This window comes from Cupriavidus sp. SW-Y-13, from assembly GCF_009793345.1.
Lineage (GTDB): Bacteria > Pseudomonadota > Gammaproteobacteria > Burkholderiales > Burkholderiaceae > Cupriavidus.
This window is the reverse complement of record NZ_WHLX01000001.1, coordinates 2757133-2871289: the sequence shown is the minus strand read 5'-3', so window position 1 is coordinate 2871289 and position 114157 is coordinate 2757133. Positions and strand designations below refer to the sequence as shown.

Here is a 114157-nt window from a genome sequence, read left to right as displayed (position 1 = left end):
GTACGCCAACTTCACGTCGCGCAACCTGTCGTACGGCCACCAGCGCCGTCTGGAGATCGCCCGCGCGCTGGCTACCGAGCCGAAGCTTCTGGCGCTGGACGAACCGGCAGCCGGCATGAACGCCACCGAGAAGGTGGAGTTGCGCGGCCTGCTGGAGAAGATCAAGAACGATGGCAAGACCATCCTGCTGATCGAGCACGACGTGAAGCTGGTGATGGGTCTGTGCAACCGCCTGACCGTGCTCGATTACGGCAAGGTCATTGCGCAGGGCCTGCCGCACGAAGTCCAGAACAATCCTGCCGTGATCGAGGCTTACCTCGGCGCGTCGGCGCACTAAGGCCAGAAAGGCAGGAGCAAAGCAAATGACACAGACGATCCTGAAGATTTCCGGCCTGAAGGTGGCCTACGGCGGCATCCAGGCCGTCAAGGGCGTGGACCTGGAGATCCACGACGGCGAGCTCGTCACGCTGATCGGTGCCAATGGTGCCGGCAAGACCACGACCATGAAGGCCATCACCGGTCTGCAGGGCTGGGCGGGCGGCGACGTGGAGTACATGGGCAAATCCATCAAGGGCGTACCCAGCTACAAGCTGCTCAAGCAGGGGCTGGCGATGGTGCCGGAAGGCCGCGGCGTGTTCGCGCGCATGACCATCACCGAGAACCTGCAGATGGGCGCGTACACGCGCGACGACGAGGCCGGCATCAAGGCTGACATCGACCGCATGTTCGAGACCTTCCCGCGACTCAAGGAGCGTGCGAACCAGCTGGCCGGCACGATGTCCGGCGGCGAGCAGCAGATGCTGGCGATGGCGCGTGCGCTGATGAGCCAGCCGAAGCTGCTGCTGCTGGATGAACCGTCGATGGGTCTCTCGCCAATCATGGTCGAGAAGATCTTCGAGGTGGTGCGCACCGTCTCCGCACAGGGCGTGACCGTGCTGCTGGTGGAGCAGAACGCGCGCCTGGCGCTGCAGGCTGCGCATCGCGGCTACGTGATGGAGTCGGGCCTGGTGACGATGAGCGGTGACGCCAAGCAGATGCTGGATGACCCGAAGGTGAGGGCGGCGTATCTGGGGGAGTGAGCTCCCTGCCGCTGGGTTTCTCCCCTCTCCCGCCTGCGGGAGAGGGGAGCAAACAATCGGTCGACCTCTCGGCAATAAAAAAACCCGCTTCGCAGCGGGTTTTTTCTTTGTTACGCCAGCTTCTTCAGCAGCTCGCGCAGCATGCCGATCATCTGGTCGATCTCCTCGCGGGTCACGTTCAGGGCCGGCATGAAGCGCAGCAGGTTGGGGCGCGGGGCATTCAGCAGCAGGCCGGTCGGGTTCATCTCGCGCGCTTCTTCCACGATCTGCGGACCGATGTCCTTGCCCAGCACCAGTGCGCGCAGCAGACCTTCACCGCGCTCGCCGCCGAGGCCGAACTCGGCCGACAGCGCCAGCAGTTGCTCGCTCAGGTAGGCGGACTTGGCCTTCACGTCGTCGAGGAAGCCCGGCGCGGTCAGTTGCGAAATCACCGAGCTGCCCACGGCGGTCATCAGCGGGTTGCCGTTGTAGGTGCCGCCCTGATCGCCGGCTTCGAAGCTGGCCACATCGCTCTTGCACAGCAGGGCCGACAGCGGCACGCCGCCGCCGATGCCCTTGCCCAGCGTCATGATGTCCGGTTCCACGCCCGAGAGTTCGTAGGCGAACAGCGTGCCGCAGCGGCCGCAGCCGGTTTGCACTTCATCGACGATGAACAGCAGCTTGTGCTTGTCGGCCAGCGCGCGCAGGCCCTGCATGAACTCGCGCGTGGCGGGGATCACGCCGCCTTCGCCTTGCACCGGTTCCAGCATGATGCCGACGGTCTTGTCGGTGATCAGTGCCTCGACCGAAGCCAGGTTGTTCAGCTCGGCCTTGGGGAAGCCCGGCACCTGGGGTGCGAAGATCGTGTCCCAGCCAGCCTTGCCCGAAGCGCTCATGGTCGCCAGCGTGCGGCCATGGAAGCTGTGGTCCATCGTGATGATCTCGAACGCGCCGTTCTTGTGCTTGCGGCCCCACTTGCGCGCCAGCTTGATCGCGCCTTCATTGGCTTCGGCGCCGCTGTTGGCGAAGAAGACCTTGTCGAAGCAGCTGTTGTCGGTCAGTTGCTGGGCGAGCTTCAGCATCGGCTCGTTGTAGAACGCGGGGCTCGGGTTCAGCAGCTTGCGCGCCTGCTTTTCCAGCGCCTCGATCATGCCTTCGTTCGAATGGCCCAGCGAGTTGACGGCCCAGCCCTGCACGAAGTCCAGGTATCGCTTGCCGTTATGGTCCGTCAGCCACGAGCCCTTGCCTTCGGTGAAGACCAGCTCGGGACGGTTGGTGATGTACATCAGGGACTGGACGGGGAACTCAGCAAATGCCATGGCGGACTCCTGGGGTCGGCATGAAACGATGGACGGAGAAAAGCAAAAAGCCACGGGGGTTGCCCGTGGCTTGTCGACCTGAACAGACGCTATCTGCGGTCAGCCGCGCGGCACCCCGGTGGGGAGCAACGTACGTGCGCGGCGTCGGATGATGGCGGTGTTCATGGCGGCCAATATAAGGCGCATGCGCCCGGGTGTCAAAGCGAAATATGGCAGACCCGGGTGGCATTGTTGTGTCGGCGGAACGCGCGCGGCCCGGCTTAGGCCGCGCCGGCCGGGTGCAGATCGGCCTCGGACGTGAACGAATCGGCGAAGAACGCGTCCTCGTGAAGCTTGCACTGCGCGGAGAAATCCGTGCGTGCGGCGTTGACCATGACTGGCGCACCGCAGGCGTAGACCTCGTGGTTCGACAGATCCGGATGGTCGGCCATCACAGCCTGGTGCACGAAGCCCGTGCGACCGGACCAGTTGTCCTCGGCCGTGGCGTTCGAGATCACGGGCACGTACTGGAAGTTCGGCAGATCGCGGGCCCATTGCTCGCACAGCGCGTGCATGTACAGGTCCTGCGGACGGCGCCCGCCCCAGTACAGCGTCATCGGGCGCGTGATGCCGGTATAGGCGGCGTGCTCGACGATGGCCTTGATCGGCGCGAAGCCGGTGCCCGACGCCAGCAGGACGATGGGCTTGTCCGAATCCTCACGCAGGAAGAAGCTGCCCAGCGGACCTTCGAAGCGCAGGATGTCGCGCTCCTTCATGGCCGGCATGCCTTCCTTGGCGCCGAACACGTAGTCCGTGAACGTGCCGCCCGGCATGTGGCGGATGTGCAACTCGATCGGGCCTTCCTCATGCGGAGGCGTGGCGATGGAGTAGCTGCGGCGCTTGCCGTCGCGCAACAGGAATTCCACGTACTGGCCGGCCAGGAACTGCATGCGCTCGGTGGCGGGCAGTTGCAGCTTGATGGCGATGACGTCGTCGGCCAGGCGCTCCAGCGAGGCGACGCGGCACGGCACCTTCTTGATGGGAATGTCACCGGCGCCGTGGACTTCGCGGCACTCGATGGTGATGTCCGACGTGGCGTTGGCGCAGCAGAAGAGGGCGCGGCCCTCGGTCTTTTCCTGCGCCGTCAGTGCCGAGGCGGCGTGGTCGCCCTGGTGGATCGTGCCTTCGGTCACGCGGCCCTTGCAGGACCCGCATGCACCGTTCTTGCAGCCGTACGGCAGGCCGATACTATGGCGCAGCGCGGCGCCCAGGATGGTTTCGTCGGCAGCCACTTCGAACTTGTGGCCACTCGGCATGACGGTAACTTGATAAGCCATAATCGGGTCTATGAACCAAATTCTGTCGCCGCAAGCGGCGTTGTCTTCCCCGGGTGTGCGGCACGCGCGGCAGGGGCGCCGGCTGGGCCGTCCGCGCCTGCTGATCGTGGGCTGCGGTGACGTCGGCACGCGCGTCCTGCGCCTGCTGTCCACGCGGATGCGTGTGTTCGCCGTCACATCTCAGCCCTCGCGCCGGGACGCGCTGCGTCAGGCCGGTGCAGTGCCGCTGGTAGCCGATCTGGATCAGCCCGCCACGCTGTCACGCCTGGCGCATCTCGCGAGTCGCGTGATGAACCTGGCGCCGCCGCCCGGTCAGGGCGATGGCGATCCACGGTCGCGCGCGTTGCTGGGGACGTTGCGGCGCGCGGCCTGGCGCCGGGCGCGGACCATGCGTTATGGCACCAGTCCCGGCGAGGCCGCCATTCTACCCGAGCGGGGCTGGCACCGCGCGTTTGAGGCGTCCACGCGCCACCGCGCCAACGGGGCGTACATCTACGCCAGCACGACCGGCGTCTATGGCGACCGCGGCGGGGCCCGCGTCAAGGAATTCCACGCGGTCCGGCCGCAGACTGCCCGTGCGCGCCGACGCGTGGCGGCGGAGTCGGCGGTGCGGCGCTTTGGGCGCGATGCGGGCTGGCGCGCCAGCATCGTCCGGATTCCCGGCATCTACGCCGAAGACCGCTTGCCGGTGGCCCGCCTGAACAAGGGCACGCCGGCGTTGGCGCCCCAGGACGATGTCTACACCAGCCATATCCACGCCGACGATCTGGCCCGCACGATGATCGCATCGCTCTGGCGCGGACGTCCCCAGCGCGTGGTCCATGCCAGCGACGACACGGAACTGCGCATGGCCGACTACTTCGACCTCGTGGCCGACCGCAAGGGTTTGCCACGCCCGCCTCGCATCAGTCGCCAGCAGGCGCGCGAGACCATCGACGCCAACCTCCTGAGCTTCATGAGCGAATCGCGCCGGCTGGACAACGGTCGGCTGAAGCGGGAATTGCGGGTGAGGTTGAGGTATCCGACGGTGGCGGCGTTTTTTGATCGCTGAGGTCTGAATCTCCGGTGGTTTCTCCTCTCTCCCGCGTTGCGGGAGAGGGGCGGGGGAGAGGGCCAGCGGTGCAAATTGTGATGTGGTCGGCAAGCAGACCCTCCCGCCCTCTCCCCTAACCCCTCTCCCACTTCGCGGGAGAGGGGAATAACACAAGCGGGTTTGTGAGGCATGGCTCTTGCTCTTCTCTCCGTCTAGCCATCCTGTCTATACAACATTGGTGCATCCCTGCGCCCAATCGTCCATTTCCGGTGCACATCCTCAGGTAAACCCCGGGTTTGACTTGTATATACAGGCTGGTACATTGCCCGTCAGGTCCAGGGAGACGGGACCCCCACTACCCAGAACGACGCCCACAGGGAGCCGACAGCATGAAGCTGCACCGCCGCGCCGCATTGATCGTTACCTCCGCGCTATTTGCCACAGCCGCCCACGCCCAGAACACGCCGGTGACCATCGGCATGAGCGGATGGACGGGTTTTGCGCCGCTGACGCTGGCCGAGAAGGCCGGCATCTTCAAGAAGAACGGTGTCGATGTGGAGATCAAGATGATCCCGCAGAAGGACCGGCATCTGGCGCTGGCGTCGGGCGCGATCCAGTGCGCAGCCACTACGGTGGAGACGCATGTGGCGTGGAATGCCAATGGCGTGCCGATCACGCAGATCGTGCAGCTCGACAAGTCGTATGGTGCCGATGGCCTGGCCGTGCGCGGCGATGTCAAGGGGTTCGCGGATCTCAAGGGCAAGACCATCGGCGTGGATGCGCCGGGCACCGCGCCGTACTTCGGACTGGCCTGGATGCTCAAGAAGAACGGCATGACGCTCAAGGATGTGAAGCTGACCACGCTGTCGCCGCAGGCCGCCGCGCAGGCATTTGTGGCGGGTCAGAACGATGGCGCGATGACCTATGAGCCGTATCTGTCGACGGTTCGCGCCAACCCGGACAAGGGCAAGATCCTGGCCACCACGCTCGACTATCCGATGGTGACCGATACGCTGGGCTGCGCGCCGAAGTGGCTCAAGGACAATCCCAAGGCTGCGCAGGCACTGGTCGACAGCTATTTCGAAGCGCTGGAGATGATCCGCAAGGACCCGGTGAAATCCAACGAGATCATGGGTGCGGCCGTGAAGCAGACCGGCGAGCAGTTTGCGAAATCTTCCGCTTACCTGCGCTGGCAGGACAAGGACGCCAACAAGACCTTCTTCGCGGGAGAACTGGCCAGCTTCAGCAAGGAAGCGGCCGATGTGCTCAAGGACATCGGCGTGATCCGCCAGGTGCCCGACGTGACGGCGCTCTATGACGCCCGGTTCCTCAAGTAAGCGGGAGGCAGGCATGTCGCAATCGCCTACGCCGACGATGACCACGCGCGCCCCCGCGCCCATTGTCTCCACGTCCAACGACCGCGCACCGCGCGCGCGTCATCCGTGGCTGTCGCCGCTGGTGCCGGTGTCGTCGCGGGCGCGCTGGGTACTCGGCCTGTCGTTCTTCGTCCTGTTCTTTGCGATCTGGGCGATGGCGACGCTCGGCGGTTTTGTCTCGCGCACGTTCCTGGCCGATCCGCTGACGATGGCGCGCGAAGGCTGGGCGCTGTTCACCGAGTACGGTTTCATCGGCGATATCGGCATGACAGTGTGGCGCGTGCTCGGCGGCTTCGTGCTGGCTGCCGTGCTGGCCGTGCCGCTCGGCATCCTGATGGGTGCCTACAAGGCGGCCGAGGCATTCTTCGAGCCGTTCGTGTCGTTCTGCCGATACCTGCCGGCGTCCGCATTCATTCCGCTGCTGATCCTGTGGGCCGGCATCGGCGAGACGCAGAAGCTGCTGGTGATCTTTATCGGATCGTTCTTCCAGATCGTGCTGATGGTGGCCGTGACGGTGGGCGGCGCGCGCAAGGATCTGGTGGAGGCCGCTTACACGTTGGGCGCCACGCCGCGCGGCATCGTGCGGCGCGTGCTGATTCCGGGTGCGGCGCCGGACATCGCGGAAATCCTGCGACTCGTGCTGGGTTGGGCGTGGACCTACGTGATCGTGGCCGAGTTGATCGGTTCGTCGTCGGGCATCGGACACATGATCACGGATAGCCAGGCGCTGCTCAACACCGGACAGATCATCTTCGGCATCATCGTCATCGGCTGCATCGGCCTGATCTCCGACCTCGTCTTCAAGCTGGCCAACCAGCGCCTGTTTCCCTGGAGTGCCATCAAATGAGCGCGCTGTCGATCCAGCAGGTATCGCGGACCTTTGCCAACCCGAACGGTGGCAGCACGCAGGCGTTGCTGCCCGTCGATTTCGAGGTACGCGACAACGATTTCGTGACGATCCTCGGGCCATCGGGCTGCGGCAAGTCCACGCTGCTGCGCATTGTGGCGGGACTCGATACGCCAAGCGGCGGACGCGTATTGCTCGATGGGCAGGCGGTGGCCGGACCGGGCGCGGACCGCGGCATGGTATTCCAGTCGTACACGCTGTTTCCGTGGCTGACCATTGCGCAGAACGTGCGCTTTGGCCTGCGCGAGCGCGGCATGAGCGAGGCCGAGCAGAAAGAGCGCAGCGATTTCTTCATCGCGCGCGTGGGGCTGCGCGGTTTCGAGCAGCACTTCCCGAAGCAGTTGTCGGGTGGCATGCAGCAGCGCACGGCTATTGCGCGGGCGCTGGCCAACGATCCCAAGATCCTGCTGCTCGACGAGCCGTTCGGTGCGCTCGACAACCAGACGCGCGTGCTGATGCAGGAGTTGCTGCTTGGCATCTGGGAGTCGCATCGCAAGACGGTATTATTCGTGACGCACGATATCGACGAGGCCATTTTCATGGCGAACCGCGTGGCGGTGTTTTCCGCGCGGCCGGGTCGGATCAAGAGCGAGATCGCGGTGGATTTCCCCCATCCGCGCCATTACACGATCAAGACGTCGCCCGAATTTTCCGTGCTCAAGGCACGACTGACGGAAGAGATTCGCGCCGAGGCCATGGCTTCGGCGGAGCACTGAGCGACATCCTCAACGCATCATGAACGCATCCGCCAATCAGGCACCTTCCCCCGCATCGCCGAACGGTCCCGCTGCGCTGTACCAGCAGGTCAAGGCGTATATCGCGACCCAGATCCAGAGCGGCGCGTGGCTGCCCGGCGACCGTGTGCCGTCGGAGCAGGAGCTTGTGAACCGCTTCTCGGTATCGCGCATGACGGTCAACCGTGCGCTGCGCGAGTTGTCGGAGCAGGGCAGGGTGGTGCGCGTGGCTGGCGTTGGCACTTTCGTCGCGGAGCACAAGCCGCAGTCCACGCTGCTGTCGGTGGTGAATCTGCAGGACGAGATCCGCCTGCGCGGCCATGACTATGCGTGCGATGTGATTCTGGTGGAGCGTGTCTCGGCATCGATCGAAGTGGCCGCGGCGCTGGAGTTGCGTACGGGTGAGTCGGTGTATCACTCGATCTGCATTCATCGCGAGGATGGCGTGCCGGTGCAACTGGAAGACCGCTACGTGAATCCGCGCGCGGCGCCCGACTTCATCGCGCAGGATTTTTCCGATACGCAGCCCGGCGAGTACCTGCTGCGCAACGTGCCCTACGATCAGGTGGAGCATGTGGTGGATGCGATAGCTGCCACGCCCGAGCAGGCCGTGCAGCTTGAGATGCCGCCCACCCAGCCCTGCCTGCTGCTGACGCGCCGCACCTGGACGCATGGCGTGCCCGTGACCTTCGTGCGCTGCCTGCATCCGGGCAACCGGTATCGGCTGGGCAGCCGTTTTCGTGCCGACGGCAATCCCGCCTTCGGCTAGGACAGTAGCCTGAGGCCAACCAAAAGTTGGTCCCAGGTTTTATTTTCGACTAACCTGTATAGACAGGCGCATACAAGGCGTCTGACATGACAACACAGACCATGACGCAAGATTCCCGCTCTCTCCTGACCCTCCATCCTGGCCACGTCTCGCTGGACGATCTGCGCCGCATCCATCGTGGCGAAGTGCGTCTGTCGATAGCCGACAGTGCGTGGGCCGGGGTGCGCGCCGCGCAGGCCACGGTGCAGGACATCATTGATGCCGACGCGGTGGTCTACGGTATCAATACCGGCTTCGGCAAGTTGGCCCAGTCGCGCATCCCTCACGACAAGTTGGCCGAGCTGCAGCGCAATCTGGTGTTGTCGCATAGCGTGGGCACGGGCCCGGACCTCGCGCCCGATACCGTGCGGATGATCCTGGCCATCAAGGCCGTGAGCCTCGCGCGTGGACACTCGGGCGTGCGTCCGGAATTGATCGAGGCGCTGCTGGCACTCGCCAATCACGGTGTGACGCCATGCATCCCGGCCAAGGGATCGGTCGGTGCGTCGGGCGATCTGGCACCGCTCGCGCACATGTCTTGCACGCTGATCGGCGTGGGCGATGTGATGATCGACGGTCAGCGCGTCAGTGCCGCGCAAGGACTGGAGCACGCGGGCCTGCAACCGTTCACGCTGGGACCGAAGGAGGGGCTGGCGCTGCTCAACGGCACGCAGGTCTCCACGGCGCTGGCGCTGGCCGGATTGTTCGCCGCCGAAGATGCATTCGCGGCGGGACTCGTGGCGGGCGCGCTGTCGCTGGAAGCGATCAAGGGGTCGGTCAAGCCGTTCGATGAACGCATTCACGAAGCACGGGGTCAAGTCGGACAGATCGCCGTGGCCGGTGCGGTGCGCGCGATGCTCGAAGGTAGCGATATCGTCGATTCGCACAAGGCATGTGGCCGCGTGCAAGATCCGTATTCGATTCGCTGCCAGCCGCAGGTGATGGGCGCGTGCCTCGACAACCTGACTCACGCCGCGCGCATCCTGCGTATCGAAGCCAACGCGGCATCGGACAACCCACTGGTGTTTGCCGAGCAGGGCGATGTGGTGTCGGGTGGCAACTTCCATGCGGAACCAGTGGCATTTGCGGCCGACATCCTTGCACTCGCCATCGCAGAGATCGGCGCGATCTCCGAGCGCCGCCTGGCACTGCTGCTCGACACGGGACTGTCGGGTTTGCCACCGTTCCTCGTGCGCGATGGCGGCCTGAACTCGGGCTTCATGATCGCGCAGGTCACGGCAGCGGCGCTCGCATCCGAGAACAAGTCGCTCTCGCATCCGTCGAGCGTGGACAGCCTGCCAACTTCGGCCAATCAGGAAGATCACGTATCGATGGCGACGTACGGCGCGCGTCGTCTCGGCGAGATGGCCGCCAACACGGCGGTGATCGTCGGCATCGAAGCGATGGCCGCTGCGCAAGGCATCGAATTCAGCCGGCCGCTGAAGTCCTCGCCGCTGATCGAACAGGAACTGGCGCGCATCCGCAGCCGCGTGGCCTTCGTGGAATCGGATCGTTATCTCGCACCCGATATCGAGGCGATGAAGCAGTGGGTAGTGCAGGGTGATGCGGGGGCGGGGTGGCCTGAGGCGGTACGCGAGATCTTGCCGACCAATACGGGTGTTTGAACCGCCTGCCCTCTCCCCCGCCCCTCTCCCGCTTGCGGGAGAGGGGAGAAAACCGAACGCATATTGAAAGAGACAACCATGAACGCTAACGAACGTCAATTCAGCACCGCGCGCGGCCAGCGCGAAATCCGCGCCCCGCGTGGCACGCAACTGCACTGCAAGAACTGGCTCATCGAAGCGGCCTATCGCATGCTGCAGAACAACCTCGATCCCGATGTGGCGGAGCGTCCGCAGGACCTCGTGGTCTATGGCGGCATTGGCAAGGCCGCGCGCAACTGGGAGTGTTTCGACGCCATCCTCGACAGCCTGCGTCGCCTCGGCGAAGAAGAATCGCTGCTCGTGCAATCCGGCAAACCGGTGGGCGTGTTCCGCACGCATGCCGATGCGCCGCGCGTGCTGATCGCCAATTCGAACCTCGTGCCGCACTGGGCCAACTGGGATCACTTCAACGAACTCGATCGTGCTGGCCTGATGATGTACGGCCAGATGACGGCGGGTTCGTGGATCTACATCGGCACACAAGGCATTGTGCAGGGCACGTTTGAGACGTTCGTCGAAGCGGGCAATCAGCACTTCGGCGGCAACCTGACCGGCAAGTGGATTCTGACTGCGGGGCTCGGCGGCATGGGCGGCGCGCAGCCGCTGGCCGGTGTGCTGGCCGGTGCGTGCGTGCTGACGATCGAGTGCCAGGAGTCGCGCATCGACTTCCGCATCCGTACCCGCTATCTCGACAAGAAGGCCACGACGCTCGATGAAGCGCTGGCCATGATCGACACGGCGACGAAGAATGGCGAAGCGATCTCCGTGGGTTTGCTCGGCAACGCGGCGGAGATCGTGCCGGAACTCGTGCGTCGTGCGCAGGCCGGTGGTATCCGTCCGGACATCGTCACGGACCAGACCTCGGCCCATGATCTCGTCAACGGCTATCTGCCCGAAGGCTGGACCGTCGCGCAATGGGAAGACCTGCGCCAGCGCGATCCGAAGGCGGTGGAAGCGGCAGCGCGCGCATCCATCGTCAAGCATGTGAATGCGATGCTCGCGTTCCAGCAGATGGGTGTGCCCACGCTTGATTACGGCAACAACATCCGACAGGTAGCGTTCGACGAAGGCGTGAAGAACGCGTTCGATTTTCCGGGCTTTGTGCCGGCGTATATCCGTCCGCTGTTCTGTCGCGGCAAGGGGCCGTTCCGCTGGGTGGCGCTGTCGGGCGATCCCGAGGATATCTACAAGACCGATGCCAAGATGAAGGAGCTGTTCCCCGAGGACAAGCACCTGCACCGCTGGCTCGACATGGCGCGCGAGCGCATTGCGTTCCAGGGCCTGCCTGCGCGCATCTGCTGGGTGGGTCTCGACGAACGCCATCGCGCCGGTCTCGCGTTCAATGAAATGGTGAAGTCGGGCGAGCTGAAGGCGCCGGTCGTGATCGGTCGCGATCATCTCGATTGCGGCTCGGTGGCGTCACCGAATCGCGAAACGGAATCGATGCGCGATGGCTCCGATGCGGTATCCGATTGGCCGCTGCTCAACGCGCTGCTGAACACAGCGGGCGGCGCGACGTGGGTGAGCCTGCATCACGGCGGTGGCGTCGGCATGGGCTTCTCGCAGCATTCGGGCGTGGTCATCGTCTGCGATGGGACCGACGCCGCAGCCAGGCGCATCGAGCGCGTGCTCTGGAACGATCCAGCCACTGGCGTGATGCGTCATGCCGATGCGGGCTACGACATCGCCATCGATTGCGCGAAGGAGAAGGGACTCGACCTGCCAATGGTGAATCGCTGATGGCTTTGAAGACGTTTGCGCTGGCCGACATTGCTCCCACGCCGTGGAAGAACGGTGGCGGCACCACGCGCGAGATTGCGGTGTGGCCGCCAGGTGCGGGCATGGAGAGTTTTGCGTGGCGTATCAGCGTGGCCGATATCGCGACCGATGGTCCGTTTTCGGCGTTCCCCGGCATCGATCGACAGATCGTGTTGCTCGATGGCAATGGCGTGCATCTGCAAGCGCATGACGATTCGTTCTGCCACAAGCTCGTGCGCGTGGGTGAACCGTTCGCGTTCTCTGGCGACACCGACGTGCATGCCACACTGGTGGATGGTGCCACGCGCGACTTCAACGTGATGACACGCCGTGGCGTCTGCCGTGCGGAGATCAACCTGAAACGCCAGCCGTTCACAGTTGTACCCACCGATGCCATGGCGCTGCTGCTGGTATTGCGCGGCACGTGGAACGATGGCGATGGCATGCAACTCGCCGAGGGCGAGGGCGTATGGTTGCCGCTCGGCACACCGGCCCTCACCATGACGCATACGGATATTGCCGCGCTATGCCTGCGTGTGACCCTGCATATGGAGCCGTAACGATGACTCGCACCGACGCGCCGTCTGCCGACGGCATCTGGCATCACTGCCACCTGCTGCCCGATGGCAACATCGATCGCGCCATACGTGTTGGGGCGCTTGTCGTTGAGGAGGGTCGCATTGTGTGGCTGGGGCCGCTGGCAGCGTTGCCCGATGGACTTGCACACCTTCCGCGTCATGATGCGAACGGCGCCTGGATCACGCCCGGTCTGGTCGATTGTCATACGCACCTGGTCTATGGCGGCCAGCGCGCCGACGAGTTTGCGATGCGGCTGGCGGGTGCCAGCTACGAAGACATCGCGCGTGCGGGTGGCGGCATCGTCTCCACCGTGCGTGCCACGCGCGAGGCCGATGAAGCCACGCTGTTCGCACAGGCCGCGCCGCGTCTCGAAGCCCTGCTGGCCGAAGGCGTGACGGCCATCGAGATCAAGTCTGGTTATGGCCTGTCTCTCGATGCCGAACGCAAGCAATTGCGCGTGGCGCGGCAACTTGGCGAGGCGTATGGCGTGTCGGTGTACACGACGTTCCTCGGCGCCCATGCGCTGCCGCCCGAGTACGCGGGGCGAGCCGATGACTATATCGATCTCGTCTGCAACGCGATGCTGCCCGCGCTGGCAGAAGAAAAGCTGGTCGATGCCGTCGATGCGTTCTGTGAAGGCATCGGCTTCTCGCCCGCGCAGACCACACGAGTTTTCGACGCCGCCGCGCGATATGGCCTGCCGGTCAAGCTGCATGCGGAGCAACTGAGCAACCTCGGCGGCGCTGCGCTCGCTGCACGGCATGGGGCGTTGTCCGCGGACCACCTCGAACATCTGGACGAAGCTGGTGTGGCAGCGATGGCCGAGGCCGGCACGGTAGCGGTGTTGCTGCCGGGCGCCTACTATTTCCTGCGGGACACGCATCTGCCGCCGCTGGCGTTGCTGCGTCAGTACGGCGTGCCCGTGGCGATTTCCACTGATCACAATCCGGGCACCTCGCCCACTACGTCGCTGCTGCTGATGATGAACATGGCCTGTACGTTGTTCCGCATGACCGTGCCCGAGGTGCTGGCCGGTGTGACCACTCACGCGGCGCGCGCACTTGGTGCTTCGGATCGTCACGGCGCGCTGGCCGTGGGACGTAGCGCTGATTTCGCGCTGTGGCAAATCGCTTCACCGGCCGAACTGGCGTACTGGTTCGGTCGCAATCCGTGCGTGGGCGTGGTGCGGCAAGGCAAGGTGTATCGATGAACGACGGCAAGCTCTTTGCATCGTGGGCGCTGCTGCCCGAAGGCTGGGCACAGGACGTGCTGCTGACATGGGATGCGCAGGGTGCGCTTGCATCGGTCGACACCGGAGTGACACCCGATGCGTCAGTGCCACGCGCCGTCGGCCCGATATTGCCCGGCATGCCGAACCTGCACTCGCACGCGTTCCAGCGCGGTTTTGCAGGACTGACCGAATATCGTAGCGTGGCACCGGGCGACGATCCTGCAGGCGGCGACTCGTTCTGGAGCTGGCGCACGTTGATGTACCGCTTCGCACTGCGGCTCTCGCCCGATGCACTGGAAGCCATTGCCACGCAGCTGTATATCGAGATGCTGCGCGCCGGCTACACCAGCGTGTGCGAATTCCACTACGTGCATCACGATGCCGATGGCAAGCCCTATGCCGACCGCGTGGAGATGTCGCTGCGCTTGCTGCGCGCGGCGCAGGCTGCCGGTATTGGCATGACACTGCTGCCGGTGCTGTACCAGACGGCCGGGTTTGGCGACAAGCCCGCGCAGGCCGATCAGCGCCGCTTCCTGAACGATGTCGATGCCATGCACACGCTGCTCGAACGTCTGGCGCCGCATTGCGCGGCCTATGGCGCGCGGCTTGGCCTCGCCCCGCATTCACTGCGCGCGGTGCCGCCGCAGAGCCTGAAGCATGCGGTGACGGCGCTGCACGCAGTGGATGCCACGGCACCCATACACATCCACATCGCCGAGCAACAAAAAGAAGTGGACGATTGCCTGGCATGGTGTGGTGTGCGTCCCGTGCAATGGCTGCTCGACCACATGCCGGTGGATCAGCGCTGGTGTCTGGTCCACGCCACGCATATGGATTGGGATGAACGGCGGCGGCTGGCGCAGAGCGGCGCGGTGGCTGGCATCTGCCCGACCACCGAGGCCAACCTGGGAGATGGCGTGTTTGACGCAGCGCCGTACCTTGCGCTGGGCGGCGCCTGGGGCGTGGGTTCGGACAGCCATGCGAGCGTGAGTGCGGCAGAGGAACTTCGGACTTTCGAATACGGCCAGCGTCTGGGTCTGCAACGCCGCAACGTGCTGGCGTCTGAGCGTCACCCACAAGTGGCGGACCGTCTGTGGCTGGATGCGGTGGCGGGCGGCACGCGCGCAGCGGCGCGCAATGTGGCGGGACTGGCAGTCGGGCAGCGCGCCGACTTCCTCGTGCTCGATGGCGCGCATCCCACGCTGGCGGGACTCGACGGACCGCGTGCACTAGCCACGCATGTGTTCGCGAGCCACGGGCATGAGACACTTGCGGAAGTCCGCACGGGCGGCGTGCGTCGCGTGCAACATGGCGCGCATCCGCTCCAGGCCGAGGCCGGACGGTTGTTCGCCGAAGCGCGCACACGCCTGCTGGCCGACTGAATCGCACGAATTTTTCAGCACCCAAGCATTTCCAAGCGCCCCTGAAATCCGATGTCCGCCTTTACCACCGATATCCCCGCTTTCACCCTGCAGCGCGGCACGCGTCCGCTGCTGATCTCGATGCCGCACGTCGGCACGCATGTTCCTGCGCAACTGGCGTCGCGCTTCACGCCCGAGGCGCGCACCGTGCCCGACACCGACTGGCACATGGATCGCCTCTACGATTTCGCGCGTGAGTTAGGCGCGTCGATCCTGATGGCGACGCACTCGCGCTACGTGGTGGACTTGAACCGCCCGCCCGATAACGCGAATCTCTATCCGGGCCAGGACACTACGGGCCTGTGCCCGGTCGATACGTTCGACAAGACGCCGGTCTATGCCGATGGCACGCATGGTCCCGACGATGCCGAGATCGCGCTGCGCCGCGACGCCGTCTGGCATCCGTACCACAACGCGCTGCAGGAAGAACTGAAACGCCTGCGCGATGCGCACGGCACCATCGCATTGTGGGATGCACACTCGATCCGCTCGGTGCTGCCACGTTTCTTCGAAGGCAAGCTGCCCGACTTCAACCTGGGCACCGCCGATGGCAAGAGTTGCGATGCAGGGCTTGCTGCCAGCCTGTTCGAGATCGCGAACGGTGTGCCGAATCACACCGCCGCGCTGAACGGCCGTTTCAAGGGCGGCTACATCACGCGCCAATACGGCAAACCAGCGGATGGCATCCACGCCATCCAGCTGGAACAGACACAGTCTTCCTATATGGAAGAGATGTACCCGTTTGCCTACGACCAGGGCAAGGCCGCGAACATCCGCCCGGCCATACGCCAGATGCTGGAGACGGTGTTGGGGTTCGTGGAAGCGCGCTGAGCCAGCCAGGGCTTGCTCACTGATAGCTCATTGTGAAGGTGGCAAGCCCGACGACCGTGCCCGGGGTCACCGCGCCCGTGGCGACATATTCCGCGATAAACAAAATATCCGAGGTCGTCTCGGATGGCCCCACCAGGAACTGATTGAAGTTCCGGGGGTTCGGGGAGTCTGGTCCGTAGCGCACGGCCCGTCCCGATGGTCCCGTGATCTGCAACCGCACGCCTCGGGCGGTGGAGTCTGGTGTCAGCGTCAGCCGATCTGTCCGGTTGCCGGGAGTGGTGACATCGCTGAATGTCATATACACCCGCACTCGGGAATCGCTCGGGCATGCGATGTTGATGCGGAAAGGTGTGGCGCCAGCCGCAGCGCCGCCTTGGACTAGCGACGCTCGGGAGACGGTTGGCATCGAAACACCGACGCTGGGCGTGGTGACGCTGCAGGATCTGGCAGTGATGTTCGAATTGACGATGGCTACCGACGACAGCGTCGGGGATGTCACGTCATACGGGATGTTGTGGCTGACCAGCCGGAAGAGTTCCCCGATCGACAGCGGTCCGCTGACGGTTATCGAGCCGGTCTTGATCAGCTGGTAAGTGAATGTGGCATGGCCGGAGACACCGGCCGCGTTGACGCGTCGCGTGAAGTTGTTCGGTCCAAATGAACGCAATGACGACATGACCGTGTCGTACTCCACGCTGACGACCCGTATCCCGATGCCGGGCATGCCGGTTTCCCAGGAACTGGGAACGGTGAGGGAGACCGGGCGTTGCGTATACATCTGCAGGAAGAAGCCCGGGTACCTGCCCCACATCCACCAGGGCGCATTCGGCGGGCAATTGAAGGTGGTTACGCTCGAGCGAATCTCGCTTAGCGGCGCACCTATGGGTGCGTCGCGCGCGATGTTGATGTCATTGAAGGTGATCGTCGTCGGCGTGGTCGACAATGTGCACTGCAACGGCGGCGGATATTGGGCGTGCGCACCTGGGGACATTCCCAGGCAGCCCAAAGCCATCATCAGTGATGCCGGCATGGATAGCCAGCCGCTACGAACTGGATTGAACAAGGCCAACTCCGCAGGACGCGATGAGGCCAAAGTCTATGAAACGTCGCTTGTTACAGATATCGTCAATCAACGAAATCGGAAGTCTTCCGAGTTCTTTCTGGTGTGGGGTTGCTGCAGCCGGGCTACTGATAGCTCATCGTGAAGGTGGCCAGCCCGGTGACAGTGCCGGGTGTCACTGCGCCCGTGGAGATGTATTTCACGCTGAACGGCATATCGATGACCGGCTGGGAAGGTCCGATCTCGAACTGATTGGTGGTTTCGGCCGCGGAGCTATCCGCGCCGAAGCGCACGACCTGACCCGTCGGACCTGTGATTTGCAACTGCACGCCCTGGGCGGTGGAGGCACGCGTCAGCGTCAGCATGTCCGTGCGGTTGCCGGGCGTCGTGGCGTCGCTCAGTGTCATGTGCACCTGCAGCCTGGCGTCGTTCTGGCACGACACGCCCACGCGAAAATAGGTGGTGCCCGCCGTGTCCCCGACCCTGTCGAGCGCGGTGCGGTTGACCGTTGGCATCTCGACATTCACGGCGGGCGTGGTGGTGGTGCAGGATCTCGACATGATGGTGGTGTTGCCAATCCCTATAGCCGATAGCGGCGGCGATGACGTCTGGTTACGCGGAATGTTATGGCTGACGAGCTGAAGCAGTTCACCCATCGACACCGATCCGCCAATGGCCCCAGTGTCCACGCGGCCAGTCTTGATCAACTGGTACGTGAATGTGGCACTTCCGGAGTACCTGTCTGCACCGACATTCGGCGCGAAGTCGTCCCATCTGCCGAGCGGGATTTCCGACAGTACCTTGTTGTCGTAACTCGTACTGATGACCCGCACGCCGACGCCGGGAATGTTGGTTTGCCAGACATCGGGAACGGTAGTGGAGACTGCGGCGCGTGGAAAATACTGCAGGTAGAAGCCAACACTTCTACTGCCTTGCCATACGTTTCGCGGGCAATTGATCGTTGTCACGCTGGATCGGATAGCGCTCAGCGGTGTGCCGACGGGTGCGTCCCGGGCGACACTGATCGTGCCGAAAGAGATTGTCGATGGCGAGGTCGACATCGTGCATTGCAATACCGGCGGCCGCGGCGGTGGCTGAATCTGGGCGTACGCACCTGGACTGATGCCCCAGCATGCCAGGACGACGAACAGTGATGCCGACATCGCGTGGCGGCCGCGACGAACCGCATTGAGCAGGTATTTCATGATGCAAAGCAATCGAGTGTATCTAGTTGGACGTCCTCGGGGGGGAGGCGGTACCGCACCGAAATCCGATGTGGCATCGCCAAGTCTATGGATGGGAGATCGACCAAGAAATGGCTGATCGACGAATTTAGGAATTTTCTGAGATTCGTTGGGAAGGGGTGCCGCCAGGGACTACTGGTAACTCATCGTGAACGTGGCGATCCCGATGACTGTGCCGGGCTGCACTTCCCCCGTGGCCACGTAGTCGACGCTGAATGGAATATTGTCGGTCGTGCTGGATGGCCCGATCAGAAATTGATGGGTGTTCAGCGTCGTTGCGGCGTCCGGTCCGAAACGGACCGCGTCTCCCGAAAGGTTCGTGATCCGCAACCGTACGCCCTGGGCTGTGGAGCCGCTCGTCAGCGATAGCAGGTTTGTCCGGTTGCCCGGCGTCGTGGCATCGGTCAACGTCATATGCACCTGTACGTTCGTATCCTGCTGGCAATTGATGCCGATGCGGAAGGCGGTCCTGCCTGCCGTATCGCCCACGTTGCCTAGTGTCGACCGCGAAATCGTGGGTAGTGGTACATCCACGCTGGGCGTGGTCACAAGGCAGGAGCGCCCTGTGACAGTGGTATCGCCGAGCCCGACCGAAGACAGCGTGCCCGACGTGACATTCGTGTTGCCGTTGGCACTCACCAGCCGGAACAGCCTGCCGACCTGCATTGTTCCGGTGCCGGTGACCGGCCCCGTCTTGATCAACTGGTAGGTGAACTGGGCGATGTAGGTGTCGGGTCTTGAGCCGGTGTTCGGAAGAAAACTCTGGAAGCTGCCGCTGCTCACATTGGAAAGCACGCGATTGTCATAAGTTCTGCTGCGCACGCGTATGCCGACACCGGGGTAGCCCGTTTCCCATACGTCGTTGACCGTGGACGATGTGGGAAGGGTCGCGTAGGCCCGCAGACTGAAGCCCCCGTGGAGGACATAGCAGGATTCTCGTTGGCCGGCGACGGTTATGCATTGGATACGTCCGAGATTCGCCGGGCAAGTTACCGTCGTGGTCGACGTCCTGACCTCACTCAGTTCGGCGCCTACCCGTGCATCCCGTGCAGTACTGATGCTGCCGAAGGAAATCGTTGCAGGCGATGTCGACATGGTGCATTGCTGTGCCTGTGCACCCGGGCTGAATCCCCAGATCCCAAGGAGAAAGACAAGTGCCGCGGGGAACATGGACCGGGCACGACGCAACGATATGAGGGTCGTGGTCATGGCGCAAAAACGTGAGGCATGGTGTCCGAAGGCGTTGGCATGACTTCGACGCGAGACCGGGCGACGTCACGAGCGGAAGTCTAGGGACCGGCTGCCCCCTCAGAAATCGCTGAATGACGAAATTGAGATGTTTCTGATTTGCGAACGAGCGGGAAGTGGAAAGCTGTGCAGCGAGGGAGACATCCCCGGTGAAACCGGGAAGAAGTGTGACGAGCGAGAGGCAGGTGAAGGAAAGGTGAAGGAAAGGTGCGGAGCAGGCGCCCCGCACCGGGCTTGCGGCAAAAGACTTGCGACTACTACTTTTTGGTGACCTTCGTATCGGTCTTGCTGCCCGTGGCCTTGTTGTACTGCGCCACATATTCCTCGAACAGCTTGCGGATCGACTTGCCGATCTTCTGGTAATCCGATTCGTTAAGGTTGGCCAGCGAGACACGGCCAGACGGATGGCGTGTGCCAAAGCCGCGTCCGGGCAGCAGCACCACACCCGCCTCCTCGGCCAGGCGGAACAGCAGCTCCGCCGGTTCGGCCGATGCCAGCACCCATTTCACAAATTCGGGTCCGATGGCTTTGCCGCCGAGTTGCTCGATATCGAGCAGCGTGTAGTAGTCCACCACGTTGGGGTCCACCGCATCATCGGGCGCGATGCCGATCTCGCGGTACAGCGCGGCCTTCCGACTACGGATCAGCCGCTTCATCGCCTGCTTGTACGCGTCGGGCGTATCCATCAGCGAGAACAGCGAGAACAGCACCATCTGCACTTGCTGCGGTGTGGAGAGCCCCGCCGTGTGGTTCAGCGCCACGGTGCGGCTGTCGGCCACGATGCGGTCGATGAACTTGAGCTGGTCCGGCGTGGTGGTGATCGAGTGATAGCGCTTGTGCAGTTGATCGCGCTGGTCCTTCGGCAACTTGGCGAGCTTGTCGTCGAAGATATTCTCGCGATGCGTGGCAATGACACCCAGTCGCCAACCCGTGGCACCGAAGTACTTCGAGAACGAGTAGACCAGGATGGTGTTGCGCGGGCACAGTGCGAACAGCGAGACGAAGTTGTCGGCGAAGGTGCCGTAGACATCGTCGGTCAGGATGATCAGGTCCGGGCGTTCCTCGATGATCGACGCCAGGTACTCCAGGCTTTCATCGCTCATGCGCACCGACGGCGGGTTGCTCGGATTGACGAGGAAGAACGCCTTGACGCTGGGGTCGCGCAGCTTGTCGAGTTCCTTGTTCGAATACTGCCAGCGCGATTCGGGGTCCGCATCGATCGACAGTTCCACAAGCTGGTAATCGTTCAGTTCCGGAATTTCGATATACGGCGTGAAGATCGGCATGCCCAGCGCGATCTTGTCGCCCGCCTTGAGCAGGTGGTTCTCGCGCATCGAATTGAACAGGTACGTCATGGCGGCTGTGCCGCCTTCCACCGCGAAGAGATCGAAGTCGCCGATGAACGGGTGGTTGCCGATCATCTCCTTGCGGATGTACTGGCCGACGATCACCTCGCTCAGCTTGAGCATGCGGTCCGGCACGGGATAGTTGCACGCCAGGATGCCCTCGCACATCTCGTAGAGGAAATCGCCGGCGTTCAGGCCAAGCTGGTCGCGGACGTACGACACCGCACCGGCCAGGAACTTCACGCCTGGCACGTCCTGGTGATCGCGTGCGAACAAATCGAAGCGTTCCTCGATGCCATCGCGGCGCGGAAAGCCGCCGACGCCTTCGGGCATGTACTGGAACGAGCGCTCGGACTCGCGCATCGCGAACAGGCCGAGCTGCCAGAAGCCATGGCGCGGCACCGTGGCAAGGAAGTTCGGGTTGCCACGCCCGGCGTTGAGCATCAGGCGGTTGGAGTCGCTGCTGGCCAGCTTGATCAGTTCATCCTTCAGTTCGAACGGCGACAGGCTCGCCAGCTTGGAGAGATCCGGTTTGCTCATGGTGTGTAGCCTCCTGGGATTTCGATTGATCGACGAGTGAGGGGGATCGGCAGTCTGGTCAGACCAGGCCGACCACTAGTGGGCCAAGCAGTGTCAGCAGCACGTTGGCCAGGGCATAGGTAATGGCGAAGGGCACGGTCGGTACCGGGCTTTCGGCCTTGTCGAGGATGCCGCCGAACGCGGGGTTGGCGCTGCGCGAGCCGGACAGCGCACCGGCCAGGATCGCGGCGTTGTCGTACTTAAGCACGTAGCGGCCGAACAACATCGTCAGGAACAGCGGCAGCAGCGTGACCACGGCGCCAAGCAGGAAGATCTGCAGGCCGCTCTGGCGCAACGTGTCCACGGCCTGCAGGCCAGAGTTCAGGCCGACAATCGCGACGAACGCCGCCAGCCCGAAATCCTTGAGCAGCTGGCATGCGGCGGTAGGCATCGCGCCGTACATCGGATGCTTGGACCGCATCCAGCCGAAGACGAGACCCGACAGCAGCGCGCCGCCACCCGAACCCAGCGTGAGCGGGATGGAGCCGATGCGCACCACCAGCAACCCGATCAGCAGGCCTACCAGCACGCCGGCGCCGAAGTACACGAAATCGGTCTTCTCGCTGGGCACCAGTTCATAGCCCGCGTGCTTGACGGCGCGCTTGGTGTCTTCGGGCGTACCGTAGAAGGTGAGGATGTCGCCATGCTGCAGCTTCAGGTCGGGCAGGATCGGCAGCGGATGGTCATAGCGTTCGATGCGCTCCACGTAGACGCCATGGCGCATGTCGCGGCCGACCTGGGCAATGATTTCGGTCACCGACTTGTTGTTCATGCCCTTGAGCGTGAACACGGCGCGTCGCGTCTGCATGACCATGCCCATGCCTTCGGCGTCGGCCACTTCTTCGCCGATCACAAGCGCGGTGGGCACCATCGCGTCGCGGCGGCCCACCAGCAGCACCAGGTCTCCGGCTTCGAGAACGGTGTTCTGATCGAACGCGAGGGGTTTGCCGCCGCGCTGGACCTTCTCTACCGTGACCAGGTCCTCTCCGCCCACTTCGATGTCCTTGACCGACTTCCCGGCGGCGCCGGTGACGCGGAACAAGCGGCCCACGAGCCGGGGCAGCGCGCCAGCCTGGCCTGGACCAAACTGCGGCAGGCCGCCGTGCATGGCGGCCTCCATCTTCTTGGCATCGGTCTTCAGGTCCGAACCCATGAAGCGCGGCAGGATGTTCACGCAGACGATGATGGCGCCGAGCGAGCCGAACACATAGGTCACCGCGTAGCCGATGGCCACGTTGGCCTGCATGGTCTTCACCACGTCAGGCGGCAGCCCTAGCTTGGTGATGGCGTCGCCCGCCGTACCGATGATGGCGGACTGCGTCATGCCGCCCGCTGCGAGCCCTGCGGCCAGGCCCTTGTCGAGATGGAACAGCTTGGCCAGCACTACCACGGTGACGAGACCGGCCACGGCCATGAACACGGCCATCGCAATCTCGCGCAGCGAACTGCGGTTCAGCGAGTTGAAGAACTGCGGTCCGCTTTCATAGCCCACCGCATAGATGAACACGGCGAACATCACGGCCTTTACGCCGTTGTCGATCTCCACGCCCACCTGGCTGATGATCACGGCGGCCAGCAGCGAGCCAGCGACGCCGCCCAACTGGAATTTCCCGAAGGTGATCTTGCCGATGGCGTACCCGATGGCCAGCGACAGGAACAGCGCTGACTCGGGTGATTTCTGGAAGATGGCATGTAACCAATCCATGGAACCTCCTTAAAGCGTGACGCGGATGAGGGGGCGCATGATCCGGTGCGCGAGGCGCCGGGCATGCCGGACACAGCTACTGCGGCACCATGCCGCGGCTGACCATTACGGAATTAGCCAAACGGCCACGCAATGGCGTCGGGGAGAGAGGATTGGAATCGAGGAAGGCTGGGCCGCTCACGGCGTGGCCGGACTGCGGGGCGGATACGGATGGCATGACGCGACGCGGGCCTCCCTATGGCTCATGGCAAGCCTGCGGCCGTGCGGCAGGCGAGAGCCATTATCAGCGTGGGGTCGCGACGTGCGTACTGAAAGCTTTTGACAGCGTATTAAACGGGATCGTAAATCCTTCAATTATTCTGCTCCGCGCAAGAAAAAGCCCCGCATGGGCGGGGCTGGGGTGTTGCAGTTGGCGCGGATTCAAAGCGGCCGATGCGGCCACCCATTACTTACCCATCACTTTCCGCTGTTGAGTCGATCCTGGATGTGCTTGGCGCGTGCATCGGAGCCAGGGTGTGAGCTCAGCATGCTCGACTTGCCGCCATCGAGCTTGGCCAGTTTCTGGAACGCGGTCACCAGCGCTTGCCGGTTGGCCCCGTTCTTCGTGAGCAGGTCGAACGAGTAATCGTCGGCCGCCGACTCCTGGCGCTGCGAGAACTGGGCATTGATAAACGTCTCGCCCAGTTCCCCGATCTGCGACGACGACAGCGCGGTCAGCGCCGTGTTGCCCGTGGAGCCGAGCAGCCCGCGTGCCGCCGCCGTGGTGTATGCCACCTGCATGGCTGCCTTGGTGTGGCCCAGCGCCACGTGTCCGATTTCGTGGCCGAGCACGCCGCGCACTTCGTCGTCGGTCATCAGGTCCATCAGTCCGCTGTAGACGCGAACACAACCATTGGCCATGGCCCACGCATTCACGTCCTTGGTCACATAGACCTTGGCATCGAGGGGCAGGCCGGTGTTCTTCAGGCCGCTCATGATGTTCACCAGGCGTTTTGCGTAGGTGCTGTCGGCTGCGGCGAGCGTGTTCTTCTTGTCCATCTCGGCGCAGGACTGGTCGGAGAGCTGCTTCACGCTGGCATCGCTGAGCGTGGCGGCCGTGAACAGGCTGCCGCCGGCCTGGGTCAGGCTATCCATGTTGGCACCTGCACAGCCGGCAAGCAGGGCGGCGCAGCCGAGGGCCGCAGCGGTGGCGGTGGCATTGGCGAGGAGTCGCTTCATGGTCGGTTCCCTGTATCGATGTGTTCTGGTTGGAGCCTCGAAGGATAAGCAAGCGCAACCGCACTCGCCAGCGGTTTATGTCTGACATGGCAAAGGTTTGATTTGACTCCGCCAGATGCCCCGGCGACACCCTGCGACGGCAGCGTGGCGCAGGCCACATACCGCGCGGCGGGGGCTGTGAGAAGGTCTGTCCATCCGGATTCCACCCGGCGTGAAACAACGAGCGGCACCGCACATATCGGCACGGGTGTAGGCCGCAACATGCAGGTATGGCAGTAGTTGAATGTATGCCAAGAAAAACAAAAAAGCATTTGTCGACACTGGAACGGGGCTTGGTTGGGCGCAGGGTCAGAAACTTTCTGTGATGTGCTTCAAGCTCCATTCCCATCGAAACCCGACTATTGGGAAGACCGGGAGCTTGTGACATGCGCAGCCTGATCATCAATGCCGACGATTTCGGATTTGACCAAGAGACGTGCGCCACCACGGTGGATTGCTTCGAAGCGGGCCTGCTGACCAGCGCCACCATCATGGTAGGTTGCGAGGGTTCCAAAGCCGCCTACGAATACGCGCGCGAAAACCGCAAACGCTTTTCGTTCGGCCTGCACTTCAATATCGTGGATGGCTTCGCGCCGGCAGCCAACCAGGCCAATTCGCTATGCGACGAAAGCGGCAGCTTCCGCGAAAGCGACGACCAGCGCCTGGCGGCCATGTGGGGCAGGCTGACGGTGGCCGACATCCGGCGCGAATTCCGTCTGCAACTGGAAGAACTGCGCGACAACTACGTGGAGGTCACGCACATCGACAGCCACGGCCACCTGCACAAATTCCCCGCAATCATTTATTCGCTGCGCTCCGAAATGCGCCGCGCCGGCGTGACCTGGGTCCGCCGTCCGCAGAACGTATTCCTGCGCCCCAACGGCAAACGCCGCGTGATCAACAACGTCTTCGCCATCCCGTTCTGGGGGTTGATGCGCACCGACTACTACTGCGCCGTGGACAGCGGCGACGAGATGTGGGCCAAGCGCCTGCCCGAACTGCTGCCCGAAGGACTGACCGAGGTGTCCGTCCACCCAGGCCGCAACGAGGCGTGGCGCTACAACGAAGCCAGCCCGTTGCTCAAGCCGGACGAATTCCGTCGCGCGCTGAACGAAGCGGGGATCGAGTTGACGAGGTATCGGGCGTTTGGGTGAGGGGTGCAGAAAACAGAAAACCCCGCAGCGTTGGTGCTTGCGGGGTTTTTTATGAAATGCGCGGAAAGCTTTGGTGCCCGGGGTCGGACTCGAACCGACACGCCTTGCGGCGGGGGATTTTGAGTCCCCTGCGTCTACCTGTTTCACCACCCGGGCATGGGTCTGGCAACGGCCGGGAAGGGCGTCACGCGACGATGAAACGCGGATTATGCCGGATTTTCGGGCGCCTCACAACCGCTGGGCGCTGCGTCGGCCACACGGGCGCAATCGGGCGGTCACGGCAGTTGGGGTAGGATAGCGCGCAGCCGCGTCATGCGGCCACGCCGTGTTTCTTACCGGAGCCGAGTGCCATGTCCGCCGAGCCGACCCTCGACCTCACCGTAGCCGCCAGCCTTGCCGCGCTGGCCGCCTTGCCTTCGCAGGACCCCGCGTTCTACGCCCAGGCGTATGACAACCGCGCCAACGTGCCGGACAACGCCGTGCATATGGCGCGATGGGCGGCGGATTCGGCGCTGGTGCGCGCGGGTGCCGTCACGTATTTCGAGGATCTGGCTTACGGCGATGCCGCCAGCGAGACCCTCGACTACTTTCCCGCCAATTCCCTCGACGACGATCATCCGCCGCCGCTGCTCGTCTTCGTGCATGGCGGCTACTTCCGCGCGCTGGACAAGCGCGACCATAGTTTCGTGGCGAACGTGCCCACGCGCCGTGGGGTGTCCGTGGCCGTGGTCAACTACGCGCTATGTCCGGCGGTGAGTGTCGAGACGATCGTCAGTCAGGTGTTGCAGTCGGTGGCATGGCTGTATCGCGAGGCCGAGCGGCTCGGTCATGATCGGCGTCGCATCTTTGTGGCCGGACATTCGGTGGGCGGACATCTGGTAGCGATGCTGATGGCGGCGCGCTGGCCGGACGTCGGTGCCGACCTGCCGGTGGATCTGATCAAGGGTGGTTTGTCGATCAGCGGCCTGTACGACATGGAGCCGCTGCGTCGCACGGGTTTTTTGCAGTCGGATCTGCAACTGACCGAAGCCGCTGTGGCACGGCTCTCACCGGCTTATATGACGCCGGCTACGGGCGCGCCATTGATCACGGCGGTAGGTGAGCTGGAATCGAGCGAGTATCACCGACACAATGCGCTGATCCGCGCCGCATGGCCGGACAACGCACGCGAAGACATCGCGCTGCCGGGCAAGCACCATTTCACGGCGATGGATGATTTGATGCGCGATGACAGTGTGTTGACGCGGGCGTTGCTGGGGATGATTGCGGGGGTTTGAGCTTCGATTCCCGCTGATGGTTTATTCCCCTCTCCCGCTTGCGGGAGAGGGGTTAGGGGAGAGGGCAGGCGCTTCGTCTGCGATAGACGTGGTTAGAGCTTGAAGCTCTGGCCCTCTCCCCCGCCCCTCTCCCGCACGCGGGAGAGGGGAGAAAGATCAGGGCGGGAGAGGGGAGTGAACACAGGGCGATCAACTACCCCTTCAACTCCAGCACCTTCAGCAACGACGACGTATCGTCTTTGCCCCAGTCCTGACGCATCAGCTCGACCAGTTGTCCCGACGTAGCCCGCATCGCAGGCAGGTCGATACCCAACTCCCCCGCCAGATCAGCCGCCAGGCCGAAATCCTTCGCATGCAACCGCGATTCGATGCCGGCGGCGAAATCGCGTGCCACCATCTTCGGGCCCATCAGGTCGAGCATGCGGCTGCCGGCCATGCCGGTGGACATTGCCTGGAAGACCTTGCCGGTATCCACGCCCTGCGCGCCTGCGAAGCGCATCGCCTCGGCAATGCCCTGGATGTTCACCACCTGGGCGATCTGGTTGCACAGCTTGGCCACTTGTCCGGCGCCGTTGTCACCAATATGCGTGATGGTCTTGCCAAGGCACTCCAGCATCGGCCGCACTTTCTCCAGGTTCTCTGCCTTGCCGCCGACCATGATGGTCAGCGTGCCCGCCTGAGCGGCGGTCGTGCCGCCCGATACCGGGCAGTCCAGCGCTTCGATACCCTTGGCGGCCAGCGCCTGCGCGATCTCGCGCGTGACCACCGGTGAGATCGTGCTGTGGTCGACGCAGATGGTGCCGGGTGCGGCGCCTTCGATCACGCCGTTCTGGCCGAGCAGGACTTCGCGCACGTCTTCCGATGTGGTCACGTTCGTGAACACCACCTCCGCGCCGCGAGCGGCCTCAGCGGGTGTGAAGAACGGTTCCGCGCCCAGCGCGCGGGCAGCGTCGGCGGCCTCGGGGCGGCGTACAAAGGCGCGCACCGTGTGGCCGGCGCGGATGAGGTGGCCAACCATCGGAGCGCCCATCGCGCCCAGGCCGATAAAAGCTACGGTCGTCATGTTTGCGGACTCGATTGAAAAGGGTTACTTCGCGGCCAGCCGCCACAGCGACGTGACTTCGGCCTTGCGTGCGGCGTGCAGCGGATCGTCGGCATCGGCGGCCTTCGGATGGCGCGGACGCACATCCGAGCGGCCCAGTACCTTGAGACCAGCGGCATCGATCCAGCCCAGCAGTTCCTCGCGGGAGCGCAGGCCGAGATGCTCGGCAAAGTCCGACAGGATCAGCCAGCCTTCACCGCCCGGCTCCAGGTGCGCTGCCAGCCCGGTCAGGAAACCGCGCAGCATGCGGCTTTCCGGATCGAACACCGCGTGCTCGATGGCCGAGCTAGGACGCGCCGGCACCCACGGCGGATTGCAGACGATCAGCGGGGCGCGGCCTTCGGGGAAAAGGTCGGCGTCGACGATTTCCACATCGTCATCGAGACCCAGCCGTTCGATGTTCTCGCGTGCGCAGGCCAGCGCGCGCGGGTCCTGATCGGTGCCGATCACACGCCGCACGCCTCGCTGGGCCAGCAACGCGGCCAGCACGCCGGTGCCAGTGCCAACGTCAAACGCCAGTGTATCGGACGGCAGCGGCGTCTTGGCCACGAGTTCGAGATACTCGCCGCGCACGGGCGAGAACACGCCGTACCACGGATGAATGCGCTCGCCGAGCATCGGAATCTCGACTCCCTTCTTTCGCCATTCATACGCGCCGATCAGGCCGAGCAGTTCGCGCATCGACGCCACGTAAGCCGCATCGGCCGGGCCGTAGACCTGTTCGCAGGCTTCCTGCACATCGGGCGCACGGCGCAGCGGCACCACATGGCCGGCCTCGAACGGCAGCAGCAGCATGCCGAGCGTGCGGGCGCGCTGCGATTGGGCCAGCCGGTGCTTGTGGAAGGACTCGGTGATGCTGACGGGCGTCTTGTCCGCATTGCGCGATTTGCGTTGCGGCTTCTTGTCCACACGGCGCGCCATGGCTTGCAGCAACTGGCGCGCGTTCTGAAAATCGCCGCGCCAGAGCAGGGCGGTGCCTTCACTCGCCAGCCGGTAGGCAGTATCGGCCGGCGTCTGGTCATCGGCGATCACCACGCGCTTGGGCGGCGGCAGGCCGGACTCGGAACGCCAGAGCGCGCTGTGCTCGGCACCGTCTTCGGTCCAGTGGATGGTGGGGAGGGGTTGGGCAGGAGACATTGCTTATATATATGTACGTGTGGTGAGCTTACAGCTCATATGCCTCGTGATCACCGGACATCGCTTGCTCCACGAGCTTGCGGTTCAGCGTCGGCGAGAACAGTTCGATGAAGGTGTAGACGAAGCTGCGCAGATACGCGCCTTGCTTGACGGCCAGATGGGTGACATTGGTGCCGAACAGGTGGCCCACAGGAATCGCGCGCAGATTGCGGTCCCGCTCGGGATCGAAGGCCAGTCCAGCCACGATGCCGATGCCCAGGCCGATCTCGACATAAGTCTTGATCACGTCGGCGTCGATGGCTTCGAGGATGATGTCCGGCTCCAGCTGGCGCAATTCGAATGCCTTGTCGATCTTGGGGCGCCCTGCGAAGTTCACGTCATACGTGATCAGCGGATAGGCGGCCAGATCGTCGAGCGTCAGGTGCTTCTTCTCTAGCAGCGGATGATCGGCTGGCGTAATCGCCACATGCTGCCACTGGTAGCCGGGCAGGGAGACCAGCGCCTTGTCGCGCGTGATGCCTTCCGTGGCGATACCGATATCGGCCTGGTCGTGCAGGATCATGTCTGCGATCTGAGCCGGCGTGCCCTGCTGGATCGACAACCGCACCTTGGGGTACCGCTTGGTGAACTCCGCGATCACGCGCGGCAGGGCGTAGCGCGCCTGCGTGTGCGTAGTGGCGATGGTGAAGTTGCCCTGGTCCTGCGCGGCGTAATCCTTGCCCACGCGTTTCAGGCTTTCCACTTCCTGCAGGATCTTTTCGACCGAGACAAGGATGCGGCGGCCCGGCTCGGTCAGGCTGCGGATGCGCTTGCCGTGCCGCGTGAAGATATCGACACCCAGCTCTTCCTCAAGCTCGATGATGGCTTTGGAGACGCCGGGTTGTGATGTGTAGAGCGCTTTTGCGGCTTCGGTCAGGTTGTAATTCTGGCGGACGGCCTCGCGCACGAAGCGAAACTGGTGGAGATTCATATAACTTCGCTCGTATAAACAAACAACTTCTTATTAGTTTGAGATATGAGGCGAGTTTATTACGATTCTCGAACTTTGTTAAACGCCCGCCTGCCCGAATTGCGTCCGCATCTTGCCTGCCCCAGGTGAAGTTGGCGCCCCAGGCGGGCCCAAGTCGAGAAAAAGTCCCCGATGTCCCTAGCCTTCACCGTCTCCGGTCTGCTGGTAGGTATCCTGGTTGGCCTGACCGGGGTAGGCGGGGGCTCGCTCATGACGCCGCTGCTCACGTTGCTGTTCGGCTTCTCGCCGGCTACCGCCGTGGGCACCGATCTGGCCTTCGCGGCCATCACCAAGGGCTTCGGCACCATCGCCCATCGCGCGCATGGCCATGTGCAATGGGCCGTGGTGCGCCGCCTGTGCCTCGGCAGCCTGCCTACCGCCGTGATCGCCATCCTCGTGCTCAAGAGCGCGGGTGAGCTGAACGCGCAATGGCTGCATGCCATCCGCCTGACGATTGGCGTCTCGGTGCTGCTGACCGTGGTGTCGCTGCTGTTCCGTAAGCAGATGCTGGCGTGGCTCGAACGCAATCCGCGCTTCCAGTTGCATGGCCGCCGCCAGGTGGTGGCGACCGTGGCAGTCGGCGCCGTGATCGGCGTGCTCGTCACGGTGTCGTCGATCGGCGCGGGCGCCGTGGGCGCGACGCTGATCCTGCTGCTGTATCCCCACATGAAGCCCGCCGAAGTGGCTGGCACCGATATCGCCTACGCCGTGCCGCTTACGGCCGTGGCCGGGCTGGGCCACGTGTGGCTTGGCACCGTCGACTGGAATTTGTTGCTGGCGCTGCTGGTGGGCTCGATCCCCGGCATCTGGCTTGGCGCGCAATTGTCACGAAAGCTGCCCGAGCGGCTCGTGCGCGCCGCACTCGCGACTACGCTCACGCTGGTCGCCATCAAGCTCGTTTCCTAAGCATTCACGAATACTGAACGGACCCCGCCATGTATCAGTACGATCAATACGACCAACGCATCGTCCAGGAACGCGTCGCGCAGTTCCGCGACCAGGTTCGCCGCCGCGTGGCGGGTGAACTGCCTGAAGAGGAATTCCTGCCGCTGCGCCTGCAGAACGGCCTGTACATGCAGCGCCATGCCTACATGCTGCGCGTGGCCATTCCCTACGGCCTGCTGGCATCGAAGCAGATGCGCATGCTGGCCCATATCGCGCGTGAGTACGACCGCGGCTATGGTCACTTCTCCACGCGCCAGAACATCCAGTACAACTGGATGGAACTGGAGCGCGTGCCCGATGTACTGGCCGATCTCGCCAGCGTGGAAATGCACGGCATCCAGACCTCGGGCAACTGCGTGCGCAACATCACGACCGACCAGTTTGCCGGTGTGACGCCGGACGAATCGGTGGACCCGCGCGTGCTGGCCGAACTGCTGCGCCAGTGGAGCACGTTCCAGCCGGAATTCGCCTTCCTGCCGCGCAAGTTCAAGATTGCGATCTCGGCCACGAAGGATGACCGCGCCGTGGTGCAGATGCACGACATCGGCATCTACGCGTACAAGAACGAACAGGGCGAGACGCGCCTGCGCATCCTGGCCGGTGGCGGCCTGGGCCGCACGCCGATCCTGGGCACGATCATCAAGGAAGACCTGCCGTGGCAGCACATGCTGACCTACGTGGAATCCGCGATCCGCGTGTACAACCGCTATGGTCGCCGCGATAACAAGTACAAGGCACGTATCAAGATTCTCGTGAAGGCTATCGGCGCCGAGAAGTTTGCGGCCGAGGTCGAGGAAGAGTGGCAGTTCAGCAAGGATGGTCCCGGCACGCTGACGCAGGTCGAGTTCGACCGCGTGGCGCAGTACTTCCAGCCGCCCGCCTATGAAAAGCTGGCCGATACCGATGCCTCCTACGAGAAGCACCTGCTGGAAAGCAAGGCGTTTGCGCGCTGGGTGAGCCGTAACGTGCGCGCGCACAAGGTGCCGGGTTACGCGTCGGTGACGCTGTCGACCAAGCCGGGTCCGGTCTCGCCTCCGGGCGATGCGACGGATGCCCAGATGGACGCCGTGGCCGATCTGGCCGACCGCTACGGGTTTGGCGAACTGCGCGTGGCGCACGAGCAGAACCTCGTGCTGCCGGACGTGCGCAAGAAGGACCTGTTCGCGCTGTGGGAAGAAGCCAAGCTGGCCGGTCTGGCGACGGCCAACATCGGGCTGCTGACGGACATCATCGCCTGCCCGGGTGGTGACTTCTGCTCGCTGGCGAATGCCAAGTCGATCCCGATTGCGCTGGCCATCCAGGAGCGTTTCGACAATCTCGATTTCGTGTACGACCTCGGCGAAGTCTCGCTGAACATCTCCGGTTGCATCAACGCCTGCGGTCACCACCACGTTGGCAATATCGGCGTGCTGGGCGTGGATAAGGATGGCTCGGAGTGGTATCAGGTCACGCTGGGCGGTGCACAGGGCAATGACTCGGCCATCGGCAAGGTCATCGGCCCGTCGTTCAGCGCGGAAGAAATGCCTGAAGTGGTGTCGCGCATCATCGACACGTTCGTGGCCCATCGCGCCGAGGACGAGCGCTTTATCGACACGTTCGCACGCATCGGCATCGCGCCGTTCAAGGAACGCGTGTACGCCGACAAGCAGCGCGAAGAGCGCGCCACGGCCTGACGAACGGAGAGACTGAACATGGCAAAGATCATTCAACTGCAACGCGATGACGCGGCCCAATTCCGTCCGGTCATCGTGGAAGACAACTGGACCGTGCTGCGCGCCACCGAAGAGCAGCCGCTCGACGATGCCCGCATCGCCGCCGCCGCACAGAGCGGTGACGCCGTGCTGTTCCCGCTGGCCGTGTGGAAGGCCAACGAGGCACTGCTGGCTGGCCGCGATACCGCCATCACCGGCGTGTGGCTGGCCCCGGAAGACGAACCCGGCGATGCCGAGGCGCTGTTCGACCGCGTGTCGCTGGTAGCGGTGGACTTCCCGGTGTTCCGCGATGGCCGCGGCTTCTCGTCGGCCTACCTGCTGCGCACGCGCTATCACTGGAAGGGCCAGCTGCGCGCCATCGGCGACGTGCTGCGCGACCAGCTGAACTTCATGAAGCGCTGCGGCTTCGACGCGTTCGCCGTGCGTGCGGATCGCAACATCGATGACGCCATCAAGGGCTTCACCGAATTCACGGTGGCGTACCAGGCTTCGGTCGACGAGCCGCTGCCGTTGTTCCGCCGTGCCCGCGCAGACGTGACCGCGCAAGGTTCGGCATGAGCACGATTTCCGAGATCCCCGTGATCGAGGCCGACGCTGTGCCTCAGGTCTCGTCGCTGCGCCCCCCAGCGCTGTGGACGATGCCGCTGTACACCGGTTCGATCGAAGCCCTCGACGCCAAGGAGCTTGCGCTGGCCGAACGGCTGGCCGGCATCGCCGCGCGGTTCTACCGTGCGCGCTTTGCCACGAGCCTGGCTGCCGAGGACATGGTGCTGACCGACGCGATCCTGCGCGGCAGCGACGCCGTGCGCGCGGGCATTCGCGTGTTCACGCTGAACACGGGTCGCCTGCACGCCGAGACACTGGCTGTGCTGGATGACGTGCAAGAGCATTACGGCTACACCGTGGAACAGTTCACGCCGGACCCGGAAGTCGTGGAGAAGTACGTGCGCGACCATGGCCTGAACGCGATCTACGACAGCGTGGACTTGCGCAAGAGCTGCTGCGGCATTCGCAAGGTGGAGCCGCTGAACCGTGCGCTTTCGCACGCCGATGCCTGGATGACGGGCCAGCGCCGCGAGCAGGCTGTGACGCGCGCCGAGCTGCCGTATGAGGAAATGGACGAGGCACGCGGCATTCCCAAGTTCAATCCGCTTGCGGACTGGACCGAAGCCGAAGTGTGGGCCTACCTGACGCGCCATAACGTGCCCGTCAACGCGCTGCACGCCAAGGGCTACCCGAGCATCGGCTGCGAGCCGTGTACGCGGGCCGTCAAGGCCGGTGAAGACGTGCGAGCCGGACGGTGGTGGTGGGAGAGCAAGGACTCGAAAGAGTGCGGGCTCCACGAGCAGAACATCAAGCATTGAACGAATGACAAGAGGCCGATAACGACATGGGCATCATGAACGACATCGCAGAAGCAGGCGTGGCCGCCAACGTGGATCATCTGCTGCAGGTCCAGAACGACCACCTCGACCGGCTCGAAGCCGAATCGATCTACATCATCCGCGAGGTGGTGGCCGAGTGCCGCAACCCGGCGCTGCTGTTCTCGGGCGGCAAGGACTCGATCGTCATGCTGCACCTGGCGCTGAAGGCGTTCCGCCTGGGCGACCGCAAGGTGGAGCTGCCGTTCCCGCTGGTCCATATCGATACCGGCCACAACTATCCCGAAGTCATCACCTTCCGCGATCAGCGCGTGGCCGAACTCGGCGCGCGCCTGGTGGTGGGCCATGTGGAAGATTCGATCAAGCGCGGCACGGTGCGCCTGCGCAAGGAAACCGATTCGCGCAACGCCGCACAGGCCGTGACGCTGCTGGAGACCATCGAGGCGCACAAGTACGACGCGCTGATGGGCGGTGCCCGCCGTGACGAAGAGAAGGCCCGCGCCAAGGAGCGCATCTTCTCCTTCCGCGACGAGTTCGGCCAGTGGGACCCGAAGGCCCAGCGTCCGGAGCTCTGGAGCCTGTACAACGCACGCATGGCGCAAGGCGAACAGATGCGCGTGTTCCCGATCTCGAACTGGACCGAGCTCGACGTGTGGCAATACATCGCCCGCGAGAACCTGGCCCTGCCGCCGATCTACTACGCGCATCAACGCGAAGTGGTGCGCAAGAACGGCCTGCTGGTGCCGGTGACCCCGATCACGCCGAAGCAGGATGGCGACGTCAGCGAAGTGATGTCGGTCCGCTTCCGTACCGTCGGCGATATCAGCTGCACGTGCCCGGTGGCCAGCGTCGCCGCCTCGCCGGTGGAGATCATCGCCGAGACGGCCGTGACGGAAATCACCGAACGCGGCGCCACGCGCATGGACGACCAGACGAGCGAAGCGTCGATGGAACGCCGTAAAAAGGAAGGCTACTTCTAAGCCGACGCAGCCAAGGAAACCGAATATGTCACACCAATCCGCACACCAGGGCCTGCTGCGTTTCATCACCGCAGGTTCCGTCGATGATGGCAAGAGCACGCTGATCGGCCGTCTGCTGTTCGACAGCAAGGCCGTGCTGTCCGACCAGTTGACCGCGCTGGCCAACGCCAAGAACAAGCGCACGGCGGGCGAGCAGATCGACTTCTCGCTGCTGACCGATGGTCTGGAAGCCGAGCGCGAGCAGGGCATCACGATCGACGTGGCGTATCGCTATTTCTCCACGGCGAGCCGCAAGTTCATCATCGCCGATACGCCGGGCCACGAGCAGTACACGCGCAACATGGTCACGGGTGCGTCGACCGCCCACGCCGCCATCGTGCTGGTGGATGCCACGCGCGTGACGGTCACCAATGGCCGCGCCGAACTGCTGGCCCAGACCAAGCGCCACTCGGCGATCCTCAAGCTGCTGGAAATCCAGCACGTGATCGTTGCCGTGAACAAGATGGACCTCGTCGACTACAGCGAAGAGCGCTTCAACGAGATCCGCACTGCCTACGCCGAACTGGCCACGCAACTGGGCTTGAAGGACGTGCTGTACGTACCGGTCTCCGCGCTGCGCGGCGACAACATCGTGCACGCCAGCGATGCCATGCCGTGGTATCAGGGCGAGTCGCTGCTGCCGGTGCTGGAGTCGCTGCCCGTCGAGGACGTGGCGCCGGAAGGTGATGACGCACTGCGCTTTCCGGTGCAATTGGTCGTGCGCCAGGACGGTTCCGCTGCCGACGATTTCCGCGGCTATGCCGGCCGCGTGGAAGCGGGTACGGTCCGCGTGGGCCAGAAGCTGCGCGTGTTGCCGGCCAACCGCGAAGCCGTGGTGGCTGAAGTGCTGACGCCGAATGGTGCGGCGGATTCGGCCAGCGCTGGTGACACCATCACGGTGCGCCTGGCGGAAGACGTCGATGTATCACGCGGTGATATGTTTGTGGCAGCGGACGCCACGGCAGCTTCGGCCAAGAAGCTGACCGCCGACCTGTGCTGGTTCGACGACGAATCGCTGAACCCGGCACGCAAGTACGTGCTGAAGCACACTACGGCGAGCGTGTTCGCGAAGGTGTCGGCGGTGGATCGCGTGCTCGACGTGCATACGCTTTCGCAAGAGACCGGCCGCCACGAGATCAACCTGAACGATATCGGCTCGGTGCAGATCTCGCTGCAAAAGCCGATCGTTTGCGACACCTATGGCGATAACCCGGCAACGGGCGCATTCGTGCTGATCGACGAAGCCACCAACCACACGGTGGCGGCGGGCATGATCCGTGCGTATGCCTGATATCGTCCTGGACGAACAGCGAGCGTGACGGAAATGGAAATGAACAGGCAGCAGGGCAAGCGTGCGGGCAAGGTGTACCTGATTGGTGCAGGGCCCGGTGCAGCGGACCTCATTACGGTGCGTGGTGCACGACTGCTGGGCGAAGCCCAGGTCGTGCTGCACGATGCGCTGGTGTCCCCCGAGATGCTGGCCTGGTGTCCCCAGGCCGAGCTGATCGAGGTGGGCAAGCGCTGTGGGCAGCGCTCCACGGCCCAACTGTTCATCAACCGCCAGATCGTGGATCTGGCGACCAAGCACGAGCGGGTAGTACGCCTGAAAGGCGGCGACCCGATGCTGTTCGGCCGCGCCGACGAGGAACTGCAGGCGCTGGAAGCTGCCGGTATCGAGTATGAAGTGGTGCCCGGCATCACGGCGGCTCTTGCTGCTGCCAGCGCCATCGGTCGCCCGCTGACGAAGCGCGGTGTGTCACGCAGCGTGGCGTTTGCGACGCAGGCCAAGGCCGCAGACGCCATTGATGTGGAAGCCGACGTCAAGGCCGACACCATCGTCTACTACATGGGCCGCGACCAGGCTGCCGTTATCGCCGCACAACTGATTGCACGCGGCAAGCCTGCTTCCACGCCTGCATGGGTGGTAGAAGCCGCCACGACGCCGAAGCAGCGCAGCCATCAGTTCACGCTGAGCCAGATGGCAGCCGGCGAGGCCGCACGATGGATGGACCCGGTGCAACCGAGTTTGCTGATGATCGGTGAGGCGCTGGGAACGCGGGTGACGGAAGTCGTGGAGTCGGAACGGGCGGCTTGAGGCGGACAGGTTGAATGAAAAAAGCCAGAGGTGACTCTGGCTTTTTTTTCTGGCGATGACGAAATTCCCGCCGCTGGTTTGCTCCCCTCTCCCGCAACGCGGGAGAGGGGCTGGGGGAGAGGGCCGGCGGTGGAATCGCTAACACGTCGCAAATTGCACCTCAGGCCCTCTCCCTAACCCTCTCCCGCAGGCGGGAGAGGGGACCGGCCCGGAAACTGGATAGCATCCACACAAAACCCCGCAATCGCATCCAGCACGCTATCCACTTCGCCCACGGCTGACGTCGCCACGATCTCCACCCCCGGATGCTTCTCCCGGCATTCCTCCACCAACACCGGAAAGTCCCGACGCAGATGGCCGCCCTGGCCGAAGAACACCGGCACCACGGTAATCCGCGCGATACCTGCACCCGCCAGTTCGTCGATCGCATTACTCAGCGACGGCGTCATCAATTCCAGAAACGCGACGCGCACCGCAACGTCAGGCTGTTGCGCCGCCAGCCGGCCCTGCAGCCGGTCGAACGGCTCGCGCCAGCGCACATCGCGTGCGCCGTGGCCGAAGAGGACGATGCCTTGCGTGGTGCCCATCTCAGTGCCGATCCACCCAGCGCAGCGCCACCAGTGCCAGCGTCAGGTACAGCGTGCCGGGCACCAGCGCCGAGACAATCGGCGGCCACGTATGCAGCAGGCCCACGTGCGAGAACAGCGTGTTGGACAAGTGGAACGACAGCCCCAGCATGATGCCGCCGAACACCTTCACGCCCACCGCGCCGGCGCGTGCATGCAGGTAGGCGAAAGGCAGCGCCAGCGCCACCATCACGAACAGCGTCAGCGGATAGACCACCTTCTTCCAGAAAGCGATTTCGTAGCGCTGCGTGTCCTGCTTGTTGTCACGCAAGTGGCGGATATAGCGGAACAGGTCAAGCGTCGACATCCGCTCCGGCGTCACCAGCAGCACCGACAGGATCTGCGGCGTCAGTTCCGAATGCATCACCATGCTCGGGAACAAGAGCTGTTCGGCACGGAAGTCAGGGGCCAGTGCGTCCTGCTGCTTCGGCGCCATGCCGTCGCGTAGCTCGATGAAGCGCGTCTCGTTCACGTCATTGAGCTGCCACGCCTGGTTGCCCTGGTAACGGCCTTCCTTGGCCACGCGAATCACGCGCAGCCGGTAATCCTTATCGAACTCGTAGATCGTGATGCCATTGATCGTCTGGTCCGGCTTCAGGCCCTGCACGTTGATGAATCGCGTGATTTCGCCAGCGCCATTCGCGGCGGTGTCGCGGTCCCGGTCCTTGACCCAGACGCCAGAGCGGAAGCCCGAAGACACCGTGGCGCCCACGGCCTCCAGCTTGATCTTCTGCGCGTACTGCTCGCCCGCCGGGCTGATGAACTCGCCGAACAGGAAGGTGACGATCACCAGCGGTATCGCCAGCTTGAACAGCGAGAACAGCGCCTGACGCGTATTCAGCCCGGCCACCCGGAAAATCGTGTATTCCGACTGGCTGGCCAGCTGGGAGAACACATAGATCGCACTGATCAGCAGGGCGATTGGCAAGACCTCGTAGATCCGGGTCGGTGCCTGCAGCATCACGTGGATAAACGCGATCAGCGACGTGTAGCCGCCTTGCACGCTCTCCAGTTCGTTCAGCATGTCGAAGAACACGAACAGCGCCAGCACCGCGAACAGGATGAACGCGAACACGCCATAGATCAGTCGAGCGAAATAGCGCTCGTAGACGGCCAGCACCCTCATGCCTTGCCTCCGCCATTCGACTTGCGTTTCAGGCCGAACACGGCGCGCCAGCCTCCCAGGCTACGGTTCTGGCGATAGCGGAACAGCATCAATGCGCAACAGAAGACAAAGACGTGAATCGGAATCAGCGCGGTCCAGAAGCTCAGGGAGCCGGAGCGCACCCAGGCCTGGGCCAGGTTGATCGTGTTGCTGTAGGTGAGATAGATCAGCACGGCGAACACCAGCGGCGTGTAGCGGCCCAGGCGCGGGTTCACGTACGCCAGCGGGATGGCAATCATCACGAAGTTGAACGCCAGGATCGGCAGCGATACCCGCCACAGCAATTCGGCGAGGTTGTCGCGGGTCGGGTCGCGCAGCAGGTCGATGGTGTCGCGGCTCTTGGCCGGCAGACTGGCTTCGGTTTCGGGTGGAGAATTATCCACTTTCACCGCGTATTTATCGAATTCGAGAATCCGATAGTCCAACTGCCCGGGCACGCCCGCATAACGGCGGCCGTTTTCCATGACCACCAGGCGGTCGCCGTTGGGCTGGGTTTCGAACTGGCCCTGATGGGACAGCGCCACGCCGATCTTGCCGGCTTCGGCGTTGGCTACGAAGACATTGCGTGCGTGCTTCATGTCGGCGTCGATGCCTTCGATGAACAGCACGTAGTTGCCATTGGCGGGTTCGATGAAGCGGCCCGAGGCGATCATCGACAGCACGCCGCGTTGCTGGAAGCGGTCGCGGAATGCCGCGCTCTGCTGGTTGGCCCAGGGCCACGCGAACATGCCGAGCAGCAGCGCCATGACAAAGAACGGCGTGGCGAACTGCAGCACCGGCTTGACGAGGTCGCGAAGGGAGATGCCGGCCGAGAACCAGACTACCATCTCCGAGTCCTTGTACCAGCGGGTCAGGACGATCAGCGTGGAGATGAACAGCGTGGCCGACAGCAGGATCGACAGGTAGCCGATAGTGGCCAGGCCAATCAGCATCAGCACGTCGTTGGGGCTGGCCTTGCCATTGGCAGCCATACCCAGAATGCGGATCACGAGCGACGTGAGCATGAACGTCAGCATCACCAGGAACACTGCGCCGGCAGTGTAGGCGAGTTCGCGTCGCAGGGCTTGTTGGAAGATCATGCGGAATCGCTTCCGGCTTCCGGCCGGAACGGGCGATGTACCGGGGGCCGAAGGACTGGCAGGACCGCGTACTGTCAGCTTGCAGGATCGGCGGCGGCAGATCGCGGATGAAAATCGCGGATAATGGGGACTTTCTTTTCGACGAGCCCCTTGAAGGAAGCGCGATGGAATTTAGCACAAAAGCCCTGGATCTGAGCAAAGCCGGCCAAAATGGTTTCCTGGCCACGAAGTCCGACTGTCTCGTGGTTGGCCTGTTCGAGGGGCAGAACCTGGCCGGCGTGGCCAAGGCACTGGACGTCGCCACCAAGGGGCTGGTGGCACGCCTGGTCAAGCTGGGCGACTTTGACGGCAAGCGCGGCACGCACCTGATGCTGCATGAAGTCGCCGGTATCGGCGCCGCCCGCGTCCTGCTGGTGGGCCTGGGCAAGGAAGCCGAGTTCGGTGACCGCGCCTTTGCCGAATCGGTGCGCACGGCCATGCGTGCCCTGGGCGGCACGCGCGCGGCATCGGCGCTGTGGTGCCTGACCCAGCCGCCGCAGCAGCGCGACGTGGCATGGGCCGTGATCACCACGATCACCATCGTGCGCGACGCCGGCTACCGCCTGCTGGAGCGCCATCCCGAACTCAAGCGCGCCCCGCGTGGCGCTGCGGCCGAGAAGCCGGCGCTGCGCAAGATCGTGCTGGCCGTGGAGTCCGGCGACGCCAAGGCCGCCACGCAGGGCGTGGTGCGCGGCATCGCCATCGCCAACGGCATGGAACTCTCGCGCGACCTGGGCAACCTGCCGTCGAACATCTGCACGCCGACGTACCTGGCCAATGCCGCGCGCGGCATTGCCAAGCGCCACAAGCTCAAGGCCGAGATCCTGGGCCGCAAGCAGATCGAGGCGCTGAACATGGGCGCCTTCCTGGCCGTGACCAAGGGCAGCGTGGAGCCGCCGCAGTTCATCGTGCTGCACTACAACGGCGCCGCCGCCAAGGCCGCGCCGGTAGTGCTGGTGGGCAAGGGCATCACGTTCGATACGGGTGGCATCTCGCTGAAGCCGGGCGAGGGCATGGACGAGATGAAGTACGACATGTGCGGCGCCGCCTCGGTGCTCGGCACCATCCAGGCCGTGGCCGAGATGGGCCTGAAGCTGAACGTGATCGCCGTGGTGCCCACCTGCGAGAACATGCCCGCCGGCAACGCCACCAAGCCGGGCGACGTGGTGGTCAGCATGTCCGGCCAGACCATCGAGATCCTGAACACCGATGCCGAAGGGCGACTGATCCTGTGCGACGCGCTGACCTATGTCGAGCGCTTCAAGCCGGCCGCGGTGGTGGACGTGGCCACGCTGACCGGCGCCTGCATCATCGCGCTCGGCCACGTGAACTCGGGCCTCTATGCACGCAGCGACCTGCTGGCGGACCAACTCCTCGACGCCGGCCGCAAGGCCATGGACACCGCATGGCGCATGCCACTGGACGAGGACTACCAGGACCAGCTCAAGTCGAACTTTGCCGACATGGCAAACATTGGTGGCCGTCCGGCTGGCAGCGTGACGGCGGCCTGCTTCCTGGCGCGCTACACCGAGAAGTACGACTGGGCCCACCTGGATATCGCGGGCACGGCATGGAAGAGCGGCGCGGCCAAGGGTGCCACGGGTCGTCCGGTGCCGCTGCTGACGCAGTTCCTGATGGATCGCGCAGGTTAAGCGCACCGTCATCGCAACAAGGCAGCCGGAATGACGCGCATCGATTTTCACAGCAACGTGCCTGACACACTGGCCTATGTCTGCCGCCTGGTCCGCAAGGCCTATGGGGCAGGGCAGAAGGTGGTGGTGTACGGCGCGCCGCAGCAGTTGTCGCAACTCGATGCGCGGCTGTGGTCGTTCTCGCCGCTGGACTTCCTGCCGCATTGCGGGCTCGACAACCCCAATGCGGCGGTGACGCCCATCATCCTGGCCGCCTCGCTCGACGGCGTGCCGCATCACCAGTTGCTGGTCAACCTCGCCCCCGAGGCCCCGGCGCAGTTCGCGAGCTTCGAGCGACTGATCGAAGTCATTGGCAGTTCGCCCGAGGCGCGGGACGCTGGGCGCGAGAGATATCGCTTCTATCGCGAGCGCGGGTATCCGCTGTCGCACCATGACATTGGGCAGGCCAAGGGAGAATCGGCATGAGCGAACGCACGACTTCGCGGGTGATTCCGCGGCTGGCTCCGCACGACAGCGTGCCGCTGTTGACCGAAGTGGTGGAACTGCCGGACGAGGCCTTCACCGAACAGCTTGCAGAACCGTTCGCCGAACCGACCCGTCAGGAAGCCCCCGTGATCGATACCGCGCACATGCCGGATTCGGGCCTGGTGACGGCGGTGGGCGATACCGGCGATGCCGAACCGATTTCTGCTTTCTACGATACCGAGCCACCCGTGCTGTCGGAGGTGGAAGCATTCGTGCCCGCTGAGGAGGATCTGCGCGCGATGCGCACGGAGCTGCTGACGCGTGTGATGATGCGTTTCCGCACCGAATGGCCCCAGGTGGTGGAAGCCCACACCGAAGCCACGTTGCAAGCGCGCCTGGCGCCTTTGACCGCCCAGTTGGCGAGTGAGTTGACGCAGGCGCTGGAGGCGAGGCTGGTGGAGTGGCTGGATGCGACGCTGGAAGAGATTGAGAGGGATCCGGGCGGGGTTTGATCTTTCCGTTTCCCCTATGGTTTTCTCCCCTCTCCCGCTTTGCGGGAGAGGGGAGAAAACCAGCAGCGAGCCTGGGGCCTCAATCCGTCACCGCCCCCTTGCTCGCAGTCGACGCCAGTTTCGAGAACTTCGCCAGCACGCCTCTGGTATAGCGCGGTGCCGGTTGTTTCCATGCGGCACGGCGTTTCGCCAGTTCTTCGTCGGGCACGTTCAGTTGCAGCAGTAGCTGCAGCGCATCGATCGTGATCGAGTCCCCTTCCTGCACCAGTGCGATCGTGCCGCCTACGTAAGCCTCCGGGGCAACGTGGCCGACCACCATGCCCCAGGTGCCGCCCGAGAATCGCCCATCGGTGATGAACCCGACCGATTCGCCCAGCCCCTTGCCGATGATCGCCGACGTAGGCGCCAGCATCTCCGGCATCCCCGGACCACCTTTCGGCCCCAGATAGCGCAGCACGAGAATATCGCCGGGCTGGATGCGGTCGGCGAGGATGGCGTCCATCGCGCTGGCTTCGTCCTCGAACACGCGCGCCGGCCCGGTGATGACCGGATTCTTGAGGCCGGTGATCTTGGCCACCGCGCCTTCTTCCGCCAGATTGCCCTTGAGAATCGCCAGGTGACCCTGTTTGTAGAGCGCACGGTCCAGCGGCATGATCACGTCCTGATCGGCGCGCGGCTGATCGGGTACGTGTTCCAGTTCCTCGGCCAGCGTGCGGCCCGTGATGGTCAGGCAATCGCCGTGCAGCAGGCCGGCATTGAGCAGGATCTTCATGACCTGCGGTATGCCGCCCGCGCGATGCAGGTCGGTGGCCACGTATTCGCCCGATGGTTTCAGGTTGCAGATCACCGGCACACGGCGGCGAATGCGCTCGAAATCGTCGATGGTCCATTCCACCTCGGCCGAGTGGGCGATGGCCAGGAAATGCAGTACGGCGTTGGTGGAGCCGCCTGTCGCCATGATCAGCGACACCGCGTTCTCGATGGACTTGCGCGTGATGATGTCGCGCGGCTTGATGTCGCGCTTGATGGCTTCCACCAGGACGCGGGCCGATTCCGCGGCGCTGTCCACCTTTTCCTGATCGGGGTTGGCCATCGTTGACGAGTACAGCAGCGACATGCCCAGGGCCTCGAACGACGAACTCATCGTGTTGGCCGTGTACATGCCGCCGCACGATCCCGTGCTCGGGCAGGCGTTGCGCTCCACGCCTTCGAAGTCTTCCTCGCTCATGCGGCCGGCAGTGAACTCGCCCACGGCTTCGAACGACGAGACGATGGTCAGATCCTTGCCCTTCCAGTTGCCGGGCCGGATCGTGCCGCCGTAGACATAGATGCCCGGCACGTTGATACGCGCCAGCGCGATCATGCCGCCCGGCATGTTCTTGTCGCAGCCGCCGATCACGACCACGCCGTCCATCCACTGGCCTTGCGCGGCGGTCTCGATACAGTCGGCGATCACCTCGCGCGAAATCAGCGAGTACTTCATGCCCTCGGTGCCCATCGACATGCCATCCGAGATGGTGGGCGTGCCGAAGATCTGCGGATTGGCGTCGGCAGCGCGGATGGCGTCCACGGCGGCATCTGCCAGGCGCTGGAGGCCGGCGTTGCAGGGGGTGATCGTCGAGTGGCCGTTGGCGATGCCTACCATCGGCTTGTCGAAGTCTTCCTTCTGATAGCCGAGCGCGTAATACATGGAGCGGTTGGGGGAGCGCGCCACGCCCTGCGTGATGTGCCGCGAACGCTTGTTGAACGCCATGGGACTGTCTCCGGGGGATGATGGTCGTTGCATTGTTGTGCGGGAAAGGATGCGCTCCACGTTCCGGGGTGTCAAATAGTTCGATCCCGAGGTGCAAAAACGTTTTATGACATCATTACGCACCATTCGGCACGTCAGAATGACGGCGCGCGACCCCTGTCCGCGCACGCCAACGATTTCAATCTTTCCATCACGACATGCTCGTTCATCCGCAATTCGATCCGATTGCCATCCATCTGGGGCCGCTGGCCATCCGCTGGTACGGCCTGATGTACCTGGCCGGCTTCATCATGTTCCTGTGGTTCGGCCGCCTGCGCATCAAGCAGCCGCACATCGCCGCGCGCGGCTGGGTAACGCGGGATCTCGACGACATGCTGTTCTATGGTGTGCTCGGCGTGATCCTGGGCGGGCGGCTCGGCTATGTGCTGTTCTACAAGCCGAGCTACTACCTGACGCATCCGCTGGAGATTTTCAAGGTGTGGGAAGGCGGCATGGCCTTCCACGGCGGCTTCCTGGGCGTCCTGGTGGCGATGTGGGTGTTCGGCAAGGTACGGCGCCGCCACTGGATGGAAGTGACCGACTTCATCGCGCCGATGATCCCGTGCGGACTGGCTGCAGGCCGGATCGGCAACTTCATCAACGGCGAGCTGTGGGGCCGCCCGACCGATCTGCCGTGGGGCATGATCTTCCCGCAAGCCGGCGACAACATTCCGCGCCACCCGTCGCAGCTGTATCAGTTCGCGGGTGAAGGTGTGGCGCTGTTCATCATCCTGTGGCTGTTCTCGCGCAAGCCGCGGCCGATGGGCGCGGTGTCAGGGGTGTTCCTGATCGGCTATGGCGCGTTCCGCTTCCTGGCCGAATTCGCGCGCGAGCCGGACACCTTCCTGGGCCTGCTGGCGCTCAAGCTGTCGATGGGCCAGTGGCTGAGCCTGCCGATGATCCTGGTCGGCGTGTTGATGGTGCTGTGGGCCTACCGCCGCCAAGCCAACGGCGCCGCAGCCGGCGCCCGTTAAGAGACTTCCCCTCCGGTGTGCTCCCCTCTCCCGCCACGCGGGAGAGGGGCCGGGGGAGAGGGCCAGCGGTTCAAATCTCGACAAACGCCTGCCCACACCCCTCAACCACCCCCACCCCGAATCGCCTCGATCCGCTCCCTTGTCAACGGGTGCGTCGAGAAGAATCCCGATTTCCCGTCATCGTGCTCATCGCTAGCCGCCTGTTTTGTACGACGGCCGCCATGCGATTCCTCCAGCTTCTGCAACGCATCCGCCAGCGCCGCCGGCGGTAGCCGGTTGTCGCGCATGACCTGCACGGCAAACGCATCGGCTTCGCGCTCGTGTTCGCGGGAATAGCGCATTGACAGCACAGCGGCCGGCACGGTGGCGAGCAGCACGGAGACATCGCCGAACAGATAGGTCGACATGGCGCCCACGACAGACGCCTGGAACACCTGCTGCAACCCGTGTCGCTCTGCCACGTGTCCGGCCTCGTGCGCCAGCACGCCCGTCATGCCCGCGCCTGTACCGATCAGATCGACCAGTTCGTCGGTCACGACAATCGTGCCGCCTGGCAGTGCCAGTGCGTTGGCGCCAATCCGGCCGCCCTTGCGAAAGAGAATGCGGTAGTTGTGCCCCGCATCCTCGGGCCGGCGCAGCGCGGCGAAGCTGTCGCGAATGCGCTGCTGGTCGGCGGCAGGCAGGGCGCTGGGCCGCACCAGTTCGTCGAGGCTTTGCAGCGTGGCATTGCCTAGCTGCGCTTCCAGCGTGGACGGTATCGTCTTTGCAACTAGTGCGGCCGTCCACGGCAGCAGATAGAAATACGACACGACGACAAACGCCACCAGTCCCACGAGCGATAGTATCGCCATGCGCCAGCTGTTCTGGGCACGCGACACCATGCCCTCGCGATACCCCGTGGCGGCCAGCATTGCGTCGAAAGCGGCGTGATCGGTGACCTCGCAATAGGCCCCGTCGTCGAACGTCATCAGGCGCGGGCCGCGCCTGATGCGCTCGGAGACGCGCAATGAGGCCAGCGGCGCACGCCGCAGCACGTCGCCCTGGGCGTCGTGCAGTTCGGCGTGGCCTTGCTGCACCTGTATCGTCACAAGGTGGGCGCGCGACGACCGGGTATCGAAGTAGCGCGCGGCAACGCGTTCCGGTGTGGCGCCCGGCATGGCCGTTTCCGTCATTACAGTGCGATGTCGATGTCGTACCAGTCGGCGGTCGCGTCGCCCAGTGCGCCCACCTGCTGCTGCTCGCCGGCAACGAATTCGTCGAGCGGGCTGGCTGCCAGCATCGTCATCGACGCCACACGATACCTGGCCGTGCGCACACGCGCGAACGGGTAGTACAGGCCCAGGGTCAATGCGGTGAGAACCATATTGCCGATCATGATCCCGAACAGCTTGCGGGCCGAAACATTGCTCTGGAAGCGGTGCGGCGCCAGCGTCGTGCTGTTCCAGATCAGGTTCTGCATCTTGGCCTGGAAGATCGGCAGGATCAGCAGCAGGGCGATGTAGAAGGTGATCACACCCAGCACGATGGCCAGAACCGGGTGGGCCAGCGACCCCACGCTGCCGATCACGGCGCCGGCGATCAGGAACAGCAGCGTCAGGCCGGCTGTCATCAGGTAAACGCGGTAGAACGCGCCCGCCGTGGCGTCAAACGCAAACGGGGTGGTCCCGAAGCGCGTGTTGTTGTGCTGGTATTGCTTGAACCGCTGGTGCGCCAGCGGCCCGAGCAGCAGCAGCGAAAGGGCCGTCAACATCGGCCAGACCAGGAAGACCATGAAGCCGCCCTTGTCGTCGCCGGTAAAGGCGAAGCGCAGGCCGCGATAGCTCGAATTCGCCATGCGGAAGCGCAGCGAGCGTACCAGCAGGTAGGGGAAGACGAGCGTCAGCGCCAGACCCAGCAGTCCGCCCACCACCGGCGAGATGCCAATCAGCACCTGGTACACCATCGCCACGCCGAACACGATGGCGCGACCTTTCAGGATGGCCTGAGGCTTGCCGTGGTAGTCGAACGTCGCACCGTCCAGCTGCGTGCTCCGATAGAAGTACTGCATTGTGCGTACCTTGGCCCACGCGGAATAGATGCCGAGCGTGACAATGGTCAGCAGCGTATTGACGATCCAGATGCGGAAGAATTCGGAACCCGATCCCGTGAACGAGAACGGCAGGCTGCGAGGTTCGGCGGGCTTCTTCGGCGCGAATTCATCGCTGCCGAAGACGGTTTGGTTGACTTTCCAGTTCATTGATTTGACCTTTTCCTGTTTGACGCGCTTTACAAAGTTAACTCGGCTCTCGCGCGAGTTTCACCTTTGCAACCGTTTTGCTCGGTGCTTTTATGTATGGGGCAGCACATTGTCGCATCCACGGGTGATCTTTATTCCACAAAACGCTGTTGTGGAGGCTCAGACACTGTCCGAGTCGATTTCTGAGGCGTAACGATAGGGAAACATCCTGTTACACGCATTGATCTATGTAACAAGTTCTTGATTGTCCGCCCCAATAAAATCAACAGCTTACCTGCACTGGCATGGTCCTCGCTATTAAGCCTGTTACAAGAATGGTCGGGACTGGGGAGGACCGGCCCGGCGGCGGGAATTCAGGGAAAGTGCGTCCGACGAGGCGCGCAGATACCGCGGCACGATCGAAACAAGGCCGAACGGGAAAAGGCACGGGAAAGTCTGCACCCTGCGATGGGTGCTTGTACGGGGCAGGCGCAGGTTGGCGCCGGCATTGACACCAGCCTACGCACGCTCTCGCAAATCTCGCAGGGCGTCGATGACAAATCGCCACAGCGTTTCTTTCATGCGCGGGCAATCTTCTGCAGGGAGGCAGGGGATTGTCCGCTGCACCTACTTCTACTTCCGCATCCTGAATCTTTGTTGACGCCGCCGTGCGCGGGGTTAACCCCGCTTGCGGCGCGCCCGTCGCACTCCATAATTATGAATTATTGAGGCGTATGCGCCTCTCACGGTGGCTCCTGGACCAGGGGGTGTGATGCGTATCGTTCGGCAGGCGATGTACCTCGAAGTTGCCGACCGTCTGCGGGCGATGATCGACGACCGCACGCTGACGCCCGGTGCGTGGATCGACGAGGTAGCGCTGGCCGCGTCGCTCGGCACGTCGCGCACCCCGATGCGCGAGGCGCTAAAGCTGTTGGCCGCCGAAGGATTGGTGCGGCTGGAGCCCCGGCGCGGCAGCTTCGTCAATGCGCTGAGCGAACAGGACCTCGACGAGATTTTTCCGCTGATGGCATTGCTGGAAGGGCGCTGCGCCTACGAGGCCGCACGCAATGTCACGCCGACGGACCTCGATGCGCTGGAAGGGATGCACGCCGAGCTGGCGCGCTATGCGCAGGACGGCGACATCGACGCCTATTACGAGACCAACTATCAGATTCACGAGGCCATCCAGCGACTGGCAGGCAACCGCTGGCTGTCTGGCGTGGTGAGCGATCTGCGCAAGGTGCTGCGGCTATCGCGGCACAAGAGCCTGAAGCTGCCGGGTCGCATCGATGAATCGTGCGCCGAGCACCTGTCGGTGTTTTCCGCATTGAAGGCCCATGATCCCGAAGGTGCCGAGGCACTGATGAAGACCCACGTGCTGCGCCAGCGCGGTGCGCTGCGCGCGCTGGATCATGCCGAATCCTTGTCAGAAACTGCTCCCGTCCCTCCGGCGCATCTGCGTCTGGCGGGGCAGGGCGGTTGATGGTTTGCATCCCAGTCGATCCCATCGCCAGGAACGTCCATGACTACTTTCGACCCCGCAGACCAACAGAAAGTCAGTGCGCCGCTGGAAGCGAGCGAACCGGTTGGCGACACGCTGCTCTCGCGCTTTGGCCGCTGGTGGGGCCGCAAGGGCGACGAGGCCCCGGCGCAGAAGCCCGAGAAGAAGGCTGCCGAGGCGCAACCGACACTCTCCGTGCGTGCCATCAAGCGCCAGCGCGAACAGTTGCGCCAGTGCTTCGACGCGCGGCTGACCGACGGCGCCGCGAACGCCGCTGCGCAGGCGTGGCAGGACGAATATGAGGCGGCGACGGAGCCACTGCGCCAGGCCATGCTTGGCGTGCTGGCCGAGGTGGCGGCGGGACGCGATGCCGATGGGGTACAGCCGGCCAGTGCTTCGGGTCTGTCGCACGCGCTGTCCAACGCCCGCATCCGCTTCTTCAAACGATTCGCCGCGCAGCATGGCCAGCGGACCCACAGCGCATGCGGCCTGCATTTCCTGATTCAACTGCGCGCGGACATGCTGCGTTGGCACAAGCGTATTCCGGGCCTGCGCGAACTCGATGAAGACCTCGAAGCGCTGTTCTCGAACTGGTTCGATGTGGGCCTGCTCGAACTGCAGCCGATCACGTGGGATTCCCCCGCGTCCCTGCTGGAAAAACTGATCCGCTACGAAGCCGTTCACGAGATCTCGTCGTGGACTGACATGCGCAACCGGCTCGATTCGGATCGCCGCTGCTACGCGTTCTTCCACCCGCGTATTCCGCGCGAGCCGCTGATCTTTGTCGAGGTGGCCTTCGTGCCGGAGATGGCCGCCAATGTGCAGGCGCTGCTCGATGAAGCGGCGCCGCTCGAAGACCTGCGCCGCGTGAAATGGGCCATTTTTTACTCGATCTCGAATACGCAGGCGGGCCTGCGCGGCGTGAGCTTCGGTAACTTCCTGCTCAAGCGCGTGATCGAGGAATTGCAGCGCGAGTTCCCCAAGCTCAAGCAGTTTGCCACGCTCTCGCCCATCCCCGGTTTTGCCGATTGGCTGCGCAAGCAGGATGGCGATGCGGTGGCACGCATTCTGGGTGACAAGCGGCTGTCGCGCTGGAGCGAACGGCACGGTGATGTACCAGCCGATGGTGCGGCATGGTTCGCTGCGTTGCCGGCCGATGCCACCGATCCGGTGATTCGCGATATCGCGCTGACGCTGGCCGCGCACTACCTCGTACGCGAAGGCGAGAAGGGCATGCCGGCGGACCCCGTGGCGCGCTTCCACCTCGGCAACGGTGCCTGTGTCGAGCGTGTGAACTGGGGCGCCGATCTGTCGCGAAAAGGCCGCGCGCAGGCGTGCGGCATGATGGTGAATTATCTTTACGTGCCCGAGGCGCTGGATGACAATCTGGCTCGCCTCGGTGACGGCAACCCGCGCATGAGCCGCGCGGTGGCCAAACTGCTCTGAGCCTTGGGTCGGGCATGAAGAACGCGCCAGGCAACTTTTTTGTCGGGTGTTTTTGCAGTGATATTGGGTAGCAGTACTTCGATTGACTTTCCGTAGTAAGTAGAGAGAAAGAGGAGACAGTACATGTATCGTCAGCGCAGCCTGACCGCGTTCGCTCGCGTGTTGGCAATCACCGGTTTCGTGGCCGGCATCGGGGCCGCAAGCCTCCACGCACCTGCCGCCATGGCAGCGGATCCCTGGCCCAGCAAGCCTGTCACCGTGATCGTGCCGTTCCCGGCCGGTGGCGGCACCGACGCGTTTGCGCGTCCCCTGACCGCGCAGCTCTCGAAGCAGCTCGGCAAGCAGTTCGTGATCGACAACCGCGGCGGCGCGGGCGGCACCGTTGGCGCGAGCCTGGCCGCCAAGGCCGCGCCGGACGGCTACACGATCTTCATCGGCGGCGCACACCACGCTATTGCCCCGTCGTTCTACAAGAAGCTCGACTACGATATCGAGAAGGACTTCATTCCCATCACCGTGATCGCGCAGCCGCCGCAGGTGATCGTGGTGAACCCGACCAAGGTGCAGGCCAACACGCTCAAGGAACTGATCGCGTACGCCAAGCAGCATCCGGGTCAACTGAACTACGCATCGGCAGGCAATGGCTCGGCGCACCATCTGGCGGGCGAACTGTTCAAGCTGGAGACCAAGACCGATCTGGCCCACGTGCCGTACAAGGGTGCGGGTCCGGCGCTGTCGGACCTGATCGCCGGCCAGGTGGACCTGATGTTCGATGGCCTTGGCTCATCCTCGCAACATATTCGTGCGGGCCGCATCAAGGCGCTGGCCGTGGCCTCCAAGACGCGCTCGGCGGCGTTCCCGAACGTGCCGACCGCAGCGGAAGCCGGTGTGCCGAACTACGAAGTGTCCACGTGGTACGCCCTGTGGGCGCCCAAGGGTACGCCGAAGGATGTGGTGGACAAGCTGTACGCCGAAACGGCCAAGGCGCTGAACAGCCCCGAGATGAAGCAGATCTGGCTGCAGAACGGTTCCGACATTCCGCAGTTCACGCCGGAGCAGTTCGCGCAGTTCCAGCGCGCCGAGATCAAGCGCTGGGCCGAAGTGGTGCAGCGCTCGGGCGCCAAGATCGACTGATGGGCGGCACTGTCACGTTCGCGCGCGACGGGGCCGTGGCCCTGGTCACGCTGTCGCATCCGGGCAAGCTCAACGCGATCTCGGCCGGCATGTGGCAGGCGCTGGCCGCCGGGTTTGCAGAGCTGGCTGCGGATACGTCGTTGCGCTGCGTGGTGGTGCGTGGCGCCGACGGCAACTTTGCCGCCGGTGCCGATATCGCCGAGTTTCCGACGGTACGTGGCGACGCGGCTTCCGTGCGCCACTATCACACGCAGACGATTGCCCCCGCGCTGCGGGCCATCGCCGAATGTCCGCATCCCACGCTCGCCGCCATCGAAGGCGTATGTGTGGGCGGTGGGCTGGAGATCGCGTGCCATTGCGACCTGCGCATCGCTGCATCGGGCAGCCGCTTTGGTGTGCCGATCAACCGGCTGGGCTTTCCGATGGCGCCGGGTGAGTTGGGCGGTCTGCTGGCTCTGGCCGGACGCGCCGTGGCGCTGGAAATCCTGCTCGAAGGGCGGGTGTTCGATGCCGACGAAGCGGCCCGCAAGGGTCTGTTGACGCGCGTGGTGCCCGAAGCGGCGCTGCACGATGAAGTTTCCGCCACGGTCCAGCGCCTGTGTGCGGGTGCTCCACTGGCTGCGCGCATCAACAAGGCCACCATCCGCAGGCTCTCGCCCGAACCTGCACCGCTGACGGCCGCCGAGCTGGACGCACATTTCGCCTACGCCACGAGCCGCGACCATGCGGAAGGCGTGGCGGCGTTTCTGGCGCATCGGCCTCCGGATTTCACCGGGGAGTAATATGGCGGCCGGCCCGCTATCATGGCGGGCTGCACGTCATATCCAATCGTTTCCGTATCCATGAACGCCAATCTGTTCGCCCTGTTCGAATCCCGCTTTCCTGCTGACCGTACTGCCTGCTGCATCGAGACGCACGACGGGCTCTACTACACGTGGGACGATCTCGACCGCGCCACGGCGAAGATCGCCAACCTGCTGACCGCGCTGGAACTGCCTGCTGGCGCACGCGTGGCCGTGCAGGTCGAGAAGTCGGTCGAGGCGCTGTGCCTGTACCTGGCCACGCTGCGCGCCGGACTGGTTTACCTGCCGCTGAACACGGCGTACCAGGAAGCCGAGGTCGACTATTTCGTCGGTGATGCCGAGCCAGCCGTGGTGGTCTGCAGCAGCGCGAACTTCGGCTGGGTGTCGAAGGTGGCGTTCAAGCACAACACGCATCACGTCTTCACGCTCGACGAGAACCGCACCGGTTCGCTGCTGCAACGCGCCGCCCAGCAATCGGACGTGTTCACCACGGTCGAACGCCAGGACGACGATCTCGCGGCCATCCTGTACACGTCGGGCACCACGGGCCGCAGCAAGGGCGCGATGCTGACGCACCGCAATCTCGCATCGAACGCGCAGACGCTCCACGAATACTGGGGCTGGCGCAGCGACGATGTGCTGCTGCACATGCTGCCGATCTTCCATGTGCACGGACTGTTCGTGGCATCGCACGGCGCACTGCTGGCCGGCGCCAAGATGATCTGGGCGCCGAAGCTCGACATGGCGCAGATCCTCAAATTCATTCCGCGCGCCACGGTGATGATGGGCGTGCCGACTTACTACGTGCGCATGGTGCAGGAGCCGCGTTTCGACAAGGAAGTCTGCGCCAACATGCGCCTGTTCGTGTCGGGTTCCGCGCCGCTGCTGCTGGAGACCTTCGACGCCTTCCGCGAACGCACTGGCCACACGATTCTTGAGCGCTACGGCATGAGCGAAACCGTGATGCTGGTCTCGAATCCGTACGACGAGACGCTGGGCGAGCGCATTGGCGGCACCGTCGGTCTGCCGCTGCCGAACGTGGAAGTCCGCGTGGTGGATGGCGAAGGCCAGGCATGCGAGGCCAGCGTGATTGGCAACGTCGAGGTCAAGGGCCCGAACGTATTCAAGGGCTACTGGCGCATGCCGGAAAAGACCGCCCAGGAATTCACCGCCGATGGCTGGTTCAAGACCGGCGACGTGGGGCGCTTCGGCGGCGAGGTGGGCGAGCGCAAGGTGCCGGACACCTATCTGACGATCGTTGGCCGCAGCAAGGACCTGATCATTTCGGGCGGCTACAACGTCTACCCGAAAGAGATCGAGAGCTTTATCGATGAAATGCCCGGCGTGGCGGAATCCGCCGTGATCGGCGTCCCCCATGCGGACTTCGGTGAGGCCGTGGTGGCTGTGGTGGTACGCAAGCCCGGCGCGGATATCGACGAAGCCGGCATGATCGGCACGTTGAAGGGCCGCATCGCCAACTTCAAGGTGCCCAAGCGCGTGCACGTAGTGGATGAACTGCCGCGCAACACGATGGGGAAGGTGCAGAAGAATGTGTTGAGGGATCAGTACGCAAGCCTCTGAGCTTGTTTGCTCCCCTCTCCCATGAAATGGGAGAGGGGAGAACACCCATCACTTCACCATCTGCACGGCCCCATTCACCGACACCTGTACCTGCGTCTTGCCGCCTTCCACAGGGATCGGTGCGCCGGCGTCGGCGGACATGGCCTTGGCGGCGTACATGCGCGGCATCGGGGGTACCATGCCGCCGCTTTCGTTGACCGAGACTTCGCGGATGGTGTAGCTGGTATAGCCGAACAGCTTCGCGGTAGCCTGGGCCTTGTCGCGGAATGCGGCCACTGCCTGATCCGTCAGTTTCTGTTGCGTGGCCAGGCGGGCCTCGCGCGACAGCGAGAAGGCCACGTTCTGCACCTGCATCTGGCTGGCGAGTTCACCGGCGAGCTTCGACACGGCTGCAAAATCCTTCGACTTGAGGATGACCTCCGAGCGGCCACGCCATGCGCTGATCTTGCCGTTGCGATCGGTGGTGGGGTGAATCGTGAAGCCGCCCGATTGCGCTTCCACGCCCGACGTGCGCTTGGCCTGGTTCAGCACGGCCTGCGTACGGGTGGACAGTGCGTTTGAAATGGCCGACGGCTCCTGGCCTTCCTGCTCCACTGCCAGCGTCAGCTGCACCACGTCAGTCGGCACCTCGGCTACGGCTTCGGCGGACAGTGACAACACGCCCGAGGGCGGCGGCACGGTCTGGGCCGTGGCGATGGCGGCGGTGGTGGACAGCAGCGAGGCAAGCAAGAGTTTCTTCATATTGTTCTCCACATCGAAGTGATGGCCATCTGACGCGCGCCGGGCGGAATTGTTCCTCACGCGGCACAGTGCGCCAGGTTCACGAGATCGCGCAAGACGCGCATGGGGATGAAACGGGAGAGACGACGGGATGGGGTTAAACGGAGTCAAAAAAAACGGCGGACGTTCAGGCTCACCCCCGTGCCAACCTTCACTTCATCAGCTTGCTGGTGATGTAGCGCCACTCGGCGGGCGTGACCGGCGTGATCGAGAGTCGGTTGCCGCGGCGGAGCACGACCATGTCGGCCAGCGCGTCATGCTCGCGTAACGCGGGCAGCGGGATCAGCGCGGACTTGCTGACGAACTTTACATCGACGAGCGACCAGCGCGGGTCTTCCTTCTTCGATGCCTTGTCGAAATAGTCGCTTTTCGCGTCGAACTGGGTGGGGTCGGGGTAGGGCTGCGAGCAGACTTCGGCCAGTCCGGCGATGCCCGGCTCGGGGCATGAGGAATGATAGAAGAGCACGCCGTCGCCGATGCGCATCTGGTCGCGCATGAAGTTGCGCGCCTGATAGTTGCGTACGCCGGTCCAGGGCAGCGTGCCCTTGCTGGCAAGATCGTCGATGCTGGCTTCGTCCGGTTCGGACTTCATGAGCCAGTACTGGCGCGCACGCGTATCGGACATGTGAGGAAGATCAGAAGATTAGCTGATCGAAGGCACAAATGAAAAAGGCGGTGGTTCGTTGAAACCACCGCCTCTTCATCACTTGAAGGGGGTCCCCGCCTCGGCCGCTGGATCGGCATCCTGAACCCAAGTGAGGTTCAGAGTGGCTGCGGAAGTCGTATTTCGGGTACATCGGCCACTCAGGGAGTGTCAGGCAGAACCTGAAACTATGAATGTCGCGACGCGCTCGCCCACACGACATAATCCCGCACCATGCAATGCATATCGGTTCAAGGAGTTTATGACCCTCACGAACCAGGCAGGGAAACTGTCAAACGTCTGACTTTAGTTCCTTCACACAGACACATACAACCTTGTGCTGGGGATGTCAGACGTTTGCCGTTTCAATAGAGATGGGTGGAAACGGCGGCCAGGCACGATAACCCGGCCATTCGGCTGCGTCGGTCGTTTGGGCGCCGCGCAGTGGCTCCACTATACACCGCGCATCTGCGCATACCAAGTCAGACGTGTTGCACCGTTACATTTTCCATCACGACCATGGCAACACTGTCATGGTTGCATGCGAGGCGCGGCATCCGCTTCACATGCACGACATATTGTGGCCACTGCCGCGCAATTCAAGCGCGGTCAGCAGGGTTTTTTGGCACGCTGGCGAATCGCTCTAGCGCGTGCCTACATGTGCGTACTGGCGTAGTGCCTCGTCGGCGCGCTCGTTGAGTTCGCGAATGCGCGCACGCACGGCCTCCACGGGAATGGCGCCTTCCTCGTCCTGCTTGTGGCGCATTGCCAGCAGGTCCGAGGCCAGGCTGATCGCGGCCATCACGGCCACGCGTTCGACGCCCTTGGTGGAGACGGTGCCCTTCAGCTTGTTCATCTTGTCGTCGACCAGTGCCACGGCTTCGAGCAGCGCGGCCTCGTTGTCGGGCGCGATGGCGAAGCGATAAGGCTGGCCGGCGATGTTCACTTCCACTTGCTTGTTGCTCATGCGTGTTCTCCGGGGGCTTGCTGCGAGCCTTCCGATGCGGCGCGCGGAGCGCCTTCGCCGAGGAGGTCGAGCTGGCGCGCATCGCTGGCCGTGGGCAGCTTGTCGAGGATCGACTGGATGCGCAGTTGCGCTTCCTCGATCTTGATGTTGAGCAGTTCGCGGTCGGCCGCCATGGCTTCACGGTCCGCGCGCAACTGGTTCGCCTCGGACTGCAGGCGGTCGATTTCCGCACGCAGCCGCTGGTTTTCCGCCGCCAGGGTGTCGGCGTGATGCAGCACGCGTCCGATCTTGGCGGCCAGTTGTTCGAGTTCGTTGAGCATAGTGCCTGTCGTGTCCGGTAGGAGTAGTGGTCAGGTTTCGGGATTCTAGCCGATGCACGCGCGAGGTTTACCGCCAACGCGCCCGATGAGACTGGGGTGCCGCACGGAAGTTGCGTCGAAGGGCGCCAGATCGCGGCAATTCGGCGCATTTCGGCATGTCATCCACGGTTAACGGCAGCTTGACGTATCGCATTGACGCAAAACTTGAAACTCCCTACACTCGCGCACGTTCCAGGTGCTCGCGGCACCCGCACACGTCGGGGCTGCAGTTCAACGGGAAACAGGGAGCAGGGAGGGGACGCCATGTCGCCGCCGGCCAACCTGTGCTGCCCCCGCAACGGTAAGCGACCGCGAACGCGCTGTCTCATGTTTCAATCCAGCGTCCTTCGCAGGGTTGGCCTAGCGCCACTGACCGGTTCCGGTCGGGAAGGCGGCCAGCCTGATGTCGTCAGCCCGGATACCGGCCTGTAGAACGCGGGCGTCCGCCCCTAACGCGGCACGCCTCATCGCCATAGGGTCCGCGGGGGAACGGATCCGGCCGTTCTCTTCCATCCTGACTCATGCGTTTCACGCCATCCAGGTCGACCGTTGCGGCAAAGCCGTCGGTTCGCCCTTGCGCGCCTGCCATCCTGGCAGCCGTTGCCGTTGTTTCCACTTCGTCCCTGCCGGCCTTTGCGCAGTCCGCTGCCGAAGCCGCGACCCAGACGTCGCCGCAGTCCTTCGCGCCCGTCGTCGTTACTGCCTCGCGCACCGCGCAGAGTGTGACCGAGGCGTTGCCGCATACCACCGTAGTCACCCACGACGATATCGTCAACTCCCAAGCACCTGATTTGCGCTCGCTGCTGCGCGGGCAGGCAGGCATCGAATTTGCCGCCAATGGCGGCATGGGGGCCAACACCACGCTGTTCATGCGCGGTGCAAACTCGAATCAGGTGCTGATCCTGATCGATGGCGTGCGGATTGCAGGCGTGAGCGGCGGTACCGCGCAACTGGCGAACATCCTGCCCGACCAGATCGAGCGGATCGAGGTGGTGCGCGGCAATGTGTCGGCGCTGTATGGCTCGGACGCGATCGGCGGCGTGGTGCAGATCTTCACCAAGAACGGGGTCGGTCAGCCGCCGGCCGCCAATGCGCAGGTGGAGTACGGCAGCAACAACACGCGGCAGGGCACGGTGGGCTACGGCGGCCAGGTGGGCGACACATCGTTCAACGTAACCGGCTCGATCTTCAAGACCGACGGGTTCTCGTCGGTCAACTACCAGCAATGGGCAGCCGCCAATCCTGCAGCCGTGCGTCGCGGCACGGGTCCGAACCCGGGCGACAACCCGTACGAGAACAAGAGCGTCTCGGGGCAGGTGCGCCACAAGTTCACGCAGGACTGGGATGCCGGCTTCGCGGCGTACTACTCGAACAGCCAGCTTTCGTACGACAGTCTCAGCGGAAAGCCCACCGACGACTATCGGATGGACAGCGAGTTGTACACGCTGTCGGCATTCGTCAATGGCAAGGTGACGCGCGACTGGACCACGCACTTCAAGATTGCGCAGAGCGAGGACCGCGCGGAGACCACGAAGAACAGCCTGTTCGATAGCCTGTTCAGCACCCGCTCGCGCCAGTTCAACTGGCAGAACGAGTACGCGCTGACGGCAGATCACAAGCTGTTGTTCGGCACCGACTGGTTGCAGCAGGAACTCGCATCGAGTTCGTACAGCGCACCCACGCGTAACGTGTTCTCGGTCTACGGTGGCTACGAAGGCCGCATCGGCCGGCACCAGTTGCAACTGAACGCGCGCAACGACCACTATTCCGATTTCGGCAACCAGGGCAGCTTCTTCGCGGGCTACGGCTTCAATGTGACCGAGCAGGTCAAGCTGATTGCCAACCTGAGCAACGCTTTCCGCGCGCCGACGTTCAACGAGCTGTATTACCCGGGCTACGGCCAGCCGAACCTGCAACCCGAGCGCGCCAAGTCGGCAGAGGTGGGCGTGCAGGTGGATACGGTGAGCGCCGGCCTGCTGCGCGTGACCGCCTTCGAGACGCGCTACAACGACCTGATCGTCTCCACGCTGCAACCGGGCGGCCTGTATCTGGCGCAGAACGTGGCCAAGGCCAAGGTGCAGGGGATCGAGGCGTCGTGGCGCGCCACGGTCTTCGGCACAGATCTCGGCGCCAGCGTGACGTTCCAGAATCCGGTCGACGAGACCAACAACACGCAGTTGATTCGTCGTGCACGACGCCATGCATCGTTCGATGTGGGCCGCAATATTGGCAGCTGGCGTTTTGGTGGCGAGTGGCTGGTGTCGTCGGAGCGGCTCGACAATGGCTCGCGCACGCTGGGCGGATACGGTATCGTCAACCTCAATGCCCGCTACAACATCGACAAGCAATGGTTCGTTGCCGCCCGTGTGGAAAACCTGTTCGACAAGCAGTACATGCTCGCCTTCCCGTACAACACGCAGGGCCGGGCGGGGTTTGTCACGCTGGGATGGCGGCAGAAGTAAGCCATGTCTGAGTTGCGGCGCGCACTGACCGTTTGGGGCGTCCTGGCCTTGGCCGGGGCGGCCGTGTTTGCGCTGTCGCTGGCCGTGGGCAGCGTGACGCTCGATAGCACGCAGCTATGGCAGGCGCTGACCGGCGCCGATACCGGCACGGCTGGCGCCATCGTGCGCGAGTTGCGTCTGCCGCGCGCCGCCGCCGCGTTTGCCTGCGGCGGCCTGCTGGCGCTTTCCGGCGCGCTGATGCAGGTGCTACTGCGCAACCCGCTGGCCGAGCCTTACGTGCTGGGTGTCTCGGGGGGCGCGTCTACTGGCGCGCTGCTGGCCATGCTGCTGACGCTGCCCTTGTGGACGGTGCAGGCCGGCGCTGCAGGCGGTGCGCTGCTGTCCATGCTGCTCGTGGCCACGCTGGCGCGCCGTGACCTGCTGCATCCGCAAGTGCAGGGCGGCCATCACGAAGCCGGTGCGCGTCTGCTGCTGACCGGGGTCATCCTGGCGGCTGGCTGGGGTGCGCTGATCACGCTGATCCTGGCCGTCGCGCCCGAGTCGCGATTGCGCGGGATGCTGTTCTGGCTGACCGGCGATCTGGGTGGTACATCGAGCTACGGCTGGGCACTGGGCATGCTGGTGGTGGCAATGGCACTGACCTTGCCGATGGCGCGCGCGCTGAACGTGATGCTGCTTGGCGAGACCGTGGCGCAGTCGCTCGGTGTGCGCGTGGGACGCGTGCGGCTGGCCACCTTCCTGATTGCATCGTTCTCGATTGCGGCGGCGATCACCACGGCGGGATCGATCGGCTTTGTCGGCCTCGTGGTGCCGCACATGGTGCGTCTGGCCTGGGGCAACGATCAGCGCATGCTGTTGCCGGCTGCCGTGCTGCTGGGCGGCATGCTGCTGATGGCAGCGGACCTGATCGCGCGCACGGTCATCGCGCCTGCGCAGTTGCCGGTGGGCGTCATCACGGCGCTGCTCGGTGTGCCAACCTTCCTCTACTTGCTGTTGCGGAGGCCGCGATGAACCCATGGCATGAGCCACTCGCCGCATGTCCGCAACTTGCATTGCGCGATGTGAGCCTGCGCGCGGGAAGCCGCGTACTGATGCAACGGCTCTCGATGTCGATTGGCGCGGGGCAACTGTGGTGCATCGTCGGTCCCAATGGCGTTGGCAAATCCACGCTGATGGGTGTGCTGGCGGGCCTGCGCGCGCCCGATGGTGGTGCGGTCGAGGTGGATGGTGTCGCGGCCACGCATGTGCCGCCTGCCACGCTGGCGCGGCAGCGCGCGTATCTGCCGCAGGCCGTGCATGACACGTTCCCGATGAGGGTCGAGGATGCCGTGCGCATCGGTCGTCATCCGCATTTGAGCGGCTGGGGTTGGGGCCGCCGCGACGACGACAGCGTGGTGCGCGACCTCATGACCGCGCTAGATCTCGACGCATTGCGTGGTCGCGATGTGCTGACCCTGTCGGGCGGCGAGCGGCAGCGCGTGTCGTTGGCCGCTGCACTGGCGCAGCAGGCGCCGCTGCTGATGCTCGACGAGCCGGTGGCGCATCTGGACCTGCGCCACCAGATCCAGGTGCTGGAACTGCTTCAGCGTCTGACGCGCGCGGGTCGGCATGCCGTCGTGGTCATCGTGCACGATCTCACCTTGGCGCAGCGCTATGCGAGTCATGCGCTGCTGATGTCCGAGGACGGACAGGCGCTACATGGCCCGGCCTCCGACGTCCTGACTCCCGCGCAGTGCTCCCGTGCACTGCGCACCCCGATTATCCGAATCAGCGATGGCACGCACGCCGCGCTGATTCCAGATGGAAATCCGCAATGAGCGATATGGAAAACAACAATGCCGACGATGGACGCGACGAGCGTCACAAGGCGCGCATGGTGCGCAAGAAAGAAGTGGTCGACGCGAAGATCGCTTCGGCACAGGCCGAGCGCGGCGTGATCGTGATTACCACCGGCAACGGCAAGGGCAAGTCGAGTTCGGGCTTCGGCATGGTGGTGCGCGCAATGGGCCACGGCATGCAGACCGGCGTGGTCCAGTTCATCAAGGGCGCGATCCCGAGTGGCGAGGAAATGTTCCTGCGCCGCTTTCCTGAGCAATGCGAGTTCCACGTGATGGGCGAGGGCTACACCTGGGAAACGCAGGATCGTGCCCGCGATGTCGCCAAGGCCGAGGCCGCGTGGGAAGTGGCGCGCCGCATGCTGCGCGATCCGGCCATCGGCCTTGTGCTGTTCGATGAACTGAATATCGCGCTGAAGCTGCACTATCTCGATGTGGAAACCGTGATCGCCGATCTGCGCGCGCGTCCGCCGATGCAGCATGTGGTGATCACAGGCCGTGGCGCGCCGCCCGCGCTGATCGAGGCGGCGGATACGGTGACGGACATGACCCCGGTGAAGCATGCGTTCCAGCAAGGGATCAAGGCCCAACGCGGCGTGGAAATGTAGGAAAACGCCATGAAGCCGATTCTGGCGTCGTTGCGCGGCCTTGTCGTACCTGTTGTACTGCCTGCGGCCGCGCGCCTGGCCAGAACCGCTGCGCTTCGCCTTCCTGGCGTTTTCCAAAAGATCTGAAACATATGACCCATTTCCCCGACTACGCCCTGACACTGCCGCCCATCGATGCGCCCGACGAAGCGCTGCGCGCGACGCTGCAGGCAGCTATCGACGACAAGACCAAGCCGCTGGGTTCGCTCGGACGGCTGGAAGCGCTGGCGCTGCAGATCGGCATGATCCGTGGCGGCACGACGCCTGAACTGACGCGGCCTGCAGTGATCGTGTTTGCTGGCGACCACGGTGTGGCTGACGCGGGTGTCAGTGCCTACCCGGCCGAGGTGACGGCGCAGATGGTGCTGAACTTCCTGAACGGTGGCGCGGCGATCAATGTGTTCACGCGGCTGCACGGGCTGGCGCTGGAAGTGGTGGATGTTGGCGTGCGTGCGCCGCTGCCAGCGTCGGTGGGACTGGTCAACTGCCGCGTGGCCAATGGCACGCGCAACTTTGTCGAGCAGGCCGCGATGACGCCGGCCGAGACCGGCGCGGCCATCAATGCCGGTATCGTCCGCGTGCTGCGTCATGCGCAGCTGGGTACCAACGTGATCGGATTCGGCGAGATGGGTATCGCCAATACGTCTGCGGCGGCTTGCGTGATGAGCCGTCTGACGGGGTTGCCGCTGGAAGCGTGCACAGGGCGTGGCACCGGGCTCGACGACGCAGGCGTCACGCGCAAGCGCGAGATTCTGGCGCGTGCGCTGGCACAGCATCCCGACGTCACGGCGCCGCTCGATGTGTTGGCGACGTTCGGTGGTTTCGAGATCGCGGCGATGGTGGGTGCGTTCCTTGCTGCCGCCGCAAGCCGCATGGTGATACTGGTTGATGGATTCATCGCTTCGGCGGCGCTGCTGGTGGCCGCGCGCATTGATCCGAACGTGGTGCACTACTGCGTGTACTCGCATTGTTCGCACGAGCAAGGGCACCGCGCGCTGTTGGCCGAGTTCGGTGGTGAACCGCTGCTTGCACTCGACCTGCGTCTGGGCGAGGGCACCGGCGCCGCGCTGGCGTGGCCGCTCGTGGCATCGGCCGCCGCATTCCTGCGCGAGATGGCAACGTTCAGCGGCGCAGGCGTGACCAACAAATCGGCATAACAGACAGATGGCCGACGAACTCCGCTTCTTCCTGACCGCCCTCGGCTACTTCACGCGCGTGCCGCTGCCGCAGCGGCTGGCCGGATGGGTGGGGTTCGCGCCGCACTATCTCAATGCCGCAGCGCGTTACTTCCCGCTGGTAGGACTGCTGGTGGGATTGATCGCTGCGTTGGTGACGTGGGGCGCGTGGCAGTTGTGGACGCCGTCAGTGGCTATCGTGCTGGGCATGGCTGCGACGCTGCTGCTGACAGGCGCATTCCACGAAGACGGGCTGGCCGATTGCGTCGATGCATTCGGTGGTGGCTATCGCACCGAGGACGTGCTGCGGATCATGCACGATTCGCGCGTTGGCGCATTTGGTGCCATCGCCATCGTGGTGGCACTGCTGCTCAAGTGGCAATTGCTGGTAGCGGTGGGCGAGGGTGGCGGTATCGTGACGCTGCTGGCCGTGTTGATCGTTGCGCATGGCGCGAGCCGCACGATGGCGATCACGTTCCTCGCCACGCATGAATATGTGCGGCCCGAAGGCAAGGCCAAGCCCGTCGCGCAGCGTCTGGCGGGCAAGGGGTTGGTGTTTGCGCTGGCATGTGGCGTGTTGCCGCTGCTGTGGGTGTCGCCGCTGTTCGCGGTCGTGGCACTGATCGCGCTGGCTGTGCTGCGCACAGTGCTAGGCGCGTACTTCGTGCGACGCATCGGCGGTTATACGGGCGATTGCCTGGGCATGGCCCAGCAACTCGCGGAACTGACGATCTACCTCGTGGCGGCCGCATGGAAGTGGTACTGATCCGCCATGCACAGCCGGCAGTTGATCCCGGCATCTGCTATGGCAGCCTGGAACTGGCACTGATGGAGCCGATGCAGCCGGCGGCATCGCTGATCGTTGGAGGCATGGGCACGCCGGTTGGCATCATCACCAGTCCTGCAGCGCGAGCACGCGACACGGCTTCGGCCCTGCGGGCCTGTCTGCCGACGCAACCGCCGTGCGAAATCGAACCGCGTCTGCGCGAGATGGATTTTGGAAGTTGGGAAGGCCAACGCTGGGACGCCATCCCGCGCGAGGCACTGGACCTCTGGGCAGGCAATCTCATGACCGCTCGACCCCACGGTGGCGAAACCCCCGCCGAGATGCTGGAGCGAGTGGGAAGCTGGGCGGATTCGCTCGATACGCAATCTGACGCGCGCCTCTGGGTGGTCAGCCACGCGGGCACCATGCGCATGCTCGCCGCGCACTGGCTGGGCGTGCCGCTGTCGCAAACCCTGCAGTGGTCGCTGGGATTTGGCGCGACGTGCAAGTTTGTGCTGGAGGGGAGTGGGGTCAGGTTGGGGTGGTGGAATCGGGTGGTGACGTAGCTGGCTTCCCGCTGGTTTTCTCCCCTCTCCCGCTCGCGGGAGAGGGGCGGGGGTGAGGGCAAGCGGTTCTGCACCGACAAGTCGAAGATTGCACCGCTGTGCCCTCACCCCCAACCCCTCTCCCACTGTGTGGGAGAGGGGAGCTAAAACAACAGCGGGAGAGAAACACCTAACTCCGCCGCGACCTCGCCACCTCCAGATCCTTGCAGATCTCCGCCGCCCCCTTCACCACCCGTGGCCCGGCGCGATTCACCAGGTCGCCGTCGATGATGAACAGGTTGTTGCGCGCAACCGCCGTGACCTGCTTCCATTTTTCCCACATCGAGAAATCCGCGAGTGGCTTGTCCGGGCGGGTGGCGCCCATGCCCGCTGTCAGCATGACTTCGGGATTGCCGGCCACGACCGATTCCACCGATACCGTGGGCACTAGCGGGGTTTCCTTCGCAAACAGATTGCGGCCACCGCACAGGGTCAGCAGGTCGCTGATCAGATGCTCGCCGTTGAGCGTCATCAGCGGCTGCTGCCAGACCTGATAGAACACGGTCACGGGTGGACGCGCGGCGTAGGTCTTGCGCAGCGTCTCCACCTGCTGCCGGAAATCGGCGGCGGCACGGTTGGCTACGGTCTCGGTGCCCATCAGCGCGCCGAGCTTCTCGATGTTCTGGGGAATCGATTCGAGCTTGCGGGGTTCGCTGAAGAACAGTGGCATGCCGAGTGCGCGCAGGCGGTCGGTCTGCTTCTGCGCATTGCCATGGCGCCAGACCACGATCAGGTCCGGCTTTAGTGCGGCGATGCGTTCAAGGTCCAGCGACTTGTTGTCACCCACGCGCGGGATGTCCCGCGCTTGCGGTGGATAGTCGCTGTAGCTCACGGTGCCGACGATGCGGTCACCGCCGCCTGCCGCGTAGATCAATTCGGTCACATGCGGTGCCAGCGAGACGATGCGGCGCGCCGGAGCGTTGAGCGTGACGGGCTGGCCGCTGTCGTCGGTGATGGTGATGGCCGCGTGGGCGGAGCCGAGCGTAAGGCACGCTGCGGCGATCAGGAAAGCAAATCTAGTAGCCATCTGGGTTCATGACTTGGGACAGGGTATCGAATGCCTTGGAAATCTGCGCCCAGGCGCGTGGGGAGCCGGGCGGCAGTCCGAAGCGAAGGCCGGGCGGGGAGCCGCCTGCCGCCGGGAAGTAGCGCGTCCAGACCTGATCTGCGGCGAGAACAGTCTGTATCCATTCAGCATCGGGATGCGGCACCCAGCAGAACAGCGAATGGCGCACGGGCTCGAAGCCGCACTCGACCAGGAACTGGCGCAATTTTTCCGAGCGATGGATCAACTGTGCGCGCGTGATCGATTCCCACGACACATCGTCCAGCACGATTCGTGCGACGGCGCGGGCCGGGCCGGACACCGTCCAGTGACCGAGCACTTCGGACAGCGCCGTCAGCAGCGCAGGCGCAGCGAGCACGAATCCGCAACGCACACCGGCCAGCCCGAAGAACTTGCCGATGGAGCGCAGCACGACGAGCCCCTTCTGATGACTGTGCGGTGCAATGGTCTGGTCGGGCGTGCAGTCCATGAACGCCTCGTCCACGAGCAGCGTGCCGCCACGTTTCGCAAGGTCCGCATGCCACTGCAGCAGTGTCTCGGGCGGCAGTTGCCGTGCAGTCGGGTTGTTCGGATTGACGACGACCAGATGGTCGAGCGATGCGCCAAGATCGTCGCGCAGGAAATCGGCTTCGTCGAGCAGCACAACCTCGTGCCCTGCGCGGGCGAATGCCGGGGCGTATTCGCTATAGCCGAGCGCGGCAACGCCTACGCGTCCACGCTTGAGCAGCGTGGGCAGCGCGCGGATGGCCGCTTGCGAACCCGCCACGGGTAATGCGTGTTTGGCATCGTAGTAATGCGCGGCGAATGCGGCGAGGCCGTCTTCATCCTCGGGCAGTCGTTGCCACGCAGAGGCGGGGAGCTGCGGCACGGGATAGCCGTCGGGATTGATGCCGGTGGAGAGATCGACCCAGTATTGGGCGCGACCTCCATACTCCTTCATCGCACGCTGGAGATCCCCGCCGTGTCGAATGGTGTTCGTCATGATGTCGTTATCAGGCTGGTCAGTGGCACGCTCAACATCGCCACACCGAGCCACAGCCACAGCGTGCGTTGCACGAGCCGCAGGCACGCATGCACATGCGTGGCCGCCGGTGTCGCGCCGATGCCGAGCGGCGGTCGTTCTTCCCATTCGCCGTGGTAGTGCGCGCCGCCACCGAGCGCCACGCCCACGGCGCCGGCGCCCGACGCCATCACGGGGCCCGCGTTCGGGCTTGACCATCCGGGTGCCTGCGTACGCCAGCAGCGCAGTGCTTGCGCCGTGGCGCCGAGCAGTGCGTAGGACAGCGCGGTGAGCCGGGCCGGTATCAGGTTAAGCAGATCGTCTATGCGGGCGGCGGCCCAGCCGAACATTTCCCAGCGCGGCGTGCGATAGCCCCACATCGCGTCGAGCGTGTTGGCGAGGCGGAACACGATCACGGCCGGCGCGCCACCCACGAGAAACCAGAACAGCGCGCCGAAGATCGCGTCGTTGCCGTTCTCAAGGGCGGATTCGCAGGCCGCGCGCGCCAGCGCCTCGGTGTCGGCATCGACGGTATCGCGCGAGACGATACGCGCGGTCAGCGTGCGGGCCGTGGGCAAATCAGCGCGATCCAGTGCATCGGCAATCGGCGCGATATGTTGCGCGAGACTCTGCGCGCCCAGCGCGAAGTAGAGTGCCACGGCGTTCAATATCCACGCGAGCAGGGGATGCACGGCGTTGGCCCGCGCGACAATCCACCACGCCAGGGCGGCAGGTCCCAGCACGATCAAAGTCCACGCAAACAATCCGGCGAGTCGTTGTCGAGGCGCGCTGCGTGCGGGACGATTCAGGGCATTGGCGACGGCGGTGGCCACGCGACCAAATCCGACGAGCGGATGCCAGCGGCGTGGCTCGCCAAGCCAGCGGTCCAGCAGCACGCCGGCGAGTGCGGCCGCCACGCAGGCGGCCCAGGACAACATGATCATCGCGCGTGATTGCCGCGGGCAGGGGAAGTGGGGGAGGCAGGATCTTTGACGGCCACCGGGATGCCGGCTACGAGCAGGCGCACGCGATCGGCGGCGGCGGCCAGCTTCTGGTTCAGGCGTCCCAGCTCATCGACATAGAAGCGCGTGATGGCACCCATCGGCACCACGCCGAAGCCGATCTCGTTCGAGACCAGGATCACGTGGCCGGGCAGCATCGGCAGCGCGGTCATCAGCGCGTCGATTTCCTCGGTGAACGCAGGCGGCGGTGTGATGACGCCGTGGTCGGGATATTCGCGGTTGTCGCCGAAGATCAGGTTGTTGAGCCACAGCGTCACGCAATCCACGAGGATGCAGCCATCGTGGCGCGCGTGGGCGTAGAGCGCATCCGCCAGATGCATCGGTTCCTCGACCAGTGTCCAGTCAGCCGGACGACGCGCGCGATGCAGTGCGATGCGCAGCTCCATCTCTTCGTCGGCGGGTTCGGCATCGTGGCGCGCGGTGGCGATGTACGTGACCGGCCCGCGCATCAGGGCGGCGTGGTCGGTGGCAAGCTGCTCGGCGAAATGGCTTTTGCCCGAGCGCGCGCCGCCCAGTACCAGCGTCAGTTCGCGCGCCGGCCCCGGGTTGGACGACTGTGGTTGCGCGGCGGTCTCGGTGACCGGATTGCTGGCCGTGGCGGCGCCTGCCGCAGCCGGTTCGGCGGCAGCCGTGATATTGAGCGCCTGAGGGGGGGCCTGGGTGTTCATCCGGCGTATTGTAGCCGTCGCATCGCGCCGCCGCATGCACGGAACTTGCAGGCTGGCGATCCATTTCGCCGCGCCGGAAGCCGGGGCTGCTGCGATAATCTCGCGATGCGAAACGATCCCGCCGCCAACTTCCCGATTCCCGATGCTGCGCGTGCCCTGCGCGGCACGCTGATGGTCCAGGGCACCACATCCGATGCCGGCAAAAGCACCATCGTGGCCGGACTGTGCCGCGTACTGGCGCGCGCCGGGGTGCCGGTGGCGCCGTTCAAGCCGCAGAACATGGCGCTCAACAGCGCGGTGACCGTCGACGGCGGGGAGATCGGCCGTGCGCAGGCGCTGCAGGCGCAGGCGGCCGGGCTGGCACCGCATACCGACATGAATCCCGTCCTGCTCAAGCCGAGCAGCGATATCGGCGCGCAGGTCATTATCCACGGCCGCGCCCGCATGGACCTCGACGCACGCGCCTATCACGCCTACAAGCCGCAGGCGATGGCGGCGGTGCTGGAGAGCCATGCGCGGCTGACCGGGGCCTACAAGGTGGTGATGGTGGAGGGCGCGGGAAGCCCCGCCGAAGTGAACCTGCGCGACCGCGACATCGCCAATATGGGCTTCGCGGAGCGCGTGGATTGTCCGGTCGTGATCGTGGCAGATATCGACCGGGGCGGCGTGTTTGCCCATCTGGTGGGCACGCTCGATTGCCTGTCCGAATCCGAACGGGCGCGCGTGACGGGGTTCATCATCAACCGCTTCCGGGGCGATATCGCGCTGCTGCAACCGGGGCTGGACTGGCTGACTGCGCGCACGGGCAAGCCGGTGTTCGGCGTGCTGCCCTACCTGCACGGCCTGCACCTCGATGCGGAAGACGCCATTGCCAGCGGGCAGGTGGCGCGTGGCGATGGCGATGCCGAGGTGCTGCGCGTGATCGTGCCCGTGCTGCCGCGTATTTCGAACCATACGGATTTCGATGCGCTGCGCGCGCATCCGCAGGTGGACCTGCGTTTCATCGGACCCGGCATGCCGATTCCGCCTGCGGACCTGGTGATCCTGCCGGGCAGCAAGAGCGTGCGTGCCGACTTGGCGTTCCTGCGTGCGAATGGCTGGGAGAGCGCCTTGCAGCGGCACTTGCGCTATGGCGGCAAGCTGGCGGGGATCTGCGGTGGCATGCAGATGCTGGGTCGCCTGATTCACGATCCCGATGGACGCGAAGGTCCGGCGGGATCGAGTGAGGGTTTGGGGCTGCTCGATTTCGAAACGACGCTGGCGTCTGACAAGCAGTTGCGGCGGGTCAGCGGCAAGCTGGCGCTCGAAGAGGGCGTGGGTGCGACTGTGGAAGGCTACGAGATTCATCTCGGCGTGACCGCTGGCGCCGCGCTCGATCGTCCGGCACTGTGGCTGGACGATGCCGAGGGCGGGCGCCGTCCCGACGGCGCGGTGTCCGCCGACAATCAGGTGCTCGCTACCTATTGCCACGGCCTGTTCGACCAGCCCGACGGATGCGGCGCGCTGCTGCGCTGGGCCGGGCTGTCCGGCGCCAATGGCGTGGATCTCGATGCGCTGCGCGAGGCATCGATCGAACGGCTGGCCGACAGCATGGCCGTCAATCTTGATCTTGCGGCGATGTTCGCGCCGCTCGTACAGAAGTAGGCGATAGGTCGTCAGGGCCCCGGCGCGAGCCGGCTGACCAGCGCGTCCACATCCTCCCAGGTCACGCGGCGCACGGCCACCATGAAGTCCGTGCCGGGGAACGGGTCGTTGAACATGTCCGATTCCACGCCGCCGAGCCGACGATAAAACTCGCGCGCCTGGACATTGCCATCGAGCACGTAGAGAAACAGCGCCTTGCCCGGCCACTGGCTGGCCGCGCGGCAAGCGCAATGGGACATCAGCGTCTTGCCGTAGCCACGTCCGTGATACTGCTGCATCACATGAAGGTTGTCGACGTAGATGCCATAGCCGGGTTCGGCAAGCGGCATCAGGCATGAGAAGCCAGCCGGCTGGCCGTCCACGCGCAGGATCGTGACTTCGATGGGCGCTTCGGCACCGTCCAGCATGCGGGCACGCCAGGTGGCCAGGCGTTCGTTCACGGCGTGGACGTCAAGGTATTCGTTGGGAATCAGGCCGGCGTAGGCATGGCGCCAGCTATCCGCGTGCATCGAGGCCAGCAGGTCGGCATCGGCCGACGTGGCAGGAACCAGTTCAATCAGGGGCATGACGGAGGCGCGCAACGCGCCGGATAGAGGAATCAGGGGGCGAAGCCGATCTTAACAATGCACTGTTAGAATCGCGAATTCTTCGCATTTGCATTTGCGCGCTGGCGCACAGATGCGACGCCGAATGCCCTCAAAAAAGGGCGCTGCAGGGGGCAACCGGCCTCAGCGGCCAGAAAAACGCCTTTCAACAATTGCCCTCGCCATGGTCTCCGGCCGACTTCGCACCGTACTCCGCAAGCTACACCTTTACATCGGGCTGGTCTTCGGACTGCTGTTCATCATGCTGGGCCTGACCGGTACGGCGATTTCCTGGCGTGACGAACTCGACAGGTGGCTCAACCCCGATCTGCTGCAGGCTGTTTCCGCCACGCGCATTCCCGTGGGCGCGGCCACCGTGGAAACGGTGACCGCGAGACTGCTGGCCGATCCCAAGTACGGCAAGCCGAACCTGCTGATGCTGCCGGTGGACGAGCATGACGTGTTCATCGCCTATTACCCCATCCATGGCGAACAGGCGGCGGTGGGACGCTCGCGGCAGGTCATGATCGATCCCATCACGCTGGCCGTGAAGGGCGAGCGGCTCTGGGGCGTGCCGGGGCTTTCGCGCCCGCAGTTGCTGCCGACGATGTTCCATCTTCACCGTTACCTGCTGTCGGGCGATACCGGCAAGACGATCATCGGCGTGACCGGGATGATGCTGCTGTTGTCGGTCCTGCTGGGCATTGCGCTGTGGTGGCCCAAGGCCACCCAGCGTGCTTGGAAGCAGGCGGTGCGGATTACCCACGGTGGTTCGTGGTCGCGGTTCAACTATTCGTTCCACCGCGCCGCCGGGATTTTCGTGGCGCCGGTGCTGGCCATCACCGCGTTTTCGGGCTGGTATCTGAACCTGCCGAAATGGGTCACGCCGATCATCGCAAGCGTGGCCACGGTGAGTCCCCAGGTGAAGCACCAGTCCGAGACACCGCCGCCCGGCACCCGCGCAATCACCCCGGCCCAGGCCATGACCGCCGCGCAGCAGCAGTTTCCCGACGCACTGGTGACGCGCGTGGGCCTGCCGCGCAAACCTGGCGATGCGTATGAGGTGCGCCTGCGGCAGAACGCCGAGATCCAGGGCGGCAGCGGCGCTACGCGCCTGTGGCTCGACGCCTATACCGGCCGCCCGCTTGGCGTGCGCGACCCGCTCAATGGCGCGTCCGGCGATACGCTGATCAGCTGGCTCTTTCCGCTCCACACCGGCGAAGCGTTCGGCAGCTACGGCCGTGCGTTCATCACCGTGTTCGGCTTGATGCCGCTGGCGTTTGCCGTGACGGGAGTGCTGATCTGGTGGAAACGCCGCAGCGGACATCGGCGGCATCTGGAGAGGGAGCGGGGGAGAATTGTTCCCCTCTCCCGCGGGCGGGAGAGGGGTTAGGGGAGAGGGCCGGAGGGTCTGCTTGCCGACCGCTCGCAATTTGCACGGCTGGCCCTCTCCCCCGCCCCTCTCCCACTTCGCGGGAGAGGGGAGCAAACAAGCTGGAGCGAGTTAGATCTCGAGGTTATCAATCAACCGCGTATTCCCCAGCTTCGCGGCCGTCAGCACCACCAGCGGTTCTCCTACCGCGAATTCCTCGCGCGTCGGAGGTTGCAGGTTGTCCTGCTTGCGGATCGACACATAGTCAGCCTGCCAGCCACGGCCCTGAAGCTTCGCCAGCGCATCGGCTTCCACCTTGAGCAGGTCCACATTGCCGTTGCCGAGCACGGTGTCGCGCACTTCGTGCAGTGTCTTGTAGAGGATGGGGGCCTCGGCGCGTTCGGCTTCGGTCAGGTAGCGGTTGCGTGACGATAGCGCCAGGCCGTCTTCCGCACGAATGGTCTCGGCCGGGATGATGTCCACGGGCAAGGCGAACTGCTTGGCCATGCGGCGCACGATCATCAACTGCTGGTAGTCCTTCTTGCCGAACACGGCCACGCGCGGCTGCACGCAGCAGAACAGTTTCATGACCACGGTGCAGACGCCCTTGAAGAAGCCGGGGCGGAACTCGCCTTCCAGGATATCGCCCAGATCATGCGGCGGATCGACGCGGTATTCCTGCGGCACCGGGTACATGTCGCGCTCGGTCGGGGCAAAGAGTACGTAGACGCCTTCGCTCTGCAGCTTCTCGATATCGTCCTGCAGCGTGCGCGGGTACTTGTCGAAATCCTCGTTCGGGCCGAACTGCAGCCGGTTGACGAAGATCGACGCTACCACCGGGTCGCCGTGCTGGCGCGCCAGACGCATCAACGACAGGTGGCCCTCATGCAGGTTGCCCATGGTGGGAACGAATGCCACGCGGTTCTGGCCGCGCAACTGGTCCCGTAGCGCCTCGATCGAAGAAATGACTTTCATGAATGTGGTGAGCGGTCGTGGTAGGAGCGTCCCGGCCGCCGTGCTTCGGGGCGGGGCCGGGTATGCCGGACTCTCATGTGGGTGCGTGGGCCGGCTGTCGGCGGATTGTAGAGCATCCGCGCCGGTTCAGGCCTGGGGATGGGCCTCGGTACGTCCGCCAGGCGGGACAGTCAGGCCGGCGTGTACGCCAATCGCACATAAACCGGTGCGAACGGCTCGGCCTGGGTGATTTCCACAAGCGACTCGCGCGACAGTTCGAGCATGGCGATGAAGTTGACCACCACCACGGGCACGCCCTTGCCGGAACGGATGGCGTCCTCGAACAGCTCGGTGAATTCCATGAACCTTGCGTGTTGCAGCCGCCGCAGGATCTGGCTCATGTGCTCGCGCACGGAGAGTTCCTCGCGCGAGATCTTGTGATGCTGGTTCAGCTTGGCACGCTTGAGCACATCGGCCCAGGCGGCCTTCAGGTCCACGGTTTCCACATCGGGAAAGCGCGGTGCCAGGCTCTGCTCGATGTAGACCTGCGAGCGAAGGAAATCGCGGCCCAGTTGCGGCACGGTGTCCAGCCGCTGTGCGGCCAGCTTCATCTGCTCGTATTCCAGCAGGCGGCGCACCAGTTCGGCGCGCGGGTCCTCGGCCTCGTCGTCGCTGTCCGCCTTCTTGACCGGCAGCAGCATGCGCGACTTGATCTCGATAAGCATCGCCGCCATCAGCAGGTACTCGGCCGCCAGTTCCAGATTGGTCTTGCGAATCTGGTCAACGTACGAAAGGTACTGACGCGTCACCTGGGCCATCGGAATGTCCAGGACGTTGAAGTTTTGCTTGCGGATCAGGTACAGCAGCAGGTCGAGCGGACCTTCGAAGGCTTCGAGGAAGATCTCCAGCGCGTCCGGCGGGATATAGAGATCCTGCGGAAGCTTGAACAGCGGCTCGCCATACAGGCGCGCGAACGCCATGCCGTCGATCATGTCGGCGGGATTGGCGGCGCTGCCCATGGGGGCCACGCTGGGCAGTTCCACCGGCAGGCTCAGCTTGTCCTGCGGGTGCTGCTCCAGCGGATCGCTCGATGGCATGCGGGGAGAGGGCGAGGGACTGACCGGCGCGGGCCGATCAGTTGTCCGACGAGTAGACGTAAGGCTTCTGGGCCACGCGCGATTCGTCGGCGCGGGCGCGTTCCTCGAGGTCGATCGGCGCCTTGTCCCACAGCAGGTTGCGGCCCTGGCGCTGCTCCGCCTCCAGGGCAGGGCGTTCCTGCTTGAGCGTCTTCAGGAACTGGGTGATATCCGATTCGTACATGGCCATGGCGAAACCTGAGCCCTTTCCGGGCGGCGTTGGGGGTAACGGGGCGAGATTTTACCGTATCGGCGCGGCCACCCGCCGTGGCGGCCAATGAATCTTTATTTTTGCGGACGGGAATGGCGTGTCGTCGCCGACGGTGTGGTCAAATAGCGACTTGTTTCTGGACCCCAAGGACGGATGAGCCTGGTTTTTGGCCACATGGCCGGACTGATCGCCGCAGGCAGGACGCGACGCCCCGGCTCGGGTGGCGCTCTCTTCACGCGCGCGTGTTCCTGCCTTGTCACCTTGCTGCTGGCCTGCGCGGTCTGGATACCCGACGCCCAGGCCAAGGACGCCTACAAGGTCGAGATCGACGCCCCCGATCCGCTGAAGGACATCCTCAAGGAACACCTCGACCTCTCGCGCTACCGCGACCGCACCGATATTTCCGACGACCAGTTCCATTACATGGTGGAAACCGTGGGCGACCAGGTGCGCCAGTTCGCGTCCACCGAAGGCTGGTTCGATCCGGAGACCACGGCTACCGTGGAAGGCGAGGGCGACCAGCGCGTGGTCAAGATTAAGGTGGTGCCCGGCGCGCGCACTGAAATCCGGCGCGTGGACCTGAGCGTGACCGGCCCGGCGGCCACACAGTCGCCCAGGCAGATCGAAGAGATGCGCAAGAAATGGGGTCTGCCGGTGGGCGACCCCTTCCGTCAGGCGGACTGGGACAAGGCCAAGGAGGATGCTCTCGTCCAGTTGCAGAGCCACACCTACTACGGCGCGAGGATGACCGCGTCGCAGGCGCGTGTCGAGCCCGAGGAACATGCCGCCGATTTGTCGGCGAAGTTCGAGAGCGGCCCGGCCTATGTACTTGGCCCGCTTGAAATCGAAGGCACGCGCCGCTATCCCGCCCGCATCATTCAGAACGTGAATCCGCTGTCGCAAGGGGAGCCGTACCGCGTGGAGCGACTGCTGGAGTTTCAGCGCGCGGTGCAGAACCAGCCGTATTTCTCGAACGTGCAGGTTGATCTGCTGGAGCCGCCGGCGGCAACCTCCGCCGAGGCCGCCGCGCAGCAGGAGACCGTGATCGCGCCCGTGCGCGTCAGGGTGCGCGAATATCCGACGCACCGGCTCAGTTCCGGTGTGGGCTACACGACCGATACCGGCGCGCAGGTGGAAGGCCGCTATTCCTACTACAACCTGTTCAACCGCGCATGGGTGTTCGATTCGCAGGCGCGGATCGAGCAGAAGCGCCAGTACGCGTTCGTGGAAACGGCGATGCCGCCGGATACCCACACTTACCGCAACAGTATCTACGGCAGCTACGAGCGCACCATCGACATCGAGAGCACCGACCTCACCAGCTGGCGCGGCGGTCTCAAGCGGTCCCGCTCGCGCGAGAAGTACGACACCACGGTCTCGCTCGATTTCTACTACGACAACCTCACGCCATACGGGCAGCCCTCGCAGATATCGAAGGCGCTGGTGCCGGCCTTTGCATGGACGCGCCGCGATGTGGATAACCCGGTCTTCCCGCGCCGGGGCAACGTGATCAACACGCAGGTCGGCGTGGCGGCCAAGAACGTGCTCAGCGATGCCACGTTCCTGCGGCTGTACGGCCGGGTCCGGCAGTACGTGCCCGTGGGCAATCGCGACCTGTTCATCGCGCGGCTGGAACTGGGCGCGAACATCACGTCGAGCGATCCGGCGCTGATTCCGGCGTCGCTGCGTTTTCGCGCGGGGGGCACCGACTCGATCCGGGGCTACAGCTACCAGTCGATCGGTACGCCTAACGGCGCCAGCGTGCTGCCGGCGCGCTTCCTGGGCACGGGTAGCGTCGAATACCAGTACTGGTTCAAGCCCGAGTGGGGCGCGGCGGTGTTCTGGGACATGGGCACGGCCACCAACAACCTGGCTGGCGTGAAGATCTATCACGGCGTGGGTGTTGGCGCGCGCTGGCGCAGCCCGGTGGGTCCGGTGCAGCTCGATGTGGGCTACGGCATCCAGGAGAAGCAGTTCCGGCCGCACATCTCGCTCGGGGTGGCGTTCTGATGAGTATTCCGGACATGCCCCCCGTGCCGCGTGACGACGAGAACACGCCGCGCGCGCCCCGCAAGCCAAAGCGCCACCGCGTCTGGAAGGTCCTGGCGTGGCTCGTCGGCCTGCTTGTGCTGCTGCTGGTGGCGATTGTGGTCACGGTGGTGGCGGCGCTGCGCACGGAGGCGGGTACGCGTCAGGTGTGGAATCTCGCCACGCGTTTCTCGGCGGGCATGCTGGCAGGGCAGCTTGATGGGGGCACCGTGGCCAGCGGGCTGCGCATGCACGATCTGGTGTTTGCCAGCGGCGACACACGCGTGACCATCGACCGCATCGACGCCAAATGGCAGATGTCGTGGTCGCCCCGTCGCCTGCATGTGGAATGGCTCAAGCTCGGCAAGATCGATGCGCGGCTGCCGGCGTCGGCGCCCAGCACCGAGCCGGCGAAGATGCCCGAGTCGCTGGAACTCCCCCTTGCTGTCGATATCGATACGCTGACCGTGAGCGAGTTGTCGCTGCTGCAGGGGCCGGCGGCCACGTCGAGCCCACTCGTGCTGTCGGATCTGGCCGCCACGCTGCATAGCGATGGCCTGCGGCACCGGCTGACCGTGGACCGGCTGACTACGCCTTACGGCAAGCTGCAGGCCAATGCGCAGATTGCGGGGCAGAAGCCGTTTGCGCTGTCCGCCGAGGCACTGCTCGAAGGCAAGTGGAAGGAAGAAGCGTACGCAGTGTCCGCCAGGGCCAATGGCTCGCTGGATCAACTGCGTGCCGATGTCGACGCCACCGGAGACCGTATCCGCGCGCGCGCCAATGCCGATGTCACGCCCTTTGGCCGCGTGCCGTTCACGCACCTGCTGATCGACGGCGAGCGCATCAATCCGCGCCTGTTCAGCCCCACGGCACCGCAGGCCAATCTGACCGTGCATGCGGAATTGCGCCCCGTGGAAGCCGTGGCGCCGCCGCCGCGCGTGGCCGCGCCGAAGCCCGGCGAATCGACCGCCAGCGCGGTGGAGGCGGCCTCGGCAGCTTTGGCTTCCGCGCCCGTGCCGACACCTGCCGCGCCAACGTCGAATCCCCTCGCCGTAGCGGGCGAGGTCACGATACGCAACCTCGATCCCGGCACCATCGACCGCGAGCGCTTGCCCGTCCACAGCGTGACGGCGCGCGTGGAACTCAGCGAGAAAACGCAGACGCTGCGCGACCTGCGCATCGCACTGCCAGGGCGTGCGGAGATCGTCGGGCAGGGCGCGCTGCAGGACGGGCGCGGCGGCTTCGATCTCGACGTGCGGCGGCTCGACGTGGCCGCGCTGTACACCACGCTGGTGAAGACCAATCTGTCCGGCCCGGTGATCCTGCGGCTGGAGCCGGGGCGCCAGAGTGTGGCACTTGACGTGGCGGGCGGCGAGATCAAGCTGTTCGCCGATGCGAAGATCGACGAGGAGTCGGTCACGCTGTCCGCGCTGCGCGCCGGACTGGGTAGCGGCACGCTGACCGCCGATGGCAAGCTCGGTCTCAAGGGCGAGCAGGCTTTCGACTTCAAGGGCAAGCTTGCCAATTTCGATCCGTCGCGGCTCGCCAAGGTGGCGCCGGGGCGTATCAATGCCGATTTCTCGACCAAGGGCTCGCTGGCAAACGTGCTGCGCGTGGCGCTCGATTTCGCGCTGGGCGAGAGTGAATACGCAGGGCTGCCGATGACTGGCAAGGGGCGGGTCCGGCTGGAAGGCGAGCGGTTGCTGCCGAGCGAGGCATCGCTGCTGATGGCGGGCAACCAGGTGAACCTGAACGGCAGCTTCGGGGCGCGTGGGGATCGGCTCAAGGTCAATGTCGACGCGCCGCAACTGGATCGGCTCAAATTCGGCGTGGCCGGCAAGGCCAAGCTCGATGCCGAGGTCACTGGCACGTTGAAGAAGCCCGAGATCGTGGGCGACTACAGCGCGCAGTCTCTGGTCGTAGGTCCGCACAAGGTGGCGAATGCCAGCGGCCACGCCGAACTGCGCGGCGGTCTGGATGGCACCGTCAATGTCCAGCTCGCCGTGCGCGACTATCAGGGTCCGCAGGCATCGGTGCGTACGCTCGATGCCAACCTCAAGGGCACGCAGGCCAATCACGCCTTCGATGCCAAGGCGGCTGGCACGATGAACGGGCAGCCACTGCAACTCTCGCTGGCCGGGCAGGGCGCGTGGCGTGGCGACCAGGGCTGGAACGGCACGATCCAGACGCTGGACGAGCGGGGCACCGTCAACGTGCGCCTCACCGCGCCCGCGCAATTGCTGGTGGCGGAACAGCACATCCGGCTCGGCCAGACGCGTTTGCAGTTTGCCAAGGCCACGATGAACATCGAGGGCTTCGAGTTCGACCATGGCCGCATCCGCTCGCAGGGACGCATGGATGGCGTGGAAGTCGCCAACATCCTCAAGCTGCTGGAGACATTCACGGGAGAGTCGGCACCCATTCGCTCGGACCTTGTGCTCGATGCCAGCTGGAACCTGAGCCTTGCCGAGACGGCCACCGGGTTTGCGGACATCCGGCGCCGTAGCGGCGATGCCTCGATCAACGCGGGCCGTGGATGGACCGCGCTGGGGTTGGGCGAGACCGGCCTTCGCGCCGAGTTCTCCGGCAACCGCGTGACGCTCCGCGGCGGCACCACGGCGCAGCGGCTCGGCAAGCTGGTCGTCGATGCTTCGGCAGGACTCGTCAGCGAGCAGGGACTGCTGACAGTGGGGCCGGCCTCGACACTTGGTGGTACGGTCACGGCCGACATGCCGCGCCTGAAATCCCTGGAGGCGCTGGCGGGGCCGCAGTACGCGCTCGATGGCAAGCTGGCGGCGGCGCTGCAACTCGCCGGTACGGTGGGCAATCCGTTGCTGACGGGTTCGATCGATGGCAGCGGCATCGGCATTACGCTGTACGACCTCGGCATCCGCTTGACCGATGGCGTGGTGCAGGTGGTGCTGGACCAGAATACGGTGGAGCTGAAGCAGGTGCATTTCCGCGGCGGCGACGGCACGCTGACGGCTACCGGCGCCATCAAGCTCGGCGAGACCGATCCCAACCTGACGGGCAAGATCGTCGCGGACAAGCTGCAGTTGTTCGCCAGCCCCGAGCGCACGCTGATCGTCTCGGGCGAGGCAGGCATCGCCAACGAAAACAAGCAGATCGCGATACGCGGCAAGTTCCGCGTGGATCGCGGGCTGTTCGACTTGCCGAAGGCTGGCGCGCCGGTGTTGGGCGACGATGTGGTGGTGGTGCGCCGCAGCGACCAGCGTGAGGTCAAGACGGCCGCTACACCCGTCGTACCCGAGTCGAAACCGGCCAGCCGCTTCAGTCCGTTGATCGACGTGGCGATCGACCTCGGCGACAACTTCCGCTTCCGTGGGGCGGGCGCCGATATCCTGCTGGCCGGCACGCTGGGTATCAAGAGCGAACCGCTGGCGCCGATGCGCGCAACGGGCACGGTGCGCGTGGTGGATGGCACCTACGAGGCGTTTGGCCGCAAGCTCAACATCGATCGCGGCATCATCAATTTCAATGGTCCTGTGGACAACCCGAACATCAACATCCGCGCGATGCGCCGCAACCAGGAAGTGGAAGCGGGCGTGGAGGTGACCGGCACAGTGCGGATTCCGCGTGTGCGACTGGTGTCCGAGCCAAACGTACCCGACGAGGACAAGTTGTCATGGCTGATGTTCGGCTACGGCGCCGAAAGCGCGGGAACAAGCCAGCAGCGGCAGTTGAGCGGGGGCGCACTCGGTGGCGCGGCGCTGGGCATGATCGGTGGGAAGGCGGGAAAAAGCGTGGTCTCGCACTTCGGCATCGACGAATTTTCCATCGGACCGAGTACCGCCGGCCTGAACGACCAGCAGGTGGTCAGCATCGGCAAGGCGGTCTCTGACCAGATCTCTGTGGGCTACGAACAAAGTCTGACCTCGGCATCGAACGTGGTGAAGCTCACCTGGGCGTTCTCGCGGCGCTGGTCGCTGATTGCCAAGGGTGGTTCGATCAATGGCCTGTCCGTCTTGTTCAACCGCCGGTTCAACAACTGGAGTACGCTGTTCTCCGGCGGTTCGGGCCGGCGTACCGCCGACGCCGATCCGGCCGCGCAGGGCGCCAGCGCTCCGGCTGGCGATCCCGTCGAAGCGATCAAACGATAGGCCGATGATGACTCGATTGACCCGATTGACTCATGCGTCCGCGCGACGCCTTACCGCCATGGGACTGATTGCGAGCGTGCTTGCCCTGTTCGGTTGCGACCAGCAGAAGGTGGACGAGACGATGAAGAAAGCCGGTGACGTGGCCCGGAACACGTGGAACAGCGTGAAGCCTGACAGCCAGTTGTTCAAGGGCATCGAGATCGGCAAGTCCACCGAGGACGATATCCGCCGTCAGGCCGGCAAGCCCGAGATCGTGTGGGAGGAACCGGACGGCGGCCGCCGCCTGGAATATCCGCGCGGCCCCGAAGGCACTACGACGTGGATGGTCACCACCAATGCCGATGGCACGGTGCGCTCGATCGAGCAGGTACTGACGGCGGAGAACTTCGCCAAAGTGCGCCCCGGCATGAACAAGGACCAGATCCGTCGGCTACTGGGCAAGCCGACCAAGGTCGAGGCGTTCCGCCTGAAGCAGGAAGAGGTGTGGGGCTACCGCTGGATGGAAACGAGCATCGACCGCGCGTTCTTCAACGTGCATTTCAACCCGGACGGCACAGTGAGTACGACGTCGCGGAGTGATGATCCGTCGCGGAGGCAGGGAGGCTGAGTTTTACTCCCCTACCCATTGTTTTCTCCCCTCTCCCGCTTGCGGGAGAGGGGCGGGGGTGAGGGCAGGCAGTTCAAGCAACGACAGGTCGCAATTTGAACCGCAATACCCTCACCCCCAATCCCTCTCCCACGTTGTGGGAGAGGGGAGCAAGACATCGTGCGGGATCGATTCTGTGAATTACCGAATCCGCATCCCCGGCACCGCGCCACTGTGCGGTTCCAGAATCCACAGCCCCGGATTCGCCTTCTCGTCTGCCGCCGACGCTGCCAGCACCATTCCTTCGGACATGCCGAACTTCATCTTGCGCGGCGCCAGGTTGGCAACCACCACGGTGAGCTTGCCCTTGAGCTGTTCCGGCGTGTAGGCCGACTGGATGCCCGAGAACACGTTGCGGGTCTTGCCTTCGCCAACATCCAGCGTCAGTTGCAGCAGCTTGGTCGAGCCTTCCACCTTCACGCAATCGACGATCTTCGCCACGCGCAGGTCGATCTTCACGAAATCGTCGATCGTGATCGTGTCGGCAATCGGTTCGATGGCGGCTTCGGCCGCTGCAGCAGCGGGGACGGCGGCAGCTTGCAGCGAATCGCGGTTGGCGGCCAGCAGGGCGTCGATCTGCTTGGTATCGACGCGCGTCATCAGATGCTGGTAAGGCTGGATCGGACGGTCCGCCGACAGTTCGGTGTCGATGGCGCGCCAGTCCATCGATTCCACGTTCAGGAAGCGCTCCACGCCAGCAGCCATCTCCGGCACCACGGGCTTCAGGTAGACGGTCAGCAGGCGGAAGGCTTCGAGCGAAACCGAGCAGGCCGCGTGCAGGGCGTCGCGCTTGGCGTCGTCCTTGGCCAGTTCCCACGGCTTGTTGGTATCGACGAACGCGTTCACCGCGTCGGTCAGTTCCATCACCAGTCGCAGCGCCTTGCTGTATTCACGGCCTTCGTAGAACGCCGCAATCTGCGGGGCGGCCTGACGCAGTTGCTCCAGCAGCGGATTGGCCAGCGCGGCTTCGTTGACCTTGCCGTCGAAACGCTTGACCAGGAAGCCCGCTGCGCGGCTGGCGATGTTCACGTACTTGCCGATCAGGTCGCTGTTCACGCGGGCGACGAAGTCGTCCAGGTTCAGGTCCAGGTCTTCCATGCTCGCGTTGAGCTTGGCGGCGAAGTAGTAGCGCAGCCACTCCGGGTTCATGCCGGTGTCGATATAGCTCTGCGCGGTGATGAACGTACCGCGCGACTTGCTCATCTTGGCGCCATCGACCGTCAGGAAACCGTGCGCGAACACGTTGGTCGGTGTGCGGTAGCCCGAGAACTTGAGCATGGCCGGCCAGAACAGCGTGTGGAAGTACAGGATGTCCTTGCCGATGAAGTGGTACTGCTCGGCGGTGGAGTGCGGGCCGACCCAGGCGTCGAAGTCAATGCCGCGCTTGGCCGCCAGGTTCTTGAAGCTCGCGTAGTAGCCGATCGGGGCATCGAGCCAGACATAGAAGTACTTGCCCGGCGCGCCGGGGATCTCGAAGCCGAAGTACGGCGCATCGCGCGAGATGTCCCAGTCGGACAGCGTCGAGGCTTCGCCTTCGGCGCCCAGCCACTCCTGCATCTTGTTGCTGGCTTCGGGCTGGGCCAGGTCGGCCACCCACTCGCGCAGGAACGTCTCGCAGCGCGGATCGGACAGGCGGAAGAAGAAGTGCGTCGACGACTTGCGCACCGGCGTGGCGCCCGACACCACGGAATACGGGTTCTTCAGGTCAGTGGGCACATACGTCGTGCCGCAAACTTCACACGAATCGCCGTACTGGTCCTTGGCGTGGCACTTTGGGCATTCGCCCTTGATGAAGCGGTCCGGCAGGAACATTTCCTTGACCGGGTCGTAGAACTGCTCGACATCGCGCTCGGCGATCAGATCCTTGTCTTTCAGCGACAGGTAAATCTTCTCGCAGAGTTCACGGTTTTCTTCGGCGTCCGTGCTGTAGTAGTTGTCGAAGGAGACCAGGAAGCTGTCGAAATCGCGCTTGTGTTCGGTCCAGACGCGGTCGATCAACTGCTTCGGCGTGATGCCTTCCTTTTCCGCGCGCAGCATGACCGGCGTGCCGTGGGTATCGTCGGCGCCCACGTAATAGACCTCGTTGCCCATCATTCGCTGGAAACGCACCCAGATGTCGGTCTGGATGTACTCCACCAGGTGGCCGATGTGAATCTGGCCGTTGGCGTACGGCAGGGCAGAAGTAACGAGGATGCGGCGTGCGGTCATGAAAAAGCCGTTCAGAGGGGTGGGAATGCGTGTCCTGCGGAGAGCGGGACGAAGGAACCGGCTATTTTAGCAACTGCGGGGGAGACGTGCCTGTTCCGGGGTGGAACTGGCCGCAATGTCGGCGAAATGACCGCGAAATGGGGGCGTTAGGGAGCGAAATCGGCGCCGATCACCGTGAATTCACTTTGAAAAAGCCAAAAAAAAGCGCCGGTTAGACACCGGCGCAGCTTTCCACAACGGAAAAGGAGGAGAAATCAGGCACCGCCCGGGAGGTCAGCCACCCATCGCGAGCCAGCAACGGTGGCAAGCGGTACCTGAACTCTATGACTGCTTACCCAGAAATTGGTTTCAAGAAAATTTCGACTCGGCGATTCTGGGCGCGTCCCTGCTCCGTGGAATTGTCTGCAACCGGCTGCGTCTGGCCCCGGCCTTCGGCGGTCAGGCGGTTGCGCGCCACGCCGCGATCGCCCAGATAGGCGGCCACGCTCTGCGCGCGGCGCTGGGACAACTGCATGTTGTAGCTCGGGTTGCCGGTACTGTCGGTATGGCCCACGACATTGGCCACCACGTCCTGGTGCTGGCCCAGCGTCTGGGACACCTGGTCGAGCACCGCGCGGAACGACGGCTTGATCGTCGAGCTATCGGTATCGAAAGTCACCTGGCTCGGGATGTTCACCTTGAGCGAGCCATCGGGCTGCTCGGTGATCGTGGTGCCGGTTCCGGCCGTATCCTTGTTCAGTTTGCCGCGGATCGCGTTCCAGTTGTAACCGGTGGCACCGCCCACTGCCCCACCTACGGCCGCGCCGACCAGCGTGCCGGTGGTGTTGCCGCCGATCAGGTTGCCAAGGCCGGCGCCCACTGCCGCGCCCACGCCGGTGCCGACAGCGGTATTGGTGCCTTGTTCGGTAGCACAGCCGGCCAGTGCGGCAGCAGCCACGATCGAAACGGTAACGAGCTTGAAGTTCATGCGTTCTCCTTCTGGAAATTCCCGTAAATGTTCTGCCAACAGCATGCCGCATGGTACTGCCTGGCGCCATGCGCCGGACCCGCTGCAAACAAGTTTCAACATTGTGTTTGAAAACGCGCATGTAGCGGTATCGGACGGCGTCCGATACCGGGCGTTCACGCCGGCCGCTATCGCTGTCCTTCGGGCGGCCGCTGCAAGTTGGCGCACTACAATAGGCAGATGGCGGTAGGGGCACAAGACACAGAGTGTGAGAGATGTAAATGTCTGTAATCCCCCACATCGGGCAAGGTGTGGCGCCGCCTGATACATTACCCCCACATTCTCAGAATATTCCCAATCCCCATCCAGAGCGGAGTCCGACTTGAGCCTCACCACTGAACAGGTAACCGAAACCCTGCGCACCGTCATTGATCCCAATACGGGCAAGGATCTCGTCTCCACGCGCTCGGCGCGTAATGTGCGGGTCGACGGCGGCAATGTCTCCGTGGAAGTCGAACTTGGCTATCCGGGCCGCAGCCAGTTCGAACTGATCCGCCAGAAGGTCATCGATGCCGTCCGCGCCTTGCCTGGCGTGGCCAATGTCAGCGTGGCGGTCTCGATGAAAATCGTCGCGCATGCCGTGCAGCGTGGCGTGAAGCTGCTGCCCGGCGTACGCAATGTGATTGCAGTGGCATCCGGCAAGGGTGGGGTGGGCAAGTCCACCACGGCCGTGAACCTGGCGCTGGCCCTGGCGTCCGAGGGCGCACGTGTGGGCATGCTCGACGCCGATATTTACGGCCCGAGCCTGCCGATGATGCTGGGCATCAGTGGTCGCCCCGAGTCATCGGATGGCCAGACCATGCAGCCGCTGGAGGGCCACGGCCTGCAGGCCAACTCGATCGGGTTCCTGATCGACCAGGACAATCCGATGGTGTGGCGCGGCCCGATGGTGACCTCGGCGCTGGAACAACTGCTGCGCCAGACCAACTGGTCGGACCTCGATTACCTGATCGTCGACATGCCGCCGGGCACCGGCGACATCCAGCTGACGCTGTCGCAGAAGGTGCCGGTCACGGGCGCCGTGATCGTGACGACGCCGCAGGACATCGCGCTGCTGGACGCGCGCAAGGGTCTGAAAATGTTCGAGAAAGTCGGCATCCCCATCCTCGGCATCGTCGAGAACATGGCGGTCTACTGCTGCCCGAACTGCGGCCATACCGAGCATATCTTCGGCGCTGGCGGCGCGGCCAAGATGAGCACCGACTACCACGTTGACGTGCTGGGCAGCCTGCCGCTGAACCTTTCGATTCGCGAGCAGGCCGATTCGGGCCGGCCGACCGTGGTGGCCGAACCCGACGGGCAGATCGCGGAGATCTACCGCGAGGTGGCGCGCAAGGTGGCAATCAAGGTGGCCGACAAGGCGCGCGACATGACCAACAAGTTCCCCAGCATCGTGGTCCAGAACACCTGAGAATCGGGCATTGTCCGACATTGCCGTCGCGATCACCTGACCTACAATCCACACGGCATACCACGCGAAAATACAACGCGAACACACCAAGGGAGGAAGCGGCATGAAACGGGTACTGTTTGGACTGGCAATCGGCGCGTCGGCCATCGCGATGGCGGGCTGCGCGGGCTCGGACAAGAGCGCGACGGCGGCCACGGCTGCACCTTCCGCCATGGCAGCGCCGGCGTCCGGTGGCGGCTCCACCAAGGCGGCGGCTACGCTGGCGGCCAAGAGTGGCACCAACACGGCGGGCCGCGTGACTTTCGACCAGCAATCGGGTGGCGTGCTCGTGGGCGTGCTGGTAACCGGCCTGGCGCCGGGTAGCGTGCATGGCTTCCACGTCCATGAGAAGGGGGACTGCTCGGCCCCGGATGGCATGAGCGCGGGCGGCCACTTCAACCCGGGCGGCAAGCCGCACGGCCAGATGACCGGCGGCGGCGACCACCACGCTGGCGACATGAACAACCTGACGGCGGATGCCAGCGGTAATGCCCGCGTGCAGTTCCTGATGCCTGCCGTCACCGTGGCGCCTGGTGCAAACAGCGTAGTCGGCAAGGCCGTGATCGTCCACAAGGACCCGGACGACTATCGCACGCAGCCTACGGGTAACGCGGGCGGCCGGATCGCTTGCGGTGTGATCGCGGCAAGCTGACAGGTAGCTGATCGATGCATGGCCCCCTTTTGCCGGCTTGCGGCAAGAGGGGGAGTCCGCCGGCAATATGGTTGTACAATGCGCCCCAAATCGCATGCGGCGCCCCGATTGGCGGGCCTGCCGTCCGTCCATCCTGCCACGCCCTTATGAGTATCAAATCCGACAAGTGGATCCGCCGCATGGCGGAGCAGCAAGGCATGATCGAACCGTTCGAGCCCGGCCAGGTACGGGAATCGGACGGACGCAAGATCGTTTCCTACGGCACGTCAAGCTACGGCTACGACATCCGCTGCGCCAACGAATTCAAGATCTTCACCAATATCAACAGCACGATCGTCGATCCGAAGAACTTCGACGAGAAGTCGTTCGTGGACTTCAAGGGCGACGTCTGCATCATCCCGCCGAACTCGTTCGCGCTGGCCCGGACGATGGAGTACTTCCGCATTCCGCGCAGCGTGCTGACGATCTGCCTGGGCAAGAGCACGTACGCGCGCTGCGGCATCATCGTCAACGTGACGCCGTTCGAACCCGAGTGGGAAGGCTACGTGACGCTGGAGTTCTCGAACACCACGCCGCTGCCCGCCAAGATCTACGCGGGCGAGGGTTGCGCGCAGGTGCTGTTCTTCGAGTCCGACGAAGTCTGCGAGACCTCGTACAAGGACCGTGGCGGCAAGTACCAGGGCCAGCACGGCGTCACCCTGCCGAAGACCTGACACACCTGTCATCTTCCCGAACTAGAATGCCGGCGTCTCATCCACGCCGGGGGTGCCACCGGCCATGAACCGGTACGGCGCCAGACCTGACGAATGAGCCACATGTCGCCGCTGCGGGAAACTTCCGCCGGCCATGTGGCTCAGTTCTTTCCAAGTACGCTCAACACCCAAGGATTTCCGATGAAATTCCGCTTCCCCGTCATCATCATCGATGAAGACTTCCGTTCCGAGAACATTTCGGGCTCGGGTATTCGCGCACTGGCCGAAGCCATCGAACGCGAAGGCATGGAGGTGATGGGCCTGACGAGTTACGGCGACCTGACGTCGTTCGCACAGCAGTCCAGCCGGGCTTCCACGTTCATCGTGTCGATCGACGACGACGAGTTCGTGCGGGCCGACGACCAGCCCGAAGCCGCAGCCATCGAGAAGCTGCGCGCGTTCGTGTCCGAAGTCCGCCGCCGCAATACCGACCTGCCGATCTTCCTGTATGGCGAGACGCGCACGTCCCGTCACATCCCGAACGACATCCTGCGCGAACTGCACGGCTTCATCCACATGTTCGAGGACACCCCCGAATTCGTGGCGCGACACATCATCCGCGAAGCCAAGGTCTATCTCGACACGCTGGCGCCGCCGTTCTTCAAGGCACTGATCGACTATGCGCAGGACAGCTCGTACTCGTGGCATTGCCCGGGGCACTCGGGTGGCGTGGCATTCCTGAAGAGCCCGGTGGGCCAGGTGTTCCATCAGTTCTTTGGCGAGAACATGCTGCGCGCGGACGTCTGCAACGCCGTGGAAGAACTGGGCCAGCTGCTCGACCACACGGGTCCGGTGGCAGCATCTGAGCGCAATGCCGCGCGCATCTTCAATTCGGACCATATGTTCTTCGTGACGAACGGTACGTCGACGTCGAACAAGATGGTGTGGCACGCCAACGTGGCGCCGGGCGACATCGTCGTGGTGGACCGCAACTGCCACAAGTCGATCCTGCACGCGATCATGATGACCGGCGCGATTCCGGTGTTCCTGATGCCCACGCGCAACCACTACGGCATCATCGGCCCGATCCCCAAGAGCGAGTTCGATCCCGAGACGATCCGCCGCAAGATCGCCGCGCACCCGTTCGCCAGCAAGGCAAAGAACCAGAAGCCGCGCATCCTGACGATCACGCAGGGTACGTACGATGGGGTGCTGTACAACGCCGAGCAGATCAAGGAAATGCTGGCGTCCGAGATCGACACGCTGCACTTTGACGAAGCGTGGCTGCCGCACGCCGCGTTCCACGAGTTCTACCGTGACATGCACGCGATTGGCCGCGATCGTCCGCGCAGCAAGGACGCGCTGGTGTTCGCCACGCAGTCCACGCACAAGTTGCTGGCCGGGCTGTCGCAGGCATCGCAGATCCTGGTGCAGGACTCCGAGACACGCAAGCTGGACCGGTATCGCTTCAACGAGGCGTACCTGATGCACACCTCGACGAGCCCGCAGTATTCGATCATTGCCTCGTGCGACGTGGCGGCGGCGATGATGGAAGCCCCGGGCGGCACGGCACTGGTGGAGGAAAGCATTCAGGAAGCGCTGGACTTCCGCCGCGCCGTGCGCAAGGTGGAAGCCGACTACGACGTCGATAACAACGGCGACTGGTGGTTCAAGGTCTGGGGCCCGGACACGCTGAACGAAGACGGCATCCCCGATCGCGACGAATGGATGCTCAAGGCCAACGAACGCTGGCACGGTTTCGGCGACCTGGCCGATGGGTTCAACCTGCTGGACCCGATCAAGGCCACGATCATCACCCCGGGCCTGGACGTGGACGGCGAGTTCAGCGAGCGCGGCATCCCGGCCGCCATCGTGACCAAGTATCTGGCCGAGCACGGCATCATCATCGAGAAGACGGGTCTTTACTCGTTCTTCATCATGTTCACGATCGGCATTACCAAGGGCCGCTGGAACTCGCTGGTGACCGAGCTGCAGCAGTTCAAGGACGACTACGACCAGAACCAGCCGCTGTGGCGCGTGCTGCCGGAATTCGTCGGCAAGTACCCGCAATACGAGCGGATGGGCCTGCGCGACCTGTGCGACGCGATTCACAGCGTTTACAAGGCCAACGACGTGGCGCGCGTGACCACCGAGATGTACCTGTCGGACATGGAACCGGCGATGAAGCCGTCGGATGCATGGGCGATGATGGCGCACCGCGAAATCGAGCGCGTGCCCGTGGACGAACTGGAAGGCCGCGTCACCGCCATCCTGCTGACGCCGTACCCGCCGGGCATCCCGCTGCTGATCCCGGGCGAGCGCTTTAACCGCATCATCGTCCAGTACCTGCGATTCGCCCGCGAGTTCAACAAGCTGTTCCCGGGCTTCGAGACGGACATCCACGGGCTGGTGGAGGATGAGGTCGATGGCGTGAAGGCTTATTTCGTGGATTGCGTGAAGCAGTAAGCGTTTCGCTGTTAAAAAGAAAAACCCCCGCTACCGAAAGGTGCGGGGGTTTTTGTATGCCTTTGGTTTCGCTCCCCTCTCCCGCTTGCGGGAGAGGGGCCGGGGGAGAGGGCCGGAGCATCAACAGCCGACCAACTGCACCATTGACCTACTTGCTCTTCTCGAACTGGAACTGTGGCGCCGCCGGCTCGCTGGACTCGCCAGCCCCCGGTAGCTCCAGCGTCCCCGGCGTGGAAGCTGCCCCTCCGGGCTTGTCAGCTTCCTGCCCGCCAAGCGGGATACTCACCTCCGCCGAATTGCTGTGTTTCAGCGATCCCTTGTCGAGCAGCCCGGTGACCATGCCCGGCCAGAACATCACTAGCAGCACCATGACCATCTGCAGGCCCACCCACGGGAGCGCGCCCCAGTAGATGTCCGAGCTCTTCACTTCCTTGGGTGCGATGCCGCGCAGGTAGAACAGCGCGAAGCCGAACGGCGGGTGCATGAACGAGGTCTGCATGTTCACGCACAGCATCACGCCGAACCAGACCAGCGCGGCAGTCGCCGCAGCTTCGGGGTTGCCGCCCATCGAATCGAGCACGACCGGTGTCAGCACCTTGACGGCCACCGGGGCCAGCATCGGCACCACGATGAACGCGATTTCGAAGAAGTCGAGGAAGAATGCCAGGAAGAAAATGAACAGATTGACGACGATGAGGAAGCCAATCCATCCGCCCGGCAACGAAGTGAACAGGTGTTCGACCCACGCGCCACCATCCACGCCCTGGAACACCACCGAGAAGCAGGTGGAGCCGATCAGGATGAACACCACCATGGCGGTGATACGTGCCGTGGACTGGTAAGCGTCGACGATCAGCAGGCGCAGTTCGGTCAACTGTCCGGCGCGGATCAGCAGCCACAGCACCACCAGGTAAGCCACCGCCAGCGGAATGCGGAAGGCATGCGAGCCAAACGCGAACACGCCCACGGCTGCGGCCACGACGGTGGCGGCAATCCCGATGCGGTAGATGTTGCGGTCGATCTTGTTGAAACCCTTGTCGCGGATCACGGCCAGCACCAGCGCGCCGACGGCGCCCATCGCACCGGATTCGGTCGGCGTGGCAATGCCGAGCATGATCGTGCCGAGCACCAGGAAGATCAGCACCGCGCACGGGATGATGCCACGCAGGCACTTGGCCCACAGCGCCCAGCCACGCAGCGTGCGCGCTTCGGCGGGAACGGGCGGCAGCCAGTCGGGCTTGATGCGGGTGAGGACGAAGGTGTAGAGCGCGAACAATGCGATCTGCACGACCGACGGACCCCAGGCGCCCAGGTACATGCTGCCCACGTCGGCGCTGCCCATCGGCGTCTTGAGCTGGTCGGCCAGCACGACCAGCACCAGCGACGGCGGCACCAGCTGCGTGATCGTTCCCGATGCAGCCAGCACGCCGGTGGCGTACTTCATGTTGTACCGGTAGCGCATCATCACGGGCAGCGAGATCATCGCCATGGCGATCACCTGCGCGGCCACCGTGCCGGTAATCGCGCCAAGGATGAAGCCGACGATGATCACCGAATAGCCCAGCCCGCCGCGCACGGGGCCGAACAACTGGCCCATGGAGTCGAGCATGTCCTCGGCCAGCCCGCATTTCTCCAGGATGGCGCCCATGAAGGTGAAGAACGGGATCGCCAGTAGCAACTCGTTGCCCAGCACGCTGCCGAACACGCGGCTCGGCACGGCCTGCAGGAACTGCATCGGGAAGTAGCCCCATTCGATGGCCAGGAAGCCAAAGGCCAGGCCTACCGCGGAGAGCGAGAATGCGACCGGAAACCCGATCAGCATGAATACCACCAGGCCGCCGAACATCAGCGGCGGCATATATTCCAACGGAATCATTATTGCACCGGCCTTTCGTATTTTGATTCGATGCGCACCAGGCCCTGCAGGGCGGCGAAGCGCTTGATCAGTTCGGAGATACCTTGCAGCGTGAGCAGGGCAAAGCCGAGGGGCACCACGAGCTTGATCGGATACCGGGGCAGGCCGCCCGAGTTACCCGACTGTTCGAGAATGCGCCACGAAGGCAGGAACAGCGATTCCCACGACAGCCACGTGAACAGAATCGTGGACGGCAGCAGGAAAACGAGGATGCCGAAGATGTCGATCCAGTGCTGCGCGCGCTCGGACACGTTTCCGTAGATCAGGTCCACGCGAACGTGTTCATTGCGCTGGAACGTGTACGACGCGCCAAACATCACGGCGATGGCGAACATGTACCACTGGAGTTCGAGCGGCCAGTTGTCGCTCAGGTTGAAGCCGTACCGCAGCAGGGCGTTCCCTGCGCTGACCAGGCACGACAGCAGGATCATGATGTTTGCAAGCCTGCCCGTGTGCTGGTTCAACCTGTCGATCTGTCGTGACAGACCAAGCAAGTAATTCATGGGTGTCTCCCCCTTTTCTAATGCGGCGGTCAGTTTATCTGTAACAAATTATGTGGGGGCTAGGGGATTGTCCTAGAAGGGTTGGTGCATGCTGGGTTTGCTCCCCTCTCTCACAACGTGGGAGAGGGGCTGGGGGTGAGGGTCCGGCGGTTCAAATTGCGTTATACCGTGCATCCACCGCCTGCCCCCACCCCCACCCCCCCTCCCGCAAGCGGGAAAGGGGAGACAGTCAGTAGGGGATTCCAGATACAAAAAAGCCGCTGGCCTTTCGGCGCAGCGGCTTTTTTACGACGCAGTCTTACGGGAAACTTACAGCGTCTTGCGTGCGGCAGCGATGGCGGCGCGTACCTGATCGGGCGCGGTACCGCCGATGTGGTTGCGCGAGGCGACCGAGCCTTCCAGCGTCAGTACGGTATGCACGTCGTCGCCGATCAGCGCGGCCTTGTCGCCCAGGCCGGAAACGTCGCGCAGTTCGGCCACGGTCAGGTCGGCCAGATCGCATTGGCGGTCGTCGCAGGCGCGCACGGCGTGGGCCACGGCTTCGTGGGCGTCACGGAACGGCAGGCCGCGCTTGACCAGATAGTCGGCCAGGTCGGTGGCGGTGGCGTAGCCTTGCAGCGCGGCGGCGCGCATGGCGTCCGGCTTGACGCTGATGCCCGGCACCATGTCGGCAAAGATCCGCAGCGTGTCGACGATGGTGTCCACCGTATCGAACAGCGGTTCCTTGTCTTCCTGATTGTCCTTGTTGTACGCCAGCGGCTGGCCCTTCATCAGCACCAGCAGGCCGCTCAGGTGGCCGAACACGCGGCCGGTCTTGCCGCGCGCCAGTTCGGGCACGTCGGGGTTTTTCTTCTGCGGCATGATCGAGCTGCCCGTGCAGAAGCGGTCGGCAATGTCGATGAAGCCGACGCGCGGGCTCATCCAGATCACCAGCTCTTCCGAGAAACGCGAGATGTGGGTCATCACGAGCGAGGCGGCGGCGACGAATTCGATCGCGAAGTCACGGTCGGACACGGCGTCCAGCGAGTTGCGGCAGACGCCGTCAAAGCCCAGTTGCTGGGCCACGAACTCGCGATCGATCGGGTAGCTCGTGCCAGCCAGAGCAGCCGCGCCCAGCGGCAGGCGGTTGACGCGGCGGCGGCAATCGGCCATGCGCTCGGCATCGCGCGTGAACATTTCCACGTAGGCCATCAGGTGGTGACCGAACGTGACCGGCTGCGCCACCTGCAGGTGGGTGAAGCCCGGCAGGATCGTGTCGGCGTTCTTGTCCGCCAGATCCATCAGCGCGCCGCGCAGGTCGCCCAGCAGGCCGATGATGTTGTCGATTTCGCTGCGCAGCCACAGGCGGATGTCCGTGGCCACCTGGTCGTTACGCGAGCGGCCCGTGTGCAGGCGCTTGCCGGCGTCACCGACCAGCGCGGTCAGGCGCGCTTCGATATTGAGGTGGACGTCTTCGAGGTCCAGCTTCCATTCAAACTGGCCACCCTCGATCTCGCCACGGATCTGCGTCATGCCCCGCTCGATCTCGGCGCGGTCGGCCTCGGCGATGATGCCCTGCTTTGCCAGCATGGCCGCGTGGGCCAGCGAGCCCTGGATGTCGAACAGCGCCAGGCGCTTGTCGAAGAAGACCGAAGCGGTGTAGCGCTTCACCAGGTCGGACATCGGTTCGGAGAAGCGGGCGGACCAGGCTTCGCCTTTCTTGGCAAGTTGGGAAGTCATGACAGGGGCAGGGCGGAAAATCGGAAACGGCGATTATATCGCTTGAGACGCCCCGAATCCCGGTGGTTTGCTCCCCTCTCCCGCGAGCGGGAGAGGGGCAGGGGGAGAGGGCAGGTGGCTCAAGATGCGATAGATGCCAATTTGAACCGCCGCGCCCTCTCCCCCGACCCCTCTCCCGCCGTGCGGGAGAGGGGAGCACCCAGCGTCGAAGCAGGCTCATTTAACCGCTATTCCGCAACCCAGCCGCCACCCCGTTGATCGTCAAGTGAATCCCGCGCCGCACGCGCACATCGTCGGCGTCCTTGCCGGCGCGGTAGCGCTTGAGCAGTTCCACCTGCAAGTGGTTCAGTGGATCGAGGTACGCGAAGCGGTTCTTGATCGACCGGGCCAGCAGCGGATTCTCCGCTAGACGCTCCGCACGGCCCGTGATCAGGGCCAGCATGTCGCAGGTCAGGTGCCACTCGGCGCTGATGCGCGAGAACACCGTCTTGCGCAACGCGGCGTCTTCGCACAGCCCGGCGTAGCGCGAGGCCACGGCCAGGTCGGTCTTGGCCAGCACCATGTCCATGTTCGACAGCAGCGTGCGGAAGAACGGCCATGTCTTGACCATGCGCTTGAGCGTGGCGATGACGGCCTTGCGGGCCTTCTCGTCCGGAGCATCGTTCAGCAGGGATTGCACCGCGCTGCCGAAGCCGAACCAGCCCGGCAGCAGCAGACGGCACTGGCCCCACGAAAAGCCCCAGGGAATCGCACGCAGATCTTCGATCTTGCGGTGTTTCTTGTCCATCAGCTTGCGCGAGGCCGGTCGTGAACCGAGGTTCAGGTCGGCGATTTCCGTGATCGGCGTCGTGGCGAAGAAGTAATCCTTGAAGCCCGGGGTGTCGTAGACCAGGTGCCGGTAGCTCGTGAACGCGCGGTCCGACAACTGCTGCATGATGGCCTCGAAGCCTTCCAGTCCCGCTGGCGCGTTCTGCGTGGGCAGCAGCGAGGCTTCCAGCGTGGCCGCGATCACGGTTTCCAGATTTCGCCGGCCGATCTCGGCATTGGCGAACTTGCTGTTGATGATTTCGCCTTGCTCGGTCAGGCGGATCTGGCCGTTCACGGTGCCCGGCGGCTGCGACAGGATGGCTTCGTACGTCGGGCCGCCGCCGCGACCCACCGTGCCGCCGCGGCCGTGGAACAGGCGCAGCTTGACGCGGCGTTCCTCGAACAACTTCACCAGCGCGAGTTCGGCCTTGTAGAGTTCCCAGTTCGAAGTGAGGAAGCCACCGTCCTTGTTCGAATCCGAATAGCCGAGCATCACTTCCTGCTCGACGCCATGATGCTTGATCACCGAATCGAAGCCCGGCAGGTCCAGCAGCGATTCCATGATGCCGGCGGCGTTGCGCAAGTCCTCGATGGTTTCGAACAGCGGGATGACCATCAGCTCCATGCGCGCCGGATCGGTCTTGCTGCCCAGCGTGCCGCGCAGCATGCCGGCTTCCTTCTGCAGCAGCATGACCTCGACGAGATCGGACAGCGTTTCGGTGTGCGAGATGATGTAGTTGCGCGCCACGCGGTTGCCATAACGGGCACGCAGGTCACGGGCCATGCGGAAAATGGCCAGTTCGCTGCGGGTCTGCTCGGAATAATCGTGCCAAGGCAACGTGAGCAGGCGCGGCTGGCGCAGCTCGGCCAGCAGCAGTTCCAGCTTCTTTTCCTCGGACAGTGCAGCGTAATCCTTCGCGATGCCGGCGGCCTGGAACAGCTCGGCGATCACGGCCTCATGCACGTCCGACACCTGGCGCATGTCCACCGATGCCAGATGGAAGCCGAAGATGGCGATGGCGCGCACCAGCGCGTCGATGCGACCGCGAGCCAGCGATTCCCCGTGGTGCGAGCGCAGCGAATCGACCACGATCTGCACATCGGCGGCGAAGGCCTCTGCGTTGTCGTACGGGGCCACATCGGCCACCGGGTGGCGCTGCGCCTCGTGGCCGGTGAGGTTTGTCGTGGTCGCGGCCAGACGCGCATAGATGCCGATCAGTGCGCGGCGATACGGTTCGTCGGCACGATGCTCGGAATGGTCGGGCGATGCCTCGGCCAGTGCGAGCAGCTCGGGGCTGGCATCGACCATCAGCGAGGACAGCGGCAGTTCCGCGCCCAGTGCGTGGACCTCGTCGAGATACCACTGCATGATCAGCGTGGATTGCTGACGCGAGGCGTACTCCAGCGTTTCGGCGGTCACGTTCGGATTGCCGTCGCGGTCGCCGCCGATCCAGGAACCCATCTGCAGGAACGGCGCCAGCGGCGCAGGCGTAGTGCCAGCCTTGCTCTTGCGCGGGAACACGGTCGCGATGTCTTCCTCCAGTTCTGCCATCAGGCGCGGAATGCCATGGAGGAACGTGGTGCGGTAGTAGGACAGCGCGTTCTCGATTTCGTCCACGACCATCAGTCGCGTATTGCGCAGCATCCGGGTCTGCCAGAGCGTAGTCACGCGCGCGCGCAGTTGCGCCGTGTTGTGATCGCGTTCGCGCGCGGTCATCGGCAGGTCGCGCTCGGCCAGCAGGCGGGCAATCTCGCGCTCGGCGTCCAGGATCGACTTGCGCTGCACTTCGGTCGGGTGCGCGGTCAGCACCGGCATGATCAGCGAGTTGTCGAGGAAGTCGCGCAACTGCTTGCCGGTCACACCGGCGGCGTCAATGGCTTCCAGCGCACGGGCCAGGCTGCCCGGCTGCGCCGGCGAGCCCGCCAGCGCATGCACGCGTCGGCGGCGGTTGTGGTGCTGGTCCTCGGCGATATTGGCGAGGTGCGAGAAGTAGCTGAAGGCGCGGACGACCGAATTGGTCTGATCGCGCGACAGGCGTTTCAGCAGGCGGTCCAGCTCGGCCCCGGCGGCACGGTCGTTCTCGCGGCGAAACCGCACGGCGGTCTGGCGGATCGTCTCGACGAGTTCGAACGCGGCATCGCCTTCCTGTTCACGCACGGCATCGCCCAGCAGTCGGCCGAGGAAGCGGATGTCGTCGCGCAGCGGCAGGTCCTTGTCGGCGGCGCGGCGGGCGGGGGAAGCCGTGGTGGTCCCTTCGGGCGTCACCACGGTGAGCCTGGGCCGGGCGGATGCCTTGCGGGCGGGGGTGTTCGTGGATTTCGCGGGGGCGCCCGGCGTGGTGTCTTTCGCGTCATGCTGGCCTGAGGCTGGCGTAACTGACTTGCGGCCGGTGGAACGGGATCGGCCGGTAGGGCGCGCAGCAGGCTGCGTCATGAAACTATCTCCTCGTATCACTACGTTATAGATATATGTATTCGGTACAAGACAGGTACGCTTCGTCCTCTTCCTGGGTGCCGGAAGAGGATAGGGTGCGTGCTAACATGCGCGCATGCAAGCACCCGCCCAAACTACCGTCCAACCGTCCGCACAATCGCCGTCTGCGGCCTCCGCGTCTTCTCCGTCCGCTGCCGCCACAGATCGTAGCGCGCCGTCCCGCCTCGTGATCGCGTCGCGTGAAAGCAGACTGGCGATGTGGCAGGCGGAACATGTGCGTGCTGCGTTGCAACAATACTATCCCTCGTGCGATGTGTCCATTCTGGGAATGACGACACGGGGTGATCAAATTCTCGATAGGACACTGTCGAAAGTTGGCGGCAAGGGCCTGTTCGTGAAGGAGCTGGAAGTCGCGATGGCCGAAGGGCGTGCCGACCTGGCTGTGCATTCCCTCAAGGATGTGCCGATGGAGTTGCCCGAAGGGTTTGCCTTGACAGCCGTGATGGAGCGCGAGGATCCGCGCGACGCACTGGTGTCCGCCGAATACGCTTCGCTCGACGATATGCCTCCGGGCACGGTGGTCGGCACGTCGAGCCTGCGCCGCGAAGCCGCGTTGCGCAGCCGCTACCCGCATCTGGTCATCAAGCCGCTGCGCGGCAACCTCGATACCCGCCTGGGCAAGCTCGACCGTGGCGAATACAGCGCGATCATTCTCGCCGCCGCTGGCCTGAAGCGGCTGGGCATGGGCGACCGCATTCGCGCGCTGATCGGGCAAGACAGTTCGTTGCCCGCGGCTGGACAAGGTGCGCTGGGCATCGAGATCTGCTCGAACCGGCCCGAATTGGCCGAATGGCTTGCCCCCCTCAATCACTCCTCGACGTTGCTGGCCGTTTCCGCCGAGCGCGCCGTGTCGCGTCGGCTGGGTGGGTCGTGCCAGGTGCCGCTGGCCGCCCATGCGCGCTGGCACGACGACATCCTGCAACTCGATGCATTCGTGGCCTTGCCCGATGGCACGCGCAGCGTGCGTGCCCATGCCACGGGTCCGGTGAATTCGGTGCAGGCCGCAGAGGCCCTCGGCACCGCCGTGGCCGGAGACCTGCTCGCCCAGGGTGCCGACGCCGTGCTGGCTTCGCTCGCCACGGCCGGACCTGCCTGAGGACGCCCCGATGCCTCGCCCGACCGTCGTCGTGACGCGACCTGCCGGGCAGTCCCGGCAATTGACCGAAGCGCTGCAAGCCGCCGGTCTGGATGTACTGGGTTTTCCGCTGTTGGCGATCGGCCCTGTTGCGGATGACACTGCCATGCGCGATGTGCTGGCCCGGCTGGCCGAGTACGCGCTGGTGGTGTTCGTGAGCCCGAACGCGGTGTCGTTCGCGTTCGATGCGCTCGCACAGGTGCAAGGCACCACTGGCGCCGCGCAATGGCCGGTGGCGGTGCCCGTGGCCGTGGTGGGGCCATCGAGCGTGACCGCGCTGGCCGAGCGCGGCGTGACGGCGCCAACGTATCGGGTGATCGCGCCGGCCGGCGCTCAGGCCAGTCCCGAGCAGTCCCCCGAAGTGCCGCGCTTCGATTCCGAGGCGCTGTGGTCCGAACTCGACACCACGCCAGGTGCCTTCTCGGGCCGGCGTGTCCTGATCATCCGGGGCAACGGCGGCCGCGATTGGCTTGGCGACCGCCTGCGCGAAGCGGGCGCCACGGTGGATGCCGTGGAAGCCTATAGCCGCACGCTGCCCGAGCCCACCACCATGCAGTGGCAGGCGGTGCGCGACAGCCTCAAGCCCGCCGCGCCCCCCTACGCCTGGTTGCTGACCAGTTCCGAAGCGGTGCGCAACCTCGACGCGCTGGCGCGGTTGCACCTGTCGCCTCAGGAATACGAGCGCCTGAAGCAGGTGCAGTGCATTGCGCCCCATGCGAGAATTGCCACGCAAGCCCTGACACTCGGCTTTGCGCACGTGCTGCCTGCCGGACCCGGCGATGCCGGACTGCTGGCCGCCTGTACGCAATGGAGCAATGCCCATGCAGGGCCGGCCACGCCGGTGGCGACGCCGCCTGTGCAGACCGCGGCAAGCGCGGTGTCGACGGCAGAGCCGGCATCTGCCGCAACCCACGAATCAACCGGATCGCCCAGATCCACGACAACGAAGGCCGAACGCGTGACGCCAGACACTACGTCCTCCTCGTCCAGCCATGCCGCATCGTCTGCATCCTCGCAATCGACCAGTGCGACGGGTGCGTCGGGTGCAGCCGCCCATTCGATGAATCCGCCGCACGCAGCGCCCGGGGCTTCCCGCCGGATATCGCCGTGGTGGCCGGTGGCGGCGCTACTTGTGATTGCCATCGCCGCCGGCTTCTGGTGGCTCCAGATGCGGGTCGAACACCTGACCACGGAACTCGCCCGGCGCCAGCAAAGCAACGACGCGATGGTGCAGGAAACGCGCGTGCTCTCGAAGAACGCGCAGGACATCGTCAAGGAGTTGCAGGCGAAGGTCGGCGCGCTCGACGGACAGGTCGTGGAAGCGCGTGACAAGCAGGCCGCGCTGGAGCAGGTCTACCAGGACCTGATGCGCAATCGCGACGACTGGGAAATCGCGGAAATCCAGCAGTTGCTGACCAATGCCGGCCAGCAGCTCCAGCTCACCGGCAATGTCCAGGTGGCACTGGCGGCGCTGCAGAGCGCTGATGCCCGCCTGGCGCGTTCCGACAAGCCGCAGTACAACCAACTGCGCCGCGCCATCGCCCGCGACATTGCGCGGATGAAGGCCGTGCCCGATACCGACCTGACTGGCGCCGCGATCAAGCTCGACGAATCGATCAACCAGATCGATGCATTGCCGCTGCTGTCCGGCGAACAGATGCTCGACCGCACGCCGGGCGAAGGCCGCCACGCGGCGAAGGGTGCCTCGGCGCCTGCCGCCAGTACGGCTGCCCCGGCCGGCAATGTGCTGACGCGTACGTGGGACTACATCGTGTCCGAACTGGGTCACGTGATCCGCGTGCGCAAGGTGGACGATACCAACGCCTTGCTGCTGTCGGGCGACCAGGGCTGGTTCCTGCGCGAGAACGTCAAGCTGCGCCTGCTCAATGCGCGGCTGGCGCTGCTCTCGCGTAACGAGCCCGTGTTCCGCAATGACCTGGCGGCTGCCCAGGCGATGATCGGGCGCTATTTCGATACGCGCTCGCGCCGTGTGCAGGGCGTGCTGACGCTGCTCAAGCAGTCGCAGGCCAGCGCCGTCACCGTGTCGCTGCCGACGATGGCCGAAAGCCTCAGCGCGCTGCGCGCCCTGAAAAAGGAGTAGCCGCATGCGACTGCTTTTCTGGGTAGCTGTCCTCTTTGGCGGCGCGGTGGGACTGGCGCTGTTCACGCAGTTCAATCAGAGCAACGTGGTGCTGTTCTACCCGCCGTACCGGGTGGAAATGTCGTTGAACCTGACACTGGCGCTGCTGCTGCTGGTCTTTTTCGTGATCTGGACGATCATGTCGGCGTTCCGTCATCTCGCCGAGATGCCGCGCCGTGCCGCGGCCTATCGCGAACGCAGCCGCATGAGCAAGGCCCAGGCCGCGCTGCGCGAATCCATCGAAAACCTGTTCGCGGGGCGCTTCGCGCGAGCCGAACGGGCTGCCAAGGAAGCTCAGGTCTGGCCGGAGCAGGCGCAGACCGCCGCGCTCGTGGGCGCGCGTGCCGCGCACCGGATGCAGGAATCGGGGCGCCGCGATGCCTGGATGGCGCAAGTGACCGATCCTGATCGGGAGCAGGCCCGGCTGGTGTCGATGGCCGAACTGCTCGTCGATGCACGCGATGCCGAGGGTGCGCTTGAGACTATCGCTCAATTGCAGGAGAAGGGCGGTCGCCAGATCCACGTGCAGCGCATCGCGCTGAGAGCGCACCAGCATCTGAAGAACTGGACCGAAGTGCTGCGGCTGGCGCGCTCGCTCGAGAAACGCAACGCGCTGCATCCGGTGCTGGCGCTGCGGCTCAAGCAGATGGCCGTGGAGGCGATGCTGGAAGAGCGTCGCCATGACGCTGAGTCGCTCTATCACTTCTGGCGCTCACTGTCGGCCGATGAACGCCACGCGGTGCGCATCGCCGAACAGGCCGCACGCTATTTCTCGGCGCTGAACCGTCAGACCGAGGCGCGCCGCATCATCGAGGAAGCGCTCAAGGTCAATTGGGACAGCCGCCTTGTGCAGCGCTACGCCGACTGCGCGGAGCCCGGCAAGGCGCTGCCGCAGATCCAGCAGGCCGAACGCTGGCTCGTCGATCACCCCAACGATGCCGATCTCTACTACACGCTCGGGGTGCTATGCCTGGGCGAACAGCTCTGGGGCAAGGCACAGTCGAACTTCGAACGTACGCTGAAATACGCCGACCGCGACAGCCAGCGCCGCATCTGCGTGCGCGCGCATCTGGCGTTGGCGCGGTTGTTCGAGGAAACGGAACGGCCCGAGGAAGCGCAGAAGCATTATCGGGAAAGTGCGATGCTGGCGGCTTGATCGCCGCTTTTCCCGCTGTTGGTTTTCTCCCCTCTCCCGCTTGCGGGAGAGGGGAGAAAACCGAGAGGCGGCGAAAACTCTTCACTCTTCCCGCACCTTCGGCCCCTTCACCTTCCCATACCGTTCCAGCGTCTCCATCCGCGCCACGCTGTGCTGCACGATGGGCCTCGGATAGTTCTCGCCCAGCCGGACCCCCGCAGCCGCCAGCACCTCATCCGGCGCTGTCCACGGCGCATGCACATATCGATCCGGCATCTCGGCCAGCACCGGCAGATACTTGCGAATGAACTGGCCTTTCGGGTCGAACTTCTCCGATTGCGTGACCGGGTTGAAGATACGGAAATAGGGCTGGGCATCGCAGCCGGTGGAGGCCGCCCATTGCCAGCCGCCGTTGTTCGATGAAAACTCGAAATCGTTGAGCTGGTCGGCAAAGTATTGCTCGCCCGCGCGCCAGTCCACGCCCAGGTCCTTGACGAGGAAACTGGCCACCACCATGCGCAGGCGGTTGTGCATGTAGCCGCTCTGGTTGATCTGCAGCATGGCCGCATCCACCAGCGGGTAGCCAGTCTGGCCCTGGCACCACGCGTCGAGATACTCCTGGGTCGTGTCGGCATCCACCCACTGCAGCGCGTCGTATTCCGGATGGAAGCACTTGCCTTCGGCCACGCGCGGATGGTGGTGCAGGACCATGAAATAGAAATCTCGCCAGATCAGTTCGGACAGCCAGACGGCCGCGCCGGCGCTGGCCACGCCACCGTCGCGCACGGCTTCGTGGGCGGCGCGCACCAGCGTGCGGATCGAGATCGTGCCGAAGCGAAGGTGAACAGACAGGTAGCTTGGGCCACGCACCGCCGGGAAATCGCGCCGGTGCCCGTAGTCGCCAATCCGTCCCATGAAGTCATCGAGCAAGGCCCGGGCGCCGTCGCTGCCTGTGGGCAAGGCGATATCGGCAAGATTGGTCGGCGCGAAACCCAGCGAGGCCAGCGCAGGCAGGGCATGGCGATGGGCCGATGGCACCGGCGCGAGCGCTTTCGCATATGGTTCGACCGGATACTCCCGCAAGTCGAACGGCTGCACGGCCTTGAGCCACGCGTTCTTGTACGGCGTGAACACGCTGAACGGCTTGCCTTGCCCGGTCAGGATCTCGTCGGCCTCGAAGATGCACTGGTCCTTGAACGTCAGCAGATGGCGCGCGTCCCGGGCCAGCGCTTCGCGCACTGCTGCATCGCGATCGTTGGCAGCAGGTTCGTAGTCGTGGTTGGCGAAGACGACCTCGATGCCGAGTTCGGCGGCAAGGCTGGGGATGGCCTCGCGCGCTGTGTCATGGAGCACGATCAGGCCGCCGCCGGCCTCGGTCAGCGTCTGGCGCAGCGGTTCCAGTGACCGCAGGATGAACTCGACGCGACGATCCTGCTGGAGTCCGCGTTCAAGCAAAGGGTCCAGGATCTCGCGGTCGAAAACGAAGGCGCACCATACCTGGCGGCAGTGCTTGAGGGCATAATGCAGCGCCGCATGGTCGTCGGCGCGCAGGTCGCGCCGGAACCAGACCAGTCCGCGGTCATAATCCCGGTCGATCCGGTACGGCAGGCGCCCGGTGGCTGCGCTTGCGTCAGTGGAAGATTGAGGTGATCTCGGCATCGCCGTAACCTAACATAGCCACCAGTCATTCCGTATTTGAAGAGTTTTCCCATGGCCATCACACTCGACCGCATCCTTCAATCCCAGGGCTTTGGCACACGTCGCTATTGTGGCGATCTCGTGGAGGCCGGGCTGGTGGAGGTCAATGGCGAGCTGTGCGAGGACCCGGGCGCGCGCTTCGACGTGGATGGCCTGCGCCTGACCGTCGATGGCGAGGAATGGCTGGCTTGCACCAAGGCTTACCTGATGCTCAACAAGCCCACGGACTACGAGTGCTCGCAGAAGCCGCGCCACCATCCGAGCGTCTACAACCTGCTGCCGGTGCCGTTGCGCCAGCGTGAGGTGCAGGCCGTGGGGCGGCTCGATCACGACACCACGGGCCTGCTGCTGCTGACCGACGACGGCCAGTTCATCCATGCCCAGACTTCGCCCAAAAAGCAGGTGCCCAAGGTCTACGAAGTGACCACATTCGACCCGGTCACTCCCGAGCAGGTCGAGGCACTACGCACCGGCGTCAAGCTGGACGACGAGCCAGCCCCGATTGCCGCCGATGCCTGCGAGGCCATCGGCGAACGCACGCTGCGCCTGACGTTGATGCAAGGCAAGTATCACCAGGTCAAGCGCATGGTGGCCGCCGCAGGCAATCATGTGACGGCGCTACACCGGAGTCACATCGGCAATCTGGCCCTGGACCCGGCGCTCAAGCCCGGCGAATGGCGCTGGCTGACGGCCGAGGATCTGGCCGCGCTGAAGCCGTCGGCGGGTTGATGGGCTTCCGTTTCCGAGTTGGCCGAAGTGCGGAAAGCGTTGTTCGGACACAGAACATTTACGCAGAAGTCGGGCGTTGATTTGGTAGAATGCAAGCCATGGCGACGCCCGAAGCTCACATCAATCTCACCAATCAGTTCCTGATTGCCATGCCCGGCATGGCCGATCCGACGTTTTCGGGTTCCGTTGTCTACCTTTGCGAGCATAACGAGCGCGGCGCGCTTGGGCTGGTGATCAACCGGCCGATCGATATCGACATGGCCACGCTGTTCGAGAAGATCGATCTCAAGCTCGAAATCCAGCCTGTCGCCCATCAGCCGGTCTACTTTGGCGGCCCGGTGCAGACCGAGCGCGGCTTTGTGCTGCATGACCCGGTCGGCAGCTATGTGTCGTCGCTGGCGGTGCCCGGCGGGCTCGAAATGACGACCTCCAAGGACGTGCTCGAGGCCGTGGCCAATGGCAGCGGCCCGCATCGTTTCCTGCTGACGCTCGGCTATGCTGGATGGGGCGCAGGGCAGCTGGAGGAAGAGCTGAGCCGCAATGGCTGGCTGACTGTCCAGGCCGATCCCGAGATCATTTTCAGCGTGCCGCCCGAGGATCGCTTTGCGGCGGCCGTTCGCCTGCTGGGCATCGATGTGGCGATGCTGTCGGGCGAGGCAGGGCATGCCTGAGTTGCCGGGGCGCGAGACGCCCCAGGACGGCACCGTGCTCGCGTTCGACTACGGCGAGAAAAAAATCGGCGTGGCGCTCGGTAATTTCATCACCCGGCAAGCACGCGCCCTCACCATCCTTCCCAATATCACGGTCGATGGCCGCTTCGAGGCAGTTGGCGCGCTGATTCGCGAGTGGACGCCTGTGCGCCTCGTGGTCGGCCTGCCGATCAACCCCGATGCTGGTGCCGATGACGCCGAACAGGCCTCGATGCGACTTGCACGCCGCTTCGGTAATCAGTTGAATGGCCGCTTCGACCTGCCGGTGGAATGGGTGGACGAGCGCTATTCCTCGCGCGCGGCGTCCATGGCGGGCGCCAAGCGCGGAGCGCTGGACGCCGAGGCCGCCCGGATCATCCTGCAACAGTATTTCGACGAACTTCCGCTATGAACCAGACCTCCACTCCCGACGCCGAGGCGCTGTACCACGCGCTGCGCGACCAGGCCCAGGCCCTGATGCCGTCCAGCGACCGTGCGCGCTGGTCGGTGGCTGGCATCCACTCTGGCGGCGCCTGGATTGCCGAGCGTCTGGCTGCGGATCTGAACCTGGGCGGCCACGGCGTGATCAACGTGGCCTTCCATCGCGATGACTATGCGAAAAAGGGTCTTCATAGTCAGGCGCAATCGACCACGCTGCCATTCGACGTGCAGGATCGCAACGTCCTGCTGATCGACGACGTACTGGCCACCGGCCGCACGATCCGCGCCGCGGTCAACGAACTGTTCGACTACGGGCGCCCGGCCCGCGTGGCGTTGATGGTGCTTGCGGACCGTGGTGGCCGCGAGTTGCCGTTCGCTGCCGAGTTTGCCGCCACCACTGTGGACCTGCCGCAAGACAAGACACTGGTGCTGTCACACCAGGGTGAGGGCGCCGCCATGCGTTTTGCCTTCGCCACTGAAGCGCGCACCTGAGCGCCGAGCCGGTGTCAACCGGCACCGCCCCTTGCGCGTCAAGCACCCCAGCCATACCTAGACCGAATCCAGCGCCCGACCCACCTGCCATGACCAAGACGTTCCGCAACCCGCAGCTCACCAAGAACGGAGAGCTCAAGCACTTGTTGTCGATCGAAGGGTTGTCGCGTGACATGATCACGCACATCCTCGACACCGCCAGCCAGTTCGTATCGCTGTCGGATTCCGACCGCGAGGTCAAGAAGGTGCCGCTGCTGCGCGGCAAGAGCGTGTTCAACCTGTTCTTCGAGAATTCGACGCGGACCCGTACCACGTTCGAGATCGCCGCCAAGCGGCTGTCGGCGGACGTGCTGAACCTGAACATCAACGCATCGTCGACGAGCAAGGGCGAATCGTTGCTCGACACCATCAACAACCTGTCGGCGATGTCGGCGGACATGTTCGTGGTGCGCCACGCCAGTTCCGGCGCCCCGTACCTGATTGCCGAGCACGTGGCGCCACACGTCCACGTGATCAACGCCGGCGACGGCCGCCATGCGCACCCGACGCAGGGTCTGCTGGATATGTACACCATCCGGCACTTCAAGAAGGATTTCACGAACCTGACGGTTGCCATCGTCGGTGACATCCTGCACTCGCGCGTGGCCCGTTCTGACATCCACGCGCTGACCACCCTGGGTGTACCTGAAGTGCGAGCCATCGGTCCCCGTACGCTGCTGCCCTCGGGGCTGGAGCAAATGGGGGTGCGCGTCTTCCACAACATGGAAGAGGGACTGAAGGGCGTGGATGTGGTGATCATGCTGCGCCTGCAGAACGAGCGGATGAGCGGCGCGCTGCTGCCGTCCGCGCAGGAGTACTTCATGGCGTATGGCCTGACGCCGGAGCGGCTGGCGCTGGCGAAGCCCGACGCTATCGTGATGCATCCCGGTCCGATGAACCGCGGCGTGGAGATTGACTCCGCCGTGGCCGACGGCCCGCAGTCGGTGATCCTGAACCAGGTCACGTTCGGCATCGCCGTGCGCATGGCAGTCATGGGAATCGTGGCTGGAAATAACGACTAGGAAGCACTATCAAAATGATTCTGGCGTCGTTGCGCGACCTTGCCGTACCACTTGTACTGTCTGCGGTCGCGCGCCTAGCCATAACCGCTTCGCTTCCTTTTGATAGCGCCTCCCAAAGCGAACAACGAAAACCGAACCAGACATGAAGATTCACATCCAGGGTGGCCGCCTGATCGATCCGGCCGCAAACCTCGACGCCGAGCAGGACCTGTTCATTGCCGCCGGCAAGGTGGTGGGCGTCGGCAAGGCGCCCGCCGATTTCCATGCGAACAAGACCATCGACGCACGGGGCATGATCGTGTGTCCGGGTCTGGTCGACCTCTCCGCGCGGCTGCGCGAGCCGGGCTTCGAGCACAAGGCGACGCTGGAATCCGAAGTGGCCGCGGCGTCGGCCGGTGGTGTTACCAGCCTGATCTGCCCGCCCGATACCGATCCGGTGCTCGATGAACCCGGTCTGGTCGAGATGCTCAAGTATCGCGCTCGCAAGCTGAACCAGACACACGTGCATCCGCTGGGTGCACTGACCGTGGGGCTGAAGGGCACGACGCTGACGGAGATGGGCCAACTGACCGAGGCCGGCTGCGTGGGCTTCAGCCAGGCTGAGGAGCCGATCCAGGACACGAAGGTGCTGCTGCGCGCGATGCAGTATGCCCAGACGTTCGGCTTCACACTCTGGCTGCGTCCGGAAGACCCGTTCCTGGGAGGTGGCGTGGCGGCGAGCGGCGCCGTGGCGTCGCGGCTGGGTTTGTCAGGTGTGTCGGTCATTTCCGAAACGGTGCGCCTGCATACGATCTTCGAACTGATGCGCAGCACCGGCGCGCGCGTGCATCTGTGCCGCCTCTCGTCCGCCGCGGGTCTGGAGCTCGTCCGTCAGGCGCGCAAGGAAGGTCTGCCGGTGACGTGCGACGTGAACATCCACCACGTGTCGCTGACCGACATGGACATCGGTTTCTTCAACAGCCAGATGCGTTTCACGCCGCCGCTGCGTAGTGGCCGCGACCGCGACGCGATCGTTGCCGCGCTGGCCGATGGCACCATCGACGCGCTGTGCTCCGACCATACGCCGGTGGACGACGACGAGAAGCTCCTGCCGTTCGCCGAGGCCACGCCTGGTGCAACCGGGCTGGAACTGCTGCTGCCGCTGACGCTGCGCTGGGCTGCCGAGCACAAGGTGCCGCTGGTCAAGGCGCTGGCTCGCATCACCAGTGAGCCTGCTCGCGTGGCTGGCCTGCAGGCCGGTGCCCTGGCAGCGGGTGGCGCGGCAGATATCTGCGTGTTCGATCCGAAACTGGTCTGGAAGGTGGAACGCAATGTGTTGAAGAGCCAGGGCAAGAACTCGCCATGGCTCGGCTACGAGATGGAAGGGCGCGTGCGAGTGACGCTGGTCGGCGGCCAGGTCGTCTACGAGCAGCGCTGAAGCGAGTCGCCAGGCGCTGAACAAGGATCGGGATTCGACGATGATCTGGTTACGCAAGCTGCGACTCGGGCTGCATCTGTTGCACGCAATGCTCCTTTGTCTCACGGTCTTCCCGTGGGCAAACACTCACACCCGTGAACGCCTGATCCGGGCCTGGTCGCGCAAGCTGCTGGCGCTCTGCAACATCGAGGTCGAGGTGCAGGGCCTGCCGCCCGGGCAAGGCGCCCCGCGTGGGGCCATGCTGGTGTCGAACCACATTTCCTGGCTCGATATCTACGTGATCCACAGCTGGCAACCCGTGCGCTTCGTGGCCAAGTCCGAAATCCGTAGCTGGCCGGTGGTCGGGTGGCTTTGCGACAAGACCGGCACCATCTTCATCGAACGTGGCCGAAAGCGCGATGCCCACCGTGTGCTGCATCACATCACCGAGGTCATGCAGCAGGGCGACCTCGTCTGCGTGTTTCCCGAAGGCACCACCACGGACGGCAGCCACGTGCTGCCCTTCCACGCCAACCTGATGCAGGCACCCGTCGCCGGCGGATTGCCGGTGCAGCCGGCAGGGCTGAGCTACGTGGATGCCGCCACCGGCAAGCCGACCCTGGCGCCGGCATACATCGACGATATCTCGCTGGGGCAATGCCTGGACGCCATCCTGAGGTCACCGCCGATCAAGGCCCGGCTGACGTTTGGTCCGCAGTTGATGGCGCATTCGGCCAGCCGAAGGGAGCTGGCGGAGGCGGCGCGGGAGGTGGTGGTGTGTCTTAGCGCGGGGGATCAGGGCAGCGCTCGGGATCGCGCCCAGGCGTTCCAGCCGACTGATTCGCCTGATCACGGCCTCGGTGCAAGTCTGACGGCTGCTTCGTAGGCAACGTATGGGTGTTCCGCCAGGCGGCCACCGCTAACTCGATCCTCTGACTTGGGGTTGTATCAAACTTCCGCCACTCCAGTATTCCTCGATATTTCAGCTTCGAAACTTCGAGTGTATTGTTTGTCGTTTGTAAGAGGGCACGTAGTTTTCAATGTACCTCACAAATTCTGACGAGCAATGCATTCAGAGCGCGGGAAGGAATCGCAGGTGGCCGGCGGCCAGTCGACCGACTTCACAAAGGTTACCGAAATTGTTCTGACGTGGACTAAGTCCCATATTTGGGTCTTTTCTTTCACGGCTGGACTGTCTACGGCACTTCTGGTAGCCGTGCTTTTTCTCGCATTTCGCGGATATCAGAGCGAGGGCTTTCTGCAGGCGAACCGGCTTCTGAGCGAGTTCAACATCCAGCGTCCAGCACTGGAAGACAGGGCCAACCTGTTGCGATACCTGCAGTACCACAATCAGATGGACGATCCCAATGCCTCCTTTCTACTGCAAGAGATCGGGTCCGGCATGATGCAGAAGCAGGTCAGGACCACGCTGACCTATTCGAAGGAAGATCTGCGCTATCTGTCGGAGGCTAAGGCTCCGCTTGCTGCGAGTGTTCTCGGTCTGGGTATTAGGTTCACGGCTGGTTCGGCAGAGGATGCCGCCGCGCGCGTGCAACTCATGGGGGAGTACTTGCGCGACAGCATGCTGCGCCTTGAGCTCCTGCAGAGCATCCGGGCTGGCGTGGCATCGGCTAGATCCCAGAAGCAATTGCTAGACAATCAGTTGATTGCCAAGCGGCTGGAGCTGGATGACGCTACCCGCAAATTTGAAGCGCTCAAATCCATCGCCGCGAAATATCCGGAAGCGTCCCGCAACGATCCTCGCCAGTTGCTTTCTTCCGATACTGACAGCTCGCGCTACCTGCCTCCTGTCATCCAATTGATCGGAGCGGAGTCTAATATCGCCGATCTCCGTATTGCAGTAGCCTCGCTCGAGCGCCATGTCGCGCAGAACGCATTGCGCCTCGACTTCTATACCCGCGCCAATCAGATCGATGCTGCAGCGCCGACGGGCCTGACGATGCTGGCTGCCTTCAAGGCTTTGAAGATCGAGGTATTTGAAACGGCGAATCTTGATGACGATCCGGTGCGCGAAGTCGTCAACAATATCAGGATCGTCCTGGAATCGCTGCAGGCAAAGCACGTGACAGGCACTAGCTTCACGTTCGGGCCGACAAAGCCCCAGCATCGCTCGGGTCCGAGGCCCCTCGTGCTGCTGGTGCTGGCATTGGTGTTCGGCAGCTTATTTGCCGGATTGGCCGTGGTGGCGTTCGAGCGAGTGTTTGGCCGTAGCATCGAAGCTCCGCTCCGGGCACGGATGCAGCGCTGAATCATAAATTGAGCGGGTCGCGGTATTCCGGGCAATCCACCTGGACGACGGTGCGATCATCGGGGTTGGCGACCAGACGCGCGGCAGACAGCCTGCCGCCCCAGACGCAGCCGGTGTCCAGGGCCATCACGTCGGAGCGCATCAACAATCCAAGAGTAGACCAATGCCCACATACGACCGTGACATCCCGGGTCTTGCGATCTGGTACGTCAAACCATGGCATGAGACCGGCCGGAGCGTTGTTGAGCCCTTCCTTGGTTTTCAGGTCCATGACGCCGTCGGCGGAGCAAAATCGCAAGCGCGTCAGCGCGTTGACGATGGCTCGGTGACGTTCGATACCGCGCAGACTTTTCTTCCAGCGGTCAGTAGCATTGCCAAACACGTCCGCCAGAAAGCCCTGCCAGTTGCTGCCTTGGAGTTCGGCCTCGACCTCGCGCGACAGATCCACGACTTCGTCGGCGCTCCACTCGGGCAGCACTCCGGCGTGGAGAATCAGAAAGTCTTGCTCTCGAATCGCTAAAGGTTGATGTCGTAACCAAGTTGTTAAAACGTCACAATCTGCTGCGGCGAGAATATCGTCAAGGGTGTCGGACTTGCCCTTTTTCCGTACTCCGGCCGCCACGGCGAGCAGATGAATGTCGTGGTTTCCTAGGACCGTGCGGCTGTTCTGCCCAAGGCCGGCAACGATTCGGAGGGTTTCCAGGGAGGCTGGGCCCCGGTTGACAAGGTCGCCGACGAAGCGCAGAGGCGCATTGGGCGGCAGCTTGGTCATGAGCTGTTTCAGGGAGGCGGCGCACCCCTGAATGTCACCGATCGCAAACGGGGCCGGGGGGGGTGAAGGGTTTAAGGACATCTATAAGTGCTGGGTATATTGAAAGGCCTGCTAGGAAAAGTGACGATTTTCCCGAACCTATAATTGATTCTGCCATTCGTTACAAGGCGCAACAAAAAGTTAAGTTCCACCGCCGGGATGGACTGCGGGGTCAGATAGAATAGCGCCACCTTCCAATAGGACGAAAAAAAGGGCCGCTATTCCCCACTGGAACAAGCGGACACCCGACTATTGTCGGGCACTCGAAACATATCGATAAGTAGGGAGCAGAGTTTTGTCGCACATTCTTGTCACTGGCGGGGCTGGGTTCATCGGGGCAAATTTTGTCCTCGATTGGCTGGCACAGCCGGGCGCAGACGGCGTGGTCAACGTCGATAAGCTGACCTACGCAGGCAACCTCAAGACACTGGCTTCGCTCGAGGGCGATGCCCGGCATGTCTTCTCGCAGACCGATATTTGCGACCGTGCCGCCCTGGACCGTTTGCTGGACGAACACACTCCGCGCGCCGTGCTGCATTTCGCGGCGGAAAGCCATGTCGATCGATCGATCCATGGGCCGGGTGATTTCATCCAGACCAACATCGTTGGAACGTTCACGCTGCTCGAAGCCGTGCGTGCCTACTGGAACCGGCTCGATGGCGACGCGAAGGCCAATTTCCGCTTCCTGCACGTCTCTACCGACGAAGTCTTCGGATCGCTGGGTCCTGCAGACCCTCAGTTCTCGGAGACCACCGCCTACGCGCCAAACAGCCCCTACTCGGCCTCGAAGGCCGCGTCGGACCATCTCGTCCGCGCCTATCACCACACGTATGGGCTGCCCGTCGTCACCACGAACTGCTCGAACAACTACGGCCCGTATCACTTCCCCGAGAAGCTGATTCCGCTGATGATCACCAATGCCCTCGCCGGCAAGCCGCTGCCTGTGTATGGCGATGGTCTGAACGTGCGTGACTGGCTCTACGTGCGCGATCACTGCAGCGCGATTCGCGAGGTATTGGCGAAGGGACGGCTGGGCGAGACCTACAACGTGGGCGGATGGAACGAGATGTCCAACCTCGATGTGGTGCACACGCTGTGCGACCTGCTCGACGAACTGAGCCCGAAGGCCACGGGTTCCTACCGCGACCAGATCACGTTCGTGAAGGATCGGCCGGGCCACGATCGCCGCTATGCAATCGACGCGAGCAAGCTGGAGCGCGAACTTGGCTGGAAGCCCGCCGATACGTTCGAAACCGGCCTGCGCAAGACCTTGCAGTGGTATCTCGACAACCAGGCATGGGTGCAGGACGTTGTTTCCGGGGATTACCGGAACTGGGTGGCGAAGCAATATGCCGAATAAGCTGTCCTCGCCTCCCACCATCCTTGTAACAGGAAGCAACGGCCAGGTCGGTTTCGAGCTGCGCCGCAGCTTGGCACCGCTCGGCAACGTGGTTGCGCTCGATCGCGCGGCATGTGATCTGTCGCAGCCGGAGAGAGTGCGGCAGATCGTACGAGATCTTCGCCCGGCCGTCATCGTCAATGCCGCGGCCTACACGGCAGTGGACAAGGCTGAAAGCGAACCTGAGCGAGCGTTCGTGATCAATGGCACTTCAACTGGTGTCCTCGGCGAGGAAGCGCGCGCACTGGGCAGTCTGCTGGTTCACTATTCCACGGATTACGTGTTCGATGGCACGGGCATTGGGGCCTATGTCGAGACTGATGCAGTCAATCCGCAATCGGTCTACGGCAAAAGCAAGCTTGCAGGAGAGCGTGCCATTGCCGAATCGGGGGCGCATGCGCTGGTATTGCGGACTTGCTGGGTGGCGGGCGCACATGGCGGGAATTTCGCTAAGACGATGCTGCGGCTGGCCAGCGAGCGCGACAGCCTGCGCGTGATCGCCGACCAGTTTGGTGCGCCTACCACCGCCGGCCTGATTGCCGATGTGACCGCCCAGATTGTTGCCCGACACTGGTTGGCGGCTTCTCCCGACGCCTTCCCCTCCGGTCTCTACCATCTGGCTGCCGCAGGTGAGACCAGTTGGCATGGCTATGCCGTAGAAGTGCTGCGCTACGCGCGGCAACTCGGCGTTGACTTGAAAGTGGCTCCGGAGCAGGTGGAGGCAATACCCGCGACGGCGTACCCGTTGCCCGCGCAGCGGCCCGCGAATTCTCGGCTCGATACCACGCGCCTGCGGGAAACCTTCGGCATATATCTTCCCGGCTGGGAGCAGGGCGTTCACCACCTGCTCGACCAAATCGTTCAGTAACGGACATCTACATGCGCAAAGGCATCATCCTGGCCGGAGGTTCCGGCACACGGCTCTATCCGATCACCAAATCTTTGTCGAAACAGCTATTGCCCGTTTACGACAAGCCGATGATCTATTACCCGCTCTCTACACTGATGTTGGCGGGCATTCGTGACATCCTGATTATCTCGACGCCGGAAGATACGTCGCGTTTCGCCGATCTGCTGGGTGACGGCAGCTCACTTGGCATCAACCTGCAATACGCAGTGCAGCCGAGTCCCGATGGCCTTGCACAGGCATTCACCATAGGCGAGAACTTTATCGGCAACGCGCCGAGCGCTCTGGTGCTGGGCGATAACATCTTCTACGGGCACGATCTGCAGGGCTTGCTGCATGACGCAGACCAGCAGAGTGAAGGTGCCACCGTATTTGCCTATCACGTTACAGATCCCGAGCGATATGGCGTGGTAGCATTCGACAAGTCCGGCAAAGCCGTATCCGTCGAAGAAAAGCCAAAGACCCCGAAGAGCAACTTCGCGGTGACCGGGCTGTATTTCTACGATAATGACGTGATCGATATTGCCAAGGCGGTCAAACCCAGCGCGCGCGGCGAGTTGGAAATCACTGCAGTCAACCAGGCCTATCTAGACCGCGGTCAGCTCAACGTGCAGATCATGCAGCGCGGATTCGCGTGGCTCGATACAGGCACGCATGAAAGCCTGCTGGACGCAGGACAGTTCATCGCCACGCTGGAGCATCGACAGGGACTGAAAATCGCTTGTATTGAGGAGATTGCGTGGCGCCAGGGTTTCATTGATGCGGAGGCTTTCGAAAGGCTGGCGCAGCCGTTGGCAAAAAGCACATACGGGCAATATATGTTGCGCCTGCTCAAGGATGGGGTGCCCTCGTGAATGTCATCGCCACATCTATTCCGGAAGTCCTGATTCTGGAGCCGAAAGTATTCGGCGACGAGCGCGGATTCTTCTTCGAGAGCTTCAATCAGAAGGCTTTCGACGCAG

At 64.1% G+C, this 114157-nt stretch carries 99 protein-coding genes, 1 tRNA gene, 1 other RNA gene and 1 riboswitch (2 of these 102 running past the window's edge); of the genes, 62 read left to right on the top strand and 39 right to left on the bottom strand.

From position 1 onward, the window contains the following. Positions 1–337 carry the 3' end of an ABC transporter ATP-binding protein gene (locus tag GA566_RS12805; RefSeq protein WP_137926113.1) on the top strand. Its footprint begins 440 nt before the window's first position, so 337 of the gene's 777 nt are visible here — the last part of the coding sequence; its start codon lies beyond the left edge, outside the window; the stop codon is at positions 335–337. Between the two features lie 25 nt (positions 338–362). Next, positions 363–1079, top strand: a complete 717-nt coding sequence (locus GA566_RS12800; protein ID WP_137926114.1) for an ABC transporter ATP-binding protein — start codon at positions 363–365, stop codon at positions 1077–1079. Between the two features lie 110 nt (positions 1080–1189). Here the strand turns inward: GA566_RS12800 and GA566_RS12795 are convergent, their stop codons facing one another. Continuing rightward, positions 1190–2377: an acetylornithine transaminase gene (locus GA566_RS12795; RefSeq protein ID WP_137926115.1), complete on the bottom strand. Its 1188-nt coding sequence runs from the start codon at positions 2375–2377 to the stop codon at positions 1190–1192. A 260-nt stretch (positions 2378–2637) separates the two neighbouring features. Then, positions 2638–3693 (bottom strand): CDP-6-deoxy-delta-3,4-glucoseen reductase, encoded by a 1056-nt coding sequence (locus GA566_RS12790; protein WP_137926116.1) that lies wholly within the window; start codon positions 3691–3693, stop codon positions 2638–2640. A gap of 10 nt (positions 3694–3703) precedes the next feature. On the opposite strand from GA566_RS12790, the gene GA566_RS12785 reads away from it, so the two are divergent. The 11 genes from GA566_RS12785 (at position 3704) to hutG (ending at position 16035) form a co-directional block, all read left to right on the top strand. Further along, positions 3704–4744 (top strand): NAD-dependent epimerase/dehydratase family protein, encoded by a 1041-nt coding sequence (locus GA566_RS12785; protein ID WP_137926117.1) that lies wholly within the window; start codon positions 3704–3706, stop codon positions 4742–4744. Between the two features lie 371 nt (positions 4745–5115). After that, entirely contained in the window at positions 5116–6063 is a 948-nt protein-coding gene (locus GA566_RS12780) for an ABC transporter substrate-binding protein (protein ID WP_160472921.1), read from the top strand. Positions 6064–6100: 37 nt separating this feature from the next. Then, on the top strand, positions 6101–6949 hold the full coding sequence (locus GA566_RS12775) for an ABC transporter permease (protein WP_370459306.1): 849 nt from the start codon (positions 6101–6103) through the stop codon (positions 6947–6949). Beyond that, on the top strand, positions 6946–7725 hold the full coding sequence (locus GA566_RS12770) for an ABC transporter ATP-binding protein (protein ID WP_137926120.1): 780 nt from the start codon (positions 6946–6948) through the stop codon (positions 7723–7725). The genes GA566_RS12775 and GA566_RS12770 overlap by 4 nt, the downstream gene beginning before the upstream one ends. A 19-nt stretch (positions 7726–7744) precedes the next feature. Continuing rightward, entirely contained in the window at positions 7745–8512 is a 768-nt protein-coding gene (gene hutC, locus GA566_RS12765; RefSeq protein ID WP_160472919.1) for a histidine utilization repressor, read from the top strand. 86 nt (positions 8513–8598) lie between these two features. Further along, positions 8599–10176 carry a histidine ammonia-lyase gene (hutH, locus tag GA566_RS12760; RefSeq protein ID WP_160472918.1) on the top strand — a complete coding sequence of 526 codons (1578 nt, stop codon included), beginning with the start codon at positions 8599–8601 and terminating at the stop codon, positions 10174–10176. Positions 10177–10254: 78 nt separating this feature from the next. Beyond that, the gene (gene hutU, locus GA566_RS12755) at positions 10255–11955 is read left to right on the top strand and encodes a urocanate hydratase (RefSeq protein ID WP_160472917.1); all 1701 of its coding nucleotides are present in this window, start codon (positions 10255–10257) and stop codon (positions 11953–11955) included. After that, positions 11955–12533 (top strand): HutD family protein, encoded by a 579-nt coding sequence (locus tag GA566_RS12750; protein WP_160472916.1) that lies wholly within the window; start codon positions 11955–11957, stop codon positions 12531–12533. Before hutU ends, GA566_RS12750 begins: the two co-directional genes overlap by 1 nt. A 2-nt stretch (positions 12534–12535) precedes the next feature. Next, positions 12536–13762, top strand: coding sequence for an imidazolonepropionase (gene hutI / locus GA566_RS12745; RefSeq protein WP_160472915.1), 1227 nt, complete (start codon positions 12536–12538; stop codon positions 13760–13762). Further along, entirely contained in the window at positions 13759–15165 is a 1407-nt protein-coding gene (locus GA566_RS12740; RefSeq protein ID WP_160472914.1) for a formimidoylglutamate deiminase, read from the top strand. Before hutI ends, GA566_RS12740 begins: the two co-directional genes overlap by 4 nt. Positions 15166–15216: 51 nt before the next feature. After that, a complete protein-coding gene (hutG, locus tag GA566_RS12735; RefSeq protein WP_160472913.1) occupies positions 15217–16035 on the top strand; it encodes an N-formylglutamate deformylase in 819 nt (272 codons plus the stop codon). A 16-nt stretch (positions 16036–16051) separates the two neighbouring features. Here the strand turns inward: hutG and GA566_RS12730 are convergent, their stop codons facing one another. The 6 genes from GA566_RS12730 to GA566_RS12705 form a co-directional block, all read right to left on the bottom strand. Next, the gene (locus GA566_RS12730; RefSeq protein WP_137926128.1) at positions 16052–17098 is read right to left on the bottom strand and encodes a fimbrial protein; all 1047 of its coding nucleotides are present in this window, start codon (positions 17096–17098) and stop codon (positions 16052–16054) included. A gap of 122 nt (positions 17099–17220) precedes the next feature. Then, a complete protein-coding gene (locus GA566_RS12725) occupies positions 17221–18300 on the bottom strand; it encodes a fimbrial protein (RefSeq protein ID WP_160472912.1) in 1080 nt (359 codons plus the stop codon). A gap of 171 nt (positions 18301–18471) precedes the next feature. Then, entirely contained in the window at positions 18472–19161 is a 690-nt protein-coding gene (locus GA566_RS12720; RefSeq protein ID WP_160472911.1) for a fimbrial protein, read from the bottom strand. Positions 19162–19844: 683 nt separating this feature from the next. Then, positions 19845–21473, bottom strand: a complete 1629-nt coding sequence (locus GA566_RS12715; protein WP_137926131.1) for a bifunctional aspartate transaminase/aspartate 4-decarboxylase — start codon at positions 21471–21473, stop codon at positions 19845–19847. Positions 21474–21531: 58 nt separating this feature from the next. Continuing rightward, positions 21532–23217: an aspartate-alanine antiporter gene (gene aspT / locus GA566_RS12710; RefSeq protein ID WP_137926132.1), complete on the bottom strand. Its 1686-nt coding sequence runs from the start codon at positions 23215–23217 to the stop codon at positions 21532–21534. Between the two features lie 456 nt (positions 23218–23673). Continuing rightward, positions 23674–24435 carry a M48 family metallopeptidase gene (locus GA566_RS12705; protein ID WP_137926133.1) on the bottom strand — a complete coding sequence of 254 codons (762 nt, stop codon included), beginning with the start codon at positions 24433–24435 and terminating at the stop codon, positions 23674–23676. Positions 24436–24860: 425 nt separating this feature from the next. Here GA566_RS12705 and GA566_RS12700 point away from each other — a divergent pair, with 425 nt between their 5' ends. After that, on the top strand, positions 24861–25628 hold the full coding sequence (locus tag GA566_RS12700) for a ChbG/HpnK family deacetylase (RefSeq protein ID WP_160472910.1): 768 nt from the start codon (positions 24861–24863) through the stop codon (positions 25626–25628). 71 nt (positions 25629–25699) lie between these two features. Here GA566_RS12700 and GA566_RS12695 read toward each other — a convergent pair. After that, a tRNA-Leu gene (locus GA566_RS12695) sits at positions 25700–25784 on the bottom strand. 194 nt (positions 25785–25978) lie between these two features. Here GA566_RS12695 and GA566_RS12690 point away from each other — a divergent pair. Further along, positions 25979–26905: an alpha/beta hydrolase gene (locus GA566_RS12690; protein WP_160472909.1), complete on the top strand. Its 927-nt coding sequence runs from the start codon at positions 25979–25981 to the stop codon at positions 26903–26905. Positions 26906–27098: 193 nt separating this feature from the next. Here the strand turns inward: GA566_RS12690 and GA566_RS12685 are convergent, their stop codons facing one another. From GA566_RS12685 to GA566_RS12675, 3 genes are read right to left on the bottom strand one after another with little or no spacing between them, the layout of a single operon-like run. Further along, positions 27099–27968: an NAD(P)-dependent oxidoreductase gene (locus GA566_RS12685; protein ID WP_160472908.1), complete on the bottom strand. Its 870-nt coding sequence runs from the start codon at positions 27966–27968 to the stop codon at positions 27099–27101. 24 nt (positions 27969–27992) lie between these two features. Beyond that, positions 27993–29144 (bottom strand): class I SAM-dependent methyltransferase, encoded by a 1152-nt coding sequence (locus GA566_RS12680; protein ID WP_160472907.1) that lies wholly within the window; start codon positions 29142–29144, stop codon positions 27993–27995. Between the two features lie 28 nt (positions 29145–29172). Continuing rightward, entirely contained in the window at positions 29173–30114 is a 942-nt protein-coding gene (locus GA566_RS12675) for a CysB family HTH-type transcriptional regulator (RefSeq protein WP_137926138.1), read from the bottom strand. Positions 30115–30285: 171 nt separating this feature from the next. Here GA566_RS12675 and GA566_RS12670 point away from each other — a divergent pair, with 171 nt between their 5' ends. From GA566_RS12670 to cobA, 7 genes are read left to right on the top strand one after another with little or no spacing between them, the layout of a single operon-like run. Next, the gene (locus tag GA566_RS12670) at positions 30286–31059 is read left to right on the top strand and encodes a sulfite exporter TauE/SafE family protein (protein ID WP_137926139.1); all 774 of its coding nucleotides are present in this window, start codon (positions 30286–30288) and stop codon (positions 31057–31059) included. A gap of 29 nt (positions 31060–31088) precedes the next feature. Then, complete coding sequence (locus GA566_RS12665) at positions 31089–32771, top strand: nitrite/sulfite reductase (protein WP_137926140.1); 1683 nt, start codon at positions 31089–31091, stop codon at positions 32769–32771. Positions 32772–32789: 18 nt separating this feature from the next. Continuing rightward, positions 32790–33368, top strand: coding sequence for a DUF934 domain-containing protein (locus GA566_RS12660; RefSeq protein WP_137926141.1), 579 nt, complete (start codon positions 32790–32792; stop codon positions 33366–33368). Further along, the gene (locus tag GA566_RS12655; protein ID WP_160472906.1) at positions 33365–34174 is read left to right on the top strand and encodes a phosphoadenylyl-sulfate reductase; all 810 of its coding nucleotides are present in this window, start codon (positions 33365–33367) and stop codon (positions 34172–34174) included. Before GA566_RS12660 ends, GA566_RS12655 begins: the two co-directional genes overlap by 4 nt. 26 nt (positions 34175–34200) lie before the next feature. Further along, complete coding sequence (cysD, locus tag GA566_RS12650) at positions 34201–35172, top strand: sulfate adenylyltransferase subunit CysD (protein ID WP_137926143.1); 972 nt, start codon at positions 34201–34203, stop codon at positions 35170–35172. 25 nt (positions 35173–35197) lie between these two features. Next, entirely contained in the window at positions 35198–36502 is a 1305-nt protein-coding gene (locus GA566_RS12645; RefSeq protein ID WP_137926144.1) for a sulfate adenylyltransferase subunit 1, read from the top strand. Between the two features lie 39 nt (positions 36503–36541). Continuing rightward, entirely contained in the window at positions 36542–37306 is a 765-nt protein-coding gene (gene cobA, locus GA566_RS12640; protein ID WP_137926145.1) for a uroporphyrinogen-III C-methyltransferase, read from the top strand. A 173-nt stretch (positions 37307–37479) separates the two neighbouring features. Here cobA and GA566_RS12635 read toward each other — a convergent pair whose 3' ends face one another. The 3 genes from GA566_RS12635 to lptF are packed head-to-tail and all read right to left on the bottom strand — an operon-like array spanning position 37480 to position 40176. Next, positions 37480–37893, bottom strand: coding sequence for a sirohydrochlorin chelatase (locus GA566_RS12635; RefSeq protein WP_160472905.1), 414 nt, complete (start codon positions 37891–37893; stop codon positions 37480–37482). A 1-nt stretch (position 37894) separates the two neighbouring features. Next, the gene (gene lptG / locus GA566_RS12630; RefSeq protein ID WP_137926147.1) at positions 37895–39058 is read right to left on the bottom strand and encodes an LPS export ABC transporter permease LptG; all 1164 of its coding nucleotides are present in this window, start codon (positions 39056–39058) and stop codon (positions 37895–37897) included. Beyond that, on the bottom strand, positions 39055–40176 hold the full coding sequence (gene lptF / locus GA566_RS12625; RefSeq protein WP_137926148.1) for an LPS export ABC transporter permease LptF: 1122 nt from the start codon (positions 40174–40176) through the stop codon (positions 39055–39057). The genes lptG and lptF overlap by 4 nt, the downstream gene beginning before the upstream one ends. Before the next feature lie 164 nt (positions 40177–40340). On the opposite strand from lptF, the gene GA566_RS12620 reads away from it, so the two are divergent. Genes GA566_RS12620 through GA566_RS12610 form a run of 3 tightly spaced genes read left to right on the top strand, consistent with a single transcriptional unit; the run spans position 40341 to position 42844 of the window. Further along, positions 40341–41867, top strand: coding sequence for a leucyl aminopeptidase (locus tag GA566_RS12620; RefSeq protein ID WP_137926149.1), 1527 nt, complete (start codon positions 40341–40343; stop codon positions 41865–41867). A gap of 30 nt (positions 41868–41897) precedes the next feature. Continuing rightward, positions 41898–42332 (top strand): DNA polymerase III subunit chi, encoded by a 435-nt coding sequence (locus tag GA566_RS12615; protein WP_137926150.1) that lies wholly within the window; start codon positions 41898–41900, stop codon positions 42330–42332. Beyond that, a complete protein-coding gene (locus GA566_RS12610; RefSeq protein WP_160472904.1) occupies positions 42329–42844 on the top strand; it encodes a hypothetical protein in 516 nt (171 codons plus the stop codon). Before GA566_RS12615 ends, GA566_RS12610 begins: the two co-directional genes overlap by 4 nt. Before the next feature lie 79 nt (positions 42845–42923). Here GA566_RS12610 and ilvD read toward each other — a convergent pair whose 3' ends face one another. Then, on the bottom strand, positions 42924–44597 hold the full coding sequence (ilvD, locus tag GA566_RS12605) for a dihydroxy-acid dehydratase (RefSeq protein ID WP_160472903.1): 1674 nt from the start codon (positions 44595–44597) through the stop codon (positions 42924–42926). Between the two features lie 197 nt (positions 44598–44794). On the opposite strand from ilvD, the gene lgt reads away from it, so the two are divergent. Continuing rightward, positions 44795–45610, top strand: a complete 816-nt coding sequence (lgt, locus tag GA566_RS12600) for a prolipoprotein diacylglyceryl transferase (protein WP_137928631.1) — start codon at positions 44795–44797, stop codon at positions 45608–45610. A gap of 101 nt (positions 45611–45711) precedes the next feature. Here the strand turns inward: lgt and GA566_RS12595 are convergent, their stop codons facing one another. Both GA566_RS12595 and GA566_RS12590 read right to left on the bottom strand, forming a co-directional pair. Further along, positions 45712–46767: a M48 family metallopeptidase gene (locus GA566_RS12595; protein WP_160472902.1), complete on the bottom strand. Its 1056-nt coding sequence runs from the start codon at positions 46765–46767 to the stop codon at positions 45712–45714. Between the two features lie 14 nt (positions 46768–46781). Beyond that, the gene (locus GA566_RS12590) at positions 46782–47846 is read right to left on the bottom strand and encodes a YjgN family protein (protein ID WP_160472901.1); all 1065 of its coding nucleotides are present in this window, start codon (positions 47844–47846) and stop codon (positions 46782–46784) included. 751 nt (positions 47847–48597) lie between these two features. On the opposite strand from GA566_RS12590, the gene GA566_RS12585 reads away from it, so the two are divergent. The 5 genes from GA566_RS12585 to GA566_RS12565 all read left to right on the top strand — a co-directional run bounded on the left by GA566_RS12585 (position 48598) and on the right by GA566_RS12565 (position 54290). Further along, positions 48598–49308 carry a GntR family transcriptional regulator gene (locus tag GA566_RS12585; RefSeq protein WP_160472900.1) on the top strand — a complete coding sequence of 237 codons (711 nt, stop codon included), beginning with the start codon at positions 48598–48600 and terminating at the stop codon, positions 49306–49308. Between the two features lie 39 nt (positions 49309–49347). Further along, entirely contained in the window at positions 49348–50772 is a 1425-nt protein-coding gene (locus GA566_RS12580; RefSeq protein WP_160472899.1) for a malonyl-CoA decarboxylase domain-containing protein, read from the top strand. A 123-nt stretch (positions 50773–50895) separates the two neighbouring features. Continuing rightward, complete coding sequence (locus GA566_RS12575) at positions 50896–51906, top strand: tripartite tricarboxylate transporter substrate binding protein (protein ID WP_137926918.1); 1011 nt, start codon at positions 50896–50898, stop codon at positions 51904–51906. Further along, positions 51906–52688 carry an enoyl-CoA hydratase/isomerase family protein gene (locus tag GA566_RS12570; protein WP_137926919.1) on the top strand — a complete coding sequence of 261 codons (783 nt, stop codon included), beginning with the start codon at positions 51906–51908 and terminating at the stop codon, positions 52686–52688. Before GA566_RS12575 ends, GA566_RS12570 begins: the two co-directional genes overlap by 1 nt. 60 nt (positions 52689–52748) lie before the next feature. Further along, entirely contained in the window at positions 52749–54290 is a 1542-nt protein-coding gene (locus GA566_RS12565; protein WP_160472898.1) for a malonyl-CoA synthase, read from the top strand. A gap of 48 nt (positions 54291–54338) precedes the next feature. Here the strand turns inward: GA566_RS12565 and GA566_RS12560 are convergent, their stop codons facing one another. The 5 genes from GA566_RS12560 to GA566_RS12540 form a co-directional block, all read right to left on the bottom strand. Continuing rightward, entirely contained in the window at positions 54339–55031 is a 693-nt protein-coding gene (locus GA566_RS12560) for an SIMPL domain-containing protein (RefSeq protein WP_137926921.1), read from the bottom strand. A 190-nt stretch (positions 55032–55221) separates the two neighbouring features. Next, positions 55222–55695 (bottom strand): EVE domain-containing protein, encoded by a 474-nt coding sequence (locus GA566_RS12555; RefSeq protein ID WP_137926922.1) that lies wholly within the window; start codon positions 55693–55695, stop codon positions 55222–55224. Between the two features lie 88 nt (positions 55696–55783). Then, positions 55784–56003: non-coding RNA, 6S RNA (gene ssrS, locus GA566_RS12550), on the bottom strand. Positions 56004–56356: 353 nt separating this feature from the next. Continuing rightward, complete coding sequence (locus GA566_RS12545) at positions 56357–56680, bottom strand: cell division protein ZapA (RefSeq protein ID WP_137926923.1); 324 nt, start codon at positions 56678–56680, stop codon at positions 56357–56359. Beyond that, on the bottom strand, positions 56677–57000 hold the full coding sequence (locus GA566_RS12540) for a hypothetical protein (RefSeq protein ID WP_137926924.1): 324 nt from the start codon (positions 56998–57000) through the stop codon (positions 56677–56679). The genes GA566_RS12545 and GA566_RS12540 overlap by 4 nt, the downstream gene beginning before the upstream one ends. A gap of 216 nt (positions 57001–57216) precedes the next feature. Continuing rightward, positions 57217–57484, top strand: a riboswitch (cobalamin riboswitch). 76 nt (positions 57485–57560) lie between these two features. On the opposite strand from GA566_RS12540, the gene GA566_RS12535 reads away from it, so the two are divergent. From GA566_RS12535 to cobC, 7 genes are all read left to right on the top strand, one after another. Beyond that, entirely contained in the window at positions 57561–59501 is a 1941-nt protein-coding gene (locus GA566_RS12535) for a TonB-dependent receptor domain-containing protein (protein ID WP_137926925.1), read from the top strand. Positions 59502–59504: 3 nt separating this feature from the next. Beyond that, positions 59505–60512 carry an iron ABC transporter permease gene (locus GA566_RS12530; RefSeq protein ID WP_137926926.1) on the top strand — a complete coding sequence of 336 codons (1008 nt, stop codon included), beginning with the start codon at positions 59505–59507 and terminating at the stop codon, positions 60510–60512. Then, positions 60509–61318, top strand: a complete 810-nt coding sequence (locus GA566_RS12525) for an ABC transporter ATP-binding protein (RefSeq protein WP_137926927.1) — start codon at positions 60509–60511, stop codon at positions 61316–61318. Before GA566_RS12530 ends, GA566_RS12525 begins: the two co-directional genes overlap by 4 nt. Next, positions 61315–61944, top strand: a complete 630-nt coding sequence (gene cobO / locus GA566_RS12520) for a cob(I)yrinic acid a,c-diamide adenosyltransferase (RefSeq protein WP_160472897.1) — start codon at positions 61315–61317, stop codon at positions 61942–61944. The genes GA566_RS12525 and cobO overlap by 4 nt, the downstream gene beginning before the upstream one ends. 131 nt (positions 61945–62075) lie before the next feature. Next, complete coding sequence (gene cobT, locus GA566_RS12515; RefSeq protein WP_160472896.1) at positions 62076–63140, top strand: nicotinate-nucleotide--dimethylbenzimidazole phosphoribosyltransferase; 1065 nt, start codon at positions 62076–62078, stop codon at positions 63138–63140. A gap of 7 nt (positions 63141–63147) precedes the next feature. After that, positions 63148–63924, top strand: coding sequence for an adenosylcobinamide-GDP ribazoletransferase (locus tag GA566_RS12510; RefSeq protein ID WP_160472895.1), 777 nt, complete (start codon positions 63148–63150; stop codon positions 63922–63924). Next, positions 63909–64490: an alpha-ribazole phosphatase family protein gene (gene cobC, locus GA566_RS12505; protein ID WP_160472894.1), complete on the top strand. Its 582-nt coding sequence runs from the start codon at positions 63909–63911 to the stop codon at positions 64488–64490. Before GA566_RS12510 ends, cobC begins: the two co-directional genes overlap by 16 nt. Positions 64491–64659: 169 nt before the next feature. Here the strand turns inward: cobC and GA566_RS12500 are convergent, their stop codons facing one another. Genes GA566_RS12500 through cobU form a run of 4 tightly spaced genes read right to left on the bottom strand, consistent with a single transcriptional unit; the run spans position 64660 to position 68285 of the window. Continuing rightward, positions 64660–65556 carry a cobalamin-binding protein gene (locus tag GA566_RS12500; protein ID WP_137926932.1) on the bottom strand — a complete coding sequence of 299 codons (897 nt, stop codon included), beginning with the start codon at positions 65554–65556 and terminating at the stop codon, positions 64660–64662. Next, entirely contained in the window at positions 65546–66577 is a 1032-nt protein-coding gene (gene cobD, locus GA566_RS12495) for a threonine-phosphate decarboxylase CobD (protein ID WP_160472893.1), read from the bottom strand. The genes GA566_RS12500 and cobD overlap by 11 nt, the downstream gene beginning before the upstream one ends. Further along, positions 66574–67539, bottom strand: coding sequence for an adenosylcobinamide-phosphate synthase CbiB (cbiB, locus tag GA566_RS12490; protein ID WP_160472892.1), 966 nt, complete (start codon positions 67537–67539; stop codon positions 66574–66576). The genes cobD and cbiB overlap by 4 nt, the downstream gene beginning before the upstream one ends. Continuing rightward, positions 67536–68285 carry a bifunctional adenosylcobinamide kinase/adenosylcobinamide-phosphate guanylyltransferase gene (gene cobU, locus GA566_RS12485; protein ID WP_160472891.1) on the bottom strand — a complete coding sequence of 250 codons (750 nt, stop codon included), beginning with the start codon at positions 68283–68285 and terminating at the stop codon, positions 67536–67538. The genes cbiB and cobU overlap by 4 nt, the downstream gene beginning before the upstream one ends. 171 nt (positions 68286–68456) lie before the next feature. Between cobU and GA566_RS12480 the strand changes: the two genes are divergently transcribed. Then, positions 68457–69929, top strand: coding sequence for a cobyric acid synthase (locus tag GA566_RS12480; protein WP_160473296.1), 1473 nt, complete (start codon positions 68457–68459; stop codon positions 69927–69929). Positions 69930–69940: 11 nt separating this feature from the next. Here the strand turns inward: GA566_RS12480 and GA566_RS12475 are convergent, their stop codons facing one another. Further along, positions 69941–70495 (bottom strand): GNAT family N-acetyltransferase, encoded by a 555-nt coding sequence (locus GA566_RS12475; RefSeq protein WP_171020471.1) that lies wholly within the window; start codon positions 70493–70495, stop codon positions 69941–69943. A 202-nt stretch (positions 70496–70697) separates the two neighbouring features. Here GA566_RS12475 and GA566_RS12470 point away from each other — a divergent pair, with 202 nt between their 5' ends. Continuing rightward, positions 70698–71906 carry a PepSY domain-containing protein gene (locus GA566_RS12470; protein WP_137926937.1) on the top strand — a complete coding sequence of 403 codons (1209 nt, stop codon included), beginning with the start codon at positions 70698–70700 and terminating at the stop codon, positions 71904–71906. 111 nt (positions 71907–72017) lie between these two features. On the opposite strand, the gene panC is transcribed toward GA566_RS12470, so the two are convergent. The 3 genes from panC to GA566_RS12455 all read right to left on the bottom strand — a co-directional run bounded on the left by panC (position 72018) and on the right by GA566_RS12455 (position 74165). Beyond that, the gene (panC, locus tag GA566_RS12465; protein WP_160472890.1) at positions 72018–72860 is read right to left on the bottom strand and encodes a pantoate--beta-alanine ligase; all 843 of its coding nucleotides are present in this window, start codon (positions 72858–72860) and stop codon (positions 72018–72020) included. Positions 72861–73030: 170 nt separating this feature from the next. Beyond that, positions 73031–73936: a ScpA family protein gene (locus tag GA566_RS12460; protein ID WP_137926939.1), complete on the bottom strand. Its 906-nt coding sequence runs from the start codon at positions 73934–73936 to the stop codon at positions 73031–73033. Positions 73937–73973: 37 nt separating this feature from the next. Then, on the bottom strand, positions 73974–74165 hold the full coding sequence (locus GA566_RS12455; protein WP_137926940.1) for a DUF3460 family protein: 192 nt from the start codon (positions 74163–74165) through the stop codon (positions 73974–73976). Between the two features lie 174 nt (positions 74166–74339). Here GA566_RS12455 and GA566_RS12450 point away from each other — a divergent pair, with 174 nt between their 5' ends. Genes GA566_RS12450 through bamE form a run of 3 tightly spaced genes read left to right on the top strand, consistent with a single transcriptional unit; the run spans position 74340 to position 80942 of the window. After that, a complete protein-coding gene (locus GA566_RS12450) occupies positions 74340–76196 on the top strand; it encodes an autotransporter assembly complex family protein (protein WP_137926941.1) in 1857 nt (618 codons plus the stop codon). Continuing rightward, the gene (locus GA566_RS12445; RefSeq protein WP_137926942.1) at positions 76196–80335 is read left to right on the top strand and encodes a translocation/assembly module TamB domain-containing protein; all 4140 of its coding nucleotides are present in this window, start codon (positions 76196–76198) and stop codon (positions 80333–80335) included. The genes GA566_RS12450 and GA566_RS12445 overlap by 1 nt, the downstream gene beginning before the upstream one ends. A gap of 58 nt (positions 80336–80393) precedes the next feature. Continuing rightward, positions 80394–80942, top strand: coding sequence for an outer membrane protein assembly factor BamE (gene bamE, locus GA566_RS12440; protein ID WP_137926953.1), 549 nt, complete (start codon positions 80394–80396; stop codon positions 80940–80942). Positions 80943–81122: 180 nt separating this feature from the next. Here bamE and metG read toward each other — a convergent pair whose 3' ends face one another. Both metG and GA566_RS12430 read right to left on the bottom strand, forming a co-directional pair. Continuing rightward, entirely contained in the window at positions 81123–83189 is a 2067-nt protein-coding gene (metG, locus tag GA566_RS12435) for a methionine--tRNA ligase (protein ID WP_160472889.1), read from the bottom strand. Positions 83190–83520: 331 nt separating this feature from the next. Then, positions 83521–84156, bottom strand: a complete 636-nt coding sequence (locus tag GA566_RS12430; RefSeq protein WP_137926944.1) for an OmpA family protein — start codon at positions 84154–84156, stop codon at positions 83521–83523. 361 nt (positions 84157–84517) lie between these two features. Between GA566_RS12430 and apbC the strand changes: the two genes are divergently transcribed. From apbC to GA566_RS12410, 4 genes are all read left to right on the top strand, one after another. Next, positions 84518–85606 carry an iron-sulfur cluster carrier protein ApbC gene (apbC, locus tag GA566_RS12425; protein WP_160472888.1) on the top strand — a complete coding sequence of 363 codons (1089 nt, stop codon included), beginning with the start codon at positions 84518–84520 and terminating at the stop codon, positions 85604–85606. A 103-nt stretch (positions 85607–85709) separates the two neighbouring features. Then, entirely contained in the window at positions 85710–86297 is a 588-nt protein-coding gene (locus GA566_RS12420) for a superoxide dismutase family protein (RefSeq protein ID WP_160472887.1), read from the top strand. A 146-nt stretch (positions 86298–86443) separates the two neighbouring features. After that, complete coding sequence (gene dcd / locus GA566_RS12415) at positions 86444–87010, top strand: dCTP deaminase (RefSeq protein WP_137926947.1); 567 nt, start codon at positions 86444–86446, stop codon at positions 87008–87010. Between the two features lie 180 nt (positions 87011–87190). Continuing rightward, positions 87191–89455 carry an arginine/lysine/ornithine decarboxylase gene (locus GA566_RS12410; RefSeq protein WP_137926948.1) on the top strand — a complete coding sequence of 755 codons (2265 nt, stop codon included), beginning with the start codon at positions 87191–87193 and terminating at the stop codon, positions 89453–89455. A gap of 148 nt (positions 89456–89603) precedes the next feature. On the opposite strand, the gene GA566_RS12405 is transcribed toward GA566_RS12410, so the two are convergent. The 4 genes from GA566_RS12405 to ppc form a co-directional block, all read right to left on the bottom strand. After that, positions 89604–91331, bottom strand: a complete 1728-nt coding sequence (locus GA566_RS12405) for a TRAP transporter large permease subunit (protein ID WP_137926949.1) — start codon at positions 91329–91331, stop codon at positions 89604–89606. Then, the gene (locus GA566_RS12400; protein WP_160472886.1) at positions 91331–91873 is read right to left on the bottom strand and encodes a TRAP transporter small permease subunit; all 543 of its coding nucleotides are present in this window, start codon (positions 91871–91873) and stop codon (positions 91331–91333) included. The genes GA566_RS12405 and GA566_RS12400 overlap by 1 nt, the downstream gene beginning before the upstream one ends. 309 nt (positions 91874–92182) lie before the next feature. Next, positions 92183–93592, bottom strand: coding sequence for an argininosuccinate lyase (gene argH, locus GA566_RS12395; protein WP_160472885.1), 1410 nt, complete (start codon positions 93590–93592; stop codon positions 92183–92185). Positions 93593–93812: 220 nt separating this feature from the next. Beyond that, positions 93813–96833, bottom strand: a complete 3021-nt coding sequence (gene ppc, locus GA566_RS12390; RefSeq protein ID WP_137927271.1) for a phosphoenolpyruvate carboxylase — start codon at positions 96831–96833, stop codon at positions 93813–93815. A 115-nt stretch (positions 96834–96948) separates the two neighbouring features. Between ppc and hemC the strand changes: the two genes are divergently transcribed. Genes hemC through GA566_RS12375 form a run of 3 tightly spaced genes read left to right on the top strand, consistent with a single transcriptional unit; the run spans position 96949 to position 101324 of the window. Further along, a complete protein-coding gene (gene hemC, locus GA566_RS12385) occupies positions 96949–97989 on the top strand; it encodes a hydroxymethylbilane synthase (RefSeq protein WP_137927270.1) in 1041 nt (346 codons plus the stop codon). A 10-nt stretch (positions 97990–97999) separates the two neighbouring features. Then, positions 98000–100129 carry a fused uroporphyrinogen-III synthase HemD/membrane protein HemX gene (hemDX, locus tag GA566_RS12380; protein WP_137927269.1) on the top strand — a complete coding sequence of 710 codons (2130 nt, stop codon included), beginning with the start codon at positions 98000–98002 and terminating at the stop codon, positions 100127–100129. 4 nt (positions 100130–100133) lie between these two features. Continuing rightward, positions 100134–101324 (top strand): heme biosynthesis protein HemY, encoded by a 1191-nt coding sequence (locus GA566_RS12375; protein ID WP_137927268.1) that lies wholly within the window; start codon positions 100134–100136, stop codon positions 101322–101324. 81 nt (positions 101325–101405) lie between these two features. On the opposite strand, the gene GA566_RS12370 is transcribed toward GA566_RS12375, so the two are convergent. Then, positions 101406–102962: a deoxyribodipyrimidine photo-lyase gene (locus GA566_RS12370; RefSeq protein ID WP_160472884.1), complete on the bottom strand. Its 1557-nt coding sequence runs from the start codon at positions 102960–102962 to the stop codon at positions 101406–101408. Between the two features lie 51 nt (positions 102963–103013). Here GA566_RS12370 and GA566_RS12365 point away from each other — a divergent pair, with 51 nt between their 5' ends. The 8 genes from GA566_RS12365 (at position 103014) to GA566_RS12330 (ending at position 110078) form a co-directional block, all read left to right on the top strand. Then, complete coding sequence (locus GA566_RS12365) at positions 103014–103730, top strand: pseudouridine synthase (protein ID WP_137927266.1); 717 nt, start codon at positions 103014–103016, stop codon at positions 103728–103730. A 98-nt stretch (positions 103731–103828) separates the two neighbouring features. After that, positions 103829–104401 (top strand): YqgE/AlgH family protein, encoded by a 573-nt coding sequence (locus GA566_RS12360; RefSeq protein ID WP_160472883.1) that lies wholly within the window; start codon positions 103829–103831, stop codon positions 104399–104401. Beyond that, positions 104394–104831 carry a Holliday junction resolvase RuvX gene (gene ruvX, locus GA566_RS12355; protein ID WP_160472882.1) on the top strand — a complete coding sequence of 146 codons (438 nt, stop codon included), beginning with the start codon at positions 104394–104396 and terminating at the stop codon, positions 104829–104831. The genes GA566_RS12360 and ruvX overlap by 8 nt, the downstream gene beginning before the upstream one ends. Continuing rightward, positions 104828–105352, top strand: coding sequence for a bifunctional pyr operon transcriptional regulator/uracil phosphoribosyltransferase PyrR (gene pyrR / locus GA566_RS12350; protein ID WP_160472881.1), 525 nt, complete (start codon positions 104828–104830; stop codon positions 105350–105352). Before ruvX ends, pyrR begins: the two co-directional genes overlap by 4 nt. 89 nt (positions 105353–105441) lie before the next feature. After that, positions 105442–106413 carry an aspartate carbamoyltransferase catalytic subunit gene (locus tag GA566_RS12345; protein ID WP_137927262.1) on the top strand — a complete coding sequence of 324 codons (972 nt, stop codon included), beginning with the start codon at positions 105442–105444 and terminating at the stop codon, positions 106411–106413. 142 nt (positions 106414–106555) lie between these two features. Further along, positions 106556–107830: a dihydroorotase gene (locus GA566_RS12340; RefSeq protein ID WP_160472880.1), complete on the top strand. Its 1275-nt coding sequence runs from the start codon at positions 106556–106558 to the stop codon at positions 107828–107830. A 40-nt stretch (positions 107831–107870) separates the two neighbouring features. Next, on the top strand, positions 107871–108695 hold the full coding sequence (locus GA566_RS12335; RefSeq protein ID WP_137927260.1) for a 1-acyl-sn-glycerol-3-phosphate acyltransferase: 825 nt from the start codon (positions 107871–107873) through the stop codon (positions 108693–108695). A 210-nt stretch (positions 108696–108905) separates the two neighbouring features. Continuing rightward, positions 108906–110078 carry a hypothetical protein gene (locus GA566_RS12330; protein ID WP_160472879.1) on the top strand — a complete coding sequence of 391 codons (1173 nt, stop codon included), beginning with the start codon at positions 108906–108908 and terminating at the stop codon, positions 110076–110078. 1 nt (position 110079) lies between these two features. Here the strand turns inward: GA566_RS12330 and GA566_RS12325 are convergent, their stop codons facing one another. Continuing rightward, positions 110080–110931: a symmetrical bis(5'-nucleosyl)-tetraphosphatase gene (locus GA566_RS12325; protein ID WP_137927258.1), complete on the bottom strand. Its 852-nt coding sequence runs from the start codon at positions 110929–110931 to the stop codon at positions 110080–110082. Positions 110932–111184: 253 nt separating this feature from the next. On the opposite strand from GA566_RS12325, the gene rfbB reads away from it, so the two are divergent. The 4 genes in view from rfbB to rfbC are tightly spaced (at most 11 nt apart) and all read left to right on the top strand, a layout consistent with a single transcriptional unit that may run on beyond the window. Beyond that, positions 111185–112249 carry a dTDP-glucose 4,6-dehydratase gene (gene rfbB / locus GA566_RS12320; RefSeq protein ID WP_137927257.1) on the top strand — a complete coding sequence of 355 codons (1065 nt, stop codon included), beginning with the start codon at positions 111185–111187 and terminating at the stop codon, positions 112247–112249. Continuing rightward, positions 112239–113156, top strand: a complete 918-nt coding sequence (rfbD, locus tag GA566_RS12315) for a dTDP-4-dehydrorhamnose reductase (protein WP_137927256.1) — start codon at positions 112239–112241, stop codon at positions 113154–113156. Before rfbB ends, rfbD begins: the two co-directional genes overlap by 11 nt. An 11-nt stretch (positions 113157–113167) precedes the next feature. Then, complete coding sequence (gene rfbA, locus GA566_RS12310; protein WP_137927255.1) at positions 113168–114049, top strand: glucose-1-phosphate thymidylyltransferase RfbA; 882 nt, start codon at positions 113168–113170, stop codon at positions 114047–114049. Then, on the top strand, positions 114046–114157 hold the start of the coding sequence (gene rfbC, locus GA566_RS12305; RefSeq protein ID WP_137927254.1) for a dTDP-4-dehydrorhamnose 3,5-epimerase. It continues 431 nt past the right edge of the window; 112 of the gene's 543 nt are visible here — the first part of the coding sequence; its start codon is at positions 114046–114048; the stop codon falls past the right edge of the window. Before rfbA ends, rfbC begins: the two co-directional genes overlap by 4 nt.

Excerpts from the sequence above, each read along its gene's own strand:
- GA566_RS12800 (WP_137926114.1), top strand. The coding sequence starts at position 363 with ATGACACAGACGATCCTGAAGATTTCCGGCCTGAAGGTGGCCTACGGC.
- GA566_RS12795 (WP_137926115.1), bottom strand. The coding sequence starts at position 2,377 with ATGGCATTTGCTGAGTTCCCCGTCCAGTCCCTGATGTACATCACCAAC.
- GA566_RS12790 (WP_137926116.1), bottom strand. The coding sequence starts at position 3,693 with ATGGCTTATCAAGTTACCGTCATGCCGAGTGGCCACAAGTTCGAAGTG.
- GA566_RS12785 (WP_137926117.1), top strand. The coding sequence starts at position 3,704 with ATGAACCAAATTCTGTCGCCGCAAGCGGCGTTGTCTTCCCCGGGTGTG.
- GA566_RS12780 (WP_160472921.1), top strand. The coding sequence starts at position 5,116 with ATGAAGCTGCACCGCCGCGCCGCATTGATCGTTACCTCCGCGCTATTT.
- GA566_RS12775 (WP_370459306.1), top strand. The coding sequence starts at position 6,101 with ATGACCACGCGCGCCCCCGCGCCCATTGTCTCCACGTCCAACGACCGC.
- GA566_RS12770 (WP_137926120.1), top strand. The coding sequence starts at position 6,946 with ATGAGCGCGCTGTCGATCCAGCAGGTATCGCGGACCTTTGCCAACCCG.
- hutC (WP_160472919.1), top strand. The coding sequence starts at position 7,745 with ATGAACGCATCCGCCAATCAGGCACCTTCCCCCGCATCGCCGAACGGT.
- hutH (WP_160472918.1), top strand. The coding sequence starts at position 8,599 with ATGACAACACAGACCATGACGCAAGATTCCCGCTCTCTCCTGACCCTC.
- hutU (WP_160472917.1), top strand. The coding sequence starts at position 10,255 with ATGAACGCTAACGAACGTCAATTCAGCACCGCGCGCGGCCAGCGCGAA.
- GA566_RS12750 (WP_160472916.1), top strand. The coding sequence starts at position 11,955 with ATGGCTTTGAAGACGTTTGCGCTGGCCGACATTGCTCCCACGCCGTGG.
- hutI (WP_160472915.1), top strand. The coding sequence starts at position 12,536 with ATGACTCGCACCGACGCGCCGTCTGCCGACGGCATCTGGCATCACTGC.
- GA566_RS12740 (WP_160472914.1), top strand. The coding sequence starts at position 13,759 with ATGAACGACGGCAAGCTCTTTGCATCGTGGGCGCTGCTGCCCGAAGGC.
- hutG (WP_160472913.1), top strand. The coding sequence starts at position 15,217 with ATGTCCGCCTTTACCACCGATATCCCCGCTTTCACCCTGCAGCGCGGC.
- GA566_RS12725 (WP_160472912.1), bottom strand. The coding sequence starts at position 18,300 with ATGAAATACCTGCTCAATGCGGTTCGTCGCGGCCGCCACGCGATGTCG.
- GA566_RS12715 (WP_137926131.1), bottom strand. The coding sequence starts at position 21,473 with ATGAGCAAACCGGATCTCTCCAAGCTGGCGAGCCTGTCGCCGTTCGAA.
- aspT (WP_137926132.1), bottom strand. The coding sequence starts at position 23,217 with ATGGATTGGTTACATGCCATCTTCCAGAAATCACCCGAGTCAGCGCTG.
- GA566_RS12705 (WP_137926133.1), bottom strand. The coding sequence starts at position 24,435 with ATGAAGCGACTCCTCGCCAATGCCACCGCCACCGCTGCGGCCCTCGGC.
- GA566_RS12700 (WP_160472910.1), top strand. The coding sequence starts at position 24,861 with ATGCGCAGCCTGATCATCAATGCCGACGATTTCGGATTTGACCAAGAG.
- GA566_RS12690 (WP_160472909.1), top strand. The coding sequence starts at position 25,979 with ATGTCCGCCGAGCCGACCCTCGACCTCACCGTAGCCGCCAGCCTTGCC.
- GA566_RS12685 (WP_160472908.1), bottom strand. The coding sequence starts at position 27,968 with ATGACGACCGTAGCTTTTATCGGCCTGGGCGCGATGGGCGCTCCGATG.
- GA566_RS12680 (WP_160472907.1), bottom strand. The coding sequence starts at position 29,144 with ATGTCTCCTGCCCAACCCCTCCCCACCATCCACTGGACCGAAGACGGT.
- GA566_RS12675 (WP_137926138.1), bottom strand. The coding sequence starts at position 30,114 with ATGAATCTCCACCAGTTTCGCTTCGTGCGCGAGGCCGTCCGCCAGAAT.
- GA566_RS12670 (WP_137926139.1), top strand. The coding sequence starts at position 30,286 with ATGTCCCTAGCCTTCACCGTCTCCGGTCTGCTGGTAGGTATCCTGGTT.
- GA566_RS12665 (WP_137926140.1), top strand. The coding sequence starts at position 31,089 with ATGTATCAGTACGATCAATACGACCAACGCATCGTCCAGGAACGCGTC.
- GA566_RS12660 (WP_137926141.1), top strand. The coding sequence starts at position 32,790 with ATGGCAAAGATCATTCAACTGCAACGCGATGACGCGGCCCAATTCCGT.
- GA566_RS12655 (WP_160472906.1), top strand. The coding sequence starts at position 33,365 with ATGAGCACGATTTCCGAGATCCCCGTGATCGAGGCCGACGCTGTGCCT.
- cysD (WP_137926143.1), top strand. The coding sequence starts at position 34,201 with ATGGGCATCATGAACGACATCGCAGAAGCAGGCGTGGCCGCCAACGTG.
- GA566_RS12645 (WP_137926144.1), top strand. The coding sequence starts at position 35,198 with ATGTCACACCAATCCGCACACCAGGGCCTGCTGCGTTTCATCACCGCA.
- cobA (WP_137926145.1), top strand. The coding sequence starts at position 36,542 with ATGAACAGGCAGCAGGGCAAGCGTGCGGGCAAGGTGTACCTGATTGGT.
- GA566_RS12635 (WP_160472905.1), bottom strand. The coding sequence starts at position 37,893 with ATGGGCACCACGCAAGGCATCGTCCTCTTCGGCCACGGCGCACGCGAT.
- lptG (WP_137926147.1), bottom strand. The coding sequence starts at position 39,058 with ATGAGGGTGCTGGCCGTCTACGAGCGCTATTTCGCTCGACTGATCTAT.
- lptF (WP_137926148.1), bottom strand. The coding sequence starts at position 40,176 with ATGATCTTCCAACAAGCCCTGCGACGCGAACTCGCCTACACTGCCGGC.
- GA566_RS12620 (WP_137926149.1), top strand. The coding sequence starts at position 40,341 with ATGGAATTTAGCACAAAAGCCCTGGATCTGAGCAAAGCCGGCCAAAAT.
- GA566_RS12615 (WP_137926150.1), top strand. The coding sequence starts at position 41,898 with ATGACGCGCATCGATTTTCACAGCAACGTGCCTGACACACTGGCCTAT.
- GA566_RS12610 (WP_160472904.1), top strand. The coding sequence starts at position 42,329 with ATGAGCGAACGCACGACTTCGCGGGTGATTCCGCGGCTGGCTCCGCAC.
- ilvD (WP_160472903.1), bottom strand. The coding sequence starts at position 44,597 with ATGGCGTTCAACAAGCGTTCGCGGCACATCACGCAGGGCGTGGCGCGC.
- lgt (WP_137928631.1), top strand. The coding sequence starts at position 44,795 with ATGCTCGTTCATCCGCAATTCGATCCGATTGCCATCCATCTGGGGCCG.
- GA566_RS12595 (WP_160472902.1), bottom strand. The coding sequence starts at position 46,767 with ATGCCGGGCGCCACACCGGAACGCGTTGCCGCGCGCTACTTCGATACC.
- GA566_RS12590 (WP_160472901.1), bottom strand. The coding sequence starts at position 47,846 with ATGAACTGGAAAGTCAACCAAACCGTCTTCGGCAGCGATGAATTCGCG.
- GA566_RS12585 (WP_160472900.1), top strand. The coding sequence starts at position 48,598 with ATGCGTATCGTTCGGCAGGCGATGTACCTCGAAGTTGCCGACCGTCTG.
- GA566_RS12580 (WP_160472899.1), top strand. The coding sequence starts at position 49,348 with ATGACTACTTTCGACCCCGCAGACCAACAGAAAGTCAGTGCGCCGCTG.
- GA566_RS12575 (WP_137926918.1), top strand. The coding sequence starts at position 50,896 with ATGTATCGTCAGCGCAGCCTGACCGCGTTCGCTCGCGTGTTGGCAATC.
- GA566_RS12570 (WP_137926919.1), top strand. The coding sequence starts at position 51,906 with ATGGGCGGCACTGTCACGTTCGCGCGCGACGGGGCCGTGGCCCTGGTC.
- GA566_RS12565 (WP_160472898.1), top strand. The coding sequence starts at position 52,749 with ATGAACGCCAATCTGTTCGCCCTGTTCGAATCCCGCTTTCCTGCTGAC.
- GA566_RS12560 (WP_137926921.1), bottom strand. The coding sequence starts at position 55,031 with ATGAAGAAACTCTTGCTTGCCTCGCTGCTGTCCACCACCGCCGCCATC.
- GA566_RS12555 (WP_137926922.1), bottom strand. The coding sequence starts at position 55,695 with ATGTCCGATACGCGTGCGCGCCAGTACTGGCTCATGAAGTCCGAACCG.
- GA566_RS12545 (WP_137926923.1), bottom strand. The coding sequence starts at position 56,680 with ATGAGCAACAAGCAAGTGGAAGTGAACATCGCCGGCCAGCCTTATCGC.
- GA566_RS12540 (WP_137926924.1), bottom strand. The coding sequence starts at position 57,000 with ATGCTCAACGAACTCGAACAACTGGCCGCCAAGATCGGACGCGTGCTG.
- GA566_RS12535 (WP_137926925.1), top strand. The coding sequence starts at position 57,561 with ATGCGTTTCACGCCATCCAGGTCGACCGTTGCGGCAAAGCCGTCGGTT.
- GA566_RS12530 (WP_137926926.1), top strand. The coding sequence starts at position 59,505 with ATGTCTGAGTTGCGGCGCGCACTGACCGTTTGGGGCGTCCTGGCCTTG.
- GA566_RS12525 (WP_137926927.1), top strand. The coding sequence starts at position 60,509 with ATGAACCCATGGCATGAGCCACTCGCCGCATGTCCGCAACTTGCATTG.
- cobO (WP_160472897.1), top strand. The coding sequence starts at position 61,315 with ATGAGCGATATGGAAAACAACAATGCCGACGATGGACGCGACGAGCGT.
- cobT (WP_160472896.1), top strand. The coding sequence starts at position 62,076 with ATGACCCATTTCCCCGACTACGCCCTGACACTGCCGCCCATCGATGCG.
- GA566_RS12510 (WP_160472895.1), top strand. The coding sequence starts at position 63,148 with ATGGCCGACGAACTCCGCTTCTTCCTGACCGCCCTCGGCTACTTCACG.
- cobC (WP_160472894.1), top strand. The coding sequence starts at position 63,909 with ATGGAAGTGGTACTGATCCGCCATGCACAGCCGGCAGTTGATCCCGGC.
- GA566_RS12500 (WP_137926932.1), bottom strand. The coding sequence starts at position 65,556 with ATGGCTACTAGATTTGCTTTCCTGATCGCCGCAGCGTGCCTTACGCTC.
- cobD (WP_160472893.1), bottom strand. The coding sequence starts at position 66,577 with ATGACGAACACCATTCGACACGGCGGGGATCTCCAGCGTGCGATGAAG.
- cbiB (WP_160472892.1), bottom strand. The coding sequence starts at position 67,539 with ATGATCATGTTGTCCTGGGCCGCCTGCGTGGCGGCCGCACTCGCCGGC.
- cobU (WP_160472891.1), bottom strand. The coding sequence starts at position 68,285 with ATGAACACCCAGGCCCCCCCTCAGGCGCTCAATATCACGGCTGCCGCC.
- GA566_RS12480 (WP_160473296.1), top strand. The coding sequence starts at position 68,457 with ATGGTCCAGGGCACCACATCCGATGCCGGCAAAAGCACCATCGTGGCC.
- GA566_RS12475 (WP_171020471.1), bottom strand. The coding sequence starts at position 70,495 with ATGCCCCTGATTGAACTGGTTCCTGCCACGTCGGCCGATGCCGACCTG.
- GA566_RS12470 (WP_137926937.1), top strand. The coding sequence starts at position 70,698 with ATGGTCTCCGGCCGACTTCGCACCGTACTCCGCAAGCTACACCTTTAC.
- panC (WP_160472890.1), bottom strand. The coding sequence starts at position 72,860 with ATGAAAGTCATTTCTTCGATCGAGGCGCTACGGGACCAGTTGCGCGGC.
- GA566_RS12460 (WP_137926939.1), bottom strand. The coding sequence starts at position 73,936 with ATGCCATCGAGCGATCCGCTGGAGCAGCACCCGCAGGACAAGCTGAGC.
- GA566_RS12455 (WP_137926940.1), bottom strand. The coding sequence starts at position 74,165 with ATGGCCATGTACGAATCGGATATCACCCAGTTCCTGAAGACGCTCAAG.
- GA566_RS12450 (WP_137926941.1), top strand. The coding sequence starts at position 74,340 with ATGAGCCTGGTTTTTGGCCACATGGCCGGACTGATCGCCGCAGGCAGG.
- GA566_RS12445 (WP_137926942.1), top strand. The coding sequence starts at position 76,196 with ATGAGTATTCCGGACATGCCCCCCGTGCCGCGTGACGACGAGAACACG.
- bamE (WP_137926953.1), top strand. The coding sequence starts at position 80,394 with ATGGGACTGATTGCGAGCGTGCTTGCCCTGTTCGGTTGCGACCAGCAG.
- metG (WP_160472889.1), bottom strand. The coding sequence starts at position 83,189 with ATGACCGCACGCCGCATCCTCGTTACTTCTGCCCTGCCGTACGCCAAC.
- GA566_RS12430 (WP_137926944.1), bottom strand. The coding sequence starts at position 84,156 with ATGAACTTCAAGCTCGTTACCGTTTCGATCGTGGCTGCTGCCGCACTG.
- GA566_RS12420 (WP_160472887.1), top strand. The coding sequence starts at position 85,710 with ATGAAACGGGTACTGTTTGGACTGGCAATCGGCGCGTCGGCCATCGCG.
- dcd (WP_137926947.1), top strand. The coding sequence starts at position 86,444 with ATGAGTATCAAATCCGACAAGTGGATCCGCCGCATGGCGGAGCAGCAA.
- GA566_RS12410 (WP_137926948.1), top strand. The coding sequence starts at position 87,191 with ATGAAATTCCGCTTCCCCGTCATCATCATCGATGAAGACTTCCGTTCC.
- GA566_RS12405 (WP_137926949.1), bottom strand. The coding sequence starts at position 91,331 with ATGATTCCGTTGGAATATATGCCGCCGCTGATGTTCGGCGGCCTGGTG.
- GA566_RS12400 (WP_160472886.1), bottom strand. The coding sequence starts at position 91,873 with ATGAATTACTTGCTTGGTCTGTCACGACAGATCGACAGGTTGAACCAG.
- argH (WP_160472885.1), bottom strand. The coding sequence starts at position 93,592 with ATGACTTCCCAACTTGCCAAGAAAGGCGAAGCCTGGTCCGCCCGCTTC.
- ppc (WP_137927271.1), bottom strand. The coding sequence starts at position 96,833 with ATGACGCAGCCTGCTGCGCGCCCTACCGGCCGATCCCGTTCCACCGGC.
- hemC (WP_137927270.1), top strand. The coding sequence starts at position 96,949 with ATGCAAGCACCCGCCCAAACTACCGTCCAACCGTCCGCACAATCGCCG.
- hemDX (WP_137927269.1), top strand. The coding sequence starts at position 98,000 with ATGCCTCGCCCGACCGTCGTCGTGACGCGACCTGCCGGGCAGTCCCGG.
- GA566_RS12375 (WP_137927268.1), top strand. The coding sequence starts at position 100,134 with ATGCGACTGCTTTTCTGGGTAGCTGTCCTCTTTGGCGGCGCGGTGGGA.
- GA566_RS12370 (WP_160472884.1), bottom strand. The coding sequence starts at position 102,962 with ATGCCGAGATCACCTCAATCTTCCACTGACGCAAGCGCAGCCACCGGG.
- GA566_RS12365 (WP_137927266.1), top strand. The coding sequence starts at position 103,014 with ATGGCCATCACACTCGACCGCATCCTTCAATCCCAGGGCTTTGGCACA.
- GA566_RS12360 (WP_160472883.1), top strand. The coding sequence starts at position 103,829 with ATGGCGACGCCCGAAGCTCACATCAATCTCACCAATCAGTTCCTGATT.
- ruvX (WP_160472882.1), top strand. The coding sequence starts at position 104,394 with ATGCCTGAGTTGCCGGGGCGCGAGACGCCCCAGGACGGCACCGTGCTC.
- pyrR (WP_160472881.1), top strand. The coding sequence starts at position 104,828 with ATGAACCAGACCTCCACTCCCGACGCCGAGGCGCTGTACCACGCGCTG.
- GA566_RS12345 (WP_137927262.1), top strand. The coding sequence starts at position 105,442 with ATGACCAAGACGTTCCGCAACCCGCAGCTCACCAAGAACGGAGAGCTC.
- GA566_RS12340 (WP_160472880.1), top strand. The coding sequence starts at position 106,556 with ATGAAGATTCACATCCAGGGTGGCCGCCTGATCGATCCGGCCGCAAAC.
- GA566_RS12335 (WP_137927260.1), top strand. The coding sequence starts at position 107,871 with ATGATCTGGTTACGCAAGCTGCGACTCGGGCTGCATCTGTTGCACGCA.
- GA566_RS12325 (WP_137927258.1), bottom strand. The coding sequence starts at position 110,931 with ATGTCCTTAAACCCTTCACCCCCCCCGGCCCCGTTTGCGATCGGTGAC.
- rfbD (WP_137927256.1), top strand. The coding sequence starts at position 112,239 with ATGCCGAATAAGCTGTCCTCGCCTCCCACCATCCTTGTAACAGGAAGC.
- rfbA (WP_137927255.1), top strand. The coding sequence starts at position 113,168 with ATGCGCAAAGGCATCATCCTGGCCGGAGGTTCCGGCACACGGCTCTAT.